Origin of the sequence: Methylobacterium sp. 13MFTsu3.1M2 (genome assembly GCF_900112625.1) — a bacterium.
In the GTDB taxonomy this organism is placed as follows: Bacteria; Pseudomonadota; Alphaproteobacteria; order Rhizobiales; family Beijerinckiaceae; genus Methylobacterium.
Genome location: NZ_FOMM01000016.1, coordinates 1 through 110034 on the forward strand (window position 1 = coordinate 1; position 110034 = coordinate 110034).

Here is a 110034-nt window from a genome sequence, read left to right on the forward strand (position 1 = left end):
CCCCGGTGACGACATCCCGATCACCAAGGGCTCGGCGCTGATGGCGCTCGAGGACAAGGAGCCGAAGATCGGCAAGGAGGCGGTCCTGGCGCTGATGGCGACCGTGGACAGCTACATCCCGCAGCCGGAGCGTCCGATCGACATGCCGTTCCTGATGCCGATCGAGGACGTGTTCTCGATCTCGGGCCGCGGCACGGTGGTGACGGGTCGCGTCGAGCGCGGCATCGTGAAGGTGGGCGAGGAAGTCGAGATCGTCGGCATCCCGGCGACCACCAAGACGACGGTGACGGGCGTGGAGATGTTCCGCAAGCTGCTCGACCAGGGGCAGGCGGGCGACAACGTCGGCGTGCTGCTGCGCGGCACGAAGCGCGAGGACGTGGAGCGCGGCCAGGTCGTGTGCAAGCCGGGTTCGGTGAAGCCGCACTCGAAGTTCAAGGCCGAGGCGTACATCCTGACCAAGGAGGAGGGCGGCCGCCACACGCCGTTCTTCACCAACTACCGGCCGCAGTTCTACTTCCGGACCACGGACGTGACCGGGATCTGCACGCTGCCGGAGGGCACCGAGATGGTGATGCCGGGTGACAACGTGACCATGGACGTGGCGCTGATCGTGCCGGTGGCCATGGAGGAGAAGCTGCGCTTCGCCATCCGCGAGGGCGGCCGAACCGTCGGCGCCGGCGTCGTCGCCGCCATCAACGACTGAGCTCGAGCAAGCATCCTTAGCAGGGCGCGGCGGGGTGAAGGCCTCGCGTACCCCGCCGTCCCTCTCAAGGTTCCAGGATCATGAACGGTCAGAACATCCGCATTCGCCTCAAGGCGTTCGATCACCGCATCCTCGATGCGTCGACCAAGGAGATTGTCTCCACGGCCAAGCGTACGGGCGCGACCATCCGCGGCCCGATCCCGCTCCCGACGCATATCGCCAAGTTCACCGTGAACCGCTCGCCCCACATCGACAAGAAGTCGCGCGAGCAGTTCGAGATGCGCACGCACAAGCGGGTGCTCGATATCGTCGATCCGACGCCTCAGACCGTGGACGCGCTGATGAAGCTCGACCTCGCCGCTGGCGTGGACGTGGAGATCAAGCTCTGAGTCCGCTGAGGACTTAGAGCTTACCGTTTCATCGCGCGAGGGAGAGAACCTATGCGCTCAGGCGTCATCGCACAGAAGGTCGGCATGACCCGCGTCTTCACGGACGCGGGGGAGCATGTCCCCGTCACCGTGCTCAAGATCGATCAGTGCCAGGTGGTTGCCCACCGCACCGTCGAGAAGAACGGCTACGTCGCGCTGCAGGTCGGCGTCGGCAAGGCCAAGGTCAAGAACGTCTCGGCCGCCGAGCGGGGTCGCTTCGCGGTCGCCAAGGTCGAGCCGAAGAAGAAGCTCGCCGAGTTCCGCGTGTCCGAGGACGCGCTGATCCCGGTCGGCGCCGAGATCACCGCGGACCACTTCATCCCCGGCCAGTTCGTGGATGTCACCGGCACCACGACCGGTAAGGGCTTCGCCGGCGGTATCAAGCGCTGGAACTTCGGCGGACTGCGCGCCACCCACGGCGTGTCGATCTCGCACCGCTCGATCGGTTCGACCGGCGGCCGCCAGGACCCGGGCAAGACCTTCAAGAACAAGAAGATGCCGGGTCACCTCGGCGTCGAGCGGGTCACCACCCAGAACCTGCGCGTCGTGCGCACCGATCCCGAGCGCGGCCTGATCCTGGTCGAGGGCGCGGTCCCGGGCGTCGCCGGCGGCTGGATCCAGATCCGCGACGCGGTGAAGCGCAAGCTCCCCGCCGACGTTCCGCTGCCGGGCAAGTTCCGCGAGAACGGCGCCTCCGCCCCGGCGACCGAGGCCCCTGCGGCTGAGGAGACCGCGTGATGAAGCTCGATATCAAAACCCTCGACGGTGCCGGTGCCGGCTCGGTCGAGCTGAACGAAGAGATCTTCGGCCTGGAGCCGCGCGCCGATCTGCTGCAGCGCATGGTCCGCTGGCAGCTCGCCAAGCGTCGCGCTGGGACCCACGCCGTGCAGAACCGCTCGGACGTGAACCGGACCCGCAAGAAGCTCTACAAGCAGAAGGGCACCGGTAACGCCCGCCACGGCGCGGCCTCGGCGCCGCAGTTCCGCGGCGGCGGGCGCGCCTTCGGCCCCGTGCCGCGCGACCACAGCCATGACCTTCCCAAGAAGGTCCGCGCGCTGGCCCTGCGCCACGCCCTGTCGGCCAAGGCCAAGGCCTCGACCCTGATCGTCGTCGACGACATCAAGATCGAGGATCACAAGACCAAGGGTCTCATCGAGCGCTTCGGCAAGATGGGCCTCTCGAACGCGCTGATCATCGGCGGTGCCGAGGTCGACGTGAATTTCGGCCGGGCCGCCCGCGCCATCCCGCAGATCGACGTGCTGCCCGTGCAGGGCATCAACGTCTACGACATCCTGCGCCGCGACACGCTCGTCCTGACGAAGGCTGCCGTCGACGCGCTGGAGGAGCGTTTCAAATGAGTGCCGATCCGCGCCACTACGACATCGTCGTCTCCCCGGTCATCACCGAGAAGGCGACCAACCTGACCGAGCAGAACAAGGTCGTCTTCCGCGTCGCCCCCAAGGCGACGAAGCCTCAGATCAAGGAGGCCGTCGAGAAGCTGTTCGACGTGAAGGTCACGGCCGTGAACACCCTTGTCACCAAGGGTAAGAAGAAGATTTTCCGCGGTCTCCGCGGACAGCGCTCCGACGTGAAGAAGGCGATCGTGACCCTGGCCGAGGGCCACTCGATCGACGTCACGACCGGGCTCTGAGGACGGGATTTAGGGATCCAAGCCGATGGCCTTGAAGACATTCAAACCGGTCACGCCGAGCCTGCGCCAGCTCGTGCTCGTCGACCGCCGTGAGCTCTACAAGGGCAAGCCGGTGAAGGCGCTGACGGAGGGCAAGTCGTCCTCCGGCGGCCGCAACAATCTCGGCCGCATCACCGTCCGCTTCCGCGGCGGCGGCCACAAGCGCGTGCTGCGCAACGTCGACTTCAAGCGTCGCGAGCAGCTCGGCGTCGCCGCCACGGTGGAGCGGATCGAGTACGATCCGAACCGCACGGCGTTCATCGCGCTGATCAACTTCCCCGACGGGAAGCAGAGCTACATCCTGGCCCCGCAGCGCCTGCAGCCGGGCGACAAGGTGGTGGCCGGCGAGAGCGTCGACATCAAGCCGGGCAACGCCGCTCCGGTCGGCTCGATGCCGGTGGGCACGATCGTCCACAATGTCGAGCTGAAGATCGGCAAGGGCGGCGCGATCGCCCGCTCGGCCGGCAACTACGCGCAGATCGTCGGCCGCGACCAGGGCTACGTGACGCTCCGCCTGAACTCGGGCGAGCAGCGCCTGGTCCACGGCCAGTGCTTCGCCAGCGTCGGCGCGGTCTCGAACCCGGACCACATGAACATCTCGCTCGGCAAGGCCGGGCGCAACCGTTGGCTCGGCAAGCGCCCGCACAACCGCGGTGTGGCGATGAACCCGGTCGACCATCCGCACGGCGGCGGCGAGGGTCGCACCTCGGGCGGCCGCAACCCGGTCACGCCCTGGGGCGTGCCCACCAAGGGGAAGAAGACCCGGTCCAACAAGCGGACCGACGTGTTCATCCTGTCCAGCCGCCACAACCGCAAGAAGTAATCGCTATGGCACGCTCTCTCTGGAAGGGGCCGTTCGTCGACGGCTACCTCTTCAAGAAGGCCGAGGCGGCGCGGGGCTCCTCGCGCTCCGAGGTCATCAAGATCTGGAGCCGCCGCTCCACGATCCTCCCGCAGTTCGTCGGGCTCACCTTCGGTGTGCACAACGGGCAGAAGCACATCCCGGTCTACGTCACCGAGGAGATGGTCGGGCACAAGTTCGGCGAGTTCTCGCCGACCCGCACCTTCCCGGGCCACGCGGCCGACAAGAAGGCGAAGAGGCGCTGAGATGGGCAAGCAAGCCACCCCCCGCGCGCTCCCCGAGAACGAGGCGAAGGCCGTCGCGCGCATGCTGCGCGTCAGCCCGCAGAAGCTCAACCTCGTGGCGCAGATGATCCGCGGCAAGAAGGTCGACACGGCGCTCGCCGAGTTGCAGTTCTCGCGCAAGCGGATCTCGACCGAGGTCAAGAAGTGCCTCGAGAGCGCCATCGCCAACGCCGAGAACAACCACGACCTGGACGTCGACGACCTCGTCGTGTCCCAGGCCTTCGTGGGCAAGGCGCTGGTTCTCAAGCGTTTCCACGCCCGCGCCCGCGGCCGCGGCGCGCGCATCCTGAAGCCCTTCTCGAACCTCACCATCGTGGTTCGCGAAGTCCGCCAAGCCGAAGCGGCTTGAGGAGGATCTGATGGGTCAGAAAGTCAACCCGATCGGTCTCCGGCTCGGCATCAACCGGACCTGGGATTCCCGCTGGTTCGCCAACAAGGGCGACTACGCGAAGCTCATGCATGAGGACGTCGCGATCCGCGCCGCCCTCATGAAGCAGCTCAAGCAGGCGGCGGTCTCCAAGATCGTCATCGAGCGCCCGCACCGGAAGTGCCGGGTCACCATTCACTCGGGTCGTCCGGGCGTGGTGATCGGCAAGAAGGGCGCGGACATCGAGAAGCTGCGCAAGCTCGTCGGCACGATGACGAAGGCCGACGTGACCATCAACATCGTCGAGGTGCGCAAGCCCGAGATCGACGCCACCCTGGTGGCCGACTCGATCGCCCAGCAGCTCGAGCGCCGCGTCGCCTTCCGGCGCGCCATGAAGCGGGCCGTGCAGTCGGCCATGCGTCTGGGCGCCGAGGGCATCCGGATCAACTGCTCGGGCCGTCTCGGCGGCGCCGAGATCGCCCGTCAGGAATGGTACCGCGAGGGCCGCGTCCCGCTGCACACGCTGCGCGCCGACGTCGACTACGGCACCGCCACGGCGTTCACGACCTACGGGACCTGCGGCATCAAGGTGTGGGTGTTCAAGGGCGAGATCCTCGAGCACGACCCGATGGCCCAGGACAAGAAGGCCCAGGAAGAGGGCGGCCGCTCCGGCGGACGCCGTGAGCGCGATGGCGAGGGCGGCCGCGAGCGCGGACGCCGCGAGCGCGAGCACGCGTAAGGTAGGAAGCCATGCTGCAACCGAAAAAGACCCGCTTCCGCAAGCAGTTCAAGGGCCGCATCCACGGTGCGGCCAAGGGCGGCTTCGAGCTGAACTTCGGCCAGTTCGGCCTGAAGGCGGTGGAGCCCGAGCGCGTCACCGCCCGCCAGATCGAGGCGGCCCGCCGCGCGATCACCCGCGAGATGAAGCGCCAGGGCCGCGTCTGGATCCGGGTGTTCCCGGACGTCCCGGTGTCGTCGAAGCCGACCGAGGTCCGCATGGGTTCCGGTAAGGGCGCCCCGGATTACTGGGCGGCCCGGGTCCATCCCGGCCGGATCATGTTCGAGGTCGACGGCGTTGCCGAGAACATCGCCAAGGAGGCGCTCCGCCTCGGCGCCGCGAAGCTCCCGATCCGCACGCGGGTCGTCCAGCGCATCGCCGACTGAACGGAGGATATCGTGAAGTCGACCCAGAGACTGTCTGATCTGAAGGCGCTGTCGCCGGATCAGCTGAATGACGAGCTGATCAACCTCAAGAAGGAGCAGTTCAACCTGCGCTTCCAGGGGGCCACCGGCCAGCTCGAGAACGTCGCCCGCGTCCGCGAGGTCCGTCGCGACATCGCCCGTGTCCGGACTCTGCAGCGTTCCAAGACGCTGCAGCAGGCCAAGGGCTGAGGCGGGTTTTAGGAGACAACCATGCCGAAGCGCATCCTGCAGGGCACCGTCGTCAGCGACAAGGGTGAGAAGACCATTGTGGTGAAGGTGGAGCGCCGCTTCACGCACCCGGTGATGAAGAAGACCGTGCGGCGGTCGAAGAACTACCACGCGCACGACGAGGGCAATGTCGCCAAGGTCGGGCAGACGGTGTTCATCGAGGAGTGCCGTCCGTTCTCCAAGACCAAGACCTGGAAGCTGGTCGAGGGCGAGGCCGCCCAGGCCGAGGCCGGCGAGGCCGCCTGATCCCGGGATCCCGGCGGCTGCGGTCTCCGCGTCCGCCAGATCCCGGCCCGCGGCGTCGCGGGATGGTGCCTCCTCTGGGGTGACCATCCCGGGGATGCCCGGCGACCGGTACGACGAACGCCCGGACGCAATTCGACTCGCGAGAGCCGGATTCGTGCCGGGCGTCGTCGTTTTCGGCCTCATGTCTGGCGGTTGGGTCCCGGTCGCCGGCGGGCCGAGCCTGCTGCGGGACCGCGGGAGGCGTCGCCATTGCGGCTGGCGGTCGTCCCGTCCGGCGCGTTGTGTCGGCGTTCGTACGGGCTCTCGCGGGCGATTACCGGATTGGATTGCTGTCGCGGGGCATCCGGGGCTCGAGCCGGGATTTCGTGACTTGCGTCCAGCAAAACGGCGTTCCGGCCTTGCTGGCTGAGAACAAAACGGGTACATAAAGGCGGTGGCGACGCGCGTTGTGAACTGCGTCCAACCCCTTCATAAGGAGCCCGCCAGATGGCCCAGCCCGCATTGAAAGTGGTCGACATGCCCCCGGTGGACAAGGACAAGTCCAAGGCCATTGACGCTGCCCTGGCTCAGATCGAGCGCGCCTTCGGCAAGGGCTCGATCATGCGGCTCGGCAAGAACGACAAGGTCCAGGAGGTCGAGACCGTCTCGACCGGCTCGCTGGGCCTCGACATCGCGCTCGGCGTCGGCGGCCTGCCGCGTGGCCGGGTGATCGAGATCTACGGTCCGGAATCGTCCGGCAAGACGACGCTGGCGCTCCACACGATCGCGGAGGCCCAGAAGAAGGGCGGCGTCTGCGCCTTCGTGGATGCCGAGCACGCCCTCGACCCGGTCTACGCCCGCAAGCTCGGCGTGAACCTCGACGACCTGCTGATCTCCCAGCCCGACACGGGTGAGCAGGCGCTCGAGATCACCGACACGCTCGTGCGCTCGGGCGCCATCGACGTGCTGGTGGTCGATTCGGTGGCCGCGCTGACCCCGCGGGCCGAGATCGAGGGCGAGATGGGCGAGAGCCAGCCGGGCCTCCAGGCCCGCCTGATGAGCCAGGCCCTGCGCAAGCTGACCGGCTCGATCTCGCGCTCGAACTGCATGGTCATCTTCATCAACCAGATCCGGATGAAGATCGGCGTCATGTACGGCAGCCCCGAGACGACCACGGGCGGCAACGCCCTCAAGTTCTACGCCTCGGTGCGCCTCGACATCCGCCGCATCTCGACGCTCAAGGACCGCGACGAGGCGATCGGCAACCAGGTCCGCGTCAAGGTGGTGAAGAACAAGGTCGCCCCTCCCTTCAAGCAGGTCGAGTTCGACATCATGTTCGGCGAGGGCGTGTCGAAGGTCGGCGAGCTGATCGACCTCGGCGTGAAGGCCGGGATCGTCGAGAAGTCGGGCGCCTGGTTCTCGTACAACAGCCAGCGCCTCGGCCAGGGCCGCGAGAACTCGAAGGGCTTCCTGCGCGACAACCCGAAGATCGCGGCCGAGATCGAGGGCTCGATCCGGCAGAATTCCGGTCTGGTCGCCGAGAAGATCCTTGAGAACGCCGCGCCGACGGCGGACGATCTCGACGAGGGCGAGGCCTAGGCCGCGCCGCCGCGGGCCGGCGACGGCGCGCGGCGGACTTGGCGACGTTCGAAGATGCGCGGCCCCGGAGTCTCTCCGGGGCCGCTCTTCGTTGAGCGACGGTGAGCGGACGCGAGGGGCCGGTCAGTCCGCCATCGTCTTCTTCACGGTCTCGACGAGCTGCTTCAGACTGAAGGGCTTGGGCAGGAAGTTGAAGGTCTCGCCGTCGGGCAGGTTCTTGCGGAACGCATCCTCGGCGTAGCCGGACACGAAGATCACCTTCAGGTCGGGCTGATGCTTGCGCACTTCCCGCAGGAGCGTCGGGCCGTCCATCTCGGGCATGACCACGTCGGAGACGACGAGATCGATGGTCTGCGCGCCCTCGCGGACGATCGCCAGGGCCTCGAGGCCCGAGGCCGCCTCCAGCACCGTGTAGCCGCGGGCCGAGAGCGCCCGGCTGTTGACCGCCCGCACCGGGTCCTCGTCCTCGACGAGCAGGATGGTCCCCTGCCCCGTATGATCGGCGGCGGGCTTGCGCGGCGCCGGCTTGTCGACCTTGGCGGGCGGCGTCTTCCCGTTCGGCACAGCGGCGTCGCCGCCCGCGGCCGGCGCGGTGACCGGCTTGGCGTCCGACCCGGAATCGGGATGGGCGGTGGTGGAAGCCGGCGCGAGCGGCTCCGCGCGCGGAAGTGCCGGCTCGGCGGCCGCGACCGGCACCTCCTCGGGCTCCGCCACGGGCACGTGACGCGGCAGGTAGATGCGGAAGGCCGTGCCCTCCCCGACCTTCGACTGCACGTCGATGGTGCCGCCGGACTGCTTGACGATGCCGAACACCGTCGAGAGCCCGAGGCCGGTGCCCTTGCCGATCTCCTTGGTGGTGAAGAACGGCTCGAAGATCTTCTCCATCAGCTCGGGCGGGATGCCCTGGCCGGTGTCGCGCACCTCGATCAGCACGTGGTCGCCCGCCGGCGCCCCACCGCGCCCCTCCGCCCCGGCGGCCGCCCCCGGATCGGAGACGTTCTCGGTGCGGATCATCAGCTTGCCGCCCTCCGGCATGGCGTCGCGGGCGTTGACCGCCAGATTGACGATCACCTGCTCGAACTGGTTGACGTCGGCCTTCACGGGCCAGACCTCGCGGCCGTGCTTCAGCTCCAGCGCGACGCGCTCGCCGAGCAGCCGCTTGAGGAGGAGGGTCAGCTCGGAGAGCGCCTCCCCGACATTCATCACCTCCGGGCGCAGCGTCTGCCGGCGGGAGAACGCCAGGAGCTGGCGGACGAGGCCCGCCGCCCGGTTGGCGTTCTGCTTGATCTGCATGATGTCCTGGAAGGCCGGGTCGGTCGGCCGGTGGCTCGCGAGCAGCAGGTCCGAGTAGCCGATGATCGCCTGCAGGACGTTGTTGAAGTCGTGCGCGATGCCGCCGGCGAGCTGGCCGACCGCGTTCATTTTCTGGGCCTGGGCGACCTGCTGCTCCAGCTGGCGCTGCGCCGTCGTGTCGAGGGCGTAGAGGATCACCCGCTCGGCCTCGTCGGTCTGCTGGCCGGCATCGCCGCCGTCGGCCGGGCTGAGCCAGACCCGGGCCGAGCGGCCGCCGGGCCCGTTGAGCTGGACCTCGATCGGCTCCGGATCCGTCCGCCCGCTCGCGGCGCGGGCGAGCCCGGCCTCCAGGGCGGTCCGGTCGGCCACCGAGTCGGCGACGTTGGGCTCGACCCGCGGGACACCCTCCCCGTCCGGGGCGCCGTCGTCGGCCTGCCGCGGGACCGTGCCGAACAGGCGCGTGAACGAGGCGTTGGCGCGGGCGATCCGGCCGCCGCTGTCGAGGGTCGCGATGGCGATCGGCGAGTTGTTGAGGAAGCGGGCGAGCCGGACCTCGGCGGCGCGCTGCGGCTCGTCGGTCTCGGCCCCGGCGGAGCGGTTGATCACGAAGGTCCGCGACGAGCCGGGCTTGCCGTCCTTGCCGAAGGCGACCCGGTGGTAGAGCCGGACCGGCAGGGTGTGACCGTTGCGGCGGCGCAGGTCGAGGTCGAAGCGGTCGGTGCGGACCTCGCCCGGCAGGCCGGCCGTGCGCACCAGCACGTCCGCCTCCGGGGCGATCTCGGTGAGGTGCGGGCCGCCGGGGCCGACGCTGGCGAGGTCGTAGCCGAGCCAGGCCGCCAGGGTCGCGTTCATGTAGACGATGGCGCCCGCCGGATCGATCGACAGGAAGCCCGCCGGGGCGTGGTCGAGGTAGTCGATGGCGTGCTGGAGTTCCTGGAAGACGTTCTCCTGCCGCTCCCGCTCGGCGGTGATGTCGGCCACCGTCCAGAGGGAGGCCGCCCGGCGCGGGCGCGCGAGGGGCCGCACCGAGACCCGGTACCAGCCGAAGCCGCGCTCGCCGGCCGTTGGGCCGAGGGGCGGCGACATCCGCACCTCTTCGGTGTGGGCCCGGGCGTCGCGCGAGGCCTGCGACAGGCGGTAGACCGCCTCGGAGACCTCCGGCGAGCCGACGAGGATGCGCTCCACCGGCACGAGGTTGGAGAAGGTGTCGCCGCTGGCGATCCGGAGATAGGCCTCGTTGGCGTAGATCAGCCGGCCGCCGTCCTCGACGACCAGCTGGCCGTCCGGCGAAGCGTCGACGATGCCCTTGGTGATGTCGTCCCGGGCGGCGCTGCCGCTGAGCTGGAGCGCCCCGATGGCGAGGGCGAACAGGAAGAACACGCCCGCCATGGCCAGGAGGGCCAGCAGCCAGACGATCAGCGACTGGGCCTGCTCATTGGCCACGAAGGACAGGCCGATGGCCGCGCCGACCAGCAGGCCGGCGAGCACGAGGAGCAGGCCGACCCGGCCCGGCTGTTCCGAGCGGTCGATCGAGCCCGTTCCGAGCAGGGACGAGGCCTGCGCGACCGGGGGACCCGAATTCTGCGGGCCCGCGGCGGGCGCCGGAGGTCCAGTGACGTCGGCCATCGGCTTCATTCCAGAACAGTCACCCGGTTAGTCCGCCGGCCATATCAGGACATGCGGGGCGCGGCATCAGTCTCGTCGCGCCAAGCCTTGACACAGCCTCGCGAAAAAAGGTGGAGGAAGCGTGGCTTTCGCCCCACCGGGCGTTCGGCGAGACGGCGCGGCGCGCGGATCGCGCGGGGCTACGCCGCCCGTCTCCGCAGGCGCAGCACGAACCCGATGACCTCCGCCACCGCGCGGTAGTGCTCGGCCGGGATCTCCCGGTCGATCTCCACGGTGGCGTGGAGCGCCCGGGCGAGCGGCGGGTTCTCGATCACCGCGACGCCGTGCTCGGCCGCCACCGCGCGGATGCGCAGGGCGAGCGCGTCGACGCCCTTGGCGACGCAGACCGGCGCGGCCATGCCGGTCTCGTAGCGCAGCGCCACCGCGTAGTGGGTGGGGTTCGTCACCACGACGGTGGCGGTGGGGACCGCGGCCATCATGCGCTTCTTCACCCGGGCCATCCGGAGCTGCTTCAGGCGCCCCTTCACCTCGGGATTGCCCTCCGACTCCTTCATCTCCTGCTTGAGCTCCTCCTTCGACATCCGGTGGCGCTTGCGCCAGCGGAACCGCGCGTAGAGCGCGTCGCCGAGGGTGATCGCGAGGTGCATGCACAGCATGCCGGCGAGCAGCTTCAGGCTGAGGGACAGGATCGCCGGCATGGAGGCGGCCGGGTCCAGCTGGGCGAACACTTCCAGCCGGTCGCGGTCGTTCCACAGCATCACCGCGCCGACCACGCCCACGGCGGCGATCTTCGCGAGCCCCTTGCCGAACTGGAACAGGGCCTCGACGCCGAGGAGCCGCTTCACGCCCGCCATCGGCGAGAGGCGCGAGAATTTCGGCATCAGCGTCTCGGCGGAGAAGACCAGCGGGTGCTGCAGGAGCCCCGCGGCCAGCCCGGCCACGACCGCCAGCCCGACCGGCACCGCCACCGCCTGGAGCCACAGCCACAGGCCGCGCGTCATGGCCGCCTTCATGGCCGTGGCGTCGTCCGGGAGGGTATGGGCGTTGGCGAGGTAGGCCTTGAGCCCGTGCAGCAGGTTCGTGGCGATGGTCGGGGCCGCGACCAGCAGCGCCAGGGTGAACGCGGCCAGTATCGCGAAGGTGTTGATCTCGGTGCTGGTCGCGACGTCGCCGCGCTCGATCGCCTGATCGAGCCGTCGTTGGGACGGCTCCTCGGTCTTGTCCTCGTCGTCGGTATCGTCGGCCATCGCGCGTCGGGCTCAGAGCGTGGGCATCGTCGGGGTATGGGCGATCCGGCCGCTCAGCGGCCGACGTAATCCCCGAGATACCGGCCCAGGTCGTCCAGGAAGACGCCCATCATGACGCCGAGGCAGCCCATCAGCAGCAGCATGCCGATCAGCACCGAGGCCGGGACCGCCAGGAAGAACACCTGCATCTGGGGCATCAGCCGCGACAGCACGCCGAGACCCAGGTTGAACAGGATCCCGAAGGCGATGAACGGGCCGGCGATCTGCACCGCCAGGGTGAAGCCCCGGGCCAGCGCCTTCGTGGCCAGCATCAGCGCGTCCGAGAAGGACGGCACGCCGTCGGGGGGCAGCACCACGTAGCTGCGGGCCACGCCCTCGATGGCGAGATGGTGCAGGTCCGCGGCGAAGATCAGCGTGATCCCGAGCAACGACAGGAAGTTGCCGATCGCCACCTGCTGGCCGCCCTGGCTCGGATCCACCGTCATCGCGTAGGACAGCCCGACCTGCGCCGAGATGATCACCCCGGCGGTCTGAAGGGCGGCGAGGATCATCCGCACCGTGAGGCCGAGCACCAGCCCGATGACCGTCTCGCCGAACAGGAGCCCGATCAGCCGCGGGCCGGCCACGCCCTCCGTGCCGCCGAGCAGCGGGCGCACGGTCGGGAACAACACCAGGGACGTGAGCAGCGCGAAGGCGAGGCGCAGGCGCGGCGACACCGTCTGCTCGCCGATCCCCGGCATCAGCATGATCAGCGTGCCGATGCGCGCGAAGGTGATCAGGTAGGCCGAGGCGATGCCGGGCAGGAGCAGGTTCATCGCGGCCCCTATGGCACGCGGGGGCCGCGCCTGTCCCGGCCGGCGGGCGCATCAGCCGCCGGCCGCGATGCGGGCGGCGATGCGGGTCATGTAGCCGGCCATGGCGTCGCCCATGAAGGGCAGCATCAGCAGGAGCGCGGCGAACACCGCCACGACCTTGGGCACGTAGATCAGCGTCTGCTCCTGGATCTGCGTCAGGGCCTGGACCAGGGAGACGGCGAGGCCGACCGCGAGCGCGACCAGCATCAGGGGCCCGGCCACCTTGAGGAACACGAAGATGCCGTCGCGGGCGATGTCGAGGATGGCGAGACCGGTCATGGGGGTGCGCTCAGTGCGGGGGGAGCGGGCGGGGAAACGGTCGGCCGGTCAGATCTGCATCCGCATGATCTCCTCGTAGGCGGAGATCATGCGGTCGCGCACCGCCACCATGGTCTGCAGGGCCGTCTCGCTCTCGGCGACCGCGGTGACCACGTCCACGACGTTGGCCTTGCCGGCGGCCGCGGAGACGGCCTGGGAATCGGCCCGACGGCCGGCATCGCCGACGCTGTCCAGGGTCTGCCCGAGCATCTGCATGAAGTCGGTGCCGGTGCCGGTCGTCGGCTGCACCCGGGGGGCGGGCCGGCCGCCGGCGAGGCCCTGGACGGCCGCGTAGGCACCCGCCGCGAAGTTGCTCGAAGCCATCGCCATGCGTCCTTGCTAAGCGGTCCTGCCGCGGGCTTCGGGGGTCACTTCAGGATGCCGAGGGTCTGCGCCAGCATCTTGCGGGTGGCGCTGATCATGTTGAGGTTCGCCTCGTAGGAGCGCTGGGCCTCCCGCAGGTCCATGTTCTCGATCAGCGCGTTGACGTTGGGCATCTGCACCACGCCCTGGGCGTCGGCCGCGGGGTTGCCGGGCTCGTACTTGGTCCGGAAGGCCGACGGGTCGCGCCTGACGCGCCCCGCCTCGACGAGCTTGGCACCGGTCTCGTCGTCGAGGTGGCTGGTGAAGGTCGGGATCTTGCGGCGGTAGGGCTGCGCCCCGGCGGAGGCCGGCGCGGAATCGGCGTTGGCGATGTTCTCGGCGATGATGCGCATCCGGCCCGACTGGGCCTTGAGGCCCGCGGCCGCCACCGCCAGCGACTTCGTGAATTCCATGGCTCAGGACCCTCCCGCTGCCGCGACCCCGCGGCCGTCGGCGCTCCACATTCGGTCGTCGCGCGTCAGCTCTTGCCGATCGCGATCTTCAGGGTGGTCAGGCTGTGCTGGTACAGCGAGGCGGCGAGCTGGTAGTCCGCCTGGTTCTCGCCGGCCTTCATCATCTCGTCCTCGAGGTTGACGCCGTTGCCGCTGGGCCGGACCTCGAAGCCCTTGGCGCGCTTGGAGTCGGCGCCGACCGTCTGGCCAGGCGGCGCCATGTGGCCCGCGCTCGTGAGCGTCAGGCCGGAGCCGCTGGTGGCGAGGGCGCCGGTCGCCCGATCGAAGCGCGGCTCCACGAGGTCGCGGGGCTTGAACCCCGGCATGTCGGCGTTGGCGACGTTCTCGGCGATCACGCCCTGGCGCGCCTGCGCCCATTGCATCCGCGTGCGCAGCATGCTCAGCACGGGCAGATCGGTGAGGGCCATGGTCGCCTCCGGGATGGCGTGGCCGCGCCGGGACGAGCGGGCCCGGCAAAATCTGCCGCCCGCATGGTTAACGGCGCGTTAAGCCCGATCTCCGGGTCGGCCGGTGCCCGCGTCAGCTCGCGCCACGGGGGGAGTGAACCCCCGGTTCGGCCGGGCCGGCGGCGCAGTCCCGACCTATTGTCTTGCGCGCGCTCAATTAAAAGGTCTGTTAACGAACTCTTAACGTCGTTTGCCTTGCCGCCCCTCCGGCGTGGTATGGATCAAGTCCGTGCCGTCGCGCACCCGCGGCGGTCGGAACGTGCGAGTGCGTAATCTTGCGATGGCTGCAATCCGTGTTCGGCTCTGACGGCTCCCCCATCGTCCAGTATATCGTGATCTTCGCCGTCATCTTCACGGCGCTCGCGGCGATCGTGTTCACGGTGCGCCGGCTCACCGGCCGGAGCCTCGCTCTGCCGGGGCGGTCCGGGAGCCGCGGGCGCCAGCCGCGGCTCGGGATCGTCGACGTGTACGAGCTCGACCGGGCCCGGCAGCTCATCCTGCTGCGCCGGGACAATGTCGAGCACCTGCTCCTCGTGGGCGGCCCCAACGACGTGGTGGTCGAGCGCAATATCCAGCGCGGCCAGCGGCCCCTGCCGGAGGCGGCGATCCGGCCGGAGCTGGCGCCGGAGCCGCTGGACGAGCCGCTCCCGGACCCCCTCGTCCAGGGCGGCCGCCTGCCCGAGCCGCCCCGCGGTCTGCCGGAATCCGGCGGCCGGCGCGCGGAACCGCTGTTCGATCCGGGCTTCGCGATGCCGGTGGTGGTGCCGTCGCCGGTGCCGCGCTCGGCCTCCGCTCCGCCCGTGACTCTGCCCCTCGATCCCGGGCTGTTCGGCGGCGACGAGCCCGGCCAGGACGTCACCGCACCTCTGAGTGCCGCGCCGCCCCAGCCGCCCGCGCCTCAACCCCCGGCGCCGCCCGTGCCCGAGCCGGTGGTGCCGCCGCCGATGGTGTCGCCGCCGATCGCGCCGCCGGCGGTGGAGCCGCCCGCGCCCCCGCCGCGCGAGCCGGTCGCGCCGCGGCGGATCCTGAGCCGGACCGCGCCGCCGCTGATCGAGCCGCGGCCCAACCCGGCCTCCGAGCGCAAGTCCGAGCCGGCACCGGCGGAGCCGGAGCCCGCCCGTCTGGCCCCAAGCCTCGCGGTGCCCTCCGAGCGCAAGTCGGTCGATCCGGTGGTCCTGTCCGACATGGCCCGGCAGCTCCAGGCCGCCCTGTCGCGCTCGTCCTCGGCCGTGACGCCGCCGCCGCAGCCCGCGCCCGCCCCGCCGGCGCCCGAGGGCGTCGATCCGCTGGCCGCCGCGATGGCGAGCGTCCCGGTCGAGCCGGTGCCCGCCCCCGCCCCGGTCGACGAGCCGGAGGCCCCGCCGCCCCCACCTCCACCTCCGCCTCCGGCCAAACCCGTGCCGCCGCCGGCGATGCCCAAGGTCGAACCCCCTCCGCCCGTGCCGGCCCCGCCGCCGCCGCCGCCGTCCGCGCCCACGCCCGACGCGAAGGGATCCGGCAACCCGTTCTCGGTGGAGGAGATCGAGGCCGAGTTCGCCCGCCTCCTCGGTCGCCCGCTCGACAAGCGGAGCTGAGGAGCTCCGCTCTCGCCGAGCGGGCGCGTCGGGACCGCGTCCTCGATCGCGAGAATCGCGATTTACCGACGGTTAACCATCTTCCGGGACGTTCCGGCCCGGAGGATGTCGCTATGCTCGCGCTGGATGCTGGAACGGCTCACCGGAGCCGCGCTTACAGGGCCTTCCGGCTCGACCGGGCGGGCCGCGTCCGCGCGGCCGAGATCCTGTCGGCCGAGGACGACACGCAGGCGCGCCGCCGCGCCCGGGCGATGGTCGGGCGCGACGCGATCGAGCTGTGGGAGCGGACGCGCTTCCTCGGGCGCTTCGAGCCCACCGTGGCGGCGGCTCAGGATCGCGCCGGCCGCTGAGGCCGGCGGCGCCCGCCCGTCCCGTCAGCGGCCGGCGGTCTCCGGCATGGCCAGCACGGCGAGGAAGCTGAGGATCGCGGCCCCCGCTAGGTAGAACCCGACGAAGCCGATGCCGCCGTAGGCCGCGAGCTGCTGCGCGATGTAGGGCGCCCCCGAGGCCCCCAGGATCCCCGCGAGGTTGTAGGTCACCGAGGCGCCCGTGTAGCGCACCCGCGTCGGGAACAGCTCGGGCAGGACGGCGCCCATCGGTCCGAACACCCACCCCATCGTCAGGAGGCTGAGGCACAGGAAGCCGAGGACCGGCGGCCAGGTGCCGGTGCCGGCGGCGTGACCCAGCATCGGCCCCATGAGGAAGCCCAGCAGGAACGTCACGGCCATGCCGGAGAGCAGCACAGGCCGGCGGCCGAAGCGGTCGGCCGCGGCCCCCGACACGACGGTGCCGAGCGCCATGAAGCAGACCGCGATGCACTCGAACAGCAGGAAGGTCGGCCGGCTGTAGCCGAGGGTGCCGGTGCCGTAGCCCAGGGCGAAGACGGTCGAGAGGTAGAACACCGCGTAGACCGCCACCATCGCGAAGGTGCCGACCAGGACGGCGTGTCCGTGCTGGGTCAGCATGGTGGCGAAGGGCACGCGCTCCGGCCGGGCCTGGCTGAGCGCCGCCTTGAAGGCCGGCGTCTCGGTGAGTTTCAGGCGCACGTAGAGCCCGACGCCGACGAGCGCCGCCGAGGCCAGGAACGGCAGGCGCCAGCCCCAGGCCTGGAAGCTCTCGGGCGTCAGGCCGAAGCTGAGGGCGAGGAAGCCGAGATTGGCCAGGACGAAGCCGACCGGCGCCCCGAGTTGCGGGAAGATGCCGTACCACGCGCGCCGGCCCGGCGGCGCGTTCTCGACCGCCAGCAGCGCCGCGCCGCCCCACTCGCCGCCGAACCCGATCCCCTGCCCGCAGCGCAGGATGCACAGCGCCGCCGGCGCCCACCAGCCGACCGACGCGTAGGTCGGCAGGCAGCCGATCAGCACCGTGGAGATGCCCATGATCAGCAGCGACGCCACCAGCGTCGCCTTGCGGCCGACCCGGTCGCCGAAATGCCCGAACAGGGCCGCGCCGACGGGCCGCGCGATGAACGCGATGGCGAAGGTCGCGAAGGCGCTGAGCTGCTGCACGCCGGGCGCGCCGGCGGGGAAGAAGACCGGGCCGATCACCAGGGCGGTGGCGGTGGCGTAGATGTAGAAGTCGAAGAACTCGATCGCCGTCCCGACGAAGCTCGCGGCGAGGATCCGCCGAGCACTCGGGGGGGCGCTCGGGGTGGCCTGCGAGGGTTCTGCGGTGTTGCCCGCGGGGTCGATGGTCTGCAGCATGATCGGGATGGGGGGTCCGGGTCGGTCGCGGCGCTTTCGCACGGGCCGCCGGGGGCCGATACCCCGCTCCGGACATGGGCATCCGCCCTGGACGCGGAGGTCGCTGTGCGGTGCACCGACGGCGGCCTTGCGTTCCCCTGTCCCCTTCGCCAAGCTGAACGGCCATATTCCGCGACGGTCGCCGGCCGCGGCGCCGTCCCTATCACTTGAGTATTGCGATGAGAGTCACTGTCGAGCGCGCGGCCCTGCTCAGGTCGCTCGGCCACGTGCACCGGGTCGTCGAGCGCCGCAACACGATCCCGATCCTGTCGAACGTGCTCCTGCGCGCGGAAGGGTCGGGTCTCCAGCTCCGGGCGACGGATCTCGACATCGAGGTGACCGAGAGCGTGCCGGCGGACGTGGCGGATGCGGGCGCCACGACCGTGCCGGCGCACGTGATCTACGACATCGTGCGCAAGCTCCCCGACGGCGCGCAGGTTTCCCTGGAGACCGGCGGCGAGTCCGGCCAGATGACGATCCGGTCCGGACGCTCGCGCTTCGCCCTGGGCGCCCTGCCGGAGGGCGACTTCCCGGACCTCGCCGCCGGCGAGATGCCGCACGGCTTCGAGATCGCCGCCGCAGACCTGAAGCGGCTGATCGAGAAGACCCAGTTCGCGATCTCCACCGAGGAGACCCGCTACTACCTGAACGGCATCTACCTGCACACGCTGGAGACCGAGAACGGCCCGGCGATGCGGGCGGTGGCAACCGACGGCCACCGGCTCGCCCGCGTCGAGATCCCGGCCCCGCAGGGCAGCGTCGGCATGCCGGGCGTGATCGTGCCCCGCAAGGCGGTCGCCGAGATCCAGAAGCTCCTCGACGACGGCGGCGAGACCGTCGCGGTCGACCTGTCGCCCGCGAAGATCCGCCTGCGCTTCGCCGGCGGCCTGACGCTGATCTCCAAGCTGATCGACGGCACCTTCCCGGATTACCAGCGGGTGATCCCGGCCAACAACGACAAGCGGCTGACCGTCGAGCGCGACGCCTTCGCGAAGGCCGTGGACCGGGTCTCGACGATCTCGTCGGAGCGCGGGCGCGCGGTGAAGCTCGGGCTCGCCGAAGGGCGCCTCGCGCTCTCGGTGAACAACCCGGATTCCGGTAGTGCCACCGAGGAACTCGACGTCGACTACGAGGCCGCCGGCCTCGATATCGGCTTCAACGCCCGCTACCTCCTCGACATCACCGCGCAGCTCGAGGGCGACACCGCCCTGTTCAAGCTCGCGGATCCCGGCTCGCCGACCCTGATCCAGGACCGCGAGGGCGCGCCGGCGCTGTACGTGCTGATGCCGATGCGGGTGTGAGGCGGCCGCGCGGATCCCGGTCCCGCCCTCGTCCCGAGGTGCCGGAGCGCAGCGGGGGCCGCGCGGGAGGTCCCCGGACGGCGATGTGGTTTCTGGAGCCCGCCCGCGCGGCCCGCTGACGCGGGCGCCTCGGGGCGAGGTGGTTGGATGGGATGTCAGACAGCAAGGGACGGTTGAGCGCGGCGCGTCTCGGCCCCTCGGTTCACCCCTCGGTTCACCGATGACCGACATCCGCGATCCGCGGGACGAGCCCGACGGGTCGAGCCTGCGCGTCACCCGCCTGATCGCCCGCGATTTCCGCAACCACGCGGACCTCGAACTGACGCCCGAGGCCCGCTTCGTCGCGCTGGTCGGGGAGAACGGCGCGGGCAAGACCAACCTGCTCGAGGCGCTCTCGCTGTTCGTGCCGGGCCGGGGCCTGCGCCGGGCGGAGTTCGCCGCCATGGCGCGCAGCGGCGGCCCGGGCGGATTCGCGGTCTCGCTCACCCTCGACCGCGACGGCGCCGAGCACCGGCTCGGCACCGGGCTCGAGCCGCCGGGTCCCGACGGGCGCGCGAGCCGGCTGTGCCGGATCGACGGCGCCACCGCGGCCTCGCCGGTGGCGTTCAGCGAGTTCCTGCGGGTCGTCTGGCTGACCCCCGACCTCGACGGCCTGTTCCGCGGGGCGGCCGGAGACCGGCGGCGGTTCCTCGACCGTCTCGTGCTGGCGGTCGACGCCGCCCACGGCGCCCGGGTCTCCGCGCTGGAGCGGGCCCTGCGCTCGCGCAACCGCCTGCTGGAGGAGCGGCCCGACGACGACCGCTGGCTCGACGCGGTGGAGCGGGAGGTCGCGGAGCTCGGCGTCGCCGTGGCGCTCGCCCGGCGCGAGACCGCCGAGCGCCTCGACCGGCTGATCGCCGAGACCCGGGACGACGCGCAGCCCTTCCCCTGGGCGGCCATCCGCCTCGAGGGCGACCTCGACGATCTGGTCGCGGTCTGGCCGGCCCTCGAGGCCGAGGACCGCTACCGCATGGCGCTCCGCAACGGCCGCAACCGGGACCGGGCCGCCGGCCGCACGCTGATCGGGCCGCAGAGCAGCGACCTCGTGGTCCGCCACGGCCCGAAGGACGTGCCGGCCGGGACGGCGTCCACGGGCGAGCAGAAGGCGCTGCTCATCGGCCTCGTCCTCGCCCACGCGCGGCTGGTGCGGGCCATGAGCGGCATCGCCCCGCTGATCCTCCTGGACGAGGTGGCGGCCCACCTCGATCCCCGCCGCCGGGCCGGCCTGTTCGAGGCCCTCGAGGCCCTGCCGGGGCAGGTCTGGATGACCGGCGCCGACCCGGACGCCTTCGCGCAGGCCGGCACCCGGACGCAGGTCCTGCGGGTCGGCGGCTGATCGGCCTCAGGCCGCCCGGACCGACCCGAGAAAGCGGGAGACCTCGACGCCCAGATGCTCGGACTGGCGCGACAGCTCGCCGGCGGCTCCCAGCACCTGGGCTGCCGCGGCGCCGGTCTCTTCCGAGGCCCGCGCCACGCCGGCGATGTTGCTCGTCACCTCGTCGGTGCCGGCCGCCGCCTGCGAGACGTTGCGGACGATCTCCTGCGTGGCCGCGCCCTGCTCCTCGACCGCCGCCGCGATGGTGGCGGCGACCGCGTCGATCTCGCGGATCCGGGCGGCGATCGTGTCGATGGCCGAGACCGCCTGGCCGGTCACACCCTGGATCTGGCCGATCTGCTGGCTGATCTCCTCGGTGGCCCGGGCGGTCTGGCCGGCGAGCTCCTTGACCTCGGCGGCGACGACCGCGAATCCGCGGCCGGCCTCGCCGGCCCGGGCCGCCTCGATCGTGGCGTTCAGCGCCAGCAGGTTGGTCTGGCCGGCGATGTTCGCGATGAGCCCGACCATATCGCCGATGCGCGTCGCCGCCTGGCTGAGCGCCTGAACGAGGTGCTGGGTCTCGTCCGCCTCGCCGACCGCCGCCTGCGCGAGGTTGGCCGAGCCGAGGACCTGCCGGCCGATCTCCTGCACGGAGGTGCCCAGCTCCTCGGCGGCGGCCGCCACGGTCTGGACGTTGGCGGAGGCCTGCTCGGCGGCGGCCGCCACCGTGGTGGACTGGCTGGCCGTCTCGGTCGCGCTCGACGTCATAGTCTGGGCCGTGGCCTGCAACTCGGTGGCCGAGGACGAGACCATCCCGACGATGCTCCCCACGGCCCGCTCGAACCCGTCCGCGAGTTCCGCCATGGTCCGCCTGCGCGCGGCCGCTGCCGCCTCGTCGGCGCGGCGCTTCATCTCGGCTTCCTCGGCGGCCTTGCGGGCGACCATGACCTTGATGCCCTCGACGGCCTTGCCGACGGCGCCCACCTCGTCCCTTCGGGCGGCCTCGGTGATCTCGGCCTCGACCTCGCCCTGCGCCATCCGCTGCAGGACCTTGACCAGCCGGTCGAGCGGCCGCGTGATCCCGACCGTGGCGATGAACACCGCCGCCAGCAGCCCCGCCAGCATGCCGAGACCGCTGACGATCATCAGCGTCCGGCGGGTCTCGTTGGTCTGATCGGTCAGGTCGCCCGAGCCCTTCTGCATGTACGTATCGATGTCCTCGGCCATCCGGTTGCCGTCGGTCAGCAAGCCGGAGAACGTCGGATCGATCGCCTTGTGGATCAGCGCGATGGCTTGCTCGTTCTGATTGGCGGTGCCCAGCCGGCGGACCTCGCTCACGTCCCTGAGATATCGCTCGATCCGCGCGGCCTGCTCATCGATGCGCGCGGCGAAGGTCGGCGCGTGCGATCGGAGGCTCGGAAGGAGCGCCCTCACCGCGGGCAGCGCGGCCTCGAAGCCGCTGTTGGCGGCCTGCATCTGGCCCTGATCGGTCTCCGCGATGATCCGGTAGACCCAGTAATTCAACTCGATCACCAGGCGGTTCAGCCTGCGTGCCTCCGCCACCGCCGTCGCCTCGCGGGCGAGGAACTCGCTGTAGCGGTCGTCGATGACCGTCATCCGCGCCTGAGCGTACCAGATACATCCGCCGACAATCACGCATATCAGCGCGATGACGGCAGCAATTTTTGGAAGTATATTTATATTGGATAAGCGTATCACTGTCTTGAAATCCCTTCACTCGATCGATGATCGGCCTCATGATCTCATGGGATTCACTTTGGTCGTCGAGGGCGATAAAGCGTTGGAAGCGCGATTGTGTCAATGAGAAATATCATTTTGCGGTTTGATTTTGTGTCTCCGAGCCTTTTGCGACATCTTATATCAGAATGTCTCCTCATATATTGACTCCAATACATTCCTTGGAACGATTTAAAGAACAGATATTGATCTAGGATATGCAATATGGGATCGGTCTATACGGGCCGGGTTCTTCGACCGCTCGTGGCCGACGTCCCGGGGCGCGACCCCGGCGCCGCGCCACCGGCCTTTTCGCGGCCGCGGATCGCGCCACATAGTGGGCGCTGCACGCCGCCGGCGTGCCCACGGAACTCCGCGCGCATGTCCAAGCCCGTCCACGCCATGATCCGCGTCCTCGAGGAAGAGCGCGCGCGCGACTACTATGCCCGTGCCTTCGGTCTCGCGGTGTCCGGCCGGTTCGACTTCCCGGACTTCACCCTCGTCTACATGCGGGATCCGGATTCGCCGTTCGAGCTGGAGCTCACGGTGAACAAGGGCCGCGACAAGCCCTACGATCTCGGCGACGGCTACGGGCACATCGCCTTCGTGGTCGACGACGTGGAGGCCGAGCACGCCCGGCACCGGCGCGAGGGCTTCACGGCCACCGACGTCAAGACCCTCAAGCACGGGGACGACGTGCTCGCGCGGTTCTTCTTCGCCACCGACCCGGACGGCTACAAGATCGAGGTCATCCAGCGCGGCGGCCGCTTCGCGTGACCGGTCTGGTCCGCCATTCCCTCTCCGGAACGTCTTCGAGATCCATGCAGGACAAGACCCGCATCGTCTGCATCCGCCACGGGCAGTCGACCTTCAACGCCGCCCACCGGCACGGGGGCGGCGATCCTGGCCTGCCCGACGCCCGCCTGACCGAGCTGGGCCAAGCCCAGGCCCGGGCCGCGCGGGAGCGGCTCCGGCCGATCCCCTTCGATCTCGTGGTGGTCTCGCCCCTGACCCGCGCCATCGAGACCGCGGCGATCCTGTTCGGCGAGCATCCGCGCCGGCCGCGGGTGCTGGTCGAGGTGCTGCACCGCGAGTGCCAGGAGAGCAGCTGCGATGTCGGCCGGGCCGCCTCGGAGATCGCCGCGGAATTCCCCCACCTCGATGTCGGGCACCTGCCCGAGGTCTGGTGGCACGCGGAGCCGGGCTGCGAGGTCGGCGGCTACCCAGTGGAGCCCCGCCCCCTGTTCGACGCCCGGGTCGCGGCGTTCCGCGACTGGCTGCGGGCCCGGCCGGAGACCACCATCGCGGTGGTCGGCCACGGGACGTTCTTCTACCACCTCACCGGCACGTTCCTGGAGAATTGCGGCACCATCGATTTCGATCTCGACGCCGCGCCCGCGGCGGCCTGATCAGGCCGGCACCCGGGCGCGCGCCGCGTCCATGCGCTGTCGGGCGCCGGCGACGGCGATCTCCGGCGCCTGCCGGCCGATGGCGAGGGTCTCCGCGAGGATCGCGCAGGCCTCGGCCCAGGTTCCGGTCAGGAACGGCGCCGCCCCCTCGGCCACCTCGGCGGCGCACCGCGCGTCCTCGCCGGCGCGTTCCGCCGCCGTCGCGGTGCGGGACACCGCCGCGATCAGCGCGCCTTCCCGCCAGCGCCGCGCCTGGGCCGCCGCCTGCGCGCGCGCCCCGCCCCGCCACGCGGCCGCGCGGGCCGCCGCCAGGGCCGCGGGCCAGTCTGGCGCGCCGGAGCAGGCTTCCGCGTCCTCGACCATCCCGGCGACCGCGCAGAGCGGCGCCAGAATGCGGCGGACGCTCTCCAGCGCCAGCTGCCGGGTGCGGGCGGCCTCGATCTCCGCCGTGTCGGCGCTGCCCGACAGGCGCAGGACGAAGGCCATCAGCTGCGGCCGCACCTCGTCCGGCATGGCGTCGTTGAGCCCGAGGGCGTAGGCGGCGGCCGGCCGCGAGAAGCAGGGTGGGCAGTCCGCGCTGGAGCGGATCGCCCGGTAGGGCAGGCCCGCGGCCACCATCGCGGCCTCGTTGATGCAGGTCCCGCCGTCTGGCCCGGGGAAGGGATGCGATCCGGCGAGCAGACGCCAGTTCAGGATCGTCGCGAAGTCGGGATGCATCGGCGCGCGCTCCGTCTCGGTCGCGCAGCGTGGCACGCCGCGCCCCGGAAGGCGAGGCCCTTCAGCCGCCGAGGCCCGGGGCGAGGCCCGAGAGCATCGCGGCGCCCAGGACCAGCACGAAGGCGGCGGCGACGAGTTCGAGGCCACCGAGCGCCAGGAGTCCGGCCTGTCCCCGTCCGCCCGCGAGGCGCAGCGCCACCCGCTTGGCGAAGACCGCGAGGCAGGCCAGGGCCGTCGTGGTCAGCGCGGTGCCGAGCGCCATCGCCAGGACCGCCAGCACGCCGGCGCCGGGCACGCCCTGCGACACCGCGAAGACGAGGACCAGCACGGCGCCGGCGCAGGGGCGTGTCCCGGCCGCCAGCACCACCCCGGCCCGCTCGCGCCACGTGTCGAGGGTGTCGAGGGCCTGCGGTTCCGGCAGGTGGCTGCAGCCCGGGCCGCAACCCGCGCCGAGATTGGCGAGGCGACCGGCCTTGCGCCACGTCAGGACCAGCCCGATCAGGGCCACGAGGGCGAAGCTCACGGTCTCGATCAGGGTGCCGGCCCGGGTGATGCTCGCCGCCGTGGCGTTGAGGACCAGCGTGCCCAGGCCGACGATCGCCCCGGCCACGCAGGCCTGGAGCAGCGCGGCGCACACGCTCAGCGCGGCGCCGCGCCGGAGCGCCCGCTCCCCCGCCAGGATGTAGCCGGCGATCACCGCCTTGCCGTGGCCCGGGCCGGCGGCGTGGAACACGCCGTACGCGAAGGCGAGGCCGATCAGCGGGGTCCAGCTGCCGCCGCCCCGCAGCGCGCTCACCGCGGCGTTGAGGCTGTGGGAGAAGCTCGCCTGCAGCGCCAGGATGACGCCGCCGAGACCCGTGGCGGCCGGCGCGGCCTCGCGGAAGCCGATCCCGAAGGGCGAGCGCGGCGGCGGCGCGGCGAGGCCGGGCGCGACCAGCCACGCGATCGCGGCCGCGAGCAGCGCGGCCAGCGCGATGGCCGCGGCCATGAGGCCGAGCCTCAGTCCCAGCCGTCCCGCCCCAGCGGGGGCGACGATCCCGATGCCTACGGACATGCCACGAGAACCCGGCTGGCGAACTGCACCCCGTAGGTCGAGGCGGCGGTGAGCGCCTCGAAGAAGGCCTCGGTCATGCCCGGCGACCCGGCATCGGCCGTCTTCGGCTGCTCGGTCTTCGGCCGGGTGACCGTGGCGGCGCAGCCCTGGGGCGCACCCGCGAGGGTGGCGGCGTCCGCGCCCTCGGCGAACGAGAAGGCGACGAAGTAGGTCGGGTCGTAGACCTCCAGCGCGGCGACCCCCCGCCCCTGCTGGACCGGGGTCTTCAGGGGCAGCAGGAAAGTCATGACCAGCGCCCGGTCGTCCATGTGCGCCGCCGGCTCCTTCGGATCGCCGAAGGCCTGCTCCTTGCCGCCGACCTTCAGCTTCGTGAAGTAGCCGAACTCGGCGAGGTTGGCGGTGTTCTCGGCGGCGAGCCCGGCGAGTTCCTCCGGGCTGAGCTTGCCGTCCTTGTTGGTGTCGAGGCCCTGCGTGACGAAGGCCGTGTACTCGGGATCGAAGCTCCACGTGTCGCGGACGCCGACGAGCTTGCCGTCCGCGTAGACGAGCTGCGCCTTGGCGGTCACCCAGACGTGCGGGTGGGCGGAGGCCGCCGAGGCGGCGCAGCCGAGGGCGGCGGCCAGTGCCAGGGCGAGCGGTTTCGGGCAGGGCGCGGCGATCAGCATGGACGGTGGCACGCTCGCGGCGGGAGGGAAGCGATCAGGCCGCGTCTTCCTCGCGTGCCGGTTGGGCGAAAGCGAGGCGCCGTCCGGTCGTCGCGCCTGTCCCCGCGCCTGTCCCCGCGCCGGTCACTCGCCCCCGTCGAGGCCCATCAGCTGGAAGCTGACCCGCAGGTCGTTCGACATCGGGATGTCGAGGCGCTCGCCGTTGGGCAGGCGCTTGAGGAACCAGCGCTCGTAGGTCCAGCGCAGTGCCCGCGACTCGGCGAGCCGCGTGAAGGTCTGCTGCACGAGGCCGGCGAGTTCCGGATCGTCCTTGCGGAACATGATGCCGTAGGGCTCGTAGGAGAGCTTGTCGGGCAGCACCGTGTAGTTCGCCCCGTCCTTCGCGTCCGTGGCGATCAGCCCGTAGAGCAGCACGTCGTCGGTGGCGAAGGCGTCGGCCTTGCTGGCCTTGACCATCGCGTAGGAGGCAGCGTGGTCGGGCGCCGTCACCACCTGCGCGTCGATCTTCAGGCGGGCGAACTGGTCGCGCACGGCCTTCTCGTTGGTGGTGCCGGCCGTGACCACCACGGTCTTCCCGCCGAGATCGCGGTAGGAGGCGATGCCCGATCCGCGCTTCACCAGCAGCTGCGTCGCGCTGATGTAGTCCACCGGCGAGAAGGCGACCTGCTTGCGGCGCTCGGCATTGGCGGTGGTCGAGCCGCATTCGAGGTCGATCTTGCCGGAGGTCACCGCCTCGATGCGGCTCTCGGCCGTGACCGGTGCGTAGCGGATCTTCACCGGCCGGCCGATCGCCGCCTGGATGTCGTCCGCGATCTCGCCGCAGAGGTCGATGGCGTAGCCGATCGGTCGGGGGCTCCCGTCCGACTGCTTGCCCTCCACGAAGGAGAACGGCACCGAGCTCTCCCGGTAACCGAGGACGATCTCTCCGCGCTCGGCGACGCTCCTGAGCGTCCCGGTGAGCACCTCGACGGCGGAGGCGGGCGTCGCCGCCAGCGCCAGCGCCAGAACCGCGACGAGCCGCATCGTCATCACTCCGCCTCCGAAGGGCACCGAACAAGCCACGCCGCGATTCAGGGCACCCGTGAGAGCGCTCTTGAGAGCGGCCGTCCTGCGCCCGCCATCGCGGCGCGCGCAGATTTCCCCGGACCGGCCCCTACTCCGCGGGCGAGGCCACCGTGCCGACATGGTCGAGGCGCTGGTCGGTGGTGCTGAGCTGGCCCTCCCACTTGGCGACCGCCACAGTGGCGACGCTGTTGCCGAGCACGTTGGTGGCCGACCGGCCCATGTCGAGGAACTGGTCGATCCCGATGATCAGCAGCAGCCCGGCCTCCGGGATGTTGAAGTGCGACAGCGTCGCCGAGATCACCACCAGCGAGGCGCGCGGCACGCCGGCCATGCCCTTCGAGGTCACCATCAGCAGGAGAAGCATCGTGAGCTGCTGGCCCCAGCTCAGCGGGATGTTGTAGGCCTGCGCGATGAACATCACCGCGAAGGTGCAGTACATCATCGAGCCGTCGAGATTGAACGAGTAGCCCATCGGCAGCACGAACGAGGTGATCCGGTTCGGCACCCCGAACTTCTCCAGGTTCGAGAGCATCTTGGGGTAGGCGGCCTCGCTCGACGCCGTCGAGAAGGCCAGCACGAAGGGCTCCTTGATCAGGTTGAACAGGCGCATGATGCCGCCGCCTCCGAGCAGCAGGAAGCCGACGCCCATCAGCAGCGTCCAGAGCACGCCGAGGCTGATGTAGAACTCCACGAGGAACTTGCCGTAGGTCACGAGCACGCCGATGCCCTGCGTGGTGATCGTCGCCGCGATGGCGGCGAACACCGCAACGGGGGCGAACATCATCACGTAGCCCGTCACCTTGAGCATGACGTCGGCGATGCCCTCGATGCCCTGCGCGAGCAGGCGGCCCTTCTCGCCGAGGGCGGCGAGGCCCACGCCGAAGAAGATCGAGAAGACCACGATCTGCAGGATCTCGTTGTTGGCCATCGCCTCGACAGCGCTCTTCGGCACGAGGTGCGTCACGAACTCCTTGAGCGAGAGCGAGGCCGCCTTGAGCCCGGTGCCGGCCCCGGCATCGGGCAGCGGCAGGTTCAGGTTGTGGCCGGGCTGCATCAGGTTGACCATGATGAGGCCGAGCATCAGAGAGCAGAACGAGGCGCCGACGAACCAGAGCAGCGCCTTACCGCCGACCCGGCCGACAGAGGCGGTATCCCCGAGATGGGCGATGCCGACGACCAGCGTGGAGAAGACCAGCGGCGCGATGATCATCTTGATCAGGCGGAGGAACACGTCGGAGACCAGCGCGATGTAGCCGGCGATCTCCTTGGCGGTCTGCGGATCGGGCCAGGTGATGCTGCAGGCGTAGCCCACGGCGATGCCGAGGAGCATGCCGATGAAGATCATCGTCGTGAGTCGCGACCCTGCCATCGGTACTGCTCCTCGCCTGGGCCCGGGATGATCGAGCATTGCAATTCGTTAACGTGTCGCAGGAACTGCGCCACACGCAAGCCCGGCCAGGGGGCGTTACTGGCGTGGTCGACTGTTTTCACGCGACGCTCGGGCGGCGATGAAACCGGTGGCCGGTGTGCTACGGCTGCGGTACGAGACTTGCCCCGCCAAGCTGCCTGCGCTCTCCGTAGGCGGCCCAAGCAACCTGCGCGCGAGAGTTCATGGACGTCTTCGTACAGCAGCTCATCAACGGGCTGACGCTCGGCTCGATCTACGGCCTGATCGCGATCGGCTACACGATGGTGTTCGGCATCATCGGCATGGTGAACTTCGCCCACGGCGACGTCTTCATGGTCTCCTGCTTCATCGCGCTCATCACCTTCCTGCTGCTGACGGTCTGGCTCGGGGTCAGCTCCATCGCGCTGGCCTTCCTGGTGGTGCTGGTGGTCGCCATGGTGCTGACCGCCCTGTGGGGCTGGGCGATCGAGCGGGTGGCCTACCGGCCGCTGCGCGGCTCGTTCCGCCTCGCGCCGCTGATCTCGGCGATCGGAGTCTCGATCTTCCTGTCAAACTTCGTGCAGGTCGTGCAGGGCGCGCGCAACAAGCCGACCCCGCCGATGCTGTCGGGCGGCATCACGCTGTTCGAGCGCGACGGCTACGCGGTGTTCCTGGCCTGGAAGCAGGTGCTGATCATGGCGGTGACCGCCGTGCTGCTCACCGGCTTCTGGTACCTCGTGCAGCGCACGCCCTTCGGCCGGGCGCAGCGCGCCTGCGAGCAGGACCGCAAGATGGCGGCGCTGCTCGGCATCGACGTGGACCGCACGATCTCGCTGACCTTCGTGCTCGGCGCCGCGCTCGCGGCCGTCGCGGGCGTCCTCTACCTCATGTACTACGGCGTCGTGTCCTTCTCGGACGGGTTCGTGCCCGGCGTGAAGGCGTTCACGGCGGCGGTGCTCGGCGGCATCGGCTCGCTGCCCGGCGCCGTGCTCGGCGGCTTGATCATCGGCCTGATCGAGACCTTCTGGTCGGCCTACTTCTCCATCGAGTACAAGGACGTCGCCGCCTTCTCGATCCTGGCGATCGTGCTGATCTTCATGCCGTCGGGCATCCTGGGCCGGCCCGAGGTCGAGAAAGTCTGATGGCCGCCTCGCAGAACGCTCTCCCCGGCTCCGCGATGGCCGGCATCCTGCGCGACGCCGCCCTCTACGCCCTCGTCACCTTCGGCCTCTGTGTCCCGATCATCGCCTACCGGACCGATCCCGGGCCCGGGAGCGAGCTGGTGCTCGTGCCGCGCTGGGGGCTGGTGGCGGCGCTCTGCGCGGCGATCTTCGTGCTGCGCCTCGTCCAGCGCCTCGTGCTGCTGCGCCGCGACGCGCGGCGGGCGCTGACCCCCTCCCCGGCCCAGGCCACCGAGGCCGTGCACGGCGAGCCCGATGCCGGGCAGAAGACCTCGAAGGTCGGTCTCTGGCTGTTCATCTTCGTCGCGCTGACCCTGCCGATGATCTCGGCACTGGCGACCGGCGGCCTGTCCTCGGCCCGCTACTGGATCGACCTCGGCATCCTGATCCTGACCTACGTCATGCTCGGCTGGGGCCTGAACATCGTGGTCGGCCTCGCGGGCCTGCTCGACCTCGGCTACGTCGCCTTCTACGCGGTCGGGGCCTATTCCTACGCGCTGCTGTCGACGACCTTCGGCCTGTCGTTCTGGGTCTGCCTGCCGCTGGCGGGCCTGTTCGCCGGCCTCTGGGGCATGATCCTCGGCTTCCCGGTGCTGCGCCTGCGCGGCGACTACCTCGCCATCGTCACCCTGGCCTTCGGCGAGATCATCCGCCTGGTCCTGATCAACTGGACCGACGTCACCGGCGGCGGGGCCGGCATCTCGTCGATCCCGCGGGCGACTTTCTTCGGCATCCCGTTCACGGCGGGCGAGGGCGGGTTCGCCGCGACCTTCGGCATCCCGTACGATTCGATGCACCGGCTGATCTTCCTGTACTACCTGATCCTCGGGCTGGCCCTGATCACCAACTTCGTCACCCTGCGCCTGCGCCGCCTGCCGATCGGGCGGGCCTGGGAGGCCCTGCGCGAGGACGAGATCGCCTGCCGCTCGCTCGGCATCGACACCACCGCCACGAAGCTCACGGCCTTCGCGCTGGGCGCGGCCTTCGGGGGCTTCGCCGGCTCGTTCTTCGCCGTGCGCCAGGGCTTCATCAGCCCGGAGAGCTTCAACTTCCTGGAGAGCGCCATCATCCTGGCGATCGTCGTCCTCGGCGGCATGGGCAGCCAGGTCGGCGTCGCGATCGCCGCGGTGGCGATGGTCGGCGGGCCGGAGATGCTGCGCAACCTCGGGTTCCTGAAGGCCGTGTTCGGCGAGGGCTTCGACCCCAGCGAGTACCGGCTGCTGCTGTTCGGGCTCGCCATGGTGGCCATGATGGTCTGGCGGCCGCGCGGCCTGATCTCGGAGCGGATGCCGTCCGTGTCGCTCGGCCGGCGGCGCGCGGTCTCGGGCGCCCATGTCAGCGAGGGGCACGGCTGATGGCGACGTCCCCCCTCCCCCCGCCGGTGCTCACGGTCGAGCACCTGACCATGCGGTTCGGCGGCCTCACCGCCGTCTCCGACCTGTCCTTCGAGGCGCGCCGCGGCGACATCACCGCGCTGATCGGCCCGAACGGGGCCGGCAAGACCACGGTGTTCAACTGCATCACCGGCTTCTACAAGCCCACCGAGGGCATGCTGACGCTGGCGCACGCCGACGGCACGGCGCACCTGCTGGAGCGGCTTCCGAACCACAAGGTGAACCGCACCGCGCGAGTCGCCCGCACCTTCCAGAACATCCGCCTGTTCCAGGGCATGACCGTCCTGGAGAACCTGCTCGTCGCCCAGCACGCGCCGCTGATGCGGGCCTCGGGCTACACGATCCTCGGGCTGCTCGGCCTCAAGACCTACCGGGACGCGCAGGCCGCGGCGATCGAGCGGGCCAAGGCCTGGCTCGAGCGCATCGACCTGATGAAGCGGGCGGATGATCCGGCGGGCGCCCTGCCCTACGGCGCGCAGCGGCGCCTGGAGATCGCCCGGGCGATGTGCACCGACCCGGTCCTGCTCTGCCTCGACGAGCCGGCGGCCGGCCTCAACCCGCGGGAATCGGCCGAGCTGAACGGCCTCCTGCGCCACATCCGCGACGCGCACGACACCTCGGTGCTGCTGATCGAGCACGACATGTCGGTGGTGATGGAGATCTCCGACCACGTGGTCGTGCTCGATTACGGCGTGAAGATCGCCGACGGGTCCCCCGCCGAGGTGCGGGCCGACCCGAAGGTGATCGCCGCCTATCTCGGCGTCGAGGACGAGGAGGTCGAGGCCGTGGAGGCCGAGGTCGGGATCACCGTGCCGCACGGGGACGCGGCGCACACGGGAGCGTCGGCATGAGCGTCGCCGGCATCAACGTCCTCGTCGAGGAGACGCGGGCGATCCAGGCGGGACGGAAGCCGCCGCTCCTCGCGGTGCGCGACGTCTCGACCTATTACGGCAGCGTCGCGGCCCTGCGCGGGGTCGACCTCGACGTGGCCGAGGGCGAGATCGTCACGCTGATCGGCGCCAACGGCGCCGGCAAGTCGACCCTGATGATGACGATCTTCGGCAGCCCCCAGGCGCGCTCGGGGACGATCACCTACGACGGCCGCGACATCACCCGGCTGCCGACCCACGCGATCGCCCGGCTCGGCATCGCCCAGTCGCCGGAGGGGCGCCGGGTCTTCCCGCGCATGACCGTCTACGAGAACCTCCAGATGGGCGCCGCGCTCCATGACGGGCGCTTCTTCGCCGAGGATCTGGAGAAGGTCTGCACCCTGTTCCCGCGGGTCAAGGAGCGCCTCAACCAGCGCGCCGGCACCATGTCGGGCGGCGAGCAGCAGATGCTGGCCATCGCCCGGGCGCTGATGAGCCGCCCGCGGCTGCTGCTGCTCGACGAGCCGTCGCTCGGCCTCGCGCCGCTCGTGGTGAAGGGCATCTTCGACGCGATCCGGGAGCTGAACCGGACCGACGGCATGACGATCTTCCTCGTCGAGCAGAACGCCTACCACGCCCTCAAGCTCGCCCATCGCGGCTACGTGCTGGTCAACGGGCGGGTCACGATGAGCGGGACGGGTCGGGCGCTGCTCGACGACCCGAACGTCCAGGCCGCCTACCTGGAGGGGGGCCATTCCGGCCCGGTCGGGGCATGATGCCGTTGTCGGTTGATGCCATTGGCATCCCCGTCTTTGCGAGCGGAGCGAAGCAACCTACGGCGGCGCCACACCTTTCGAGGCTGCGCTCCCCTGGGTCACCTCGCTGCGCTCGCGATGACGGCGAGGGGCGCGTTAACCGAAGCAATCGACCGGACATCACATGAGCATGCTGCAGGGGATCCTGTACGAGGAGCCGTCGGCCTGGCTGTTCCTGCTGGTGACCGTCGTGATGGGCGGGTGGGCCGGATGGATGGCCGCCCGCGGCATCGCCCGGGGCTGGCGGCCGTTCTGGCAATGCGCCCTGGCGCTGCTTCTGGTGGCAGCCGCCGTGCGCTTCATTCACTACGCCCTGTTTTCGGGCACCCTGCTGTCGCTGCACTACTATGCGGTCGACGCGGTCATCGTCATGATCATCGGCGCTGCGGGCTTCCGCTACACGCGGACGCGCCAGATGACGAGCCAGTACCGCTGGCTCTACGAGAAGACCTCACCGCTGACATGGCGCGCACGGGCGCCCGCGGCCGGCGAGGTCCGATGAGTGCGGCCGGATCCGCACGTGCGGTCCTGACACTTAGGGGAAGTACGCGATGAGATCGATTCTGCTGGCCGGGCTCGCCCTCGGCGCCATGGCGGCGGCCGCGCAGGCCGCCGAGGTCAAGCTCGGCGTCGCCGCGCCGATCACGGGCAACAGCGCCGCCATCGGCGCGCAGCTCAAGAACGGCGCGAGCCAGGCGGTCGAGGACCTCAACAAGGCCGGCACGCTGAAGGGCACGACGCTGACCGTGACGGTCGGCGACGACGCCTCCGACCCGAAGCAGGGCGTCTCGGTGGCCAACAAGTTCGCCAGCGACGGCGTGAAGATGGTCGTCGGCGACTACAACTCGGGCGTGTCGATCCCGGCCTCCGACGTCTACCTGGACGCCGGCATCATCCAGGTCACGCCGGCCTCCACGAACGTGAAGTTCACCGAGCGCGGCATGTGGAACACGTTCCGCACCTGCGGCCGCGACGACCAGCAGGGTGCCGTCGCCGGCAACTACCTGGCCGATCACTTCAAGGGCAAGAAGGTCGCCTTCGTCCACGACAAGACCCCCTACGGCAAGGGGCTGGCCGACGAGACGCTGAAGGCCTTCAAGGCCAAGGGCGGCAAGGAGGTCATGTCCGAGGGCATCAATCCGGGCGAGAAGGACTACTCGGCGCTCGTCTCCAAGCTGAAGTCCGCCAACGTCGACGTCGTTTATTTCGGCGGCTACTACACCGAGGCCGGGCTCATCCTGCGCCAGATGCGCGATCAGGGCCTGAAGGCACCGATGATGGGCGGCGACGGCATGGTCGACCGCGAGCTGGTGGCGATCGCCGGTCCCGCGGCCGAGGGCACGCTGACCACCTTCCCGCCGGACGCCCGGAAGAACCCGAACGCCAAGGCGGCGCTCGCCGCCTTCAAGGCCAAGAACATCGATCCCGAGGGCTACACGCTCTACTCCTACGCGGCCGTGCAGGTCCTCGCGAAGGCGATGGCCGAGACCGGCTCCAGCGACGGCAAGAAGCTCGCCGACTGGCTGCACCAGGGCAAGCCGGTGGACACGGTGGTCGGGCCGATCGCCTACGACAAGAAGGGCGACATCACCCGGCCCGACTACGTCATGTACGAGTGGAAGAAGGGACCCGACGGCAAGATCGACTACAGCGGCAATGAGCTGACGAAGTAAGCCGCGGTCACGAACCGGGTTTTCAGTCCGACGCCGCCTCCCGATACCGCGGGGGGCGGCGTCGTCGTTTTCTATACCGTGGATTCGTCAGCTTTCCGGGCGGATCCGTCCTCCGCACCGCGTGCGTACGCCTAAGAAGTGTGCATGATGCCGCCGGCGCGAGCGTGAGGCCGGCTCAGCGCTTGGGAGGAGGCCATGAGGACGGCAGGGACCGCATCTGCGGACGTGCGCAGAGGCTTGGCCGCAACTTGTCCGTACTCAGCCGCAGGCTCGCGCGGCGCTTCGCCCCTTCTCCCGGCACCATCATTGCAAAGGCGTCGCCCGAGCGGGCGGGCCCGCGTACCCCGCCGCCGGCCGATGTCGTTCGGCCCGATCCAGGAGTTCCGTACCGATGCAGTCTGATATCGCTCGCCGCGGCGCCGCCGCGGCGCTGGGCCTGACCCTCGCCCTCGCTCCGATGAGCGTCGGGGCGCAGGAGCTGACCGGCACCCTCAAGAAGGTGAAGGACGCCAACGCCATCGTCATCGGCTACCGCGACGCCTCCGTGCCGTTCTCGTATCTCGGCGCCGATCAGAAGCCGATCGGTTACGCGATGGACATCTGCTACAAGATCGCCGACGCCGTGAAGGCCAAGCTCAACCTCCCGAACCTCGAGGTGAAGCTCAACCCGGTCACCTCCGCCACCCGCATCCCGCTGATGGCGAACGGCACGATCGACCTCGAGTGCGGCTCGACCACCAACAACGCCGAGCGCGAGAAGCAGGTGTGGTTCACCAACTCGCACTTCCTGACCGCGACCCGCTACGTCTCGAAGAAGTCGGCCAACCTGCACACGATCGAGGACCTGAAGGGCAAGACCGTCGTGTCGACCTCGGGCACCACGAACATCAAGCAGATCAACGAGGCCAACACGGAGCGCAAGCTCGGCCTGACGATCCTGCCGGCCAAGGACCACGCCGAGGCGTTCCTGATGGTCGAGACCGGCCGCGCCGCCGCCTTCGTGATGGATGACGTGCTGCTCGCCTCGCTCGCCGCCTCGTCGAAGGACCCCTCCGCCTACGAGATCTCCACCGAGGCCCTGTCGAAGCCCGAGCCCTACGGCATCATGCTCCGCAAGGACGACACGGAGTTCAAGAAGGTCGCGGACGACGCCACCGCCAAGCTCTACACGAGCCCCGAGGGCAAGGCCCTCTACGACAAGTGGTTCACCCAGCCGATCCCGCCGCGCAACATCAACCTCAACCTGCCGATGAGCGCGGAGATGAAGAAGCAGTTCACGACCCCGATCTCGAGCCCCGATCCGGCGGCCTACTGAGACCCGTTCGGTCCGGTTTCATGCCATGATGCGCACCGCGGGCTCCGGCCCGCGGTGCGTCTCTGTAAGTTCACAGTAGAAGCGGCGCGATGAACTACAACTGGAACTGGCGGATCTTCTTCGACGCCTCGCCGGAGGGCAACGGCACGTATCTCGACATGCTGCTCTCGGGGCTCATGTGGACGATCACGACCGCGCTCTGCTCCTGGGTGATCGCCTTCTTCCTGGGCTCCCTGGTCGGCGTGCTGCGCACCCTGCCGTCGAAGCCCGCGAACGCGATCGGCACGGCCTATGTCGAGCTGTTCCGCAACGTGCCGCTGCTGGTCCAGATGTTCCTCTGGTACTTCGTGCTGCCCGAAGTGGTCCCGACCCGGATCGGCGACGCGATCAAGCAATTGCCGGACGCGCCGTTCTACACGGCGGTGGTCTGCCTCGGCTTCTTCACCGCGTCGCGCGTGGCCGAGCAGGTCCGCGCCGGCATCCAGTCGCTGCCGCGGGGCCAGCGCATGGCCGGCACCGCCATGGGCTTCACCACCTATCAGACCTACCGCTACGTGCTGCTGCCCAACGCCTACCGGATCATTCTGCCGCCGATGACCTCGGAATTCCTCAACAATCTCAAGAACACGTCGGTGGCGCTGACCATCGGCCTGCTGGAACTGACCGCCCGGGCCCGCTCGATGCAGGAATTCTCGTTCCAAGTGTTCGAGGCCTTCACGGCCGCGACGATCCTCTACGTGATCATCAACCTCGTGGTCGTCACGGCGGCGACCTTCCTGGAGAAGGCGGTCGCCATCCCCGGCCAGCGCTGAGGGCCGCCCGCTTCCGCTCCGCCACCCCGCCCGACGGCCACCGGTAACAGGCCCCGATGCTCTCGAATTTCGACTTCTCCGTCATCGCCTCGTCCCTGCCCTACCTGTTCGGTCAGGGCATGGTCTTCACCGTGACGCTCACCGCCATGGCCGCCGTGGGCGGCGTCATCATCGGCACGCTGCTGGCGATGGCGCGCCTGTCGGGCATTCCCGGCCTGTGGCACCTCGCCAAGGCCTACGTCGAGCTCTGCCGCTCGCTGCCGCTGGTTCTGGTGATCTTCTGGTTCTACTTCCTGGTGCCGTATATCGGCGCCTACCTGACCGGATCCTCGACGCCGATCCAGGTCGGCGCCTTCCCGTCGGCCCTGATCACCTTCATGGCCTTCGAGGCGGCCTACTTCTCGGAGATCATGCGCGCCGGCATCCAGTCGATCCCGAAGGGTCAGACGGCCGCCGCCCAGGCCCTCGGGATGAACTACTGGCAGACCATGGGCAACGTGATCCTGCCCCAGGCCTTCCGCAACATGCTGCCGCTGCTGCTGACCCAGACCATCATCCTGTTCCAGGACACGTCGCTGGTCTACGTGCTCTCGCTCACCGACTTCATGGGCGCCGCCTCGAAGGTCGCCCAGCGCGACGGCCGTCTCGTCGAGATGTATGTCTTCGCCGCCGTGGTCTATTTTGCGATCTGCTTCTCGGCCTCGTACCTCGTGCGCCGCCTGCAGCGCCGCGTGGCCATCATCCGCTGACCGACACTGGAGACCGTGTCATGACCTCGTCCCCGATGCCGGCCCCCACCGCCGCCGAACCCGTCGCCGATGCCAGCCACGCGCCGAAGGATGCCGGCCTGCAGCCGGGCAGCCTGATCTCCGGCGCCCAGGCGGTGGCCCCCGGCGAGACGATGATCGCCATCGACAACATCAGCAAATGGTACGGCGACTTCCAGGTGCTGACGAACTGCAGCACCCAGGTCGCCAAGGGCGAGGTCGTGGTCGTCTGCGGTCCCTCGGGCTCGGGCAAGTCGACCCTGATCAAGTGCGTCAACGCCCTGGAGCCCTTCCAGAAGGGCCAGATCACGGTGGCCGGCACGAAGGTCGCCGACAAGGCCACCAACCTGCCGAAGCTCCGCTCGCGGGTCGGCATGGTGTTCCAGCACTTCGAGCTGTTCCCGCACCTGTCGATCACCGAGAACCTCACCATCGCCCAGCGCAAGGTGCTGGGCCGCAGCGGCGAGGACGCGAAGAAGCGCGGCCTCGACCTGCTCGCCCGCGTCGGCCTGGGAGCCCACGCGAACAAGTTCCCGGGGCAGCTCTCGGGCGGTCAGCAGCAGCGCGTGGCCATCGCCCGGGCCCTCGCCATGAACCCGGTGGTGATGCTGTTCGACGAGCCGACCTCGGCGCTGGACCCCGAGATGGTCGGCGAGGTGCTCGACGTGATGGTGGAGCTCGCCAAGGAGGGCATGACCATGATGGTCGTGACCCACGAGATGGGCTTCGCCCGCAAGGTCGCCGACCGGGTGATCTTCATGGATCGCGGCGAGATCGTCGAGGACGCTCGGAAGGACGAGTTCTTCGGCAGCCCCCGCTCCGAGCGTGCGCAGACCTTCCTGTCGAAGATCCTGCAGCACTGACGGCGGGCCGTCAGGCCAGCGCCTCCTGCGCGGCCCGGTATTCCCGGCCGTGCCGGCAGTAGCCCTCGACGATGCGGATCATCATCGCCCGCTTCTCGGCGTCGAGGGGCCCCAGGATGCGGGCGGGGCGGCCGCCCCAGAGGTAGCCGGCCTCCAGGATCTGCCCGGGATCGGTGGTGGCCCCGGCCGCCAGCATGACGTCGTCGGCGATGAGGGTGCCGGCCGCGATCGTCGCGCCGATGCCGATCAGCGCCCGCGCCCCGATCCGGCAATCGGCGATCCGGACATTGTGGGCGATGGTCGTGTCCCGCCCGATCACCACCCCGTCCGCCCGGGTGCGGATCACCGTGTTGTCCTGGATGTTGGTGTCCGCGCCGACCACGATCGGTCCGACTTCCGCGTTGAGGTCGCAGCAGAACAGCACGCTCGCGCCGGCGCCGAGGCTCACCCGCCCGCGCAGGCGGGCGGTGCGTGCCACGAAGACGCTGTCCTCGACCTCCAGCGCCTCCCCGGCCGGGAGCGCGGGCCCGTCGCCCATCCGCTCGCGCAACCGCTCGGCCCGCTCGGCGACCTCGTCGGATCCGATCGCGCGGCTGGGGCGGGCCGGGCTGCCCGCGTAGGCGAAGCCGCCGGGCAGCGTCGCCCGGGGGAAGACCGTCGCGCCGGCCTCGAGGACCGCGCCGTCGCCGACCTCGGCGCCGTCGAGGATCACCACGTCGTCCTCGACGACGACGTCGGAGCCGAGCGTGCAGGCGTGGACCACGCTGTTGCGCCCGACCGTGACCCGGTCGCCGCACCGGGTGCCGTGCGTCGCGGTGGCGATGTGCACCGTCGAGCGGTGGCCGAGCCAGAAGCGGTCGCCGAGGGTGACGGTCTGGCCGTCCGCGCGAATCACCGCCTCGTCGCCGATCCAGGCCTGCGCGCCGATCCGGGCGGCGCCGATCACCGTGCTGCCGCGGCCGCACCAGACGGGGCGACTGGCGAAGTCCGGCTGCTCGCCGTCGTAGGGCAGGATCAGGTCGGGGGTCACGCGGGTATCCTTCTCCAGCGCCGTCCGGAGCGCGCGGGGACATCCGGACGATGGCGGGCCGCGCGCCGGGCCGGCAGGGCGCGACGGACCGTGTCATATAGAGGCAGGACCGGGTGTGACAGGGACGGGGCTGGTCCGCGAAGCCGGGGACTCCTATGGATCGGGCCATGAGCGCCCCCGTCCCGAGCGTCGGCATCCAGGCCGAGCCCTTCGACACCGCGGCCGAGATCGCCGGCCTGAGCGCCGCGCTGGGCGGTCGAGCCGGCGCCGTCGTGACCTTCACCGGCCTGTGCCGCGACGAGGGCGGGCGGCTGACCGCCCTCGAGCTGGAGCACTACCCCGGCATGGCCGAGGCCGAGATCCGGCGCGTCGCCGACGAGGCGATGGCGCGCTGGCCGCTCCAGGCCCTGCGGGTGATCCACCGGCACGGCCTGGTCCGTCCGGGCGACGGCATCGTGCTGGTGGTCACCGCCGCCAGCCACCGGGTCGCGGCGTTCGAGGCCGCGGACTTCCTGATGGACTACCTCAAGACCCGCGCCCCGTTCTGGAAGCGGGAGCACCTCGCCGACGGCACGACCGGCGGCTGGGTCGAGGCGGCGGCCCACGACGAGGCCGCGGCCGGCCGCTGGGCCTGATGGCCGTGCCCGGGGTCGCGCTCAGGCTGCCCCAGGGCGCTCGACGATCGGCGCAATGATCAGGGCCGCGCCCGCGGCGCCGACGCGCGAGCCCGGGACGGACCACGCCGCCGGGCCGATGGCCGGTGTCGACGGGCCGGCCCGGGCCGAGGGGCGGACCCTGTCGATCGCCGTCCGTGCCGACGGTGCGGCTCCCGGCGGCCGGAGCCTGCGGTCCGGCGACTTGCGCGGACGACGCGCGGACGCGCATCCCCACCCCGGATTGCACAGAAGCCGGCCGCCGGACTTGACCCCTGAGAGCCCACGGCGTTCGTGAGCCCGCGGTTTAGGAGCGACGATGTCGGACAGCAGCCTTCAGGAACTGGACGGTCCCGTCGGGCCCTGGCGCGGGGCCGCACCGCTCGCGGCCTCCGGGATCGCCGTCGTGTGCTTCGTTGCGGCGCTGGCCCTGGCCTGGATGTCGGCCGGCACGCTCCTGCTCATCTTCGCCGGGGTGCTCCTCGGCGTGTTCCTCGACGGCCTGACCCGCGGGCTCGGCCGCGTCCTGCCGCTCCCGCGCGGCTTGCGGCTGTCCCTCGCCAGCGTGGCGGTCGCGGTCGCGGTGATCGGCTTCGGGAGCTACGGCGGCGCCACCATCGTCCAGCAGGGCCGGGACCTCGGGACGACGATCAAGGATCAGGCCGGAACCGTCACGGGCTGGCTGTCGGAGCGCGGCATCGACGTGCCGAGCCTCGCGCCGCAGGGCGGTGGCAAGGACGGCTCGACGGATGCGGGCCAGAGAGAGGGGGGGCTCGGCGGCCTCGCCAACGGCCTGCTGAAGGGCGGCAGCTCGATGGTCTCGGATGCCGGCAGCGTCCTGGGGCCGGCCGCGGCGGTGATCCTGGGCCTGTTCGACGCCCTCGGCAACGTGCTGGTGATCGCCTTCCTGGGGCTCGCCTTCGCGGCCGACCCGAAGGCCTACCGGGACGGGGTCGTCCGGTTCGTGCCGCCGGCGAAGCGCTGGCGGGCCAGCCAGGTCCTCGACGGGGCCGGCGAGACCCTCCGCCACTGGCTGTTCGGCCAGCTGATCATCATGGCGGTGATCTTCCTGTGCACCTGGGCCGGCCTCGCCTTCCTGGGTATCGGCGGCGCGCTGATCCTCGGCCTGCAGGCGGGCCTGCTCGCCTTCGTGCCCACGGTCGGGCCGCTGGTGGCGGGCCTCGTCATCGTCCTGGCCGCCCTGGCCTCGGGCACGAAGGCGGTGATCGGCGCGATCGGCGTCTATCTCGCGGTCCAGTGCCTGGAGAGCTACGGCCTGACGCCGTTCATCCAGAAGCGGGCGCTCGACATCCCGCCGGCCACGATCTTCGCCGGCCAGCTGATCCTGGGCGTGATCTTCGGGCTCTGGGGCATCGCCCTCGCCCTGCCGCTGATGGCGGTGATCAAGGTCCTGCTGGAGCAGCTCTACGTGGAGGACACGCTCCACGAGCAGCCGAGCAGCTGAGCGCCCCGGGCGCCCGCGCCGTCGACGGGCGCGGGCGGCCGGTCAGCCGCGCAGCGCGGCCTCGATCATCCGGGCGACCGCCAGGGCCCGGCCGTCGTCGCCGAAACGGCCGATCACCTGGACGCCCACCGGCAGGCGGTGGCCGGGCACCGGCACGTTCACGCAGGGCACGCCCATCAGCGTCCACAGCTGGTTGAAGCGCGGGTCGCCCGTCGAGGCCAGGGTCGCGGGCGCCGGACCCGGCGCCGAGAAGGTCAGGATCGCGTCGTAATCGGCGAAGAGGCCCTTCAGCACCCGGCGGGCGTGATGGCCGTGGCGGCGCCCGTCATCGTACTGGGCCGGGCTGATCGTCGCCCCGTCATCGAGATGGGCGCGGGTGCGCGGCGGCAGCGCGTCGGCCTGCGTGTCGTACTCCCAGGCCAGCGCCAGCCGACCCTCGTAGTTCTGGATGAGGCGGTGGCGTTCCCAGGCCTGCGCCAGCTCGGTCGGCAGGGCGAGGTCGCTCACCCGCGCCCCGGACCGCTCGGCCGCCTGCCGGGCGCGGGTGAGCGCCGCCTCGGCCTCCGGCTCGGGGGTGCCGGCGAAATCCTGCCGCACCACGGCGATGCGCGGCGCCGAGCCCCCCTCCGCCCGCTCGATCTCCAGCCGCCCGGTGACGAGCGCGAGGGCGTGGGCGACGTCCGCGACCCCGGCGGCGAACAGCCCGACCGTGTCGAGGGCCCACGAGTAGGTCTTCACGCCGACCGTGGGGATCAGCCGGAACGACGGCTTCACCGCCGCGCAGCCGCAGAAGCTCGCGGGCCGGATCACCGAGCCCGCCGTCTGCGTGCCCAGGGCCAGCGGCAGCATCCCGGCGCCGACGGCGGCGGCCGAGCCCGCCGAGGAGCCCCCCGGCGTGTGGCCGGGATCGTGCGGGTTGACCGTCTCGGTCGGATCGCTGCTGGCGAAGGCCGTGGTGGTGGTCTTGGCGAGGGCGACGGCGCCGAGCTGCTTCAGCCGGCTCACGACCGCGGCGTCGCCCCGGGGCTTCCAGCCCGCGTAGATCGGCGAGCCCATCTGGGTCGGCAGGCCCGCGCTGTCGATGATGTCCTTCACGCCGACCGCGATGCCGGCGAGCGGCCCGGCCTCGGGGATCGCGGGCGCCGCGTCGAGGGTGACCAGCGCGCGGAGGTCCGGCTCCCGCGCGGCGATCGCGGCGCGGCACAGGTCGATCGCGCCCGCGGGCGTCAGGGTGCCGGCTTCGATGCGGGCGCGGAGGTCGAGAAGCGAGAGCATAATGCATTCAGTCCGCGGTCCGCGGCGCTGTCAACCGAGACGCCACAGCCGACCGCATTCCCGAAACGCCGTTGACGAACGCTTTACGCGACCGTGCGCATCGTCCGGGTCATGTGGCGTGGCGTATCCCTGTTCTCGGCCCTGGCGCTGTTCGGTGCGGGCCTCACCGCGTGCTCGATCAATCATTTCGAGCGACGTGAACCGTGGCGCGATCAGGCGGAGCAGGTCTGCCTGGCCAAGAAGCTCGTCGAGCCCTCGGAGTACATCACGCCCATCGCGGCGATGGATGGCCCGGGGCCCTGCGGCATGCAGCAGCCCTTCCGGGTGACGCGGCTCGGCGGCGGCTCCGTCCTGCTGAAGCAGCGGATGACGCTGGGCTGCCCGGCGCTGGCCGAGGCCGAGGCGTGGCTCGCCGACACGATCCAGCCGGCCGCCAACCTCTACTTCGGCGTGCCGGTGGCCGAGATCAACGCCGGCTCCTATTCCTGCCGCGGCCGCAACAACCAGCCCGGCGCCAAGCTCTCCGAGCACGGTTTCGGGAACGCGATCGACGTCATGTCGATCAAGCTCGCCGACGGCCACGTGATCACCGTCAAGGGCGGCTGGCGCGGCACGGAGGCCGAGCAGGGCTTCCTGCGCGAGATCTTCCTGGGCGCCTGCCAGCGCTTCACCACCGTGCTGGCGCCCGGCTCGAACGTGTTCCACTACGATCACATCCACGTCGATCTCGCACGGCACGACCCGCGCGGTCTGCGCCGGATCTGCAAGCCGCTGATCAAGTTCACGCCGCAGCTCGGCACCGGGGCCGAGCGGCCGCTGAGCCGTCCGATCCCGCCGCAGCGCCAGCCCGCCGGCCCTCAGGCGCCGGTGGACGTCGAGGAGGACGATCCCTACGGCGTGTCGCCGATGTCGAAGGCCGGGAGCGCGACCCAGGTCGCCCGTGCGCCCGCCCGGCCCCTCGACCGTCCGGCCGCGGCCTCGGCCTACACCGCGACGGCGCCCGTGCGGCCGGCACCGCGGGTCGCCGCCGCCCACGACGAGCCCGCGCAGGAGTACGACGAGCCGCTGCAGCTCGGCGCGCCGCCGAGCGCGGAGCCGATCTACTGAGAGGCGGGCGCGACCCGCGGGGCTCGCGCCGGGCGCCGGATCCGGCCGGGCGCCGATCCCGCGCCGCGCCCCGACCGGTGACTGTAGCGGCCGCGCCGCACAGGCCGGCAAAGCGCCGGCGCGGGACTGCCGGAGCTTGACTGGCGGCGCGGCGAAGCCATCGTTCGCGGATGCAGGATCGCACATCCGTCGAGGCACGCGCCATGCGCCCGGTTCTTCACGGCTTCGCCCTCGGGCTGGCCCTTCTCGCCCTGGCCCAGCCGGCGCTCGCCCGGTCGGCCCGGGAGGACATCGAGCCCGCCGAGGAGCGGATCTTCCCGTTCGACGCGCAGATCCCGGGCTGCCAGGACCCGTCGGTGCTGGAGCGGGTCTCGACCAACTTCGCCGAGAAGGAGGCGAAGTTCTGGAACTCGTCGATGACGATCCTGTCCTTCGACACGATCGAGCGCACCGCGTGGCGGCCCTGGGGCCTCGACACCTATCCGCGCCGGTTCTGCACCGCGACCGTGACCACCTCCGACGGGGTCCGCCGCAAGGTCGACTACTCGGTGCGCGAGAGCCTCGGCATCATCGGCGCGACCTGGGGCGTCGAGTTCTGCATCCACGGCCTCGACCGGGACCTCTCCTACGCCTACGCCACCGCCTGCCGGATGGCGCGTCCCTGACCATGCGCGGGCGCGCCGCCGGCCTCGCGGGCCTGCTCCTCGCCGGGTCGGCCGCCGCCCCGGCCGCCGCCCAGGATTACGGCGGCTTCGCCCGGCGCGGCGCGCCCGGCGACTTCGACTTCTACGTCCTCGCCCTGTCGTGGTCGCCGACCTACTGCGCGGGGCCGGGCGCCCGCCGGGACGACGTCCAGTGCGCCCCCGGGCGCGGCCTCGGCTTCGTCGTCCACGGCCTGTGGCCGCAATATGCGAGCGGGTACCCGCAGAACTGCTCGGCGGTGAACCGCGCGCCGACCCGGCAGGCGATGGAGGTCGCCGGGCAGGTCTACCCGAGCGAGGGTCTCGCCCGGTACGAGTGGCGCAAGCACGGCACCTGCTCGGGCCTCGATCCCGCCGCCTATTTCGCGGCCGCCCGCGCGGCGCGGCTCGCGGTGACGATCCCCGACGGGCTCAAGGGCGGCGCCCCGCTGCAGACCCTCGCGCCGATCGAGATCGCGCGGCAGTTCGTGGCGGCCAATCGCGGCCTGCGCCCCGACATGATGGCGGTCACCTGCACCCGCGGGCAGCTGCAGGAGGTCCGGATCTGCTTCGGCAAGGACCTGCGCGGCTTCACCCCCTGTCCCGAGGTCGCCCGCGGCAATTGCCGGGCGCCCGAGGTGGGCCTCGACGCCGCGCGCTGAGTTTTTTCCGCCTTTCGCGCACCGGCCCCTGGACCCGGCGCCCGGGATCGGCTTCAGCGCGCTGCCATGAACTATCGGCACGCCTTCCACGCCGGCAACCACGCCGACGTCCTCAAGCACCTCGTCCTGGCGCGGGTGCTCGACCACCTGCGCCTCAAGGACAAGCCGTTCCGGGCGCTGGACGCCTTCGCGGGCCTCGGCGTCTACGATCTCGAGGCCGACGAGGCGGCCCGGACCGGAGAGTGGCGGGACGGCTGGGGCCGGATGGCGGCGCCCTTCGCGCCGGAGGTGGAAGCGCTGCTGGAGCCCTACCGGGCCGCGGTGGCGGCGGTGCGCGCTCGACACGGCACCACCGCCTATCCGGGCTCGCCGGCCGTGATCCGCGAGGCGCTCCGCCCCGGCGACAAGGGCGTGTTCGTCGAGCTGCACCCGGCGGACGCCGCGACCCTGCAGGACCGCTACGCCCGCGATCCCCGCACCAAGGTGATGAACCTCGACGGCTGGACCGCGATCAACGCGCAGATCCCGCCGCCGGAGCGGCGCGGCCTCGTGCTGATCGACCCGCCCTACGAGGTGCCCGGCGAGATCGAGCGCCTCGGCGCCCATCTCGCCCGCGCGGTGGCGAAGTGGCCGACCGGCCTGTTCCTGGCTTGGTACCCGATCAAGGACGCCGCGGCCCTCGACCGGATGGTCCGCGACCTCGGGGCCGCCCTGCCCCGCCCCGCCCTGCGGCTCGACCTGCTGATCGACCGGCCGGACGACCCGACGCGGCTGACCGGCAGCGGCCTGATCGTCGTCAACCCGCCCTGGCGCCTCGCCGATGAGGCGATGCTGTTCCTGCCGGCGCTCGCAGAACGTCTAGCCCGGCAGGACTTCGGAGGGTTTCGCTGCGATCCGATCGGCCCGGCCGCCTGACTCGGTAGAATTGGGGCGCCACGCGGAAGACCTCCGGGTCTGCGCGGAAGGAAAAGGCCGGGGTTCCGATACAAATGTGGCGGCAAAGTCACATTTCCGCATCGAACGTGATCAGCGATACGGAACTGCCCAAAAAATATGCAACTGCTCTATGTTTGATTTTGTGTCAATCGCACCGCGATGTCAGCTTGGCCGTAGACGAACCCGAACGAGCTGCGACACCATGCTGAAGCGATCCACCCTGGCCGGACTGGCCACCGTGCTGCTGTCCTCGACCAGCATCCTCGCGGCCGACCTGTCGGCTCCGGCGCCGGTTCCGGTCGCGCCCCCCGCCGAGCCCTGCAAGGCCACGCTCCTCGGCCCGGCCTACGGCGGCGTGATCAAGGCCAACCCGAATCCGAGCTGCTTCTCGGCCGGACCGCTCGGCGACCTCTACGTGGGCGGCGCCATCACCGGCTACGGCTACACCCAGTCGAACCCGTTCGCGTCGTTCTCGACCCCGGCGGCGCCCAACGACCGCGACCGCGCGGCCCGGTTCGACTTCTCGAACGTGCAGGGTATCATCCAGAAGCCCGAGGGCGCGTTCCAGTTCTACATCCAGGCCGGCGGCTACTCGATCCCGCAGCTCGGCTTCCCCACCCTCAGCACCTTCACCCAGACCGACCTCCTGTTCGGCCCGGTCCCGGTCGCCTACGGCAAGATCCAGATCAACGATGAATGGTCGGTCCAGGGCGGCCGGATGTTCACCATGATCGGCACCGAGCTGCTGTTCACCTACCAGAACCTGAACATCAACCGCGGCCTCCTGTTCGTGCAGGAGAACTTCATCAACCAGGGCGTGCAGGTCAACTACAGCAGCGGGCCGCTCTCGGTGTCGGTCGCCGGCACGGACGGGTTCTTCTCCAACGAGATCTCGTGGTTCACCGGCAACGTCGCCTACAAGCTCGACGACTACAACACGATCGGCGTCAACGGCGGCCTGAACCTCGGCCGGACCAACGCCCTCGACCGCAGCCCGCGCTACCAGTTCGCGACGCCGAACCTCCAGCAGAACAGCGGCATCTTCAACATCAACTACACCTACGCGAACGGCCCGTGGATCATCTCGCCGTACTTCCAGTTCACCAACGTCGAGCGTGACCTGCGCGTCGGCATCGCCAACTCGGCCTCGACCTACGGCGGGGCGTTGCTGGCGGCCTACTCCTTCACCGACAACTTCGCCCTGGCCGGCCGCGTCGAGTACACCGAGCAGACCGGCGTCCGCGGGTCGGGCGGCACTAACCTGCTGGGCTTCGGCGCCGGCAGCAACGCCTTCTCGGTGACCGTCACGCCGACCTTCACCTTCGACCGCTACTTCTTCCGGGTGGAGTACGCCCACGTCGAGCTCGGCGGGATCACCCGCGGCAACCTCGCGGAAGGCACGCTCGGCACCGGCTTCGGCCGCACCGGCAACCGCACCTCGCAGGACCGCTACATGGTCGAGACCGGCATCACCTTCTGATCGGACCGCCCGGTCCGGCTCAGGACGCCTGTCAGCGAGCCCCCGGCCTCAGGCCGGGGGCTTTTTCGTGGCCGCACGACACCGGTCCCGGCCTGGCACGCCTTCCCCGAGTTAGGCTCGCCTGAGCAGGCGCCGGCCCGGCCGGTGGCCCTCCTCGCCGGTGTCGCGGAAGCCGAGCTTCTCCAGCAGGCCCCAGGAGGCGACGTTGGCGCGGCGGCACTCCGCCACGACGACGCGCGCCGGGAAGCGCCCCCCGAGGAAATCGAGGATCGCCGAGACGGCCTCGTAGGCGTAGCCGCGCCCGCGGGCGGCGCCGCCTACCCAGTACCCGATCTCGATCGTGCCGGCGCCGCGCAGATGGGTGCCGAAGACGCCGACGAGCGCGCGCCCGGCCGGATCGGGCGCGCCGTCCCGCGTCCAGGCGCCGAGGAAGCAGTCCCGGCCCCGCGCGCAGCTGCGAATCAGGTCCTCGGCATCCTGCAGGGTGAACGGCGTCGGCAGGAAATCCACCGCCGCGGTGATGGCCGGATCGTCGGTGAGCGCGCGGACGGCCGGCGCGTCGGCAGGCCGGAGGGCGGCGATCGCGAGGCGCGCCGTCTCGAGCGCCGGCAGGTCGGCCAGGGTGTCGCGCGCGCCGCGGATGGTAAACATGGATGCGATGTGGGGTGCCGGCCGGTTACGAAAAGGGACGATCCCGCGAGCGGGAATCATCCTCGGGGCCGCGCGAAAACCTTGCACCTACCTTCGCTCCAGGGTCGCAGACCGCCGGAACGGGAACGGTTGCTTAACCTGAATCCGTCTTCATTGGCGCATCAGGTTGCGTCAGGCAAACGGGTGCGTCGATGCGGGTGCGCGGTACGGGTCAGATGTTGCGGACGCTGTCGCGCGTCGCGCTCATCGGCATCATCGGCGGTGCGGCTGCCGCCTGTTCGTCGGACGCGTCGCGTCTGACGAACCCGTTCTCGAACCCGTTCGATTCGGAACCCTCCGCGACCGGCAGCCTGCCGGACGGGAGCCTCAAGTCCGTCCCGCCGGTTCGGACGGGCCGCATCCAGTCGGAGGCGCTCGGCGCCCCCGCCGCCGCGCGGCCGTCCGCCGCCGCGACGCCGGTCCAGACCAACGCCGCCCCCCCCGCGACCCGCGTCGCATCGACCGGCAAGGTCGGCTGGAGCGCCGAGGGCGGCACCCAGATCACCGTGTCGCGCAACGACAGCCTGAACCAGATGTCGACGCGGTTCGGCGTGCCCGCTTCGGCGATCCTGGCCGCCAACGGCCTGAGCAACGCGAACCAGATCACGCCCGGCCGCCAGATCGTGATCCCGGTCTACAATGCCTCCGGGCTGAACCCCGCCGCGTCCCCGATGACCGCCCGGCCGGCCCGGGCCGCCGAGGAGAAGCGCGAGGACGCCAAGCAGGTCGAGAACAAAGTCGCGACCAAGCGCGAGGAGGCCAAGGAAGCCGCCAAGGAGGCCGCCCAGAAGCTGGCCGAGGCGAAGGCCGCCAAGGAGGCCGCGCAGAAGGCCGCCGCCGCCGAGAAGGAGGCGGAGCGCAAGGAGGCACTCGCCCGCGACGCCGCCGCCCGCAAGGTCGCCGACGCCAAGACCCGCAAGGACGTCGCCCTGAAGGAGGGCGAGAAGCCGAAGCACGTGCGCCCGGGACAGGTCGCCAAGGCGGACGAGAAGAAGGCCGACGAGAAGAAGGCGGATCCGAAGGCCGAGGCCAAGGCGAAGGCCGAGGCGAAGGCTCAGGAGGCCAAGGCCGAGGCGAAGGCCGCCGCGAAGGCGGAGGCCGCCCAGAAGCTCGCCGAGGCGAAGGCCGCCAAGGAAGCCGCCCAGAAGGCCGCCAAGGAGGCTGCCGCCGCCGAGAAGGTCGAGAAGGTCGCCGCCAAGGAGGCGCCGAAGGCGGCCCCGGTCGCTGCCGCGCCGGCCAAGCCCGAGCCCGCCGCCACCGGCTCGGTGGCCGAAGCGACGGAGAACTTCCGCTGGCCCGCCAAGGGCCGGGTGATCTCCGGCTACGGCACCTCCGGCAACGAGGGCATCAACATCGCCGTGCCGGAGGGTACTCCGGTCAAGGCCGCCGAGGAGGGCACGGTCGCCTATGCAGGCTCCGACGTGAAGGGCTACGGCAAGCTGGTCCTCGTACGCCACGCCAACGGCTACGTCTCGGCCTACGCCCATAACGGTGAGATCGACGTGAAGCCCGGCGAGAAGGTCAAGCGCGGCCAGACCATCGCGAAGTCCGGCGCCTCCGGAAACGTGACCTCGCCGCAGCTGCACTTCGAGATCCGCAAGGGCGGCGCGCCCGTGGATCCGATGTCCCAGCTCGCCAGCAACTGAGACGGACCGCGCGGGGCCGAGGCCGGCCCGCGCGGCACCGAACGAGACGGCAAGATGCGGCGGCGGTCCCGGACGGGGCCGCCGTTTCGCGTCGTCCGCCGTCCGGCCGCCCCGGCTCGCGACCCGCGCCGGCTGTCCTAAGCCTTCGGCGCCTGCAGCGTCCCCTCGGGGCTGTGACGGTCGACGGTCTCGGGCAGAGCCTGCGCCAGTGTCGGGAACAGCTGGTCCATCGGAACGCCGAGCTTCTCCGCCATCTGGCGCACCTGCTCGTTGTCGAGCACCTTGCGCAGGTCCTCGGCCGTGATCGGCTCGTTCGGGCCGCGGCCGAGCCAGGAATTGACCTGGCTCTCGTAGCCGGAGCGCCGGAGCTGATCGAGCAGCGCGTTCAGTCCGCCGGGCAGCACCTGCTGGATCACGCCCGGCAATGCCTTCAGCACGATCTGCCCCAGCGAGCCGCCGAGAGTGTTGAGCAGACTCATGTGGACCCCCGTCGAATGGTCAGTGGCGGGAGTCTAGAGCAATCTCCGCGAAGCGGGAGAGGCCGGTGGTCCGCGACGCGCCGGTGTGAACCGCAATTTAGTCGACAGCGATCGGCTTTCGGTCCGGAATGCCGGCCGGGACATCGGTCCGCGGTCGGCTCTCATGAGATCCCTGGCGCTGTCATGCGTGCTCGCGGTCGCGTCCGTCTCCGCGGCCCTGTCGGACGCGGAAGCGACGCGTCCGGTGCAGGAGCGCTTTGCTCAAGAGCGCCCTCTCGCGGATGCCGTCTTCGTTCGGCCGCTCTACGGGACCTACCGCCATTGTGGCGGCTCCTGCCTGAAGAGCGGCGAACTGTCGTGGTTCTGCTTCGCCAGGCAGAGCTGCCACCTGAGCTGCGCGACCGCGCCGCCGCAGATGAAGTGCGCCGCCCCGTGAGGTGGGCGATCAGCGGACCTGGGTGCTGAAATTCGGCTGCGGCTTCAGCGTGCCGTTCTCGCTCTGGTCGGCGACCGCCGCGGGCAGGAACTCCGCCAGCACTGTGGGGACCCGCGCCTCCGGAACGCCGAGATCGTACGCGAGGCGCTCGGTCACGCCCTGCGGCAGGCAGGCCGCGATGGCGCTCTCCGGCACCGTCTGCCGCGCGCCCGAGCCGAGCCAGGATGCCACCGCCTCCCTGTGCCCGGTCTCCCGCAGGCGGTCGAGGAAGGACGGGAGGCCGCCGGGATAGAACTTCGCCAGCGACAGGGCGAGCTTGCCGCTGCCGGTCTCCTCGAGGGCCCGGTCGGCCGCCGCAACCACATCGCCGATCAGGGTCTTCGCACCGTCGAGCAGGCCCATGGTTCTCCACCGTCGCGCTTCTTCGTCGCAGGGTGAAGTCGGGCGCGAACCGGCGACGGCAAGCGCGTGCGGCAATTGCGCGGCGAACCGGCTAGGATCCCGGCGTCACGAACCCGGGAGCCATCGATGAAGCGCGTGCGGGCCGGCGTCCTGGAGGTCGCCTATCTCGAGCTCGGTCCGGCCGGCGGGCCGACGGCGGTGCTGCTCCACGGCTTCCCCTACGACGTCCACGCCTGCGCGGCCGCGGCCGCGCAGCTCGCCGCCGACGGCGTGCGCTGTCTCGTGCCGTACCTGCGCGGCTACGGGCCGACGCGCTTCCTGGATGCCGCCACGCCGCGCTCCGGCGAGCAGGCGGCGCTCGGGGCCGACCTGCTCGCCTTCCTCGACGCCCTCGGCGTCGGGAGCGCCGTGCTCGCCGGCTACGATTGGGGCGGCCGGGCCGCCTGCGTGGTGGCGGCGCTCTGGCCGGGCCGGGCCCGGGGCCTCGTCAGCTGCGGCGTCGGCTACAACATCCAGAACATCCCGGCCGCCGGGCGGCCGGCCGCGCCGGAGACCGAGCACCGCCTCTGGTATCAGTACTATCTCCACGGCGAGCGCGGCCGCGCCGGCCTCGCGGAGAACCGGGACGCCTTCTGCCGCCTGCTCTGGCAGCTCTGGTCGCCGACCTGGGCCTTCGACGTGGAGACTTTCGCGCGGACCGCCCGCGCCTTCGACAATCCCGACTTCGTCGACGTGGTGGTGCATTCCTACCGACACCGCTTCGGCCTCGTTCCGAGCGATCCGGCGCTGGTGGCGATCGAGGCGCGGCTGGCGGCCCAGCCGGCGATCGCCGTGCCGTCGATCGTCCTGCTCGGCGGCGATGACGGCGTCGGGCCGCCGACCGCCACGGATACCGACGCCCGCCGTTTCACCGGCCCGTACCGGCGTGAGATCGTCGCGGGGGTCGGCCACAACTTTCCCCAGGAGGCGCCGGACGCCTTCGCGGCGGCGATACGCGCCCTGCTATGAGCGCGCCGCCGATGCCCGGCGGTTCGGCGTTGCTTTCGGGAAGCCCCTGGCTATAGTCCGCGCGCTTTTCGACAGGTCTGCGGGCGCCACATCCGGCGGCAGGCCTGCGCGCCATTCGCAGGAGACGCTCGTTGATCACCCCCGCCTTCGCGCAAGGGGCCGGTGCGGCCGCTGGCGGAGCGGAGATCGCCTTTCAGGTGGTCCCGTTCGTCCTGATCTTCGTGATCATGTACTTCCTGATCCTGCGACCGCAGCAGAAGCGGGTCAAGGACCACCAAGCGCTGCTCAAGTCCGTGCGCCGGGACGACACGGTCGTCACCAACGGCGGCCTCGTCGGCCGCGTGACCAAGGCTTCGGACGACCAGGCCGAGATCGAGGTCGAGATCGCCCCGAACGTGCGCGTGCGGGTGGTCCGGTCGATGATCTCCGAGGTCCGCGCCAAGGGCACGGTGAAGGCCGCCTGATTCCCGGTTGAACCGGCCGGCGCCGCGCGCCGGCCCAAAAGAGAAAAAGACGGCCGATGCTGCGCTTCTCCCGTGCGAAGATCATCGCGACACTGGGCCTGATCCTGGTGGGGCTGATGCTCGCCGTGCCGAGCTTCTTCTCGCCCGAGCAGCGCAAGAGCTTCGTCGCCAGCCTGCCCCCCTGGTTCCCCAGCTGGGTGGTGCCGACGCGCGCGATCGTCCTCGGCCTCGACCTGCAGGGCGGCTCGCAGCTCCTGCTCGAGGTGGACCAGAACGAACTGATCGCCTCGCAGGCGAAGGCCCTGCGCGACGACGTGCGCCGCGTGCTCCAGCAGGAGAACGTCCGCGCCGACGGCGGCATCGGCCTGCTGCCGCGCGGCGTGCAGGTGAAGATCGACGACTCCGCCGCCCGGGCCAAGGTCCTGCCGAAGCTCCAGGAGCTGTCGCAGCCGATCACCACCTCGATCGGCCAGACGGCGGCCCGCACCCTCGACATCGCCGAGCAGCCGGGCGGGGTGATCCGCCTGACCCTCACCGATGCCGGCATCACCGACCGCACCCGCCGGGCCGTGAGTCAGGGCATCGAGGTCATCCGGCGCCGCCTCGACTCGACCGGAACCACCGAGCCGTCGATCCAGCAGCAGGGCGCGGACCGGATCCTGATCCAGGTGCCCGGCGAGCAGAACCCGGAGCGGCTCGAGAAGCTGCTCGGCTCCACCGCCAAGCTCGAGTTCCGCATGCTCGCCGACAGCCCCTCGGGCGACGTCGACATGCTGCCCTCCAAGGACGAGAAGGGCGCCAAGGTCCCGGTGGAGCGCCGGGTCATGGCCGACGGCGGCGAGCTGACCGACGCGCAGCCGTCCTTCGACCAGCAGTCCCACGAGCCGATGGTGAGCTTCAAGTTCAACCTGCGCGGCGCGCAGCGCTTCGGACAGGCGACCTCGGAGAATATCGGCCGGCGCATGGCGATCGTGCTCGACAACGAGGTCGTGTCGGCCCCGGTGATCCGCTCGGCGATCACCGGCGGCTCGGGTCAGATCACCGGCAACTTCACCGTGCAGCAGGCCAACGATCTGGCGGTCCTGCTGCGCGCCGGCGCGCTGCCCGCGAAGTTCACCGTGGTCGAGCGCCGCGTCGTCGGCCCGGGCCTCGGCCGCGACTCCATCGAGGCCGGCAAGCTCGCGACCCTGGTGGCGGCGGCCCTCGTCGTGACCTTCATGTTCGCGACCTACGGGACCTTCGGCTTCATCGCCAACATCGCCCTCATCGTCCACGTCGGGCTGATCCTCGGCCTGATGTCGGTGCTGGAGGCGACCATGACGCTCCCGGGCATCGCCGGCATCGTGCTCACCATCGGCACCGCGGTGGATTCGAACGTGCTGATCTACGAGCGCATGCGCGAGGAGCAGCGGGCCGGCCGCTCGCTGATCTCGGCGCTGCAGGCGGGCTTCGACCGGGCCTTCGCCACCATCATCGACTCGAACTCGACCATGGCGATCGCCGCCCTGATCCTGTTCTTCCTCGGCTCGGGCCCGGTGAAGGGCTTCGCCGTGGTCTTCATCCTCGGCATCCTCACCACGGTCATCACCGCGGTGACGCTGACCCGGATGATGATCGCGGTGTGGTACAATACGTTCCGGCCGAAGACCCTGCCGTTCTGATTAGTCTGGGAGGCCATCGAAGGAGCGCGGGCGGCGCGACGTGACCCCCCTGTCCCGCATGGGAGAGGGGACCCGCGCCTCGACCGTCCTCCATCGCGATGTCCGCGAATAGAGTACCGACCATGCGCCTGCTCCGCCTCTGGCCCGATGAATCGCATTTCGACTTCATGCGATTCCGGCGCTTCACCTTCCCGCTCTCGGCGGTGCTGTCGCTCGCGACCGTGGCGCTGTTCCTGACGATCGGCCTGAATTTCGGCATCGACTTCAAGGGCGGCACCCTGGTGGAGCTGCAGGCGAAGTCCGGCACCGCGGACGTGGCGTCGATCCGGCACACGGCCGCGGGCTTCGGCTTCGGCGAGCCGGAGGTTCAGGAACTCGGCAACCAGGGCACCGTGCTGGTCCGCCTGCCGCTCCAGCCCGGCGAGCAGGGCCAGACCGCGGTGATGAACAAGGCGCACGCCGCCTTCGACAAGGATTACGATTTCCGCCGCACCGAGACCGTCGGTCCGCGCGTCTCCGGCGAGCTCGTCCAGTCCGGCACGCTCGGCGTCGTGCTCTCCGTCGTGGCGGTGCTGCTCTACCTCTGGTTCCGGTTCGAGCGGGAGCTGGCGCTCGGCGCCATCGTGGGCACCCTCCACGATATCGTGCTGACCGTCGGCGTCTTCATCATCAGCCGCATCGAGTTCAACATGACCTCGATCGCCGCGATCCTGACGATCGTCGGTTACTCGCTGAACGAGACCGTGGTGGTGTTCGACCGGACCCGCGAGCTCATGCGCCGGTACAAGACCATTCCGACCGTCGACCTGCTCAACCTGTCGATCAACTCGACCATGTCGCGCACGGTGATGACGTCGATCTCGTCGGCGCTGTCGCTGCTGGCGCTAGTGCTGTTCGGCGGCGAGGCGATCAAGGGCTTCGCCGTCGTGATGCTCTGCGGCGTCCTGATCTGCACCTACTCGGCGATCTTCGTCTCGACGCCGGTGTTGATCTATCTGGGCCTGATGCTCTCGGGCGCCCGCGCGGCCTCGGAGCGGTCCGGCGTCCCACAACCGGCGGAGTAGTTTCTTTCCCGAGATGGCCGATCAGCCAAGCCCGAAGAACTTCGACTCCGGCTTCGTGCCGGGGCGGCACATCATCGACACCTACGGCAACGGCGGCTTCCGCTTCGCCGGGATGTCGCATCGCGGCTCGATCCTCCTGCTGCCCTCCGGGGTCCGCGCCTGGGACGTGACGGAGCCGCGGGCCATCGACCGCACGGCCCTGCGCCCGGTCCAGGCCGAGGCCGGCGGCATCGAGCTGCTGCTCGTCGGGACCGGCCTCGACATCGCGGCGATCGATCCCGCGCTCCGGGGCTGGCTGAAGGATCTCGGCGTCGGCCTCGACGTGATGCAGACCGGCGCCGCCGCCCGGACCTACAACATCCTGGTGGCCGAGAACCGCAAGGTCGCCGCCGCGCTGATCGCGGTGGCCTGATGCCGGAGGTCGACGGCCAGACCGCCGAGACCGGGCTCGCCTTCGCGCAGTCCCACTGCGAGGGCCTCGTGCGGGCCGGCGACCCGGACCGCTACTACGCGACCCTGTTCGCCCCGGCCGCCGCACGCCCGCACCTCTTCGCCCTCTACGCCTTCTCGTTGACCATCGCGCGGGTGCGCGAGGCCGTCTCGAACCCGATGGCCGGCGAGATCCGCCTGCAATGGTGGCGCGACGCCCTGCAGGGCGAGGCGCGCGGCGACGTGCGCGCCAACCCGGTGGCGGCCGCCCTGGAGGAGGCGATCCGGGCGAACCGCCTCGGGCGCCAGCCCTTCGTCGACCTGATCGACGCCCGCGTCTTCGACCTCTACGAGGATCCGATGCCCCGGGTGAACGACCTGGAGGGCTATTGCGGCGAGACCGCCTCGGCGCTGTTCCGGCTGGCGAGCCTCTTGATCGGCAACGGCACCGAACCAGGCGGCGCGGGCGCGGCCGGCCATGCCGGCGTGGCGTACGGCATCACCGGGCTCCTGCGCGCCCTGCCCTGGCACGCCCGCGCGGGGCAAGTCTACCTGCCGGCCGACATCCTCGGCCGCTACGGCGTCACCCGCGAGGACATCGTCACGGGCCGCGGCGGTCCGGGCTTGCGCCGGGCCTGCGCCGACCTGCGCGCCCTCGCCCGGCAGCACCTGAAGGCCTTCGAGGCGGCGCGCCCGACCATCGCGCCCTCGGCGGGCGCCGCCTTCCTGCCCACGGCCCTGGTGGAGCCCTACCTCGCCGCCATGGAGCGGGCCTCCTACGACCCGCTCAACACGCCCGTCGAGCTGCCGCGCTGGCGCCGGCTGTGGCGCCTGTGGTGGGCGGCGCGGCGCGTCGGATAGCGGCGGCGTCTTTGCGAGCGGGGCGAAGCAATCCAGCGGCGCCACACCTGCGGAGGGCGCGCGGCCACGGGTCGCTTCACTGCGCTCGCGATGACGGAGGGTTGTCAGAGTACCTGCGCCAGTCCCGGCACCAGGGCTGCCAGGCGCACCGGCGCGCCGAGTTCCGGCACGGCCTCCGGCGTCGCCAGCACCGCCACCCGGCAGCCGCCGTCGCCGCGCAGGCCCGCCACCAGCCGTCCGCCGGGTTCGAGGGCCGCGCGCCAGTGCTCCGGGATCGCCGCGACGCTGCCGTGGACCAGGATCCGGTCGAAACCCCCGTCGGGCAGGTCCCGTGCGAGCCCGTCGGCCCGGACGACGTGCACCTCGGACAGGGCCGCGAGCCGCCGCGTCGCCGCCCCGGCCAACGAGGTGTAGCGTTCCAGGCTGAGCACCGCCCCGGCGCCCAATTGGGCGAGCAGCGCGGTCACGTAGCCGGAGCCCGTGCCGATCTCCAGGACGCGCTGGCCGGGCTCGAGCCGCAGCCGCGCCAGCATCAGCGCCACCGTGGACGGCGCCGTCATCGACGCGCCGCAGGACAGCGGCAGGGCGATGTCGCGCCGCGCGTGCTCCCGATGCGGCGGCGGCGCGAAGGTGTCCCGCGGCACCTGCTCCATGGCCCGCAGCACCGCGGTGTCCCGCAGGCCGCGGCCCCGGAGCGCCATCACGAAGGCCGCGTTGCCGGCAGCCGCCTCCAGGCTGCCCAGATCGACCGACGTCCCTTCGATCACCCGGCGAAGGCCTGCGCGAAGCGCGTCAGCGTCGGCTCGTCGGTGAGGTCGAGGCGCAGGGGCGTGACCGAGATCCGCTTCTCGGCGATGGCCTTGAGGTCCGAGCCGTGGCCCGGCTCGAACCGGGCCTTGGCGAAGGCCAGCCAGAAATACGGGTTGCCGCGCCCGTCCACCCGCGCGTCGATCGACAGCAGCGCCTGATTGCGGAAGCCCTGCGCCGCCACCGCAATGCCCTGCACCTCGGCCGGCTCGCAGTCCGGGAAGTTCACGTTGACCAGGATGCCGGGCTCGATCCCGGTCTCCAGGATCTTCCGGACGACCTTCGCGCCGTGCGTCCGGGCGCAGTCCCACTTGAGCGCGCCGCGCCCGCCCACGCCGTAGGCCTGGCTCAACGCGATGGAGCGGATGCCGAGGATCGTCCCCTCCATGGCGGCCGCGATCGTGCCCGAGTAGGTCACGTCCTCGGCGACGTTCTGGCCGCGGTTGACCCCCGACAGGACGAGGTCCGGACCGTGATCGCCCAGGATGTGGCGCACGCCCAGGATCACGCAGTCCGACGGCGTGCCCTTGACGGCGAAGCGCTGCTCCGAGACCTGCCGCAGCCGCAGCGGGTCGTTGAGCGAGAGCGAGTGCGACACGCCGGACTGGTCGCTCTCCGGCGCCACGACCCAGACGTCGTCCGAGAGCTCGCGGGCGATCTCCTCCAGGGTACTGAGCCCCGGCGCGTGGATGCCGTCGTCGTTGGTGACCAGGATGCGCATCAGCGGGTGCCCTCGATCCGGTTGAGCCCGCCCATGTAGGGGTGGAGCACCGACGGGACCGTGATGCTCCCGTCCGGGTTCTGGTAGTTCTCCATCACGGCGATGAGCGCGCGGCCGACCGCGACGCCCGAGCCGTTGAGGGTGTGGACATAGGCCGGCTTGCCGTCCTTGCCCCGGTAGCGGGCGTTCATCCGCCGGGCCTGGAAGTCGCCGCAGACCGAGCAGGACGAGATCTCGCGGTGCGTGCGCTGGCCCGGCACCCAGACCTCGATGTCGTAGGTCTTCTGGCTGGCGAAGCCCATGTCGCCGGTGCAGAGGGTCATCACCCGGTAGGGCAGATCGAGCTTCTTCAGCACCGCCTCGGCGCTGGTCAGCATCCGCTCGTGCTCGTTGGCGGATTCCTCCGGCGTCGTGATCGAGACCAGCTCGACCTTGCTGAACTGGTGCTGGCGCAGCATGCCGCGGGTGTCGCGCCCCGCCGCCCCGGCCTCGGCGCGGAAACAGGGCGTCAGCGCGGTGAAGCGCAGGGGCAGCTCCTCCTCGCGGAGGATCGCCTCGCGGACGAGGTTCGTCAGGGGCACCTCGGCGGTCGGCACGAGCCAGAAATGCTCGTCGCTGACGGGCGCGGAGTCCGCGCCGGCCTGCCCCTGCAGGGACTTGACGTAATCGAGACCCTTGAAGACCGAGAACTGGTCGTCCTCGAACTTCGGCAGCTGCGCGGTGCCGAACATGGCGGCGTCGCGCACCAGCACCGGCGGCGCGACCTCCAGGTAGCCGTGCTCCTGCGTGTGCAGGTCGAGCATGAACTGGCCGAGCGCCCGCTCCAGCCGCGCGAGCTGACCTTTCAGCACCACGAAGCGCGAGCCGGACAGCTTGGCCGCCGCCTCGAAATCCATCAGGCCCGAGGCCTCGCCGAGCTCGAAATGCTCCTTGCCCTCGTTCAGCCGCTCGCGGGTCGCGGCGTGGCTGCGGTAGAGGACGTTGCCGTGCTCGTCGGCGCCTTCCGGCACGTCGGGCTTCGGCCGGTTCGGGATCGCGGCGAGCCGGTCGGCCAGGGTCTTGTCGGCCGCGTCCTGCGCGGCCTTCAGCTCCGGCTCGGCCCCCTTCAGGGCCGCGACCTCGGCCATCAGGGCGGCGGCGCGGTCCTCGTCCTTGGCCTTCTTGGCGCCGCCGATCTCCTTGGCCAGCGCGTTGCGCCGCTCCTGATTGGCCTGCGCGGCCGAGACGGACGATTTCCGCGCCTCGTCGAGGGCGATCAGCTCGGCCGAGAGCGGCGCGAGGCCCCGGCGGGCGAGGTCGCGGTCGAAGGCGTCCGGGTTCTCCCGGATGGCGCGGATGTCGTGCATCGAGTCGGCTCGGGTCTTCTGCGCGGCGTCGAGCGCGCGGGCCCCGCTTTGCCGCATCGCGTCCGGTGGGACAAGCGCGCGGGAGCGCCCGAGCCGGCCGTCAGCCCTTCGGCGGCGCCAGCTTGAGCTGGTCGATCGCCCAGAGCCACGCCCCGTCCGGCTGCTCGCGGGCGACCTCCACCGAGAACGCGCCGTTGGGCAGCCGCGCGAAGGTCATGGCCAGCCCGCCGTTGCGCAGGGGCGGCGGCGTCTCCGGCGCCGGGAAGTCGGATTTGCGCGCCAGCAGGTCGGCGTAGAAGGTCCGGATCTCGGCGTGGCCTGTGGCGACGACGCGGCCCGCCGCCAGCACCGCGTCGGGCTCGTAGAGGGCGACGAGGCCCTCGACGTCGCCGGAATTGGCGCGTCGGTTGAACAGGGCGGCCAGGTCCTCGGGGGCGCGGGCGGGCTCTCGCGTGTGATCCGTCATGGCGTCTCCTCGTCCGGCTTCGGCGGCCGGTTGATGGTGTGGCAATGCGCCGGGCGGCCGATTTGTCCCCGGCGCGCCGGTCATTTCAGGCGCGTGCCGTCGCGGTCGGCCACCGAGACGGCGACCGGGATCCCGGCCTTCACGCTCTCCGAGACGGTGCAGAACCGCTCGAACTGCTCCAGCACCCGGTCGATCCGCGGCATGTCGGCGGCGGCCGCCCCGAGCTGGATGTGGACGCCGATCCCGGTGACGCGCAGCCGCCCCTCGGCGTTGCGCTCCACCCGGCAGGACGCCTCGGCCGCGACGCCGCGCGCGTCCTGGCGGAACTTGCCCAGGGCGAAGACCAAACTGGCGCAGAGGCAGTTCGCGACCCCGGAGATCAGGAGCTGCTCGGGGAACGGCCCGGTCCCGCCGCCGATCGGCGGCGCCTCGTCGGTGCGGAGCGCCGGCAGGGCGGCGCTGAAATCGACGGTGAAGACGTAATCCGCGACCTGGGTGATCCGGATCGTCGGTTCGGCTTCCATCGATGCTCCCCGGCGGACGTGTCGGCGCGACCTGCCGGGTATACCAACGCCCGATCGCGGTTCGCGTTCGGGAGGACCGCGCCATGCGTCCGGATCCAGATGATTTCCCCGAATCTTCCCCGTAGAACCGGCCGCCCGACCGACCCGCACGCGAACCCCCCGATCCGATGACGAGCCCCGCGACCCTCGACACCCTGATGCCGCTCCTGGAGCGCATCGCCACCGCGCTGGAGCGGGCCGCGCCCGCCGCCCCGCCGGCCTTCAACCCGAGCGCCGCCGACGCCTTCCTGTGGGGGCCCGAGCGCCGGCTGACCCCGGTGCCGCAGGTCGCCCGGGTGGAGATGGGCCTGCTCACCGGCATCGACCGGGCGCGCGACACCCTGGTGGAGAACACCGAGCGCTTCGCCCGCGGCCTGCCGGCCAACAACGCCCTGCTGTGGGGCGCCCGCGGCATGGGCAAGTCCTCGCTGGTCAAGGCGGCCCACGCCGAGATCAACGCCCGGCGGCCCGCCGGCAGCCTGCCGATGAAGCTCGTGGAGATCCACCGCGAGGACATCGAGGCGCTGCCGGACCTGATGGCCCTGCTGCGGCCGGACCCGCACCGCTGGCTCGTCTACTGCGACGACCTCTCCTTCGACGCCGACGACACCTCGTACAAGTCGCTCAAGACGGCGCTCGACGGCGGCATCGAGGGGCGTCCGGGGAACGTGCTGTTCTACGCCACCTCGAACCGGCGCCACCTCCTCGCCCGCGACATGGTGGAGAACGAGCGCTCGACCGCGATCAACCCCGGCGAGGCCGTGGAGGAGAAGGTCTCGCTCTCGGACAGGTTCGGCCTGTGGCTCGGCTTCCACAAGTGCAGCCAGGACGAGTACCTAGCGATGATCCGCGCCTACGCCGACCGCTACGGCCTCGCCGTGCCGCCGGACCAGCTGCGCGCCGAATCCCTGGAATGGGCCACCACCCGCGGCTCGCGCTCGGGCCGGACCGCGTTCCAGTTCATCCAGGACCTGGCCGGGCGGCTCGGCAAGACGCTGGACTCAGGGGCGGCGCCGAGCTCCTGTCGTCATCCGCGTTCTGGTTGATGGCGTCGGCCCCGCCGTCTTTGCGAGCGGAGCGAAGCAATCCAGGCAGCGCCACGCCTGGCAATGTCGCGTTGCCCTGGGTCACTTCGCTCCGCTTGTGATGACGGAGGGCGCGCTAGCGCCCGCTCGACCCGAACCCGCCCGCGCCCCGCTCCGAGCCGGGGCCGAGCGCGCCCTCCAGCACAGTCAGCGCCGGCCGCGTGATCCGCGTGAAGACGAGCTGCGCGATCCGCTCGCCCGGCTCGACCCGCACGGGCTCGGATGCGTCGCGATTCCAGGCGGAGACCAGCAGCGGACCCTCGTAATCCGCGTCGATCACACCGGTGCCGTTGCCGAGCACCAGACCGTCCCGGTGTCCGCGGCCCGAGCGGGGGAAGATCAGGCCGCACCAGGCCGGGTCGCGGATCAGCACGCTGAAGCCGGCCGGGATCAAGGTCGGCTTGCCCTGGGGCGGTAGGATCAGCGGTGCGTCGAGGCAGGCGTGCAGGTCGAGTCCGGCCGCGGCCGACGAGCCCCAGCGGGGGAAGCCCCAGCCCGGCAGCCGCGGGTCGAGCAGCCGCAGGCCGACCTCCGGCAGGTCGCTCACGCGGAGAGCCGCGCGATTGCCTCGGCCATGGCGAGCGTGCGCCGGGCGGCCTCGACGTGGAGGCGCTCGACCATCTTGCCGTCCACCGCGATGACCCCGCGCTCGCGGTTCTCCGGCGCGTCGAACACGGCCATCAGCCGGCGCGCCTGCGCGATCTCCTCGGCATCTGGCCCGAAGGCGGCGTTGGCCGGGCCGATCTGGGTCGGGTGGATCAGCATCTTGCCGTCGAAGCCGAGGTCGCGGCCCTGCGCGCATTCCGCCTCGAACCCGGCCGGGTCGTTGAGGTCGGTGAAGACGCCGTCGATCGCCTCGATCTCGTAGGCCCGGGCGGCGGCCAGGACATTCATAAGCCAGGGGATCAGGGCCGCCCGTCCCGGCGGCCGGATCCGGGAAGCTTTCAGAAGGTCGTTGGGGCCGATCACCAGGGCGGCGAGCCGCCCGTCCACGTCCCGGGCCGCGCCGGCGATCTCGGCGGCGTTCACCACCGCCATCGGCATCTCGATCATCGCCCAGACCCGCGTCGCCAGCGGCGCGCCGAGCCGGCGCAGGCGGGACCCGACGGCGATCAGCGTGTCGGAGGTGCGGACCTTGGGCACCAGGATCGCGTCCGGCGCGGCCGGCGCGAGCGCCACGAGGTCCGCCTCGCCGTCCTCGGTCTCGGGCGGGTTGATGCGGACCACGACCTCGCGCGGCCCGAAGCCGCGCGCCGCCACCGCGGCCGCGACCTGAGCGCGGGCCGCCGCTTTCACGCCGGGGGCGGTGCCGTCCTCGAGGTCGATCAGGATCACGTCGGCGGGGAGCGACCGCGCCTTCTCCAGCGCCCGGGCGTTGGAGCCCGGCATCGCCAGGACGCTGCGACGGGGACGGATCTCGCTCATCACGCTTCTCCCGGGCCGGCGGCGGCCTGCGGCGACGCGGATAGCTTTCCGCGCGCATCCCGGCAAGAACGCCGGCAAGAACACCGGCAAGGAGGCCGGCCGCGGAGCGCGAGGGAGGATCGGATGGCGCGCTGGATCGCCGGACTGGACGGCTGCCGCGGCGCCTGGGCGGGCGCGCTACTCGACCTAGACGATCCGGACCGGCATCGCTGCGCCCTGTTCCCGGACCTCGCCGCGCTGCTCGACGCGCCCGAGCGGCCCGGCATCGTCGGGATCGACGTGCCGATCGGGCTGCCCGAGCGGATCACCGGCGGCGGCCGCGCCGCCGACCGGGCGGCCCGCGCCCGGCTCGGGCCGGCGCGGGCCTCGGTGTTCCCGATGCCGCCGCGGCGCGCGGTCTACGCCCCCGACTACGCGGCCGCGAAGGCCGCCTCGCGGGACGCGAGCGACCCGCCCTTCGCGCCCTCGATCCAGGGCTACAACATCTTCCGCTACGTCCGGGCGGTCGACACGCTCCTGCGGGAGCGCCCGGAGGCGCGAGCGCGGGTCCACGAGGTTCATCCCGAGGTGGCCTTCCACGCCCTCAACGGCGGACGGCCGCTCGGCCTGCCCAAGAAGGGCAAGCGCGCGCGGGAGGGGCTGGACCTCCGGCGGGCCCTCCTCGCGGCGGCGGGCCTGCCGGACGCGCTGATCCGGTCCCGGACCCAGGGCGTTCCGGAGGACGACCATGTCGACGCTCTGGCCGCCCTGGTGGTCGCCCGCGACATCCGCCTCGGACGGGCCGTGCCGCTGCCGGATCCGCCGGAGCGGGACGCCTTCGGGCTTCCCGCGGTGATCTGGGCGCCGGCGCCGCGCCCGCCGTCCTGAGCAAACACCGCGCAGGCGATGAGCGGGCCGCGACGCCCGTCCCAACGTGCTGTAATGCACGCCGGGGGACGCGCGAGCGGTGTCCGTTCCCGGGGCGCGCTCTAGCTCTGGCTGCATGAGCGCCGCGACCCCCCTGCCCGTCCGTCACATCGCCCGCGCGATCGTCCTCGATCCGCAGGATCGGATCCTGCTCATCGCCTACACGTCGGTTCATGCCAGAGGGCCGGACGGCGCGCCGCTCCGGTTCTGGTTCATGCCCGGCGGTGGCCTGGAGCCCGGCGAGGACCACGTCACCGCCTGCCGCCGGGAGCTCGAGGAGGAGATCGGCCGCGGCGACGTCGCAATCGGCCCGCAGGTCGCCGCCTGCGACGGCCCGTTCCACCTGTTCCGACAGGCGCGGGACGCCCGCGAGCGCTACTTCCTCGTCCGCCTGCCCGACGACCGGGTCGACACGAGCCGCCTCGCCGAGACCGAGGACAATCCCCTGATCGGGACGCGCTGGTGGCCGATCGACGAGTTGCGCGCCAGCGGCGAGCACGTCGAGCCGGCGGGGCTCGCCGATCTCGCGGCCGATCTCGCCCGCGGGACTATTCCGGCCCAGCCGCGCGTTCTTGCTTGGCGAGAACTTTGAGTTCACTGCCGCAGTCGCGGAATTGTCTAACTGGAGACGACTTTATGTTCCCCGTCTACCTGACCGAAGGCTACCGGTCCTTTCTCCTCGATCGCTTCCCGACCGAGCGGCGGCGCTTCGCGCAGCTCGCCTCCACGCAGAATCCGGAGATCCTGGTCATCAGCTGCTGCGACAGCCGGGTCTCGCCGAGCGCGATCTTCAATGCCGGCCCGGGCGAGCTCTTCACGATCCGCAACGTCGCCAACCTCGTGCCGGTCTACCAGCCGGACGGCCAGTACCACGGCACCTCGGCGGCCCTGGAATTCGCCGTCCAGGCCCTGGAGGTGAAGCACATCGTCGTCCTCGGGCATGCCACCTGCGGCGGCATCAAGGCCTGGGCCAACAAGGCGAAGCCGCTCTCGCCCGGCGACTTCATCGGCAAGTGGGTCTCGCTCGTGGGTCAGGCCGAGGACAAGGCCGGCGATCCCGCCGCGCCGAACTACCTGACCAAGCTGGAACATGCCGTGGTCGTCCAGAGCATGGAGAACCTGCTGACCTTCCCGTTCGTGAAGGAGCGGGTCGACGACGGCCGCCTCGAGATCCACGGCGCGCATTTCGGCGTGGCCAGCGGCTCCCTGCTGGTGCGCGATCCGCAGTCCGGCGAGTTCAAGCCGCCGATCGACACGACCGGCCAGTCGGTCCGTTCCGTCGCCGCCATCGCGTGCGAGTGAGCGCACGGCGCGGGCGCTGAGATTCGGGACCGGTCGGCCGGTCCCGGATCCGATGATGCTGGGACGCGCCGGCGCGGCGCGTCCGCGAAGGTCGTTCGCCGCGGTCGGCCGGCGATCATCCTGGCTCGAACAGCCATCGACATGAGAAAGGCGGCGGGCTCGCGCCCGCCGCCTTCTCGTTCGGCCCGGCCGAGGCCGGGCCGCCGAAGTCCGTGCCGCTTACATGGCGCCCGGGAGACGCTCGGCCTGCTGCAGGTGCATCTGCAGGGCCGGCAGGGCCTGCTGGGCGTAGTTGCGCAGGGCCGGGTTCGGGCCGCCCTGAGCGTAGGCCTGGGTCATCGCGATGGTCATCTGATGGGCCTGGATCTGCTGCGACGCGTACAGGCGGTCGAAGCGGGCGCCGGCCGGGGCGGCCGAGAGCTGGGCCAGCATCGCCTGCTGCTCCGGGTTCGGCGGGACGATCGTCGAGGCGCCGGTCGCCATCACGTCGCCGCGGCCGATCTGGCCACCCGCCGCGGCGCCGCGCGCCGCGCCGGCACCCGCGCCCTCGAGGCCGCCGACCGGGCCGCCCGCCAGGGTGCCGCCGACCACGCCGGTCGCCGCGCCGACGCCGGCGCCCACGGCGCTGCCCGCCACCGCGATCGGGGCGGTGACCAGGCCACCGAGGCCCGGATCGCCGGCGACGCCGTTCATCTGGCCGCCGGCCAGGGCGACGTTGGCGGCGCGGTGGTCACGGAGCACCTCCTGGGCGTAGGAGCGGATGCGCGGGTTGCGCGACTTGGACAGGGCGATCTGCGAGGACTGGATCTCGAAGGCGTTCGCCTGCATCGACTGCATGCGGAAGTCGTTGGCGCTCTGGGCCATGGCCGGGGTCGACAGCGCCAGGACGAGCGCGGACGCGGCAGCGTAGTTCTTCAGCATCGGGACCTCTGTTCGAGATGGGCACGCGAACCGCGGAAGGACGCCGCATGTGCAGCACGGACGCCTCGGCAGACGACGTCGCAGGCAACTCGGAGCCGGCGGGTTCGCGAATTGGTCCGTCAACGACGCTATCGGCTTATGGTTCCTGCCGTTTTCGCATCGGACAATACGGTTCCCGAGCGGATCTAATCCGGCGCGCGTGCCCTCTCGGTGGATCCCGCAGGATGCCGATCGCGCTCGTCCGGGACGGTGGCCTCGGCGGGTGGGTCCTTCCGGCCGCACCGTCGGGCAGGGCTCGAAGCGCGACGCGCGCGGGCAGCCCGTGATCGTCGTCGCCGTCCAGATCCTCCGCGCCGCCGCCGCCCTCATGGTGGCATGGCACCACGCGCGGCACGAGGCGGGCCTCCTCGCTGACCGGGGCGCCGGCCCGGCGCTCGATCCCGCGACGCTGCTGCCCTGGTGGGGCGGGGTCGACCTGTTCTTCGTGATCTCCGGCTTCGTCATCGTCCATGCCGGCGGCCGGCTCGCGGGCCGGTCGGGCGGCCGCGCCCGCTTCCTCGCCCACCGGGTCGCCCGGGTGGTGCCCCTCTACTGGTTGGTGAGCCTGCTCTACCTCGTCCTGGCGCTCGCGCGGCCGGACCTCCTGGGCGAGGCCGCCGCGCTGGTGCGCGACCCGGTCGCCCTCGCGGCGAGCTTCCTGTTCTGGCCGGCGGCCCGCCCCGACGGCACCGTCCAGCCGCTCTACGGCCTCGGCTGGACCCTGAACTACGAGGCGGCCTTCTACGCACTCTTCGCCGCGGGTCTCGGCTTCGGGCGGCGCGGCGCCGTCGCGTGGCTGTGCGGGAGCTTGGCCGTCCTCGTGGCGGTCGGCGCCCTCGTGCCGGGCCTGCCGGTGCCGCTGCGCTTCTGGTCGGATCCGATCGTACTCGAATTCGCCGCCGGCGCCGGTCTCGCCCTCGCCTGGGGCGCGGGGTTCCGGCCGGCCCTCCCCCTGCGGGTCGGGCTCGCGGTGCTGGGCGTGCTGGGGCTGATCCTGGCCGCGCGGGTGCTCGCGGGTCTCGGCGAGGCCGACGGGTTCCTGCGCCCGCTCCTCGTCGGCGGGTCGGCCGTCCTGCTGGTGGCGGCCGCCCTCGGGCCACCCCGCGACGCGGCCGCGGTCGCGCGGCTGCCGTCCCCCGTGCGCGGGCTCGTCGCGCTCGGCGACGCGTCCTACGCCCTCTACCTCGTGCACCCGTTCGCGCTGCGCCTCGTGCGCGAGGCGCTGCTCCGGCTCGGCCTTGCCCCCGCCCTGCATCCCTGGGCCGGCATGGCGCTGATGCTCGCGGGCAGCGCCGCGGCCGCGCTCGTGGTCCACCGCCTCGTCGAGCGGCCCCTGACCCGGGCCCTCCGGAGGTGGCTCGATCCGGGCGCGCCGCAAAACCGTGTGCGCGCCGTGCCGGCCCCGGTTCCACCGCGCGGCCGGGAGGATTAGCCTCGCCTGCCCGAGGAGAAGGCCAGCATGAAGACCCTGCTCGTTCCCGTCGCGATGCACGACGCCCTGCCCTCCGTCTTCGAGACGACCCGGCTGGCGGCCACGCGCTTCGGCAGTCTGATCGAGGGCGTGTCCCTGCGCCCGGCGCTGGCCGAGTACGTGCCGGTCGACATGGTCGGCGGCATGACGTGGCTGCGCGACGAGGAGGCCGACCGGGCCGAGGCCGAGGAGGCGGGCGGCCGCTTCGTGGCCTTCATGGACGGCGCCGGCATCCCGCGGCACGCCCGCGACGGGCTCTGCATACCGGACCGGGTGCCGGATGCCGGACCGCGCTACCGCTGGCGACAGGACGTCCCCACCGGCGACGCGTTCCTCGGGCAGTACGCGCGGCTGTTCTCGGCAACGGTGGTCGGGCGTCCCGGCACCACCGACAACGCCCCGCGCATGACCACGTTCGAGACGGCCCTGTTCGAGAGCGGCCGCCCGATCCTGCTGGCGCCGCCTACGGCACCGGCCAGCCTCGGTGACGCCGTGGTCATCGCCTGGAACGGGTCGACCGAGACCGCCCGGGCGGTGGCTTTCGCGATGCCGTTCCTGCGGCGGGCCGAGCGGGTGCTCGTGCTCAGCGTCGAGGGCGGCATGGTGCCGGGCCCGACCGCGCAGGACCTCGCCCAGGCCCTGGCCTGCGAGGGTGTGGACGCGTCGCACCGGGCCCTGCCGGCCGGCCGGCGCGTGCCCGGCGAGACCTTTCTGGCGGAGGCGAAGGCGTTCGGCTGCGATCTTCTGATCAAGGGCGCCTACACCCAGAGCCGCCTGCGCCAGATGATCTTCGGCGGCGTCACCAGCCACGTTCTCGCCCACGCCGACATGCCGGTGCTGATGGCGCATTGAGCGCTCCGCGAACCCGGCCGACGGATTGCGGCACCGCACGTCCTTCGGCGCCGGGAACCCTGCCCGGTCCCCGGCGTTCGGGTCCCGCAGCCGGACGGCACGCCCATTGTCCACACGCTCGGAAAGGAGCCCCGTGAAGAGCCCCGTGAGACGTCTCTTCCTCGCCGGCCTTCTGGCGATCGCGACCATCCCCGCCGCCCGCGCTGAGCCGGCGACCGTCCGGTTCCGCGGCACCGTGGTCCAGGCCGATTCGGAACGCGTGGAGATCCGCCGCACCAGCGGCAGCACCCTGGCCGTGCGGATGGGCCCCCGGACCCGCATCTACGCGGTGAACGGCGCCAGCCTGCGGGCGATCAAGCCGGAGAGCTACGTCAGCGTCCTCGGTGCGTCCGATTCCGAGCCGCGGCAGGCGACCGCCGTGACCCTGTACTCTCCGTCCGAGCGCGGGTTCGAGGCCGGCAGCCAGCCCTGGGACACCGCGCAGGGCGCGCGCCTCACCGCCGGCTGGGTGGCCGACGTGCAGCGGGGCGCGCCGATGCGTCTGACCCTCGCCTATAACGGCGGCCAATCGTCCTTCGCGATCCCCGACGACACGCCGGTGACGCAGTTCTCGCCTGGTGAGAAGGCGATGCTCCAGCGGGGCGCCGCCGTGACGATCTTCGCGCGCCCGGACGAGGCCGGCGGGCTGATGGCGGGGACGATCGCGGTGGGCCGCCAGGGCGTCGTGCCGGGTCTCTGAGCCGATCGGGCCGCTGCGTCACCGACGGCGCAGCAAACCCGCGCGCCGACGCGGAAGCTGCGCTACACCGGTCGGCGATGACCGAGCCCGCCTTCACCCTCGACCCGCGCCTGTCGGCTGACACCGCCGAAGTGGGCGACCTCGCCCTGTGCCGCGTGCTGCTGATGGACGATGCCCGGTTCCCGTGGCTGATCCTAGTGCCGCGCCGCCCGAACCTCACCGAGATCACCGACCTCTCCGAGACCGATGCCGCGGCGCTCTGGAAGGAGATCCGCCTCACCACGGGGGTGATGCAGGCCCTGTCCAAGCCCGACAAGGTGAATGTCGGCGCCCTGGGCAACGTAGTGTCGCAGCTCCACGTCCACGTGGTCGGCCGCTTCCGGTCGGATCCCGCCTGGCCGGGGCCGGTCTGGGGGTTCGAGACCCGCAAGCCCTACCCGCCCCACGCCCGCGCCCAGCTCCTCGAGCGCGCCGGCGCCCTCTTCTCCGCGGCCTGACCCTCGCATGACCGATCCCCGCGACACCCTCGGCTTCGTCCGAAACCGCCTCGACCGGCACTCGGCCGAGCAGCCCGAGGAGGCGGTGCCCGCCTTCGACACGCCCGAAGCCCGCCTCGTGCTGATCTGCGGCGACCGGATCGTGCTGCGCGGGGAGACCGCACTGATCGCGGTCGCGGAGGCGGCGGACCTCGCCGGCGGGACGCGCATCTTCCTCGGGCACCGGGACGGGCAGCCCGTCTTCGCCGCCGCCGCGCCGGCCGAGGCCGCGGAGCGCTTCTCCGAGGGGCCGACCCGTACCCTCGACCTGAGGTCGATCGCCACCGACTCCGCCGTGGAGGCCGAGGAGCTCGGCCTGCTCGCCGTGGCCAAGTCCATGCTCGACTGGCACGCCCGCCACGGCTTCTGCGCCAATTGCGGCACCGCCACCGTCTCGAAGGCCGGCGGCTTCCGCCGGGAATGCCCGAGTTGCAGCGCCCACCATTTCCCCCGGGTCGATCCGGTGGTGATCATGCTGGTGCGCCGGGGCGACACCTGCCTGCTCGGCCGCGGTCCGCATTTCCGCCCGCACATGTATTCCTGCCTCGCGGGCTTCCTGGAGCCCGGCGAGACGATCGAGGACGCGGTGCGCCGCGAGGTGTTCGAGGAGACGCAGATCCGCGTCGGCGCCGTCACCTACCGGACGTCGCAGCCCTGGCCGTTCCCGTCGTCGCTGATGATGGGTTGCGCCGCCGAGGCGCTCGACGAGGTTATCGTGACCGATCCCAGCGAGCTGGAGGATGCGCGCTGGTTCAGCCGGGCCGACGTCGCGGCCATGCTGGCGGGAACGCATCCCGAGGGGATCCTGGCGCCGCCGCCCATGGCGATCGCCAACTACCTGATGCGCGCCTTCGTGGCCGGCGAGACCTGATCCGGATCAGCCGGACGCGCCGGAGCCGCTGACCTGCAGCTCCCCCGCCGCGCCCGCGTCATCGGCCTCAGACCGCCACGCGGGCCTGCTCCACCTGGGCCGGGAGCGCGCCCCGCATCTCCGAGAAGGCCTCGCCCACCATCAGCAGCGCCGGCCCGTCGAGGCCCGCCGCCTCGACCCGGTCGGCGAGGTCGGCGGCCGTGCCGCGCAGGACCTGCTGGTTCGGGCGGGTGGCGTTGAACACCAGCAGCGCCGGAGTCGTGGGCGCCAGCCCCTCCTCCACGGCGCGCGCCAGCAAGGCCCGCAGGGTCCGCTTCGGCATGTAGACGACCGTGGTGACGCTCGGATCGGCGAGAGCGCCCCAGTTCAGGTCGTCCGGCAGCGCCCCGCGGCGGTCGTGGCCGGTGACGAACTGGAGCCGGCGCGCGGCGTCGCGATGGGTCAGGGACAGGCCGAGGGACGCCGCCGCACCCTGCGCGGCCGAGACGCCCGGCACCACGGTCACCGGGATGCCGGCGGCCCGGCAGGCCTCGATCTCCTCGCCGGCCCGGCCGAAGACCAGCGGGTCGCCGGATTTCAACCGCACCACCTGCTTGCCGGAGCGGGCGAGCTGCACCATCAACGCGTTGATGTCGTCCTGGCGGCAGGACGGGCCGTGGCCGGTCTTGCCCACCAGCATGGTGCGGGCCTCGCGGCGGGCGTAGTCCAGGATCTCGGGCGCGACGAGGTCGTCGTAGAGGATGACGTCGGCGTTGCGCAGCGCCCGCAGCGCCTTGAGCGTGAGCAGCTCCGCGTCGCCGGGGCCGGCCCCGACCAGCGTCACGGCGCCGCCCTTCGGGGCGGCCTCGGTCTCGCCGAGCAGCTCGGCGAGATCCCGGTCCGACGGCGCCCGGTCGGGCTCCGCGAAGGCCCGGTCGGTGAAGCGCTCCCAGAAGAACCGCCGGTCGGCGAAGCCGTGGAAGCGGGCCGTGACGCCGTCGCGCCAGTCGCGGGCGGCCGCGACCCAGCGACTGAACCCGCGGGGCAGCATCGCCTCGATCCGGGCGCGCACGGTCTGCCCGAAGACCGGGGCCGCGCCCTCGGTCGAGATGCCGACCACGAGCGGCGAGCGGTTGACGATGGCGCCGAACTTCACGTCGCAGAGGTGTGGCCGGTCCACCGCGTTGACGATGGCGCCGGCGCCGCGGGCGGCCGCCACGAAGGCGACGCACTCGGCCTCGTCCTCCATCGCGCCGATGCAGAAGGCCGCGCCCCAGAGATCGTCCGGGCTCCAGGGGCGTTCGTGCAGGACCACCTGCCCGTCGACGATCTCGCCCGGCACGGCGCGCAGCTCCTCGCCGGGCTCGGGCGCGTAGACGTCGACATGGGCGCCGGCGGCGGCTAGCACCTTCACCTTCCAGGGGGCGCCGCCGGACGAGCCGGCGAGCACCACCCGCTTGCCGCGCAGGGGGACGAAGACGGGCAGCACCGCCAGCGGCTCCAGGCCGGAAGCCTTAGTCTCGCGGGGGGCGCGGGCTGCGCGCAGGGGGGTCTCGGTCACGGGCCTGTCCTGAATCGTCCTGATCCGGCCGGTCCCGACTGCCCCCTCATCCTCGGGTACCGGAGCGGAAGCCTCGAAGGAGGCTCCAGTCGGCCGCGATCCCTGGAGCTCTTCTTCGAGGACCGCCGACGCGGGCACCTCAGGATGAGGTGATCTGACAGGAGAAGCCGATCCATCCTCGCCGGCGAGTGTATCAGAAAATCACGCGGCGCATGCGGTCTGCCCGGCCAGCATCTTGCGGATCTCCGGTATGCACGAGCCGCAATTCGTCCCGGCCTTGCAGGCGGCGCCCACCGCCTCCACGGAGCCGGCGCCTCCGGCGATGGTCGCGGCGATAATGTCCGCGCCGACGCCGTGACAGGCGCAGACCACCGGACCCGCCGAGGCGCTCGCCGCGCGGCCCGAGAGCAGCGCCAGCCGCTCGGCGGCGTCGGGCGCCTCGGTGGCGAACAGGACCTTGGCGGCCTCCCAGTCCGGCCGCTCGGCGGCGGGGGCGTAGGCGAGGCAGGCGACGAGGCGGTCGCCGTCGTAGACCGCGCAGCGGTAGCGGTCGCGGGCGTGGTCGGCATATTCCGCCAGCTCGCCGCCCGGCAGCGCCTCGCTCTGGATCAGCCCGCGCACCATCAGCGCCACGGCGCGGGAGCTGTCGGCGGTGGCGAACTGCGCGCCCCAGCCGCCGGTGATCGCGGCGCGTGCCCACCACCAGCCCTCGGGCAGCGCCACCTGTCGGCACGTCAGCAGGAAGCCGCGGGCGCGGTAGCCGACGGACTCGATCGCCGCGGGGGTCGCCTTGAGCTCGGGCTGACCCGAGACCGGGTCGGTCATGCCCCGCACCAGCGCGCCGACCCGGGCCCGCGACGCGAAGGCGCCGCCCCAGTGCATCGGCATGAACAGGCTGCCCGGCACCACCGTGTCGGTGACCGTCACCTCCAGCTCGGCCGCGCCGTGCGCGGTCGTGAGCCGGGCGATGTCGCCCTCCGCGAGGCCGTGGACCGCCGCGTCGTCCGGATGGACCTCGACGAACGGCACGGCCCGGTGCGCGGAGAGCCGCTGGCTCTTCCCGGTGCGCGTCATCGTGTGCCAGTGGTCGCGGACCCGGCCGGTGTTGAGCATGAGCGGGAACGCCGCCGAGGCCGCGAGCGCGAGGGCCGGCGGCTGCACCGCGACGAAGCGGGCGCGCCGGTCGAAGGTGTAGAACCGGCCGTCGCCGAACAGCCTCGCCTTCCCCTGCGGGGCGCCCCGGAAGCCGGAGCGCTTCGGGATCGGCCACTGCACCGGCAGGGCCGCCTCGTAGGCGGTGTCGCCGATGTCCGCGAGCGCGCCGAGGTCGAAATCGCGGGTGCCGTTGTTCTCGTAGGCGGAGAGCCCGGCATGCTCGCGGAAGATCGCGGCGGCCGAGTCGAACGCGAAGGCCCGGCCGTGGCCGAGGCGGCGCCCGACATCCGCCAGCGCCGCCCAGTCCGGCCGGGCCTCGCCGGGGCTCGCGAGGAAGCGGCGCTGGCGCGAGATCCGGCGCTCGGAATTGGTGACCGTGCCGTCCTTCTCGCCCCAGGCCTGGGCGGGGAGAAGCACGGTGGTCTTGGCCCGTCCCCGCGCGGTGTCGGAATCCGCCACCGCCTCGGACACCACGTAGAGGTCGAGGCCGGCGAGCGAGTCCCGGATCGCGTCGGCCCGCGGCATCGAGACCAGCGGGTTGGTGCCCATCACCCACAGCGCCTTGATCTTGCCCCGACCGATCGCCTCGAACAGCGCCACCGCCTTCATGCCCTCGCCGGTGATGATCCGCGGGGCGCCCCAGTAGCGGCGCACCCGGTCTACCTCCTCGGGGGTGAAGTGCATGTGGGCGGCCAGCATGTTGGCGAGCCCCCCGACCTCGCGCCCGCCCATGGCGTTCGGCTGGCCGGTCAGCGAGAACGGCCCCATCCCGGTCTCGCCGATCCGGCCGGTGACGAGGTGGCAGTTGATGATGCTGTTGCCCTTGTCGGTCCCCTGCGCCGACTGGTTCACCCCCTGCGAGAAGGCCGTGACCACCCGGCGGGTGCCGGCGAACAGGGCGTAGAAGGCCGCGATGTCGGCCTCGGTCACGCCGGTGACGGCGGCGACAGCCGCGAGGTCCGGCGCGATCTGGCGGGCGCGGTCGAGGGCGCCGTCGAGGCCGGCCGTGTGGGAATCGATGAAGGCGCGGTCGCGGAAACCGTTGTCCGACAGGTAGACCAGCAGGCCCGAGAACAGGGCGGTGTCGGTGCCCGGCCGGATGCCGAGGAACAGGTCGCATTCCTGCGCGGTCTGGGTCCGGCGCGGGTCGATGACCACGAACTTGGTGCCGCGGCGCTCCTTGGCGTCGGCCATGCGGCGGAACAGGACCGGGTGGCACCACGCGGTGTTGGAGCCGACCAGCACGATCAGGTCGGCCTCGTCGAGATCCTCGTAGCAGCCCGGGACCGTGTCGGAGCCGAAGGCCCGGCGGTGGGCCGCGACCGCGCTCGACATGCAGAGGCGCGAGTTGGTGTCCACGTGCGGCGTGCCGATGAAGCCCTTCGCGAGCTTGTTGGCGACGTAGTAATCCTCGGTGAGGAGCTGGCCCGAGAGGTAGAAGGCGATCGCGTCCGGCCCGTGCTCGTCCGCCACCGCGCGGAGCTTGCCCGCGACCGTGTCGAGCGCGGCATCCCACGAGACCTGGGCGCCGTCGACCTGCGGGTGGAGCAGGCGGTTCTCGAGCGACAGGGTCTCGCCCAGCGCCGAGCCCTTCGAGCACAGGCGGCCGAAATTGGCCGGGTGCTCGGAATCGCCCGCGATGGTGGCGCCGCCCTGCCCGTCCGGGGTCGCGAGCACGCCGCACCCGACCCCGCAATAGGGGCAGGTGGTCCGCACCGTCGGCGCCGCCACTGGCTGGGTCATGGCTGAATCCTCGCAGGGTCGTCCTGGGCGGGAGCAAGCTTCGCGCCGCCGTTCCCCTCCCCCCTGTGGGGAGGGGTCAGGGGTGGAGGTGGTGCAGAAGGCACCGCCCGAGCCCCGTCCTGCGCCACCCCCACCTCCGGCTCCTCCCCACAAGGGGGAGGAGAGCAAGTTGCGGTTCAGTACACGTCGGCCTGATACCGCCCGGCCTTCTTGAGCGCGGCGAGATAGGCCACCGCGTCCTCGGGGCTCTTGCCGCCGAACTGCGCCGCCACGTCGATGATCGCCCGCTCGACGTCCTTGGCCATGCGCTTGGCGTCGCCGCAGACGTAGAAATGCGCGCCGCCCTCGAGCCACTTCCACAGCTCGGCGCCGTTCTCGCGCATCCGGTCCTGGACGTAGGTCTTCTCCGTCCCGTCCCGCGACCAAGCCAGGGACAGGCGGGTGAGCACCTTGTCGTCCTTCAGGCTGTTCAGCTCGTCCTTGTAGAAGAAGTCCGAGGCCTGCCGCTGGTGGCCGTAGAACAGCCAGTTGCGGCCCGGCGCCCGCGTGGCGGCGCGCTCGCGCAGGAAGGCCCGGAACGGCGCGATGCCGGTGCCTGGGCCGCACATGATCACGTCCTTCGACAGGTCGGCCGGCAGGCCGAAGCCGTGCGCCTTCTGGAGGTAGACCTTCACCCTGGTCTGCTCCGGAAGGCGCTCACCGAGGTGCGTCGAGGCCACGCCCAGCCGCAGCCTCGAGCGGTGGTTGTAGCGCACCGCGTCCACGGTCAGCGACACGCGGCCGACATCCATCTTGGGCGAGGACGAGATCGAGTAGAGCCGCGGCTGCAACTCGTCCAAGGCCTCCAGGAAGACCTCGGCGTCGGGCCGCGCGCCCGGGAACTTGTGGAGCGCGCCGAGCACGTCGAGATAGGCGGCGTCGCCGTCCGGATCCTCGCCGGAGGCGAGCGCCTGCGCCTTCTTGCGCGCCGCCCCGGAGGTGAGCAGCGACAGGAGCTGGTACAGATTGTCGGGCGCCGCGCCGAGCGCATAGTTGATCAGCAGGTGCTCGCGCAGGGTCCTTTCCCCGATCACCCGCTCGGGCCGGGCGCCGAGTTCCGCGATCACGGCATCCACCAGTGCGGGGGCGTTGGCGGGGAACAGGCCCAGCGAGTCGCCGACCTCGTACTGGATCGGCGTGCCGTCGAGCCCGATCTCGATGTGCCACGTCTCCTTCTCGCCGCCCGGATCGTTGAGGCGTCGACGGGACAGGAACAGCGCCTCGACCGGGTTCTCGCGGCAGTAGCCGAGCGGGCCGAGATCGGCCGCCGCCTTCGGGACGTCGTCCTCCGCCTTAGGCGCCGCCGGGGCGCCGCCGGCGGCGCCGAACTCCTCGTCCAGCTTCTTGAGCATGCGCAGGGTCTCTTTGCCGCCGGGCTGGCAAAGGTTCAGGCGCGCCTCGTTCTTGAGGAAGATGGCGTTGGCGTAGTCGGCGCAGTTGTAGCCGCACTGGCCGCAATCCTGCTGGGCCATGGCGGCCATCAGCTTCTGCGGTTCGGGCCGGTCCTTCGCCATCGCCATCCGGTCGGCGATCGGCACGGACGGGTCGTGCCAGGGGGCGTCGTCGTTGTCGGCGAGTTTGGGGCCCGTGGCGGGGCCCTCGCCGGGCGCGAGCGCCGTCGCGCCCGCGACGGCGGGGCCGAGCAGGGCCGCGAAGTAGCCCGAGAGCCAGGCGCGCTGGTCCTCGTTGAAGGGCGCGGTCTCGGGGATCAGGACGAGGGGGGGCGAGACGTGCTGGGTCATGCGGCGGCCTTCAGGGCGGGCTGGTCCTCGGCGGCGTCGCGGAGCGCCTCCGCGCCGGTGCGGCTGGTGAAGGCCTGGAAGCTCTCCTCGGGGCCCTGGCGGAGGGCGAGGTAGGCGCGCAGCAGCGCCTCGACGCGGGCGGGCGCATCCTCGGCCTTCACGGCCTTCCAGATCTCCGTGCCGATCTTCGGGTTCTCGGCGAAGCCGCCGCCGACCACCACGTCGTAGCCCTCGACGGTGTCGCCCTCCTCCGAGACGACGACCTTGGCGCCGATCAGCCCGATATCGCCGATATAGTGCTGGGCGCAGCTGTGGTGGCAGCCGGTGAGGTGGACGTTCACCGGCACGTCGAGGTTCGGCAGGGCCGTCTCGACGTGGTCGGCGATGATCAGCGCGTGGCCCTTGGTGTCGGAGGCCGCGAACTTGCAGCCCTTCGCCCCCGTGCAGGCCACGAGACCGGAGCGGATGCCCGCCGCCTTGGTGGTGAGGCCGAGATCGAGCACCCGCTGCTCAACCTCGGCGACCTTCGCGTCCGGAACCCCGGAGAAGATGAAGTTCTGCCAGACGGTCAGGCGGATCTGGCCGTCGCCGCACTCGGCGGCGATCTTGGCGAGCGCCCGGACCTGATCGCTGGTCATCTTGCCGACCGGCAGGACCACGCCGATCCAGTTGAGGCCGGGCTGCTTCTGGGCGTGGACGCCGACATGGGCGAACCGGTCGGTGGCCTTCCGCGGCGCGACCTGCTCCGGCGCGACCCGGTCGAGCTTGCGGCCGAGCTTGTCCTCGACGGCCGCGAGGTACTTGTCGAAGCCCCAGGCGTCGAGGACGTACTTCATCCGGCTCTTGTTGCGGTTCGTCCGGTCGCCGTTCTCGATGAACACCCGGATGATCGCGTCGGCGACGGCGTTGCAGTCCTCGGGCTTCAGCACGATGCCGGTGTCGCGGGCGAGGTCCCGGTGGCCCGAGATGCCGCCGAGCACGAGGCGCATGTAGATGCCGGGCGGCACGGCGGCGCCGTCCAGCACTTCCACGGCCTGGAAGCCGATGTCGTTGGTCTCCTCGAGCGTCGGCATCACGCCGCTGCCGTCGAAGGCGACGTTGAACTTGCGCGGCAGGCCGTAGAGCGAGCGGTCGTTCAGGATCCAGTTGTGCCAGGACTTGGCGAGCGGGCGCGTGTCCAGAAGCTCCTGGGCGTCGATGCCGGCGGTCGAGGAGCCGGTGACGTTGCGGATGTTGTCGGCGCCCGCCCCCCGGGCCGTGAGACCGATATCGGTGAGCCCGTCGAGGAAGGGCTGGGCGTGTTCGGGATCGATCTCCCGCACCTGTAGGTTCGCCCGGGTGGTCACGTGGACGTAGCCGCCGCCGTGCTGGTCGGCGAGGTCGGCGATGCCGGCGAACTGCCAGTGGTGCAGGATCCCGTTCGGGATCCGCAGCCGGCACATGTACGAGACCTGGTTCGGCGCCACCCAGAACATCCCGTGGTAGCGCCAGCGGAAATTGTCCTCGGGCTTCGGCTGCTTGCCGGCGGCGGCCTCCTGGATGAGGCGGTTGTGGCCGTCGAACGGGTTCTCGGCGCGCTTCCATTTCTCTTGGTCGCAGAGCTTACCGCCGTCCTTGACGGTCCGGTCCTGCGCCTTGATGTGGATCGCGTCCGGGCCCGTCGGCTCGGCCGGCGGCGCGGCCGCCCCCGCCCCGCCCGCGGCGAGGCCGCCGGTCAGGCGGACGGCGGCGATGCCGGAGGCGAAGCCCTCGAGGTAGCGCTTCTGCTCGGCCTCGAACGCGCCCGCGGCGGTCTGGGTGGTGGTCTCGGACATCCGCGCCTCCTCAAGCAGCCAGGGGCTCGGGCGCGGGGCGCCCGAACATCAAGTCGTCCACGTTCTCGATCGGGTCGCCGGAGCGGATCAGCCCCTTGCAGGCGCCCTGCTCGGCGATGTCGCCGACGAACACCGCGCCGATCAGCCGGCCGCCGCGCACCAGCAGCTTGCGGTAGAGGCCGGCGCCGGGGTCGGAGAGCACGATCGCCTCCGCGTCGTCGGGCGTGTCCACGATCCCGGCCGAGAAGACCGGCAGGCCCGAAACCTTCAGGCTCGTGGACAGGGCCGTGCCCCGGTACTCGGCCGGCTCGCCCGAGAGGTGGCGGGCGAGCGTGTCGGCGTGCTCGTAGGCGGGCTCGACCAGACCGTAGATCTGGCCGCGGTGCTCGGCGCACTCGCCCAGCGCGAAGATCCGCGGGTCCGAGGTGGTCATCCGGTCGTCGACCGTGATGCCCCGGCCGATCGCCAGCCCCGCTTCCTGCGCCAGCGCCACCGAGGGGCGCACGCCCACCGACATCACCACGAGGTCGGCCGGGAGCGCGGTGCCGTCCGCCAGCACGAGGCGCTCGACCCGGGACGCGCCCTCGATCCGGGCGGTGTCGGCCTTGAGGATGACGCGCACGCCCCGCGCCTCCATGGCGCGCTTCACCAGCCCGGCGGCGTGGTGATCGAGCTGGCGCTCCATCAGCCGGTCCATGACGTGGAGCAGCGTGGTCTCGACGCCGAGGCGCGCGAGCCCGACCGCCGCCTCGAGGCCCAGGAGGCCGCCGCCGATGACGATCGCCTTCGCGTGCTGCACGGCGGCACGGCGGATCGCCGCCACGTCGGCGAGGTCGCGGAAGGTGATGACGCCCGGGAGGTCCATGCCGGGCTTGGGCAGGCGGATCGGCAGGGAGCCGACCGCGAGGACCAGCCTGTCGAAGGGCAGGACGTGGGTCTCGCCCACGATGACGAGCCCGTTCTCCCGGTCGATCCGCGTCGCCGGCGCGCCGGTGATCAGGCGGATGCCGTGATCCGCGTACCAGTCGAGGCCCCGGAAGGCGCAGGCCGCCTCGTCGACCTCGCCGCCGAGCAGCGAGGAGAGCAGGACCCGGTTGTAGGCGGCCGTGGGCTCGGCCCCGATGCAGGTGATGTCATAGCGGCCGGGCGCGGCCTCGGTCAGCCGCTCCAGGAAGCGCAGCGAGGCCATGCCGTTGCCGACGACGACCAGCCTCTCGCGCGGCGGGCCGTTCCCGGCGCCCGCGTCGTGTCCGCGTGTGTCCATGGGGGATGTCGCCATCGCTCGATCGCGTCTGGAACCTCGAGTGCAGGGTCGTTGGCGGACCGCCCACGAAAAAGCCGCTGCCGGTCGTCTCCCGGCAGGCTTCAGCCCCAGGGAGAACCGGATCAGCGGCCTCGCTGACGGCGCTGTCCGTCGCCGTTGACGGACGGGGGGAGGTTTGCAGGTTCCGTGCCAGACACCGCGCGGTCCGCGAGCGCCGCGCGGACCCGCAGGATCGGTGGGGCGGCCGGGACGTTTCGGCCGTCTGAGCGGCGGCTTCGGCACTGCACAAAAACTGTGCGACCCGTCGCAAAAGCGATCACGGGCGGACCGGGCTTTCCGGCAGCGGCAGGAGGGTCGGGACGTTTCCGGAGGCGCGTCGACGGGGGCCTACCGCGCACGCGATCGCCGCGTCGGCCCCGATGGGCTGACCGGCAACGCGCAGCTTCGGATTATGATGAACGTATTACGTCAGTTCTCGCGACGATATCGCCGCGAGTCGGACCGATTCTCGAGTTGTAGAATCGCAGACGCGCAATGCCGGCGCCTGGAACGCGCCCGCATCGACGTCGCGGTCCGTTACAGGAGTGTCGACAGCATCGCCAGGAGCCCCAGCGTCGGCATCGCGCCGGCGGCCAGGACCCAGTACCAGGCGTGGTGCGATCCCGCCCGACGGTTGTCGTTGCAGGCGCGGGGCACGCGGCCGCCCCGCGTGACGTAGCGTCGAAGCTCGACCCGCCCGCGCGGATGCGAGATCAACGATCCAGTTTCGAGTTTGCGGCATCCGGGCATGGCTCAAGCACAACGGGCGAGCGTGCCCCGCGTTCCGCCGCTGTTCGCCGCGATTCCGCGGGCCGATGACGAACCGCGCGAAGTGTCGCCGTCGTCAGAGATCCGCCATCGCCGCCCGGTACAGATCCGCCCTGTAGACGGTCGCGATCGCCGCCGCGATGTCGAACTGCGCGGGCACCTGCTGCGACGCCCGCATCTGCTCCAGCAGCCACCGGGCCTGCGCGGCGCGCGGCTCCTCGACCGCCGCGCCGAAGCGGATGCGCGTGCCGGGCTCGGCGGACGGGTCCGGATCGCCGAAGGCCCGGCCGACCAGGGCGGGATCGAGGTCGAGATAGGTCCGGCGGGCGAGGCGATGGATCAGTTCGGTCCGGTTCTCCGGATCCGCGCACCAGCGTCCGGCCCGGGCGACCGCCCGCACCAGCGGCAGGATCGCGCCGTCGAGCCGCGCGGAGACGGCCAGCACCTTCTCGGTCGCGTTCGGCGCGAGGGCGCTGCCGTGGACGGCCACACGCCCGTGGCCGGCCGCGACCGCCACGTCGTTCCAGGGCGCGCCCGCGCAGAACCCGTCGACCAGGCCGCGCGCCAGCGCCTCCACGCAGTGCTGCGGCGGGACCACGACGGTGCGGAACGCCGCCGCGTCGAGGCCGCCGGCCTCGGCGAACAGCCGCACTTGGTAGCTGTGGCACGAGAAGGGATGCACCGTGCCGAGAGTCAGCGGGGTGCCGGCGCGGTGCCGGGCCTCCGCCACGCCCGCGAAGGCGCGGGCGACATCCGCCAGGGCCTCGCTGGCCGGGTCCATCGCGGCCCAGAGGGTGTTGGACAGCGTGACGGCGTTGCCGTCGGTGCTGAGCTGGAGCGGCACGATCAGGTCGGAGGGCGGCCCCGACAGGGCGAGCCGGCTCGCCAGCGCCAGCGGCGCCAGCATGTGCGCGCCGTCGAGATGGCCCAGCGCCAGCCGGTCGCGCAGCGTCGCCCACGAGGGCTCGGCGGTGAGGTCGAGGTCGAGCCCCTCGGCCCGGGCGAAGCCGAGTTCGTGGGCCGCGATCAGGGGCGCCGCGTCGCAGAGCGGAACGTAGCCGAGCTGGAGCCTCATCCGAGCAGGTCCGCGGTGGTGACGATCGCCCGGGCGATGTCGGCGATCTTGCGCTTCTCATTCATGGCCTTGCGGCGCAGCTGCTTGTACGCCTCGTCCTCGGAGAGACCTTTCATGGTCATCAGGATGCCCTTCGCCCGCTCGATCAGCTTGCGGTCGGCGAGTTCGCCCCGCGCCTCCGTCAGCTCGCGCTGGAGGCGCGCGAAGGCGTTGAAGCGCAGGATCGCGATGTCGAGGATCGACTTGATCCGTTCCGCCCGCAGCCCGTCCACCACGTAGGCGGAGATCCCGGCATCGACGGCGGCCTGCATCATGGTCGAGTCCGAGCGGTCGACGAACATCGCCACGGGCCGCTCGACCTGCCGGGAGACACCCGACATCTGCTCCAGGATGTCCCGGCTCGGGCTCTCCAGATGGATCACCACCACGTCGGGCTTGAGCGCGGCAACGCGCTCCATGAGGTCGGCGGTGTCGGGAATCACGACCACGCGCCCGATCCCGGCGGCGCGCAGGCCCTCTTCCAGGATGGCCGCGCGGGCGCGGCTCGGGTCGATCACGGCGACGGTGAGATTGGTTTCAGTCATCGTGGCCCGGTACGGGGCGGGTCTTCTTCTCGAGGCCGGCCCGACGCGGGCCGCCGCGAGCTAAGCAAGGCCCGTGCCCGTGCTGGGCCCGCGGCGCCCGTTTCCGCGGAATCCCACCTTGCGGCACCAGTAACCGCCGCGCAAAGAAACGGTCCAGCTTCCGCCGCAATGCTGGCCGCACTGTACAGGCCTCGCGGCGGTCAAGGAGATCGGTGATTCGGATGCGCAGGCCAGATCAGCCCGCCCTGACGGCCGCCGCCCACGGCCGCGTGTCCATGCCCTTCCTGCCGACGCTGGCCGTCGTGGCAATCCTGGGCGTGGCCTCCCTGTACTGCCCGACCTCGAAGCCGGGGCAGCCCGGCGCCCGGGTCGAAGCGGGCGTGTCCGCCGCGCCCGGACCCACGGATTTCGCGCCGATCGCCGCCGTCGCGGCGCCGGGCCGCCCGCCCGCCGTGATCGCGTTCGCCGAGCAGTATCCGCTCGACGCCGTGATCGCGCGGACGGGGTCCCTGCCTGCCCGTCCGGCCGTGGCCGCACGGGCGAACGCCCACGTCGCGGCTGCGGGCCGGCGCGCCTGCCCCGGCCGGCGCTGCCCCGAGACGCCCCGCAGCAACACCGATCCCATGGCGCCCGCCCGCGGGGCGGCCGATGAGGCCGAGGACGCCCTGCTCCCGTCGCAGGCCATGCCCTTCGCGGCCTCGGTGGTGGAGACCCTGGTTCCGGCCGCGCGGGCCGTCGGCGACGCGGCGAATCTCGTGCGCAGCAGCGCGAGGGTGGTCCAGGGCACGGTGGCCCTGGCGGTGGCCGACTGCCTGCGCTGACCGCGTCGGGCAGCGGGTACCCCGACCTCTGGATCTCGTGACCGGACGTCCTAGGTGCGTCGCAGCGGACGGCCCGGACTGCCGGCCGCGGACCGGGGCCGGGGCCGGATGGCTGCACGCATCGAGGATTACGCGCTCGTCGGGGATTGCCGGAGCGCGGCGTTGATCAGCCGTCAGGGCAGCGTCGACTGGTTGTGCTGGCCGCGCTTCGACGCGGCCGCCCTGTTCACCAGCCTCCTGGGAACCGAGGCGCACGGCTTCTGGAAGATCTTCCCCGAGGCCGAGCACGTCGAGACGCGCTGGTCCTATCGGCCGGGCAGCCTCGTGCTGGAGACCCGCCACACCACGCGGCAGGGCGAGGTCCTGGTCACGGATTTCATGCCGGTCGGCGACGGGTCCCATCTGGCGCGGCTCGTCGAGGGCGTGCACGGGCGCGTCGCCATGCGGATGGAGATGGCGGTCCGGTTCGATTACGGCTCGGCCGTGCCCTGGGTCTCCCGCTCGGAGCTGGGCGACCTGCGCGCCGTCTCGGGCCCGCACAAGGTCGTGCTGCGCACCGACGTCCATCTCAAGGGATCGGACGCGCAGACAACGGTGTCCGAGTTCACCGTCCATGCCGGTGACAAGCACCGGTTCGTCCTGAGCTACGGTCCCTCCCACGAGGAGGACCCGCCCCCGATCGAGCCGCGCAAGGTCCTCGAGGCCACCGACCAGCACTGGCGCGAATGGTCGTCGCGCTGCGCCGGCGGCACGGGCTGGGACCGGATGCTCCAGCGCTCCCTGCTGACCCTCAAGGCGCTGATCTACGAGCCCACCGGCGGCATCGTGGCGGCGCCCACGGCCTCCCTGCCGGAGGGGCTCGGCGGGATCCGGAACTGGGATTACCGGTTCTGCTGGCTGCGCGACTCGACCCTGACGCTGATCGCCCTGATGGACGGGGGCTACATCGACGAGGCGCGCGACTGGCTGGGCTGGCTGCTGCGGGCCGTGGCGGGCAATCCCGAGCAGGCGCACATCCTCTACGGCATCGCGGGCGAGCGGCTGCTGCCCGAGATCGAGCTGGACTGGCTGCCGGGCTACGAGAACTCGCGGCCCGTCCGCATCGGCAACGCCGCCGCCAGCCAGTTCCAGCTCGACGTCTACGGCGAGCTGTTCGACGCGCTCTACCAGGCCCATGCCCGCGGCCTGCCGGTGAGCAAGGACGGCCTGCGGGTCGGCCTCGCGATCCTGAACCACCTGGAGACCGCGTGGCGCGAGCCCGACGAGGGGATCTGGGAGGTGCGCGGCGGGCGTCGCCACTTCACGCACTCGAAGGTCATGGCCTGGGTGGCGTTCGACCGGGCGCTGCGCATGCACGAGATGCACGAGAACGGCGCCACGCAGGAGCAGGCCGAGCGCTGGCGCGCCGTCAAGGACGAGATCCACGCCGAGGTCTGCGAGAAGGGCTTCGACCCCGCCCTCAACAGCTTCGTCCAGTCCTACGGCGCGAAGGCCCTGGACGCGAGCCTGCTGCTCATCGCCCATACCGGCTTCCTGCCGCAGGACGATCCCCGGGTGGTCGGCACCGTGGAGGCGATCGGCAAGGGGCTGATGCGGGACGGCTTCATCCTCCGCTACGAGACCGAGGGCCAGACCACCGACGGGCTGACCGGCTCCGAGGGGGCTTTCCTGCCCTGCACCTTCTGGTACGTGGACAACCTCATCGGCCTGGGGCGGCGCGACGAGGCCGGGGCACTGATCGAGCGCCTGATCGGCATCTGCACCGATCTCGGCCTCGTCAGCGAGGAATACGACGTGCAAGCCAAGCGTCTTGTGGGTAACTTCCCTCAGGCGTTCACCCACGTCGCCCTCGTCAACACGCTCCTCAGCTATACGCGCGGCGAAGGGCCGGCGGATCGGCAGGGTGGTAAGGCCAACGGAGCTCCTCCCGCCGTCCTACGGCAGCGCGAAGCCGCGAAGCGGACCGCGCGAGGCGAACTGGAAGACGCGACATCATGAGCGGTGCTGACACTCCCGCCAAGGCGGCCCTCGCTGAGATCGATACGCTCAGCATCAACACGATCCGGACGCTCGCGATCGACGCGGTGCAGAAGGCCAATTCCGGCCATGCCGGCGCGCCCATGGCGCTGGCGCCGGTCGCCTACACGCTGTGGAACCGCTACCTGCGCTACGACCCGGCGCACCCGCACTGGCCGAACCGCGACCGGTTCGTGCTGTCCTGCGGCCACGCCTCGATGCTGCTCTACGGGCTGCTGCACCTCGCGGGCGTCGCCGAGAGCGACGGCGGCAATGCCCCGGCGGTGTCGCTGGAGGACATCAAGAAGTTCCGGCAGCTCGACAGCCGGACCCCGGGCCACCCGGAATACCACTTCACCACCGGCGTCGAGACCACGACGGGCCCGCTCGGCCAGGGCGTCGCCAACTCGGTCGGCATGGCCATGGGCAGCCGCTTCCTCGGCCAGCACCTGAACCGGCCGAACCTGCCGCTGTTCGACTACAACGTCTACGCCGTCTGCTCGGACGGCGACCTGATGGAGGGCGTCGCCTCGGAGGCCGCCTCGCTCGCCGGCCACCTGCGCCTCGCCAACCTCTGCTGGATCTACGACGACAACACCGTCACCATCGAGGGCCACACGGAGCTGGCCTTCGGCGAGGAGGTCGCGACCCGCTTCCTGGCCTACGGCTGGCAGGTGCTGCGCGTCGCCGACGCCAACGACGTGCACGCGCTGGCGGGCTCGATCGAGACCTTCCTGGCCACCAACGACCGCCCGACGCTCATCATCGTCAAGTCGGTGATCGGCTACGGCGCCCCGAAGAAGCAGGGCACCTCCAAGGCGCACTCCGACGCGCTCGGCGAGGACGAGGTGAAGGGCGCCAAGCGCGCCTACGGCTGGCCGGAGGACGCCCAGTTCCTCGTGCCGGACGGCGTGCAGGAGAACTTCCGGAACGGCATCGGCAAGCGCGGCGCCGGCCTCTACGATTCGTGGCAGGGCCTGCTCGCCAAGGCGAAGGAGGCGGACGCCGCCCACGCCGAGGACCTGAACGCCTTCCTGGAAGGCCGCCTGCCGGAGGGCTGGGACAAGGACATCCCGGTCTTCGAGCCGGATGCCAAGGGCCTCGCCACCCGCGAATCCTCCGGCAAGGTGCTGAACGCCATCGCCCAGCACGTGCCGTTCCTGCTCGGCGGCTCGGCCGATCTGGCGCCGTCCAACAAGTCCAACCTGACCTTCGAGGACGCGGGCTCGTTCGGCCCGTTCTCGCCGGGCGGCCGCAACCTGCATTTCGGCGTCCGCGAGCACGCCATGGGCTCGATCGTGAACGGGCTCGGCCTCTCCGGGCTGCGGGCCTACGGCGCGACCTTCCTGGTCTTCGCCGACTACATGCGCCCGCCGATCCGGCTCGCCTCGCTCATGGAGCTGCCGGTCTTCCACATCTTCACCCACGACTCGATCGGCGTGGGCGAGGACGGGCCGACCCACCAGCCGGTGGAGCAGCTCCTGTCGCTGCGCTGCATCCCGGGCCTCGTGACCCTGCGCCCGGCCGACGCCAACGAGGTCGCCGAGGCCTACCGGGTCATCTTCACGCTGAAGAACCAGCCGGCGGTTCTCGCCCTCTCGCGCCAGCCGCTGCCGACCCTCGACCGCGCGAAGTACGGGGCCGCCTCCGGCACCGCCAAGGGCGGCTACGTGCTGGCCGACAGCGAGGGCACGCCCGACGTGATCCTGCTCGCCTCGGGCTCCGAGGTGCAGCTCTGCGTCGGTGCCTACGAGGCCCTGAAGGCCGAGGGGGTGAAGGCCCGGGTCGTGTCGATGCCGTCCTGGGACCTGTTCGAGCGCCAGGACGAGGCCTACCGCGACTCGGTGCTGCCCCCCGCCGTCAAGGCCCGGGTGGCCGTCGAGCAGGGCAGCGTCATCGGCTGGGACCGCTACGCCGGTTCCGAGGGCGCGATCATCGGCATGCACACCTTCGGCGCCTCGGCGCCGATCAAGGATCTCCAGACCAAGTTCGGTTTTACCCCCGAGAAGGTCCTGGACGCCGCGAAGGCGCAGGTGGCCAAGCACAGGAAGTAGCCCGGGGGCCTGCTCTCCCGCCCGGTCCGGGCGGGAGGGTGCGTTCGGGCGAGAGTACGCGGTACGCGAGGCGAGGAACCGACATGAACGCGCTCAAGGCCCTGCACGACGAACAGGATCAAGCGGTCTGGCTCGACTTCGTGGCCCGCGGATTCATCGAGAAGGGCGAGCTGAAGCAGCTCGTGGAGCGCGACGGCCTGCGGGGCGTCACCTCCAACCCGTCGATCTTCGAGAAGGCGATCGGCCACTCGGACGAGTACGACGACAGCCTGAAGGCCGTGCAGGCGACCGGCGACAGCCGCGTCATCGACCTCTACGAGGGGCTCGCCATCGCCGACATCCAGGCGGCCGCCGACGTGCTCCGCCCGGTCTACGAGGCGAGCGACGGTGCCGACGGCTACGTCAGCCTGGAGGTCTCGCCCTACCTCGCCCTCGACACCGAGGCGACGCTGGCCGAGGCGCGCCGCCTGCACAAGGCGGTCTCCCGCGACAACCTGATGGTCAAGGTGCCGGCCACCCCGGAGGGGATCCCGGCGATCCGGCAGCTGACGAGCGAGGGCATCTCGATCAACGTCACCCTGCTGTTCTCGCAGGAGGCCTACGAGGCCGTGGCGCGCGCCTTCATCGACGGTCTCGACGCGCGCGCGAAGGCCGGCCACGACGTCTCGCGGATCGCCAGCGTGGCGAGCTTCTTCATCAGCCGCATCGACGTCCTGGTCGACAAGCTCCTCGACGAGAAGATCGCGCAGGCCAACGACCCGGACGAGAAGTTCGCCCTGGAGCAGCTGAAGGGCAAGGTGGCGATCGCCAACGCCAAGCTCGCCTACCAGCGCTACAAGACGATCTTCGCCGAATCCAAGTGGACCGCGCTGGCCGAGAAGGGCGCCAAGGCGCAGCGGCTGCTCTGGGCCTCCACGGGCGTGAAGAACAAGGCCTATTCCGACGTCCTCTACGTCGAGGAGCTGATCGGGCCGAACACCGTCAACACGATGCCGCCGGCCACCATGGACGCGTTCCGCGACCACGGCGTGGTGCGGGCCACCATCGAGGAGGACGTGCCCGGCGCCGAGGCGGTGATGAACCGCCTCGCCCGGGCCGGGATCGACATCGAGGCGGTCGCCGAGCAGCTGGTGAAGGAGGGCGTGCAGCTCTTCATCGACGCCGCCGACAACCTGCTGGGCGCCGTTGCCGGCAAGCGCGTCGCGCTGCTGGGGCACCGTCTGGACGGGCAGAGCCTCGCCATGGACGACACCCTGGCGGCCGAGGCCAAGAAGGCCGTCGAATCCTGGCGCGCCAGCGGGTCGATCCGCCGGCTCTGGGCGGGCGACGCCTCGGTCTGGTCCGGCCACGACGAGGCGCACTGGCTCGGCTGGCTGCACATCGTCGAGGAGGAGCTGGAGAAGGCCGCCGACTACGCCGCCTTCTCCGACTGGGTGAAGGCGCAGGGCTTCACCGACGCCGTGGTGCTGGGCATGGGCGGGTCGAGCCTCGGACCGGAGGTCCTGAGCCTGACCTACGGTCAGCGCGAGGGTTTCCCGAAGCTCCAGATCCTCGACTCGACCCACCCGGATCAGGTGCGCGCCCTGGAGGCGAGCATCGACCTGGCCAAGACGCTGTTCATCGTCGCGTCCAAGTCCGGCTCGACCCTAGAGCCGAACGTCTTCCGCGACTACTTCCTGGCCCGCGCCAAGGACGTGCTCGGCGAGAAGGCCGGCGACCACTTCGTGGCCGTGACCGATCCGGGCTCCGACATGGAGCGCGCCGCCAAGGCGGATGGGTTCAAAAAGATCTTCTACGGCGTGAAGCAGATCGGCGGGCGCTACTCGGTGCTCTCGGCCTTCGGCCTCGTGCCGGCCGCCGCCATGGGCCTCGACGTGAAGGCGCTCCTCGAGACCGCCCGCATCATGGTCCGCTCCTGCGGCCCGGCCGTGCCGCCGGCCGTGAACCCGGGCGTCCTGCTCGGCACGGCCATCGGCGCCGCGGCGCTCGCCGGCCGCGACAAGGTGACGATCGTCGCCTCGCCGGCGATCGCGAGCTTCGGCGCCTGGGCCGAGCAGCTGATCGCGGAATCGACCGGCAAGCAGGGCAAGGGCCTCGTGCCGGTGGACGGCGAGCCGGTCGGCGTTCCGGCCGTCTACGGCCACGACCGGTTCTTCATCTACCTGCGCCTCGACGGCAACGCCGAGGCCGCGCAGGACGAGGCCCTGCGCGCCCTGGAGCGGGACGGCCACCCGATCGCCCGCATCACCCTCGACTCGATCGAGCAGCTGCCGCAGGAATTCTACCGCCTGGAGATGGCGACCGCGGTGGCCGGCGCGGTGATCGGGATCAACCCGTTCGACCAGCCCGACGTCGAGGCCAGCAAGGTCGAGACGAAGAAGCTGTTCGCCGAGGCCGAGGCGAAGGGCGCCCTCCCCGCCGAGACGCCGCTCTACGAGGACGACTGGGTCGCGCTCTACGCCGATCCGCGGAACGCCGACGCCCTCAAGCCGGCGGCCGAGGGGCTCGAGGCCGCGATCAAGGCGCAGATCGGCCGCCTGAAGGACGGCGATTACCTGGGGCTCCTGGCCTACGTCCCGCGCGACGCCGAGGCCGCCGCGATCCTGCAGGAGCCGCGGATCGCCGTGCGCGACGCCCGCAAGGTCGCGACCTGCCTGGAGTTCGGGCCGCGGTTCCTCCACTCGACCGGCCAGGCCTACAAGGGCGGCCCGGACACCGGCGTGTTCCTGCAGATCACCGCGGACGCTGCCGAGGACCTGCCGATCCCGGGCCGGAAGCTCGGGTTCAGCACCGTCGTCGCGGCGCAGGCGCGGGGCGACTTCGCCGTCCTCGCCGAGCGCGGCCGGCGGGCGCTGCGCGTCCACCTCAAGGGCGGCGACACGAAGGCCGGCCTCGTCCGGGTCGCGGCGGCCCTGAAGATGGCGGTCGTCTAGCCGTCCCGGACCGCCGGCGGGGGGCTTCCCGGCCCGCCGCCGGTCCGCCGCGGCGGATCGCCTGTGACGACGGTGAAGCCGTAGGGGCCTGACCCTCGCCGCGCGGGGGCAATCGGTAAGGAAGGGCAGCAATGCAACTCGGCATGATCGGCCTCGGCCGGATGGGCGGCAACATCGTCCGGCGTCTCCTGCGCGACGGGCACACAGCCGTGGTGTTCGACCAGAACCCGGCGGCCGTCGCCGCCCTGGTCGAGGCCGGCGCGGTCGGCGCGTCGAGCCTGGAGGACCTGGTCTCGAAGCTCGAGGTGCCGCGCGCGGCCTGGGTGATGCTGCCGGCCGGGGCGATCACCGAGCAGACCGTCCAGGCGCTCTCGGGGCTGATGCAGGCGGACGACTGCATCATCGATGGCGGCAACTCCTTCTACGGCGACGATGTCCGCCGCGGGGCAGTCCTGAAGGAGAAGGGCCTGCACTACGTGGATGTCGGCACTTCGGGCGGCGTCTGGGGCCTGGAGCGCGGCTACTGCATGATGATCGGCGGGGACAAGGAGGCCGTCGACCGCCTCGACCCGATCTTCAAGACCCTGGCGCCCGGCATCGGCGACATCCCGAAGACGCCGAACCGCGAGGGGCGCGACCCCCGCGCCGAGCAGGGCTACATCCACGCGGGGCCGACCGGCGCCGGCCACTTCGTCAAGATGGTCCATAACGGCATCGAGTACGGCCTGATGCAGGCCTACGCGGAGGGCTTCGACATCCTCCGCCACGCCAACGCGTCCGACCTGCCGGCCGAGCGCCGCTTCGATCTCAACATGGGCGACATCGCCGAGGTCTGGCGCCGCGGCAGCGTCGTCTCGTCCTGGCTGCTCGACCTGACCGCCCAGGCACTCGCGGGCGACGAGCAGCTCACCGACTTCTCCGGCTACGTCGAGGATTCGGGCGAGGGCCGCTGGACCATCAACGCCGCCGTCGAGGAGGGCGTCCCGGCGACGGTGCTCTCCGCCGCCCTCTACCGCCGCTTCCGCTCCCGCGAGCACGCGAGCTACGCCGACAAGCTGCTCTCGGCGATGCGCAAGGGCTTCGGCGGCCACCAGGAGCCGAAGGGCTGAGCGGGACGCCCGCCGGCCGACCTGTCCGACCCCCGAAGCCGCAGGGCCCGAACCCATGAGTCTTCCCGTCGGAACCCACGTCCTGAAGGATCCGGAGGCGGTCGCCCGCGAGGCGGCCGAGCGGATCATCGTGGCCTGCGGCGAGAGCCGGTCCGACCGGATCGCGCTCTGCCTCTCGGGCGGCTCGACGCCCAAGGTGCTGTACGGCCTGCTCGCCGGGGCGGACTACGCGGCCCGGGTGCCGTGGGAGCGGATCCACTGGTTCTTCGGCGATGACCGCGCCGTGCCGTGGGACGATCCGCGCAGCAATGTCCGGATGGTTCGGGAGGCCTTCGGGCACGGGTCCCGGATCCCGCCGACGCATCTCCACTTCATCCCGTCGGACGAGGGTCCGGAGGCGGGCGCCCGCGCCTACGAGCGGACGCTCCTCGACTTCTACGGGGCCGAGCGCCTCGATCCGGCCCGCCCGCTGTTCGACCTCGTGCTCCTCGGCCTCGGCGAGGACGGGCACACCGCCTCGCTGTTTCCCGGCAAGCCCGCCGTCGACGAGACCCGGCGGCTCGTCGTCGCCGTGCCCGAGGCCGGCCTGGAGCCGTTCGTTCCGCGGATCAGCCTGACGCTGCCGGCGCTCGCGTCCTCCCGGCACGTGCTGTTCCTCGTCACCGGGGCCGGCAAGCGGGCCCCGCTGGCCCGGCTGGCCGCCGGCGAGACCCTGCCGGCCGGCCGCGTGACCAGCGCGGGCGCCGTGGCGTGGCTGCTCGACGAGGCCGCGGCCGGCTGAACCCGCCACGCCGGCGTCAGCCGCGCGGGAATGATCGGGCGCGCGCAACATCATTTCCTACTCGGGCGTCTCCGAGCAATGGCATTGCCAGGTCGCACGTGATGACGTTCGAGAACGCAACCCGTCATCGCCAGCCTCTGGGTATCCTTCGTGCAGCCTCGTGAAAGGGCACCGAAGGAGACCTGCCGATGCCGCAGACCACCACCCCGACCGACGTCGAGGCGATGCTGGCGAACCTCGCGCGCTCCGCGAGCCGCTCGCCGGACGCCTATCTGGCCTCGGCCCGGGCGACCCTCGTGCGCCTGCTGGCCCAGCCGGATCTGCTCGACCCGTCGCGGCTGGTCGGCCGGGGGCCGGGCCTGAGCCGGAACCTCCTGTTCGGCACCGAGGCGATCAGCGTCTGGGCGATGGTCTGGGCGCCCGGCACGGTCACGCCGGTCCACGACCACCACTGCTCGTGCTGCTTCGGCCTGCTGCGCGGCAACCTCCGGGAGACGTGGTACCGTCCGATCAGCGAGACCCACGCGGTGGCGACCATGGACGCCGTCCGCGAGCCCGGCTTCGTCGCCTGCATGATGCCCACGGGGCCGAACCTGCACCGGATCGCCAATGACGGGCCGGAGGCGGCCGTCTCGATCCACGTCTACGGCTACGATCACCGGGCGCAGGATTCGTCGATCCATCGGACCTACGCGGTGGCCGCGGGCTGAGCCCCGCCGCGGCGCGGTCGGGTCACGCCACGTAGATCGTCGGGACGGCGGTCGTGTACTTCATCTCCTCCATGGCGATGGACGAGGACAGGTTCGAGAAGTCGAGCTTGGCGATGAGGCGCTGGTAGACCGCGTCGTAGGCCTCGATATCGGGCACCACGATCCGCAGCAGGTAGTCGATCTCGCCGGTCAGGCGCCACGCCTCGACGATCTCCGGGAAGCCGGCGACCACCCGCCGGAACGCGTCCGACCAGTCGGCGGCGTGGCGCGGCGCCTTCACGGCCACGAACACCGTGGTGGGGACGTTGACCTTGCGGCGGTCGACCAGGGCGACCCGGCGGCGGATCACCCCGGACGCCTCCAGCTTCTTCACCCGCCGCCAGCACGGCGCCGCGCTGATGCCGACCTGCTCGGCGAGTTCGGCCACCGGGAGCGTCGCGTCCTGCTGGAGGAGATCGAGGATCTTCCGGTCCACGGCGTCCATGCGATCGATGCTCCCGTCGGCGCGTCCGGGCCGGACTACAGGGCGAAGTGCTTCGAGAGTTTGAGCCCCTGGGCCTGGTAGTTCGAGCCGGCCCCCGCCCCGTAGAGCGTCTCCGGCAGGTCGAGCATCCGCTCGTAGACGAGGCGGCCGACGATCTGCCCGTCCTCCAGAAGGAAGGGCACGTCGCGGGAGCGGACCTCCAGCACGGCCCGCGCGCCCGCCCCGCCGGCCCCGGCATAGCCGAAGCCCGGGTCGAAGAAGCCCGCGTAGTGGACGCGGAACTCGCCCACGAGGGGATCGAACGGCACCATCTCGGCGGCGTGGTCCGGCGGGACCTGCACGGCCTCCTTGGAGGCCAGGATGTAGAACTGGCCGGGATCGAGGATCAGGCTGCCCGATCCGTCGGCGGCGAGGGGTTCCCAGAAATCCGCCGCCCGGTGGCGGCCGGGGGCGTCGACGTCGACGAGGCCGGTGTGGCGCTTCGCCCGGTAGCCGACGAGGCCGTCGAAGCCGGCGAGGTCCACCGAGACCGCCACGCCGCCCTGGAAGGACGGGCTGCCGGCGTCGACCAGGGCCGAGCGGGCGTGCAGCAGGCCGAGCTCGGCCTCGGTCAGCCGCGGCGCCCCGCGGCGGAAGCGGATCTGCGACAGCCGCGAGCCGCTGCGCACGAGGACCGGGAAGGTGCGCGGCGAGATCTCCGCGTAGAGCGGCCCGTCGTAGCCGGGCTCGACCTGGTCGAAGGCCTCGCCCCGGTCGGTGATCACGCGGGTGAAGACGTCGATGCGCCCGGTCGAGCTCTTCGGGTTCGCGGCCGCCGCGAGATCGGCCGGCAGGGCGAGGCTCTCCTGGAGCTCCGCGATGTAGACGCAGCCCGTCTCCAGGACGGCGCCCGGGCGCAGGTCCACAGCGTGGAGCGACAGCCGGTCGACGCAGGCCTGGACCGTCCGCCCCGAGCCCGGCAGGAAGCTCGTCCGCACCCGGTAGGCCCTGGCGCCCAGGCGCAGGTCGAGGCTCGCGGGCTGGATCTGATCGGCCGCGAAGGGGCTCGCATTCCGGATGCCGCCCGCCCGCGCGAGGGCGGCGATCGCCTGGGCCGGCAGGATGCCGGATCGGCCGTCCGCGCTCGTCTCGGCGGCTCCCGTGGCTGCGCCCGCGTTCATCGCGCCCCTGACTCCCTCGCGCGCCCCGGCCGGTCCGCGTCACGCCGAGCAGCGTTGTCCGCCGGGACCCGCTAACGCGGGCTTAACCGCGTCCGGAGGCCTCGTGAGGCCGGCGCCGCGACCGGCGGCCCGCCGCGCCGCGCGAGGTAGTCCGCCGCAATTGACGGCGATTCCGCCGCCCACTACCACCGGCCGGGAAGCGCGTTCCATTCGGCTTCAGCGAGTCGTACCGTCCGAAGAAGGGCCAATTAGGGCGATGTACAAGGCCGAGACGCGGGGAATAAGTGTGACGGTCCAGTCTCGTTTCGTCGAGGAGGAGTCCTCGCCGACCGAGAGCCGGTACTTCTTCGCCTACACGGTCGAGATCGTGAACAACGGCAGCGAGCAGGTCCAGCTGCGCTCGCGCCACTGGCGGATCATCGACGGGCACGGGGCCTGCCAGGAAGTGCGCGGCACCGGCGTGGTCGGCAAGCAACCGGTGCTGGAGCCGGGCGAGTCCTTCTGCTACACCAGCGGCTGTCCGCTCAACACGCCCGACGGGTTGATGGCCGGCAGCTACACCATGGCGACGGTGGCCGGCGAGAGCTTCGAGGCCGAGATCCCCGCCTTCTCCCTCGACAGCCCGCACGTCCGCCGCAGCCTGCACTGAGGTCCCGGCCGGGGCCTCGCCCCGGAGGAATCCATGTCCGCGACCGGCGAGCGGCTGAGCCCGCTCGACATGCTCGCCCGCCTCGTGTCCTTCGACACGGAGAGCGACAAGTCCAACCTCGCCCTGATCGACGCCGTCTGCGCCTATCTCGACGGCTGGGACGTCCCGTACCTGCGCCTCCCGAACGCGGCGGGCGACAAGGCCGCGATCCTCGCCACGGTCGGCCCGATGGTTGACGGCGGCACCGTCCTGTCCGGACACACCGACGTGGTGCCGGTGGCGGGCCAGGCCTGGACCGGCGACCCGTTCACCCTGCGCGTCGCCGACGGCCGTGCCTACGGACGGGGCGCGGTCGACATGAAGGGCTTCGACGCGCTGGCCCTGGCGCTCGTGCCCGACATGCTCGCCGCCGGCCTGAAGCGGCCCATCCACATCCTGCTCTCCTACGACGAGGAGACGACCTGCCTCGGCTCGATGGACGGGATCGCGCGGTTCGGCGACGGCCTGCCGCGGCCGGCCGCGGTGATCGTCGGCGAGCCCACCGGGATGGAGGTGGCGGACGCCCACAAGAGCATCGTCACCTGCCTCACCACGGTCCACGGCCACGAGGCCCATTCCGCCCGCCCCGCCCTCGGCGCGAACGCCGTGGCGGCCGCCTGCGACCTCGTCGCCGGCCTCAACCGGATCGCCGACCTGATGATCGAGCGCGGCGACCCGTCCGGGCGGTTCGACCCGGCCTCGACCACGGTCCATGTCGGGACGATCCAGGGGGGCACCGCCCGCAATATCCTCGCCAAGGAGTGCCGCTTCCTCTGGGAGTATCGCGGCCTGCCGGATCTCGACCCGGCCGAGATCCCGCGGCTCTTCGCGGCCGAGGTCGAGCGGGTCACCCGCGAGCGCCTCAACCGCTACGGCGCGTTCGGGCGGATCGAGACGCTGGAGGAGGTCGACATCCCCGGCCTCGCCCCGGAGCCGGGCTCGGCGGCCGAGCGCCTCTGCCTGCGCCTCGCCGGACGCAACCACACCGTCGCGGTCCCCTACGCCACCGAGGCCGGGCGCTTCCAGGCGGCCGGTCTCCCGACGGTGGTCTGCGGCCCCGGCGACATCGCCCAGGCGCACCAGCCCGACGAGTTCATCACCCTGGATGCCCTGGGCCAGGGTGAGCACTTCCTGCGCGAGCTGATCGAGGCCAGTGCGTCATGAATGCGGTGACCGGTATCACCATCAAGCTGCGTCCGCTGGAGCGGGAGGACCTGCGCTTCGTCCACCAGCTCAACAACAACGACAGCATCATGCGCTACTGGTTCGAGGAGGCCTACGAGTCCTTCGCCGAACTGCAGCAGCTCTACGAGCGCAACATCCACAACCAGACCGAGCGGCGCTTCATCGTGGCCGATCCGAGCGGGGAGCCGGCCGGGCTCATCGAGCTCGTCGAGATCAACCACCTGCACCGGCGCTGCGAGTTCCAGATCGCGATCCACCCGAGCTTCCAGGGCCGCGGCTACGCGTGGCAGGCCACCCGGATCGCCATGGATTACGCGTTCAGCGTGCTCAACATCCACAAGCTCTACCTGCACGTCGACCGGGACAACGCCCGGGCCGTGCGGATCTACGAGCGCTGCGGCTTCCACCCCGAGGGCGTGCTGAAGGACGAGTTCTTCGTGAACGGGCGCTACCGCGACGCCGTGCGGATGTGCCTGTTCCAGCCGGACTACCTGAGGGCCCGCGGCGGAGGCGGCGACATCGCCGAGCCCGTCCTGAAGGTCTGAACCGGGTCTCGTCCGCCGCCGACGGGCGACGGACGAGCTCGAAACGACGCGGGGGAGGAGCCCGTCGGCCTCTCCCCCGCGCTCACGCCGCTCAGTTGCGGCCGGCACCGCCCGTCTGGCCGCCGCTCCGGCCGGCACCCTGGGCGCCGCCCATGGCGCCGTTGCCGCCCCCGCTGCCGCCGCTCATGCCGCCGCGCTCCGCGCCGCCCGTCCGGCCGCCCTCGGCGCCGGCCTTCATGCCGCCCTGCTGGCCGCCGCGATCCGACGCGTTCCGGATGCCGTCCTGCTGGCCGCCGCGCATGTCGCTGTTGCGCATGCCGTCGTTCTTGCCTTCCTGCTGACGGGAGGCCTTGTCCATCCCGCGATCCTGGCCGCGGTCGTTCCGGTCCATCCGGCCTTCGTTGCGGCCCTCGTTCCGCGACGCGTTGCGGATGCCGTCGCGCTCGCCGCGGTTGTCGAAGCGCGCGCCGGCGCGCTGCTCGGAGCGGAAGCTCGCGCTGACCGCACCGCCGCCGCTCAGGCGCCGGTACTCGGCGGAGCCGTAGCGCACCCGCTGGCCGCGGATCGTCACGAAGCGGTCCTCCTGGACGGAGACGAGGCGGCGGTACTCGGGGGAGCCGTACACCACGCGCTGGCCGCGAATGACGACGTAGCGCTCGCGCGGGCCGGTCTCTCGGACGCTGACGAGGCGGCGGTACTCGGGCGAACCGTAGAGCACGCGCTGGCCGCGGATCACGACGTAGCGCGCGCGCGGGCCGCGGTTCTCGGTGACGATCAGGCGGCGATACTCCGGCGAGCCGTAGACCACCCGGCGACCGCCGATGAACACGTAGCGGCCCTCGCGGCGGAAGCCGCCCTCGACCCGCTCGGACCGGACATCCGTCCGGCTCACGTCGGTCCGGCCCCGGAAATCGGCGCGGTCGGCGCGGCGGTCACCGCGACGGTCACCGCGATCGGCGCGCGCGCCGTCGCGATCCCCGCGCTCGTCGCGGTCGGCGCGATCACCGCGACGGTCGCCCCGCTCGGCGCCGGCCCGGTCCTTGTCCTGAGCCATGCGATCCTGGCCCGTGCGGCCCTCGCCGCCGGCCTCGCGGCCCTGCGCGGACCGGCCTGCCTCGGCACCGGAGCGCTCGGACGTCGCCTGGCGGCCGCCCTTCATGTCACCCTGCATGCCACCCTGGGCGCCGCCCTGCATGCCGCCGCGCTCGCCGCCACCGGCCTTCATGCCGGACTCGGCGCCACCCTGACCGCCGCGACCGCCCATCCCGGCGCCGCGATCGGCGCCACCCTGCTGGGCGTAGGCCGAGGTGCTGATCAGCAGCGCGGCCAATCCGATCGATAATTTCCGCATGGCGTACCCTCCAATGTTGAATCTGCGACGCAACGTCAAAGGTCGCGAAACGGTTCAGCCTGGAGGGATCAAAAATTTACGCAACGAATACCGATCTTCGTGCGTTTCGCGCGGAAAAGCTTGGCCGTAGACGCGGGCATGCTGGTCCGCAGGCCCGCTGTCCTGCGCTCTACTGGCCGGGCTGTCCGGCGATCTCGGCCTCGACCTCCTGGGGATCGAGGTCGTAGCGCCGGGAGCAGAACTCGCAGGTGATGACGATGCGCCCGTCATCCGCCACCATGTCGTGCCGTTCCTGCGGCGTGAACGAGCGGATCATGCCCATCACGCGCTCGCGCGAGCAGCGGCAGGTCTCCTGGACGGGCTGGCGGTCGAACACCCGCACCCCGCGCTCGTGGAACAGCCGGTAGAGCAATCGCTCGCTGGAGACGTTCGGATCGACCAGCTCGTGATCCTCGATGGTCGCCACCAGCGAGCGGGCCTCGACCCAGGCGTCGTCCTCCGGCGCTTCCCCCGAGAGATGCGCGTGGCCCTCCGGGATGTCGCCCGGGGGCAGGTCGGCGAGGCGTGCCCGGTCGACCGATTGCGGCAGGAACTGCACGAGCAGGCCGCCGGCCCGCCAGCGCCCGGCCCCCTCCTCCACGGCCTCGGCCACGGCGAGCCGCACCTGCGTGGGGATCTGTTCCGACTGGCGGAAATACTGGTGCGCGGCCTCCTCCAGGCTCTGGCCCTCGAGGGCGACGACGCCCTGGTAGCGGCTCGCGGTGGTGCCCTGGTCGATGGTCATGGCGAGGTGACCGGTGCCGATCAGCTCGCCATCCTTGAGCGGGCCGGTGCCGAGGGCGGCGACCCGCTCCGGCTCGAACCGCGCGGTCGCGCGCAGCCGGTCCGGGGCCTCGAAATCGACCACGATCATCGCGACCGGACCGTCGGTCTTGGTCTGGAGCTGGAACCGGCCCTCGAACTTGAGCGAGGAGCCGAGCAGCACCGTCAGCGCCGCGGCCTCGCCGAGGAGGCGCGCCACCGGGTCCGGATAGCCGTGGCGGCGCAGGATCGTGTCCACGGCGGGGCCGAGCCGGACGACGCGGCCGCGCACGTCCAGCGCCTCGACGGCGAAGGGCAGCACGGCGTCGTCCGCACCGGCGTGGCCGTTGCCGGCATTCTGGGCCTGCGGCTGGGATGGCGACTGGGGGTGCGACTGCGTTCCTGAGGTCATGCCCTCTCCGATCGATGCGTCCGGCGTCTCGTGCCGACGAAGCGTGGATCCGTCCTCCCGGAGGCCGGGCGGCGTGAGGCGATGACCTTGGCGGAGCGATCGGATCCCTCACCCCGTCCAGCCCGAGCGGGAGCGGCGGCGCAGCGCGCTCCGTTCGTCGCCGGGATGCCGCCTTCCGGCGGCCGTGATGGGGAGACGGGCGGCACGGGCCGCCCGCTCAAGCCCATATGGTGCGCCGACCCCGCCAGCGCGAGGCCGGACGTGACCGCGACGTCAGAGCCCGTTGGCGCCCAGGCACCAGGCCAGGATGCCCTTCTGCGCGTGCAGACGGTTCTCGGCCTCGTCGAACACCACGGAGCGCGGGCCGTCCATTACCTCGGCCGTCACTTCCTCGCCGCGGTGGGCGGGGAGGCAGTGCATGAAGATCGCGCCCGGATCCGCCGCCGCCATCAGCTTGTCATTGACCTGATAGGGGCTGAGCAGGTTGTGCCGGTGCGCCTCGTCGTCGTCGCCCATCGACACCCAGCAGTCGGTGACCACGGCATCGACACCGTCCACCGCCGCGAAGGCGTCGGTGGTGACGTGGATGTCGGCACCTTCCTGCTGCGCCCAGGCGAGGAGTGCCGGCGGCGGCGCGAGTTCCGGCGGGCTCGCGATGTTCAGCGTGAAGTCGAGGCGCGCGGCCGCGTGGACCCAGCTCGCCAGCACGTTGTTCGAGTCGCCCGACCACGCGACCTTGCGGCCCCGGATCGGCCCGCGATGCTCTTCGAAGGTCAGCACGTCGGCCATGATCTGGCACGGGTGCGAGACCTTGGTCAGGGCGTTGATCACCGGGACGGTGGCGTACTCGGCCAGCTCCAGCATCTGACCGTGGTCGAGGATGCGGATCATGATCGCGTCGACGAAGCGCGAGAGCACCTGCGCGGTGTCGCCGATGGTCTCGCCGCGGCCAAGCTGCATCTCGGAGCCGGTGAGCATCAGGGTCTCGCCGCCGAGCTCGCGCATCGCCACGTCGAAGGACACGCGGGTGCGGGTCGAGGGCCGGTCGAACACCATGGCGAGGGTCTTTCCGGTGAGCGGGCGCTCGGCGGCCAGCTCGCCCTTGCGGCGGCGCGCCTTGATGGCGGCGCTGGCATCGAGGACCCGGCGCAGCTCCGCCCCGGAGAAATCCTTGAGATCGAGGAAATGGCGAGGGCCGGCACCGTTCAGGTGCTTGGCCGGGGCCTGTGCCCGGCCGTCAATCTGGGCTTTCATCGCGTCACAATAACTAGAGTCTGCTCAACGATCACCTGATCATGAACCGCACTCTACCTCCTGGCAGGGGCATCTCCGTCACGCGCGGCGGGATCGACCGCGCCCGGAAATGCTTCGGGCCGCCCTCCGGGGTCCGGAGGGCGGTGTTCTCAAACTCGTGGATCGATCCTACTCGGCCGCGCCGCGCACGGCCTCGAAGCCGGACGCCGCCGCGTCCAGGCGGCGGACCGCCTCGTCGATCTCGGCCTCGCCGATGGTCAGCGGCGGCAGCAGGCGGACGATGTTGTCGCCCGCCGGGATCACCAGCAGGTGCGCGTCCCGCGCGGCGGCGGCGAAGTCGGTATTCGGCACGCCGAGCTTGAGGCCCAGCATCAGCCCCTCGCCGCGGATCTCCTGGATGACGTGCGGGTGGCGGTCGCGCAGGGCCGCGAGCTTCTGCTTGAGCAGCAGGCCGGAGCGGGCGACGCGCGCGAGGAAGCCCTCCTCGAGCACGACGTCCAGCACGGCGTTGCCCACCGCCATTGCGAGCGGGTTGCCGCCGAAGGTGGTGCCGTGCGTGCCGGCCGTCATGCCGCGCGCGGCCTCGCGGGTCGCGAGGCAGGCGCCCAGGGGGAAGCCGCCGCCGATGCCCTTGGCGACGCTCATGATGTCCGGGGTGATGCCGGACCATTCGTGCGCGAACAGCCGCCCGGTGCGGCCGACGCCGGTCTGGACCTCGTCCATGATCAGCAGGAGGCCGTTGGCGTCGCAGATCTCGCGCAGCCGGCGCAGGTCCGCGTGGGGGATCTCCCGCACGCCGCCCTCGCCCTGGATCGGCTCGATCATCAGCGCCGCCGTCTCCGGCCCGATCACCGCCTCCAGCGCCGCCCAGTCGCCGGCCGGGACCTGGTCGAAGCCCTCGACCTTCGGACCGAAACCCTCGATGTACTTCTGCTGGCCGCCGGCCGCGAGCGTCGCCAGCGTCCGCCCGTGGAAGGCGCCCGCGAAGGTGACGATCCGGTAGCGCTCCGGCTGCCCGCCGGCCGCGTGGTACTTGCGGGCGATCTTGATCGCCGCCTCGTTCGCCTCGGCGCCCGAGTTGCAGAAGAACACCACGTCCGCGAAGGTCGCGTCGACGAGGCGCTGCCCGAGGCGCTCGCCGCCCGGGATCTGGAACAGGTTCGAGGTGTGCCAGATCTTGCCCGCCTGCTCGGTCAGCGCGCCGACGAGGTGCGGGTGCGCGTGGCCGAGGCCGTTCACCGCGATGCCGGCGCCGAAGTCGAGATATCGCTCCCCGCCCTCCGTCACGAGCCAGGCGCCCTCGCCGCGCTCGAAGGCGAGCGGCGCACGGACGTAGGTCGGCAGAAGGGCTGACGTCACGGGTCCCATCTCCGTTTCACGCAGGATCCCGGAGCGAGCGTTGAGCCGGCTCCAAATGAAAGTGCCGCCTCAGTCCTGGGCGGCACGCGCGCGATTACTATGAAAGAGCCGCCGCCTGTCAACGTTTCAGTGCCCGGCGGGCCCGCCGGGCAGCCCTGCGCGCGGCACCGGGAAGGCCGATCGCGACGGTGAATCTGCGGCGGTCCCGACCCGGGCCGCAGGCGATCGCGGGGCCGCGATCCCGGCCTTCGCGGCGGCGGCCCTTGCGCCGCGGGGGGCGGCCGTGCTCCTGCTCCCGCGGATTCGCAGGAACCTGGGAGACCCCGATGAGCTCGATCAAGGAACGCCTGACGGCGCTGGGCCTGACCCTGCCGAAGGCGGCGGCGCCGGTCGCCAACTACGTGCCGTTCGTGCGCACCGGCAACCTCGTGGTGATCTCCGGCCAAGTCTGCTTCGGCGCGGACGGCGCCATCGCGGCCGAGCACAAGGGCAAGGTCGGCGGCACCGTCTCGGCCGAGGCCGGGAAGGCGGCCGCGCGCCTCTGCGCGCTCAACGTCCTCGCCCAGCTCGAGGCCGCGGTGGGCGACCTCGACCGCGCGGTGGTGCAGTGCGTGCGGCTCGGCGGCTTCATCAACGCGGCGCCGGGCTTCTCGGCCGTGGCCGGGGTGATGAACGGCGCCTCCGACCTGATGGTCGAGCTCCTCGCCGACCGCGGGCGCCACGCGCGCTCCACCGTCGGCGTGGCCGAGCTGCCCCTCGACGCCGCCGTCGAGGTCGAGGCGATGTTCGAGGTCCGCTGACGGTGGCCGCCCCCGACTGGCTCACCGCGCGGCCGATCGCCCATCGCGGCCTGCACGACCGCGCGGCGGGCCGGCCGGAGAACACGCTGGCGGCGGCCCGGGCGGCCGTCGCGGGCGGCTTCGCCATCGAGTGCGACGTCCAGCTCAGCGCCGACGGCGAGGCGATGGTCTTCCACGACGCCGCGCTCGGGCGCCTGACCGGGGCGAATGCGGCTCTGGCCGACCGGTCGGCCGCCGAACTCGGGACGCTCGCCGTCGCCGGGTCCGCGGAGACGATCCCGACGCTGCCGGCCTTCCTGGCGGCGGTGGCCGGGGCGGTGCCGGTGGTGATCGAGGTGAAGTCCCGCTACGACGGCGACCTGCGGCTCGCGACCCGCGCCGCCGAAGTGGCCGCCGCCTATGACGGGCCGGTGGCGCTGAAATCCTTCGACCCGCAGGTGGTCGCGGCCCTGCGCGACCTCTGCCCCGCCGCGATCCCGCGGGGCATCGTGGCGGAGACGACGCAGGACGACCCGGTCTACGCGGCCCTGACCCCCTCGCTCCGCCGGTCCCTCTCCGACCTGCTGCACCTCGCCGAGACGCGGCCCGACTTCCTGTCCTGGCGGGTGGACGACCTGCCCTGCGCGCCGACCTACCTCTGCAGGCTGCTCGGTCAGATCCCCGTCATGACCTGGACGGTCCGGAATGCGGAGCAGCGCGCCCGCGCGGCCGCGCACGCGGACCAGATGGTGTTCGAGGGCTTCGCCCCGTAAATTTTCCTACGCCCTGTCCGATTCTGTCCGACCAAGATCGCCATGACCGCTTCGAGTGACGCCCGCGCCCGCTTCGCGCGGCTCTGCGGGGGCCTCGCCCTCGCCGCCACCCTGCTCTGCCCGGCGCCCGCTTCGGCGGCCGACCCGTGCGCGGGCACGACCCAGGCGGATCTCAACGCCTGCGCGGCTGCCGATTACCGGGCCGCCGACACGGCGCTGAACGCCGTCTACGGGCAGCTGATGAAGAAGATCGGCCCGAAGACGAAGGACGCCCTGCGGGGCGCCCAGAAGGCCTGGCTGTCGTACCGGGACGCGACCTGCTTCCTCGAGACCATGGGTCTCGACGGGGGCTCGGCCTACGCGATGGAGTACAACGGCTGCCTGAAGGGGCTGACCGACGCGCGGATCAAGGTCCTGAAGGGATACCTCGACTGCAAAGCGGACGACGTGTCGTGCGTCGGCCGCCTCGGCGAGTGAGCGCGGGCCGCGACGGCGCCGCCCGGTTCGGAGCGCGCGCGCGTCGCCGCGCGCCGTCCTGGAGGCCGCGCGAAAGCGCGGGGCGGGTGACGTCGGCGGCCGTCTGACAACGCTGCCATGGTCGCCGCGCGCATCCGCCCGCTTGCCCCCGGCCGGTCAGGGGCTAGAGTCCGGCCCATGAAGCAAGCACCCGGGCCGACGCCGGAGACCGCCGCACTGACCGTGCGGGCGCTTCCCGGATTGAAGGAGATCGGCGCGGCGGAATGGGATGCCTGCGCCTTCTCGCCCGAGACCCTGGCGGCGGGCGACGAGACCCACAACCCCTTCTTGTCGCACGCTTTCCTGTCGGCGCTGGAGGATTCGGGCTGCGTCTCGCGCAGGACCGGCTGGCTGCCGCTCCACGTCTCGGTCGAGCGCGACGGCGTCCGCCTCGGCGTCGCGCCCTGCTACCTGAAATCGCACAGCCAGGGCGAGTACGTCTTCGACCACGGCTGGGCCGACGCCTACGAGCGGGCTGGCGGCGCCTACTACCCCAAGCTCCAGGTCAGCGTGCCGTTCACGCCGGTGACCGGGCCGCGCTTCCTGATCGCCCCGGGGGCCGATCCCGACGAGGCCACGGCCGGCCTCGTCGCGGGCCTGCGGGCCCTGCGGGGCGAGACCAAGGCCTCCTCGATCCACGTCACCTTCATGCGCGAGCCGGAGTGGGAGCGGGCCGGCGCGGCCGGCTTCCTGCAGCGCACCGACCAGCAGTTCCACTGGCAGAACGACGGCTACGCGACCTTCGACGACTTCCTGTCCGCCCTCGCCTCGCGCAAGCGCAAGACCATCCGCAAGGAGCGCCGCGACGCCCTGGCGCCGGGCATCACCGTGGAGCACCTGACCGGCGCGGCCATCACCGAGGCCCACTGGGACGCGTTCTACGCCTTCTACATGGACACGGGCTCGCGGAAGTGGGGGCGGCCCTACCTCAACCGCCGGTTCTTCTCGCTCCTGTCCGAGCGCATGGCCGACCGGGTGCTCCTCGTGATGGCGAAGCGCGGGGACGCCTACATCGCGGGGGCGATCAACCTCATCGGCGATACCGCGCTCTACGGGCGCAACTGGGGCTGCATCGAGGACCACCCCTTCCTCCATTTCGAGGTCTGCTACTACCAGGCGATCGACTTCGCGATCGCCCGGGGCCTGAAGCGGGTCGAGGCGGGTGCCCAGGGCGAGCACAAGCTCGCCCGCGGCTACCGGCCGGTCCTGATGCACTCGGCCCACGACATCGCCGACCCGGCGCTGCGCCGCGCGGTGGCCGATTACTTGCAGCGGGAGCGCGCCCACGTCGCCGAGGCGGTCGACGTCCTCGACACGCTGACGCCGTTCCGGCGCGCGGACGCGGGCGACGCCCGCGACGGCGCGCCGCCGTCCGAACCCTCTCCCAACACGTCCCCCCCCGAGAGTGCCGAGTCATGAGCCCGATCGACCGCATCAAGACCTACGCCGACGAGCTGACGGCCCTGCGCCGCGACCTGCACGCCCATCCGGAGCTCGGCTTCGAGGAGGTCCGGACGGCCGGCATCGTGGCCGACCTCCTCGAGACGTTCGGCTGCGAGGTGCATCGCGGCGTCGGCGGCACCGGGGTGGTGGGCCTGCTCAAGGGCCGCACCGACAACGGCAAGCGCATCGGCCTGCGCGCCGACATGGACGCCCTGCCCATCGAGGAGGAGACCAACCTCCCCTATCGCTCGACCTACGCGGGCAAGATGCACGCCTGCGGCCATGACGGGCACACGACCATGCTGGTCGGCGCGGCGCGCTACCTCGCCGAGACCCGCGATTTCGACGGCACCGCGGTGTTCGTGTTCCAGCCGGCCGAGGAGGGCCGCGGCGGCGCCCGGGCCATGCTGAAGGACGGCCTGTTCGAGCGCTTCCCCTGCGACGAGATCTACGGCCTGCACAACCAGCCCGGCGGCGGCCACGGCATGATCAAGCTCCGGCCGGGGCCGATCATGGCGGCGGCGGACTTCTTCGACATCCACATCCGCGGCAAGGGCATCCACGCCGCCCAGCCGCACCGGGGCGTCGACCCGATCATCATCGCCTCCGGCCTCGCCCAGGCGCTCCAGTCGATCGTGTCGCGCAACGCCGACCCGCTGAAGTCCATCGTCCTGTCGATCACCCGGATCGAGGCGGGCTCCGCCTACAACGTGATCCCCGAGACGGCCCATCTCGCCGGCACGATCCGCACCTTCGACAAGGAGATCCGGGCGCTCGCCGGAACCCGCATGCGCGAGCTGGCGGCCGGCTTCGGCGCCGCCTACGGCGCCGAGGTCACGGTCGACCTGCAGGACGTGTTCTCCGTCCTGGAGAACGCCCCCGCGCAGGCGGCCGCAGCCACGGAGGTCGCCACCGAGCTCCTGGGCGCCGACAAGGTCGAGTCGAACGTCGTGCCCAAGATGGGCAGCGAGGACTTCGCCGACATGACCATGGCGGTCCCCGGCGCCTATGTCTGGCTCGGCGCCAATCCGGGGCCCGGCCTGCACAATGCCGGCTACAACTTCGACGACTCGATCATCCCGATCGGCAGCGCCTTCCTGGCGCGGATGGTCGAGCGCCGCACCGCGGCCTGACGCCGGGCGCCGTCCCCGCCCTCCGGGACTTTCCGGATGGCGGGCGATGTCGCCGCGCGAGCCCGTTCGGCCGTCGACAGCGCGGCCGGCCGGTGCGAATCCTGACGGAACTCGCCCGCGAGCCAACGCGGGCCGCGAAGGGAGGGCGCCATGTCACCGGAGATGCGGGAATCGCGCGCGGCGCTCATCCTGCTCGCCGCCTCGGTGGGGGCGGTCCTGATTTTCGGCGCCTTCACGCTGCTCACGCAGCTCGGCTGAGACGCGACCGCGATTGCAACCTGAGCGGGTCGATCCCGGCCCCGATCGGCGCGGCCCGGCGGCCCGACGATCGGGATTCCGCCGTCCGCGCAGGGGAATGCCGTTGATGCTTCACGGGCTATCGAGTTGAGTTAACTGCTCATTAATTCCATCAGCGGTTGTATGTCTCCGACGAAGGCGGGCACGGTGCGCGCTGGAACCGGAGTTCGCCCATGATGGCCGACGCAATCCAGGGCCCCCGCCCTCGGCCGGTCGACCTCTCGGCCGCCCTCGACGCCTCCGGGATCATCGGCGCGTGGTCGTGGTCGCCGCGCGCCGAGCGGTGCGTCCTCGATGCCGGCGCCGCCGAGGTGCTGGCCGGGGATGCCGGGCTCGCCGGGCGCCCCCTCCCGCTCTCGGTCGCCAAGGCCTGCGTCCATCCCGAGGATCGGCCGGCCGTGGTGCGGCAGTTCAAGGCTCTGCGCGAGCGCGGCGGCCTGTTCGTGGCCGAGTACCGGACGCTGTCGCCCTCGGGGCAGGTCCGCCGGATCCTCGATCGTGGCCGGATCCCGCCGGGCGCGTCGAGCCGGCGCCTCGGGCACGGTGTCATCATCGACGTGACCGACGAGCCGTCGGCGACGCGCGCGATGCCCGAGCCCGCGGACGCGCTCACCCAGGCGGTCGACCGCGCTCTCGAATGCCGCGACGCCCTGGAGGGGGTGGCGGATTCCGAGCTTCAACTCCTGATCGACATGCTGCTGCTGCACCTCGGACGGCGCATCGCCAAGGCCTCCACGACCGGTGCGCGCCGCGGCGGCCACTGAGCGGGGCTGCCGCGTCCTGTCGGGGCTCTGCCGGGCCGTCCGGCCCGGCTCACTGCACCAGCACGGCCTGGTTGCAGAGGGTGCCGTCGACCTCGAGGTCGGCGTAGCCCAGACGCAGGCCGAGGCTGCGCAGGACGGTGTCGAGCACGAGGTCGACACCCGGCGTCACGGTGCCCAGGGCGGTCGTCAGGGTCGACTGGATCAGCGGCGGCACGCCGACGTCGCCGACGCTCAGCACGAGATTGCGCAGCAGGCTGCCGGTGAGCGACTGGGTCAGGTTGCCCGAGGCGACCGTGCGAACCGTGTGGTTGGCGATGTCCGCGTCCGAGAACACGAGGGTCTGCGATCCGGTGCCGAGCGTCGCCAGGGCGCGCCCGGAGACGGTGATCCCGAGCACCGTGACCAGGGGCGCGGGCTGCGACAGGTCGGGGCTCGCGCTGCCCCCGTTGATCGCGGTGCGCGGCACCTGCGCGATCGCCAGCGTCGCCAGTCCCGTCTGCGCGTCGAGGGTGACCTTGCGTCCGCCGGACCCGGCGCAGCTGAGCGACCGCAGGGTCGCCTGCGCCGGTGCCACCTCCGCGTAGACCGGCAGGGTGATGGTTCCGAGCCCGAGCGCCGTGACGGTGGTCTCGATCAGCAGCCGGGTCTGCGCCGTCTGCACGGTGGCGTTCCGGCTGCCCGGCCGGACCCAGCCGGAGCTGCGCTTGCGCTCTCCGATCGCCAGGGTCAGGCGGGTCGAGAGCAGGCCGGGCACCGTGGCTCCGAGATCGATCGCCACCTGATTCTGGCCGTTCGCCAGGGAGGCGGCCGCGCCCAGCAGGTTCAGCACGTTGAGCGAGGGGCCGGCGAAGCCCCGCGGCGGCGCCAGCGCGGCGGCGTCGCCGAGCCCGTCCACCTGGCCGATCGCGACGAGGTTTCCGGCATTCGGCAGGGCGTTGAGGATCCCCGACAGGGCCGACACCGCGCTGCCGTTGTCCGCCGCGGCGACCCGGAGCGCCATCAGCATCTGACCGACGCTGGCATTCGCCTGAACGATGTCGGTGTAGTTCGCGGCCTGCATGTTGAGGCTCGCCCCGAGGGCGTCGAGGACGCGCAGCCCGTCGACGCGGGCGCTGGCCAGGGCATCGTAGTCGCTGACGCTGAGCGACAGCTTGGCGCCGAGCAGCGCGCCGAGCAGGGCGTTGGCGATGCCGCCGTCGAGCTTCAGCGTGCCGGACCCGATCGTGAAGGCGGCGAATTGCGCGCTCGCGGCGGTGCCGGTCACCCGCAGCGGCACCGCGGCGGGCAGGCCGATCGCCCGGCCGAAGGTCACCGGGACCGAGGTCGCGAGGCCGACCCGCACCGCGTTCGCCGGGCTGCCGCCGGCGCTGAACCGGCCGCCCGGGGCGACGCCCTTGGTGCTCGCGTCGTAGCTGCCGGGCGCGACCGTGGCGGTCGCCGCGCCGTAGCCGTTGTCGCCGAGGGAGCGGCGGGCGACCGTGTCGGCCTGGCTCGGATCGACGGCCGCCAGCATGGCGGCGATGTCCACCGCCCCCTGCGCCTTGCGCCGCGCCTGGAAGACCAGGCCGAGATCGATCCCGACCGCGCCCGCCCCCATCAGCATCGCGCTGCCGAGCGCCACCAGGATCGCGACGTTGCCGCCGCGCGCGGCCCCGAAGCGGCGCAGGCGCCCGCCCCGGCCGATCACAGGCCGCCCTTCCGGACGCTGACGGTGCTGCGCAGCACGGTCGGGAGCATCGGCAGCAGGCGCGCGAAGGCGTTGATGCCGAGCGTGTTGGCGTCGAGGGTGACGGTGACCGTGTACACCGTCGCGTCGCTGGGATCCGGCCCGACCTGCACGACGATGCTGCCCGGCCGGAACATCGCGCCGGCGCTCAGGCTCCGGTTCACCATGGACTGGGCGAGATTCGCGCGCTCGGCATCCGTGACGCCGGCCACGGAGGCGCGGGCCGCCTCGGCGGCGATCTGGCGGAGGTTGTGGGCCGCGCCGAGGCAGATCCCGAACACCGCGATCCCGGCGAAGAGCAGGAACAGCACGGGCGCCACGAGGGCGAACTCCACCGCGGAACTACCGCGCCGGCAGGTCCACCCGTTCGGCGCACTCCGCCGGCGCAAGCGCCGCATGCCCATCGCATCGCCCTCCGCGACTCGCGCAGCACGACCACTGCACGATCCATCGTGGCGGCGATGTTCTAACTAATGGTTGTTTTAATGCTCAATTCTACAACCAAAGCGAGTGGTCTGCGCCCCGGGTGCGCCTCCCGGGCTCGTCGCGCCGAGCCGCGTCGCGGTCTCAGATCGCCCGCGGAGGCCGCAGCAGGCCGATCCCCGCCGGATCGAAGGACGCGCTCTTGACGATGGCGTGGACCTCGCGCCCCGGGGCGAGGCCGAGTTCGCGGACGGCCGCGCCGGTCACGCGCGCCACGAGACGGGCGCCGTTGCAGTCGATCTCCACCGCCGTCTCGGCGCCCGCGGCCGTCAAGCCGCAGATCCGGCCGGCCAGCACGTTGCGGGCGCTGAGG

Annotated in this window: 113 protein-coding genes (1 of these 113 only partly in view); 69 read left to right on the forward strand and 44 right to left on the reverse strand. The window is 71.6% G+C overall.

All coding sequences use genetic code 11. The features are described from left to right. The 13 genes from BM314_RS16585 to recA all read left to right on the forward strand — a co-directional run. On the forward strand, window positions 1–703 hold a 703-nt coding region (locus BM314_RS16585), incomplete at its 5' end, for an EF-Tu C-terminal domain-related protein (protein ID WP_244539960.1). 80 nt (window positions 704–783) lie between these two features. Further along, window positions 784–1092 carry a 30S ribosomal protein S10 gene (rpsJ, locus tag BM314_RS16590; RefSeq protein ID WP_007569268.1) on the forward strand — a complete coding sequence of 103 codons (309 nt, stop codon included), beginning with the start codon at window positions 784–786 and terminating at the stop codon, window positions 1090–1092. A 51-nt stretch (window positions 1093–1143) separates the two neighbouring features. Then, entirely contained in the window at window positions 1144–1869 is a 726-nt protein-coding gene (gene rplC / locus BM314_RS16595; protein WP_020094259.1) for a 50S ribosomal protein L3, read from the forward strand. Beyond that, entirely contained in the window at window positions 1869–2489 is a 621-nt protein-coding gene (gene rplD / locus BM314_RS16600; protein ID WP_020094258.1) for a 50S ribosomal protein L4, read from the forward strand. The genes rplC and rplD overlap by 1 nt, the downstream gene beginning before the upstream one ends. Beyond that, window positions 2486–2782: a 50S ribosomal protein L23 gene (locus BM314_RS16605; RefSeq protein WP_020094257.1), complete on the forward strand. Its 297-nt coding sequence runs from the start codon at window positions 2486–2488 to the stop codon at window positions 2780–2782. The genes rplD and BM314_RS16605 overlap by 4 nt, the downstream gene beginning before the upstream one ends. Before the next feature lie 25 nt (window positions 2783–2807). After that, window positions 2808–3644, forward strand: coding sequence for a 50S ribosomal protein L2 (rplB, locus tag BM314_RS16610; RefSeq protein ID WP_020094256.1), 837 nt, complete (start codon window positions 2808–2810; stop codon window positions 3642–3644). Window positions 3645–3649: 5 nt separating this feature from the next. Then, a complete protein-coding gene (gene rpsS / locus BM314_RS16615) occupies window positions 3650–3928 on the forward strand; it encodes a 30S ribosomal protein S19 (protein WP_012319190.1) in 279 nt (92 codons plus the stop codon). Between the two features lies 1 nt (window position 3929). Next, window positions 3930–4316, forward strand: coding sequence for a 50S ribosomal protein L22 (rplV, locus tag BM314_RS16620; protein ID WP_012319191.1), 387 nt, complete (start codon window positions 3930–3932; stop codon window positions 4314–4316). 10 nt (window positions 4317–4326) lie between these two features. After that, the gene (gene rpsC / locus BM314_RS16625; protein WP_012319192.1) at window positions 4327–5073 is read left to right on the forward strand and encodes a 30S ribosomal protein S3; all 747 of its coding nucleotides are present in this window, start codon (window positions 4327–4329) and stop codon (window positions 5071–5073) included. Window positions 5074–5084: 11 nt separating this feature from the next. Next, window positions 5085–5498, forward strand: coding sequence for a 50S ribosomal protein L16 (gene rplP, locus BM314_RS16630; RefSeq protein WP_012319193.1), 414 nt, complete (start codon window positions 5085–5087; stop codon window positions 5496–5498). 12 nt (window positions 5499–5510) lie between these two features. Beyond that, entirely contained in the window at window positions 5511–5726 is a 216-nt protein-coding gene (rpmC, locus tag BM314_RS16635) for a 50S ribosomal protein L29 (protein WP_020094255.1), read from the forward strand. Window positions 5727–5747: 21 nt separating this feature from the next. Further along, complete coding sequence (rpsQ, locus tag BM314_RS16640) at window positions 5748–6011, forward strand: 30S ribosomal protein S17 (protein ID WP_020094254.1); 264 nt, start codon at window positions 5748–5750, stop codon at window positions 6009–6011. Between the two features lie 486 nt (window positions 6012–6497). Next, entirely contained in the window at window positions 6498–7589 is a 1092-nt protein-coding gene (recA, locus tag BM314_RS16645) for a recombinase RecA (protein ID WP_026605101.1), read from the forward strand. A gap of 123 nt (window positions 7590–7712) precedes the next feature. On the opposite strand, the gene BM314_RS16650 is transcribed toward recA, so the two are convergent. From BM314_RS16650 to flgB, 7 genes are all read right to left on the reverse strand, one after another. Then, window positions 7713–10508: a hybrid sensor histidine kinase/response regulator gene (locus BM314_RS16650; RefSeq protein WP_091979212.1), complete on the reverse strand. Its 2796-nt coding sequence runs from the start codon at window positions 10506–10508 to the stop codon at window positions 7713–7715. A gap of 179 nt (window positions 10509–10687) precedes the next feature. Continuing rightward, window positions 10688–11755 carry a flagellar biosynthesis protein FlhB gene (gene flhB / locus BM314_RS16655; protein ID WP_020094251.1) on the reverse strand — a complete coding sequence of 356 codons (1068 nt, stop codon included), beginning with the start codon at window positions 11753–11755 and terminating at the stop codon, window positions 10688–10690. A gap of 53 nt (window positions 11756–11808) precedes the next feature. Next, on the reverse strand, window positions 11809–12570 hold the full coding sequence (fliR, locus tag BM314_RS16660; RefSeq protein ID WP_091979082.1) for a flagellar biosynthetic protein FliR: 762 nt from the start codon (window positions 12568–12570) through the stop codon (window positions 11809–11811). 51 nt (window positions 12571–12621) lie between these two features. Next, a complete protein-coding gene (gene fliQ / locus BM314_RS16665; protein WP_012319200.1) occupies window positions 12622–12888 on the reverse strand; it encodes a flagellar biosynthesis protein FliQ in 267 nt (88 codons plus the stop codon). A 48-nt stretch (window positions 12889–12936) separates the two neighbouring features. Next, window positions 12937–13251: a flagellar hook-basal body complex protein FliE gene (gene fliE / locus BM314_RS16670; RefSeq protein ID WP_012319201.1), complete on the reverse strand. Its 315-nt coding sequence runs from the start codon at window positions 13249–13251 to the stop codon at window positions 12937–12939. A gap of 44 nt (window positions 13252–13295) precedes the next feature. Continuing rightward, window positions 13296–13703: a flagellar basal body rod protein FlgC gene (gene flgC, locus BM314_RS16675; protein WP_020094248.1), complete on the reverse strand. Its 408-nt coding sequence runs from the start codon at window positions 13701–13703 to the stop codon at window positions 13296–13298. A gap of 65 nt (window positions 13704–13768) precedes the next feature. Further along, complete coding sequence (gene flgB, locus BM314_RS16680; RefSeq protein WP_056533882.1) at window positions 13769–14170, reverse strand: flagellar basal body rod protein FlgB; 402 nt, start codon at window positions 14168–14170, stop codon at window positions 13769–13771. A 332-nt stretch (window positions 14171–14502) separates the two neighbouring features. Between flgB and BM314_RS16685 the strand changes: the two genes are divergently transcribed. Together BM314_RS16685 and BM314_RS16690 are read left to right on the forward strand one after the other, a co-directional pair. Continuing rightward, window positions 14503–15783, forward strand: coding sequence for a hypothetical protein (locus BM314_RS16685; protein WP_244539961.1), 1281 nt, complete (start codon window positions 14503–14505; stop codon window positions 15781–15783). A gap of 113 nt (window positions 15784–15896) precedes the next feature. Further along, window positions 15897–16133, forward strand: coding sequence for a hypothetical protein (locus BM314_RS16690; protein ID WP_020094245.1), 237 nt, complete (start codon window positions 15897–15899; stop codon window positions 16131–16133). 24 nt (window positions 16134–16157) lie between these two features. Here BM314_RS16690 and BM314_RS16695 read toward each other — a convergent pair whose 3' ends face one another. Further along, the gene (locus BM314_RS16695) at window positions 16158–17486 is read right to left on the reverse strand and encodes an MFS transporter (RefSeq protein WP_091979086.1); all 1329 of its coding nucleotides are present in this window, start codon (window positions 17484–17486) and stop codon (window positions 16158–16160) included. Window positions 17487–17704: 218 nt separating this feature from the next. Between BM314_RS16695 and dnaN the strand changes: the two genes are divergently transcribed. Beyond that, window positions 17705–18826 carry a DNA polymerase III subunit beta gene (dnaN, locus tag BM314_RS16700; RefSeq protein ID WP_012319207.1) on the forward strand — a complete coding sequence of 374 codons (1122 nt, stop codon included), beginning with the start codon at window positions 17705–17707 and terminating at the stop codon, window positions 18824–18826. A gap of 220 nt (window positions 18827–19046) precedes the next feature. Next, window positions 19047–20201: a DNA replication/repair protein RecF gene (gene recF, locus BM314_RS16705; protein WP_091979088.1), complete on the forward strand. Its 1155-nt coding sequence runs from the start codon at window positions 19047–19049 to the stop codon at window positions 20199–20201. 6 nt (window positions 20202–20207) lie between these two features. Here the strand turns inward: recF and BM314_RS16710 are convergent, their stop codons facing one another. Then, window positions 20208–21899: a methyl-accepting chemotaxis protein gene (locus tag BM314_RS16710; RefSeq protein WP_091979090.1), complete on the reverse strand. Its 1692-nt coding sequence runs from the start codon at window positions 21897–21899 to the stop codon at window positions 20208–20210. A gap of 399 nt (window positions 21900–22298) precedes the next feature. On the opposite strand from BM314_RS16710, the gene BM314_RS16715 reads away from it, so the two are divergent. Further along, window positions 22299–22694 carry a VOC family protein gene (locus BM314_RS16715; protein WP_020094241.1) on the forward strand — a complete coding sequence of 132 codons (396 nt, stop codon included), beginning with the start codon at window positions 22299–22301 and terminating at the stop codon, window positions 22692–22694. Window positions 22695–22738: 44 nt separating this feature from the next. Then, entirely contained in the window at window positions 22739–23326 is a 588-nt protein-coding gene (locus tag BM314_RS16720) for a histidine phosphatase family protein (protein ID WP_091979092.1), read from the forward strand. Here BM314_RS16720 and BM314_RS16725 read toward each other — a convergent pair whose 3' ends face one another. The 5 genes from BM314_RS16725 to BM314_RS16745 form a co-directional block, all read right to left on the reverse strand. Next, window positions 23327–24043, reverse strand: coding sequence for a hypothetical protein (locus tag BM314_RS16725; protein WP_091979094.1), 717 nt, complete (start codon window positions 24041–24043; stop codon window positions 23327–23329). A 61-nt stretch (window positions 24044–24104) separates the two neighbouring features. After that, window positions 24105–25097 (reverse strand): nickel/cobalt transporter, encoded by a 993-nt coding sequence (locus BM314_RS16730; RefSeq protein WP_091979095.1) that lies wholly within the window; start codon window positions 25095–25097, stop codon window positions 24105–24107. Continuing rightward, a complete protein-coding gene (locus BM314_RS16735; protein ID WP_091927041.1) occupies window positions 25088–25762 on the reverse strand; it encodes a DUF1007 family protein in 675 nt (224 codons plus the stop codon). Before BM314_RS16735 ends, BM314_RS16730 begins: the two co-directional genes overlap by 10 nt. A 123-nt stretch (window positions 25763–25885) precedes the next feature. After that, the gene (locus tag BM314_RS16740) at window positions 25886–26791 is read right to left on the reverse strand and encodes an amino acid ABC transporter substrate-binding protein (protein WP_091979097.1); all 906 of its coding nucleotides are present in this window, start codon (window positions 26789–26791) and stop codon (window positions 25886–25888) included. Window positions 26792–26915: 124 nt separating this feature from the next. Then, window positions 26916–28196, reverse strand: a complete 1281-nt coding sequence (locus BM314_RS16745) for a dicarboxylate/amino acid:cation symporter (protein WP_026605096.1) — start codon at window positions 28194–28196, stop codon at window positions 26916–26918. A gap of 242 nt (window positions 28197–28438) precedes the next feature. On the opposite strand from BM314_RS16745, the gene BM314_RS16750 reads away from it, so the two are divergent. The 10 genes from BM314_RS16750 (at window position 28439) to BM314_RS16795 (ending at window position 37903) form a co-directional block, all read left to right on the forward strand. Beyond that, a complete protein-coding gene (locus BM314_RS16750; RefSeq protein ID WP_020094234.1) occupies window positions 28439–29356 on the forward strand; it encodes a branched-chain amino acid ABC transporter permease in 918 nt (305 codons plus the stop codon). Further along, complete coding sequence (gene livM, locus BM314_RS16755; RefSeq protein WP_091979099.1) at window positions 29356–30750, forward strand: high-affinity branched-chain amino acid ABC transporter permease LivM; 1395 nt, start codon at window positions 29356–29358, stop codon at window positions 30748–30750. The genes BM314_RS16750 and livM overlap by 1 nt, the downstream gene beginning before the upstream one ends. Beyond that, on the forward strand, window positions 30750–31640 hold the full coding sequence (locus tag BM314_RS16760) for an ABC transporter ATP-binding protein (protein ID WP_091979101.1): 891 nt from the start codon (window positions 30750–30752) through the stop codon (window positions 31638–31640). Before livM ends, BM314_RS16760 begins: the two co-directional genes overlap by 1 nt. Further along, entirely contained in the window at window positions 31637–32434 is a 798-nt protein-coding gene (locus BM314_RS16765) for an ABC transporter ATP-binding protein (protein ID WP_020094231.1), read from the forward strand. Before BM314_RS16760 ends, BM314_RS16765 begins: the two co-directional genes overlap by 4 nt. Window positions 32435–32606: 172 nt before the next feature. Then, window positions 32607–32975, forward strand: coding sequence for a DUF6867 family protein (locus BM314_RS16770; RefSeq protein ID WP_026605095.1), 369 nt, complete (start codon window positions 32607–32609; stop codon window positions 32973–32975). A 49-nt stretch (window positions 32976–33024) separates the two neighbouring features. Then, window positions 33025–34146 carry a branched-chain amino acid ABC transporter substrate-binding protein gene (locus BM314_RS16775; protein ID WP_091927044.1) on the forward strand — a complete coding sequence of 374 codons (1122 nt, stop codon included), beginning with the start codon at window positions 33025–33027 and terminating at the stop codon, window positions 34144–34146. 391 nt (window positions 34147–34537) lie between these two features. Next, window positions 34538–35461, forward strand: coding sequence for an amino acid ABC transporter substrate-binding protein (locus BM314_RS16780; protein ID WP_020094228.1), 924 nt, complete (start codon window positions 34538–34540; stop codon window positions 35459–35461). 89 nt (window positions 35462–35550) lie between these two features. Then, complete coding sequence (locus tag BM314_RS16785) at window positions 35551–36273, forward strand: amino acid ABC transporter permease (protein WP_059409257.1); 723 nt, start codon at window positions 35551–35553, stop codon at window positions 36271–36273. Window positions 36274–36329: 56 nt separating this feature from the next. Next, window positions 36330–37022, forward strand: a complete 693-nt coding sequence (locus tag BM314_RS16790; protein ID WP_056533906.1) for an amino acid ABC transporter permease — start codon at window positions 36330–36332, stop codon at window positions 37020–37022. A 152-nt stretch (window positions 37023–37174) separates the two neighbouring features. Beyond that, window positions 37175–37903 (forward strand): amino acid ABC transporter ATP-binding protein, encoded by a 729-nt coding sequence (locus tag BM314_RS16795; protein WP_056534124.1) that lies wholly within the window; start codon window positions 37175–37177, stop codon window positions 37901–37903. A gap of 10 nt (window positions 37904–37913) precedes the next feature. Here the strand turns inward: BM314_RS16795 and BM314_RS16800 are convergent, their stop codons facing one another. After that, window positions 37914–38933, reverse strand: coding sequence for a gamma carbonic anhydrase family protein (locus BM314_RS16800; RefSeq protein WP_020094224.1), 1020 nt, complete (start codon window positions 38931–38933; stop codon window positions 37914–37916). Between the two features lie 167 nt (window positions 38934–39100). Between BM314_RS16800 and BM314_RS16805 the strand changes: the two genes are divergently transcribed. After that, the gene (locus BM314_RS16805; RefSeq protein WP_020094223.1) at window positions 39101–39568 is read left to right on the forward strand and encodes a molybdenum cofactor biosynthesis protein MoaE; all 468 of its coding nucleotides are present in this window, start codon (window positions 39101–39103) and stop codon (window positions 39566–39568) included. Window positions 39569–39905: 337 nt separating this feature from the next. Then, a complete protein-coding gene (locus tag BM314_RS16810) occupies window positions 39906–41051 on the forward strand; it encodes an AI-2E family transporter (RefSeq protein ID WP_170868131.1) in 1146 nt (381 codons plus the stop codon). Window positions 41052–41093: 42 nt separating this feature from the next. Here BM314_RS16810 and BM314_RS16815 read toward each other — a convergent pair whose 3' ends face one another. Continuing rightward, window positions 41094–42326: an amidase gene (locus BM314_RS16815; RefSeq protein ID WP_091979102.1), complete on the reverse strand. Its 1233-nt coding sequence runs from the start codon at window positions 42324–42326 to the stop codon at window positions 41094–41096. Window positions 42327–42437: 111 nt separating this feature from the next. Here BM314_RS16815 and BM314_RS16820 point away from each other — a divergent pair, with 111 nt between their 5' ends. From BM314_RS16820 to BM314_RS16840, 5 genes are all read left to right on the forward strand, one after another. Next, window positions 42438–43433 (forward strand): extensin-like domain-containing protein, encoded by a 996-nt coding sequence (locus tag BM314_RS16820; RefSeq protein WP_091681218.1) that lies wholly within the window; start codon window positions 42438–42440, stop codon window positions 43431–43433. Between the two features lie 203 nt (window positions 43434–43636). Continuing rightward, the gene (locus BM314_RS16825) at window positions 43637–44098 is read left to right on the forward strand and encodes a hypothetical protein (protein ID WP_020094218.1); all 462 of its coding nucleotides are present in this window, start codon (window positions 43637–43639) and stop codon (window positions 44096–44098) included. A 2-nt stretch (window positions 44099–44100) separates the two neighbouring features. Continuing rightward, window positions 44101–44775 carry a ribonuclease T2 family protein gene (locus BM314_RS16830; protein ID WP_091979104.1) on the forward strand — a complete coding sequence of 225 codons (675 nt, stop codon included), beginning with the start codon at window positions 44101–44103 and terminating at the stop codon, window positions 44773–44775. Between the two features lie 66 nt (window positions 44776–44841). Then, a complete protein-coding gene (gene rlmJ, locus BM314_RS16835; RefSeq protein ID WP_091927048.1) occupies window positions 44842–45690 on the forward strand; it encodes a 23S rRNA (adenine(2030)-N(6))-methyltransferase RlmJ in 849 nt (282 codons plus the stop codon). Window positions 45691–45913: 223 nt separating this feature from the next. Then, entirely contained in the window at window positions 45914–47191 is a 1278-nt protein-coding gene (locus BM314_RS16840; protein WP_020094215.1) for a porin, read from the forward strand. Window positions 47192–47302: 111 nt separating this feature from the next. Here BM314_RS16840 and BM314_RS16845 read toward each other — a convergent pair whose 3' ends face one another. Continuing rightward, entirely contained in the window at window positions 47303–47842 is a 540-nt protein-coding gene (locus BM314_RS16845) for a GNAT family N-acetyltransferase (protein WP_091979106.1), read from the reverse strand. Between the two features lie 191 nt (window positions 47843–48033). Between BM314_RS16845 and BM314_RS16850 the strand changes: the two genes are divergently transcribed. Beyond that, window positions 48034–49527: a peptidoglycan DD-metalloendopeptidase family protein gene (locus BM314_RS16850; RefSeq protein WP_091979108.1), complete on the forward strand. Its 1494-nt coding sequence runs from the start codon at window positions 48034–48036 to the stop codon at window positions 49525–49527. A gap of 137 nt (window positions 49528–49664) precedes the next feature. Here the strand turns inward: BM314_RS16850 and BM314_RS16855 are convergent, their stop codons facing one another. Next, complete coding sequence (locus BM314_RS16855) at window positions 49665–50006, reverse strand: YidB family protein (protein WP_091681175.1); 342 nt, start codon at window positions 50004–50006, stop codon at window positions 49665–49667. A gap of 163 nt (window positions 50007–50169) precedes the next feature. Here BM314_RS16855 and BM314_RS16860 point away from each other — a divergent pair, with 163 nt between their 5' ends. Next, a complete protein-coding gene (locus BM314_RS16860) occupies window positions 50170–50442 on the forward strand; it encodes a hypothetical protein (RefSeq protein WP_091979110.1) in 273 nt (90 codons plus the stop codon). Between the two features lie 9 nt (window positions 50443–50451). On the opposite strand, the gene BM314_RS16865 is transcribed toward BM314_RS16860, so the two are convergent. Beyond that, entirely contained in the window at window positions 50452–50844 is a 393-nt protein-coding gene (locus BM314_RS16865) for a YidB family protein (protein WP_091979112.1), read from the reverse strand. 126 nt (window positions 50845–50970) lie between these two features. Between BM314_RS16865 and BM314_RS16870 the strand changes: the two genes are divergently transcribed. From BM314_RS16870 to BM314_RS16895, 6 genes are all read left to right on the forward strand, one after another. Next, window positions 50971–51852 carry an alpha/beta fold hydrolase gene (locus BM314_RS16870; protein WP_091979114.1) on the forward strand — a complete coding sequence of 294 codons (882 nt, stop codon included), beginning with the start codon at window positions 50971–50973 and terminating at the stop codon, window positions 51850–51852. Between the two features lie 131 nt (window positions 51853–51983). Next, complete coding sequence (gene yajC / locus BM314_RS16875; protein ID WP_020094208.1) at window positions 51984–52316, forward strand: preprotein translocase subunit YajC; 333 nt, start codon at window positions 51984–51986, stop codon at window positions 52314–52316. A 56-nt stretch (window positions 52317–52372) separates the two neighbouring features. Beyond that, window positions 52373–53977, forward strand: a complete 1605-nt coding sequence (gene secD / locus BM314_RS16880; protein ID WP_091927054.1) for a protein translocase subunit SecD — start codon at window positions 52373–52375, stop codon at window positions 53975–53977. 122 nt (window positions 53978–54099) lie between these two features. Next, the gene (secF, locus tag BM314_RS16885) at window positions 54100–55041 is read left to right on the forward strand and encodes a protein translocase subunit SecF (RefSeq protein ID WP_012319245.1); all 942 of its coding nucleotides are present in this window, start codon (window positions 54100–54102) and stop codon (window positions 55039–55041) included. A 13-nt stretch (window positions 55042–55054) separates the two neighbouring features. Further along, the gene (locus BM314_RS16890; RefSeq protein WP_056533929.1) at window positions 55055–55453 is read left to right on the forward strand and encodes an Mth938-like domain-containing protein; all 399 of its coding nucleotides are present in this window, start codon (window positions 55055–55057) and stop codon (window positions 55451–55453) included. Then, window positions 55453–56331, forward strand: a complete 879-nt coding sequence (locus BM314_RS16895) for a phytoene/squalene synthase family protein (protein WP_091979116.1) — start codon at window positions 55453–55455, stop codon at window positions 56329–56331. Before BM314_RS16890 ends, BM314_RS16895 begins: the two co-directional genes overlap by 1 nt. Window positions 56332–56435: 104 nt before the next feature. Here BM314_RS16895 and BM314_RS16900 read toward each other — a convergent pair whose 3' ends face one another. The 5 genes from BM314_RS16900 to BM314_RS16920 form a co-directional block, all read right to left on the reverse strand. Further along, complete coding sequence (locus BM314_RS16900) at window positions 56436–57032, reverse strand: protein-L-isoaspartate O-methyltransferase family protein (protein WP_091979215.1); 597 nt, start codon at window positions 57030–57032, stop codon at window positions 56436–56438. Window positions 57033–57094: 62 nt separating this feature from the next. Beyond that, complete coding sequence (gene surE / locus BM314_RS16905) at window positions 57095–57859, reverse strand: 5'/3'-nucleotidase SurE (protein ID WP_091979117.1); 765 nt, start codon at window positions 57857–57859, stop codon at window positions 57095–57097. Then, the gene (gene serS / locus BM314_RS16910) at window positions 57859–59205 is read right to left on the reverse strand and encodes a serine--tRNA ligase (protein ID WP_091979216.1); all 1347 of its coding nucleotides are present in this window, start codon (window positions 59203–59205) and stop codon (window positions 57859–57861) included. The genes surE and serS overlap by 1 nt, the downstream gene beginning before the upstream one ends. Before the next feature lie 100 nt (window positions 59206–59305). Next, on the reverse strand, window positions 59306–59671 hold the full coding sequence (locus BM314_RS16915; RefSeq protein WP_091979119.1) for a YybH family protein: 366 nt from the start codon (window positions 59669–59671) through the stop codon (window positions 59306–59308). Between the two features lie 80 nt (window positions 59672–59751). After that, a complete protein-coding gene (locus BM314_RS16920; RefSeq protein WP_091979120.1) occupies window positions 59752–60195 on the reverse strand; it encodes an OsmC family protein in 444 nt (147 codons plus the stop codon). 167 nt (window positions 60196–60362) lie between these two features. Here BM314_RS16920 and BM314_RS16925 point away from each other — a divergent pair, with 167 nt between their 5' ends. Then, window positions 60363–61280 carry an ATP-binding protein gene (locus BM314_RS16925; protein WP_091979122.1) on the forward strand — a complete coding sequence of 306 codons (918 nt, stop codon included), beginning with the start codon at window positions 60363–60365 and terminating at the stop codon, window positions 61278–61280. Between the two features lie 115 nt (window positions 61281–61395). Here BM314_RS16925 and dut read toward each other — a convergent pair whose 3' ends face one another. Next, window positions 61396–61866 carry a dUTP diphosphatase gene (dut, locus tag BM314_RS16930; protein ID WP_091979124.1) on the reverse strand — a complete coding sequence of 157 codons (471 nt, stop codon included), beginning with the start codon at window positions 61864–61866 and terminating at the stop codon, window positions 61396–61398. Further along, complete coding sequence (locus BM314_RS16935) at window positions 61863–62744, reverse strand: HpcH/HpaI aldolase/citrate lyase family protein (RefSeq protein WP_091979125.1); 882 nt, start codon at window positions 62742–62744, stop codon at window positions 61863–61865. Before BM314_RS16935 ends, dut begins: the two co-directional genes overlap by 4 nt. 123 nt (window positions 62745–62867) lie before the next feature. Here BM314_RS16935 and BM314_RS16940 point away from each other — a divergent pair, with 123 nt between their 5' ends. The 3 genes from BM314_RS16940 to BM314_RS16950 all read left to right on the forward strand — a co-directional run bounded on the left by BM314_RS16940 (window position 62868) and on the right by BM314_RS16950 (window position 64952). After that, the gene (locus BM314_RS16940) at window positions 62868–63611 is read left to right on the forward strand and encodes a DUF429 domain-containing protein (RefSeq protein WP_091979127.1); all 744 of its coding nucleotides are present in this window, start codon (window positions 62868–62870) and stop codon (window positions 63609–63611) included. Between the two features lie 115 nt (window positions 63612–63726). Next, a complete protein-coding gene (locus BM314_RS16945) occupies window positions 63727–64242 on the forward strand; it encodes an NUDIX hydrolase (protein WP_091979129.1) in 516 nt (171 codons plus the stop codon). Between the two features lie 44 nt (window positions 64243–64286). Next, entirely contained in the window at window positions 64287–64952 is a 666-nt protein-coding gene (locus tag BM314_RS16950) for a carbonic anhydrase (RefSeq protein WP_020094193.1), read from the forward strand. Window positions 64953–65171: 219 nt separating this feature from the next. Here BM314_RS16950 and BM314_RS16955 read toward each other — a convergent pair whose 3' ends face one another. Continuing rightward, window positions 65172–65873: a DUF4142 domain-containing protein gene (locus BM314_RS16955; RefSeq protein WP_020094192.1), complete on the reverse strand. Its 702-nt coding sequence runs from the start codon at window positions 65871–65873 to the stop codon at window positions 65172–65174. Window positions 65874–66195: 322 nt separating this feature from the next. Between BM314_RS16955 and BM314_RS16960 the strand changes: the two genes are divergently transcribed. The 5 genes from BM314_RS16960 (at window position 66196) to nudC (ending at window position 70381) form a co-directional block, all read left to right on the forward strand. Beyond that, window positions 66196–67344 (forward strand): acyltransferase family protein, encoded by a 1149-nt coding sequence (locus BM314_RS16960; protein WP_091979218.1) that lies wholly within the window; start codon window positions 66196–66198, stop codon window positions 67342–67344. Between the two features lie 27 nt (window positions 67345–67371). After that, window positions 67372–68235, forward strand: coding sequence for a universal stress protein (locus BM314_RS16965; protein ID WP_020094190.1), 864 nt, complete (start codon window positions 67372–67374; stop codon window positions 68233–68235). A 145-nt stretch (window positions 68236–68380) separates the two neighbouring features. After that, a complete protein-coding gene (locus BM314_RS16970; protein WP_244539963.1) occupies window positions 68381–68974 on the forward strand; it encodes a hypothetical protein in 594 nt (197 codons plus the stop codon). A gap of 77 nt (window positions 68975–69051) precedes the next feature. Next, window positions 69052–69471 (forward strand): HIT domain-containing protein, encoded by a 420-nt coding sequence (locus BM314_RS16975; protein ID WP_020094188.1) that lies wholly within the window; start codon window positions 69052–69054, stop codon window positions 69469–69471. A 7-nt stretch (window positions 69472–69478) separates the two neighbouring features. Then, window positions 69479–70381 (forward strand): NAD(+) diphosphatase, encoded by a 903-nt coding sequence (gene nudC / locus BM314_RS16980; RefSeq protein ID WP_020094187.1) that lies wholly within the window; start codon window positions 69479–69481, stop codon window positions 70379–70381. Between the two features lie 67 nt (window positions 70382–70448). Here the strand turns inward: nudC and cysG are convergent, their stop codons facing one another. From cysG to BM314_RS17020, 8 genes are all read right to left on the reverse strand, one after another. Continuing rightward, window positions 70449–71921: a siroheme synthase CysG gene (cysG, locus tag BM314_RS16985; RefSeq protein WP_091979133.1), complete on the reverse strand. Its 1473-nt coding sequence runs from the start codon at window positions 71919–71921 to the stop codon at window positions 70449–70451. A gap of 201 nt (window positions 71922–72122) precedes the next feature. Beyond that, entirely contained in the window at window positions 72123–74819 is a 2697-nt protein-coding gene (locus tag BM314_RS16990) for a nitrate reductase (protein ID WP_091979135.1), read from the reverse strand. Between the two features lie 176 nt (window positions 74820–74995). Next, window positions 74996–76600, reverse strand: coding sequence for a sulfite reductase subunit alpha (locus BM314_RS16995; RefSeq protein ID WP_091979137.1), 1605 nt, complete (start codon window positions 76598–76600; stop codon window positions 74996–74998). Beyond that, on the reverse strand, window positions 76597–78414 hold the full coding sequence (locus BM314_RS17000; protein ID WP_091979139.1) for a NirA family protein: 1818 nt from the start codon (window positions 78412–78414) through the stop codon (window positions 76597–76599). The genes BM314_RS16995 and BM314_RS17000 overlap by 4 nt, the downstream gene beginning before the upstream one ends. A gap of 10 nt (window positions 78415–78424) precedes the next feature. Further along, window positions 78425–79693, reverse strand: a complete 1269-nt coding sequence (locus BM314_RS17005; protein WP_085986811.1) for an NAD(P)/FAD-dependent oxidoreductase — start codon at window positions 79691–79693, stop codon at window positions 78425–78427. Between the two features lie 561 nt (window positions 79694–80254). After that, on the reverse strand, window positions 80255–80434 hold the full coding sequence (locus tag BM314_RS17010; protein WP_020094181.1) for a hypothetical protein: 180 nt from the start codon (window positions 80432–80434) through the stop codon (window positions 80255–80257). A gap of 127 nt (window positions 80435–80561) precedes the next feature. Then, complete coding sequence (locus BM314_RS17015) at window positions 80562–81560, reverse strand: CmpA/NrtA family ABC transporter substrate-binding protein (RefSeq protein ID WP_091979141.1); 999 nt, start codon at window positions 81558–81560, stop codon at window positions 80562–80564. After that, window positions 81557–82144 carry an ANTAR domain-containing response regulator gene (locus tag BM314_RS17020; protein ID WP_026605088.1) on the reverse strand — a complete coding sequence of 196 codons (588 nt, stop codon included), beginning with the start codon at window positions 82142–82144 and terminating at the stop codon, window positions 81557–81559. Before BM314_RS17020 ends, BM314_RS17015 begins: the two co-directional genes overlap by 4 nt. Window positions 82145–82365: 221 nt before the next feature. Here BM314_RS17020 and BM314_RS17025 point away from each other — a divergent pair, with 221 nt between their 5' ends. The 7 genes from BM314_RS17025 to BM314_RS17055 all read left to right on the forward strand — a co-directional run bounded on the left by BM314_RS17025 (window position 82366) and on the right by BM314_RS17055 (window position 92568). Continuing rightward, the gene (locus BM314_RS17025) at window positions 82366–82965 is read left to right on the forward strand and encodes a hypothetical protein (protein WP_091681144.1); all 600 of its coding nucleotides are present in this window, start codon (window positions 82366–82368) and stop codon (window positions 82963–82965) included. Between the two features lie 108 nt (window positions 82966–83073). Further along, on the forward strand, window positions 83074–84963 hold the full coding sequence (locus BM314_RS17030; protein ID WP_091979143.1) for a glycoside hydrolase family 15 protein: 1890 nt from the start codon (window positions 83074–83076) through the stop codon (window positions 84961–84963). Further along, complete coding sequence (tkt, locus tag BM314_RS17035) at window positions 84960–87035, forward strand: transketolase (protein WP_091979145.1); 2076 nt, start codon at window positions 84960–84962, stop codon at window positions 87033–87035. The genes BM314_RS17030 and tkt overlap by 4 nt, the downstream gene beginning before the upstream one ends. An 83-nt stretch (window positions 87036–87118) precedes the next feature. Then, entirely contained in the window at window positions 87119–89968 is a 2850-nt protein-coding gene (locus tag BM314_RS17040; RefSeq protein ID WP_091979147.1) for a bifunctional transaldolase/phosoglucose isomerase, read from the forward strand. Between the two features lie 131 nt (window positions 89969–90099). Then, a complete protein-coding gene (gene gnd / locus BM314_RS17045; RefSeq protein ID WP_091979149.1) occupies window positions 90100–91077 on the forward strand; it encodes a phosphogluconate dehydrogenase (NAD(+)-dependent, decarboxylating) in 978 nt (325 codons plus the stop codon). Between the two features lie 55 nt (window positions 91078–91132). Next, a complete protein-coding gene (pgl, locus tag BM314_RS17050; RefSeq protein ID WP_091979150.1) occupies window positions 91133–91858 on the forward strand; it encodes a 6-phosphogluconolactonase in 726 nt (241 codons plus the stop codon). 188 nt (window positions 91859–92046) lie between these two features. After that, entirely contained in the window at window positions 92047–92568 is a 522-nt protein-coding gene (locus tag BM314_RS17055; RefSeq protein WP_091979151.1) for a cysteine dioxygenase family protein, read from the forward strand. Between the two features lie 22 nt (window positions 92569–92590). On the opposite strand, the gene BM314_RS17060 is transcribed toward BM314_RS17055, so the two are convergent. Both BM314_RS17060 and BM314_RS17065 read right to left on the reverse strand, forming a co-directional pair. After that, entirely contained in the window at window positions 92591–93052 is a 462-nt protein-coding gene (locus tag BM314_RS17060; RefSeq protein ID WP_012319278.1) for an Lrp/AsnC family transcriptional regulator, read from the reverse strand. Between the two features lie 35 nt (window positions 93053–93087). Beyond that, complete coding sequence (locus BM314_RS17065) at window positions 93088–94212, reverse strand: 2'-deoxycytidine 5'-triphosphate deaminase (RefSeq protein ID WP_020094170.1); 1125 nt, start codon at window positions 94210–94212, stop codon at window positions 93088–93090. 256 nt (window positions 94213–94468) lie between these two features. Here BM314_RS17065 and apaG point away from each other — a divergent pair, with 256 nt between their 5' ends. The 3 genes from apaG to speG are packed head-to-tail and all read left to right on the forward strand — an operon-like array spanning window position 94469 to window position 96630. Then, entirely contained in the window at window positions 94469–94861 is a 393-nt protein-coding gene (gene apaG, locus BM314_RS17070; RefSeq protein ID WP_012319280.1) for a Co2+/Mg2+ efflux protein ApaG, read from the forward strand. A 33-nt stretch (window positions 94862–94894) separates the two neighbouring features. Continuing rightward, entirely contained in the window at window positions 94895–96064 is a 1170-nt protein-coding gene (gene argE / locus BM314_RS17075; RefSeq protein WP_056533989.1) for an acetylornithine deacetylase, read from the forward strand. Window positions 96065–96078: 14 nt separating this feature from the next. After that, window positions 96079–96630, forward strand: a complete 552-nt coding sequence (gene speG / locus BM314_RS17080; protein ID WP_026605087.1) for a spermidine N1-acetyltransferase — start codon at window positions 96079–96081, stop codon at window positions 96628–96630. A gap of 91 nt (window positions 96631–96721) precedes the next feature. On the opposite strand, the gene BM314_RS17085 is transcribed toward speG, so the two are convergent. From BM314_RS17085 to BM314_RS17100, 4 genes are all read right to left on the reverse strand, one after another. Beyond that, window positions 96722–97981: a hypothetical protein gene (locus BM314_RS17085; RefSeq protein WP_091979153.1), complete on the reverse strand. Its 1260-nt coding sequence runs from the start codon at window positions 97979–97981 to the stop codon at window positions 96722–96724. A 169-nt stretch (window positions 97982–98150) separates the two neighbouring features. Then, entirely contained in the window at window positions 98151–99194 is a 1044-nt protein-coding gene (locus BM314_RS17090; protein ID WP_091979154.1) for an Hsp33 family molecular chaperone, read from the reverse strand. Between the two features lie 273 nt (window positions 99195–99467). Continuing rightward, window positions 99468–100448, reverse strand: coding sequence for an ornithine carbamoyltransferase (gene argF, locus BM314_RS17095; protein WP_091979156.1), 981 nt, complete (start codon window positions 100446–100448; stop codon window positions 99468–99470). Window positions 100449–100616: 168 nt separating this feature from the next. After that, complete coding sequence (locus BM314_RS17100; RefSeq protein ID WP_026605084.1) at window positions 100617–101807, reverse strand: aspartate aminotransferase family protein; 1191 nt, start codon at window positions 101805–101807, stop codon at window positions 100617–100619. 326 nt (window positions 101808–102133) lie between these two features. Between BM314_RS17100 and BM314_RS17105 the strand changes: the two genes are divergently transcribed. The 6 genes from BM314_RS17105 (at window position 102134) to BM314_RS17130 (ending at window position 107512) form a co-directional block, all read left to right on the forward strand. Then, window positions 102134–102607 carry a RidA family protein gene (locus BM314_RS17105; RefSeq protein WP_091979158.1) on the forward strand — a complete coding sequence of 158 codons (474 nt, stop codon included), beginning with the start codon at window positions 102134–102136 and terminating at the stop codon, window positions 102605–102607. Between the two features lie 2 nt (window positions 102608–102609). Next, complete coding sequence (locus BM314_RS17110; protein ID WP_091979160.1) at window positions 102610–103359, forward strand: glycerophosphodiester phosphodiesterase family protein; 750 nt, start codon at window positions 102610–102612, stop codon at window positions 103357–103359. Window positions 103360–103401: 42 nt separating this feature from the next. Beyond that, entirely contained in the window at window positions 103402–103836 is a 435-nt protein-coding gene (locus BM314_RS17115; protein WP_091927081.1) for a lysozyme inhibitor LprI family protein, read from the forward strand. Window positions 103837–104013: 177 nt separating this feature from the next. Beyond that, window positions 104014–105294, forward strand: coding sequence for a GNAT family N-acetyltransferase (locus BM314_RS17120; protein ID WP_091979162.1), 1281 nt, complete (start codon window positions 104014–104016; stop codon window positions 105292–105294). Beyond that, window positions 105291–106451, forward strand: a complete 1161-nt coding sequence (locus BM314_RS17125) for a M20 aminoacylase family protein (RefSeq protein WP_091979164.1) — start codon at window positions 105291–105293, stop codon at window positions 106449–106451. The genes BM314_RS17120 and BM314_RS17125 overlap by 4 nt, the downstream gene beginning before the upstream one ends. A 470-nt stretch (window positions 106452–106921) precedes the next feature. After that, window positions 106922–107512, forward strand: coding sequence for a PAS domain-containing protein (locus tag BM314_RS17130; RefSeq protein WP_020094157.1), 591 nt, complete (start codon window positions 106922–106924; stop codon window positions 107510–107512). A gap of 49 nt (window positions 107513–107561) precedes the next feature. On the opposite strand, the gene BM314_RS17135 is transcribed toward BM314_RS17130, so the two are convergent. The 3 genes from BM314_RS17135 to modC all read right to left on the reverse strand — a co-directional run. After that, window positions 107562–109199 carry a TadG family pilus assembly protein gene (locus BM314_RS17135; protein WP_091927085.1) on the reverse strand — a complete coding sequence of 546 codons (1638 nt, stop codon included), beginning with the start codon at window positions 109197–109199 and terminating at the stop codon, window positions 107562–107564. Beyond that, on the reverse strand, window positions 109196–109573 hold the full coding sequence (locus tag BM314_RS17140; protein WP_244539964.1) for a TadE/TadG family type IV pilus assembly protein: 378 nt from the start codon (window positions 109571–109573) through the stop codon (window positions 109196–109198). Before BM314_RS17140 ends, BM314_RS17135 begins: the two co-directional genes overlap by 4 nt. Before the next feature lie 232 nt (window positions 109574–109805). Beyond that, window positions 109806–110034 carry the final stretch of a molybdenum ABC transporter ATP-binding protein gene (gene modC / locus BM314_RS17145; protein ID WP_020094154.1) on the reverse strand. Its footprint extends 875 nt past the window's final position, so the window shows 229 of its 1104 coding nt (coding positions 876–1104); its start codon lies off the right edge, out of view — the gene reads right to left on this strand; it ends in the stop codon at window positions 109806–109808.

Coding starts and splice junctions, on each gene's coding strand:
- rpsJ (WP_007569268.1), top strand. CDS start 784: ATGAACGGTCAGAACATCCGCATTCGCCTCAAGGCGTTCGATCACCGC.
- rplC (WP_020094259.1), top strand. CDS start 1,144: ATGCGCTCAGGCGTCATCGCACAGAAGGTCGGCATGACCCGCGTCTTC.
- rplD (WP_020094258.1), top strand. CDS start 1,869: ATGAAGCTCGATATCAAAACCCTCGACGGTGCCGGTGCCGGCTCGGTC.
- BM314_RS16605 (WP_020094257.1), top strand. CDS start 2,486: ATGAGTGCCGATCCGCGCCACTACGACATCGTCGTCTCCCCGGTCATC.
- rplB (WP_020094256.1), top strand. CDS start 2,808: ATGGCCTTGAAGACATTCAAACCGGTCACGCCGAGCCTGCGCCAGCTC.
- rpsS (WP_012319190.1), top strand. CDS start 3,650: ATGGCACGCTCTCTCTGGAAGGGGCCGTTCGTCGACGGCTACCTCTTC.
- rplV (WP_012319191.1), top strand. CDS start 3,930: ATGGGCAAGCAAGCCACCCCCCGCGCGCTCCCCGAGAACGAGGCGAAG.
- rpsC (WP_012319192.1), top strand. CDS start 4,327: ATGGGTCAGAAAGTCAACCCGATCGGTCTCCGGCTCGGCATCAACCGG.
- rplP (WP_012319193.1), top strand. CDS start 5,085: ATGCTGCAACCGAAAAAGACCCGCTTCCGCAAGCAGTTCAAGGGCCGC.
- rpsQ (WP_020094254.1), top strand. CDS start 5,748: ATGCCGAAGCGCATCCTGCAGGGCACCGTCGTCAGCGACAAGGGTGAG.
- recA (WP_026605101.1), top strand. CDS start 6,498: ATGGCCCAGCCCGCATTGAAAGTGGTCGACATGCCCCCGGTGGACAAG.
- BM314_RS16650 (WP_091979212.1), bottom strand. CDS start 10,508: ATGGCCGACGTCACTGGACCTCCGGCGCCCGCCGCGGGCCCGCAGAAT.
- flhB (WP_020094251.1), bottom strand. CDS start 11,755: ATGGCCGACGATACCGACGACGAGGACAAGACCGAGGAGCCGTCCCAA.
- fliR (WP_091979082.1), bottom strand. CDS start 12,570: ATGAACCTGCTCCTGCCCGGCATCGCCTCGGCCTACCTGATCACCTTC.
- fliQ (WP_012319200.1), bottom strand. CDS start 12,888: ATGACCGGTCTCGCCATCCTCGACATCGCCCGCGACGGCATCTTCGTG.
- fliE (WP_012319201.1), bottom strand. CDS start 13,251: ATGGCTTCGAGCAACTTCGCGGCGGGTGCCTACGCGGCCGTCCAGGGC.
- flgC (WP_020094248.1), bottom strand. CDS start 13,703: ATGGAATTCACGAAGTCGCTGGCGGTGGCGGCCGCGGGCCTCAAGGCC.
- flgB (WP_056533882.1), bottom strand. CDS start 14,170: ATGGCCCTCACCGATCTGCCCGTGCTGAGCATGCTGCGCACGCGGATG.
- BM314_RS16690 (WP_020094245.1), top strand. CDS start 15,897: ATGCTCGCGCTGGATGCTGGAACGGCTCACCGGAGCCGCGCTTACAGG.
- BM314_RS16695 (WP_091979086.1), bottom strand. CDS start 17,486: ATGCTGCAGACCATCGACCCCGCGGGCAACACCGCAGAACCCTCGCAG.
- dnaN (WP_012319207.1), top strand. CDS start 17,705: ATGAGAGTCACTGTCGAGCGCGCGGCCCTGCTCAGGTCGCTCGGCCAC.
- recF (WP_091979088.1), top strand. CDS start 19,047: ATGACCGACATCCGCGATCCGCGGGACGAGCCCGACGGGTCGAGCCTG.
- BM314_RS16715 (WP_020094241.1), top strand. CDS start 22,299: ATGTCCAAGCCCGTCCACGCCATGATCCGCGTCCTCGAGGAAGAGCGC.
- BM314_RS16720 (WP_091979092.1), top strand. CDS start 22,739: ATGCAGGACAAGACCCGCATCGTCTGCATCCGCCACGGGCAGTCGACC.
- BM314_RS16725 (WP_091979094.1), bottom strand. CDS start 24,043: ATGCATCCCGACTTCGCGACGATCCTGAACTGGCGTCTGCTCGCCGGA.
- BM314_RS16730 (WP_091979095.1), bottom strand. CDS start 25,097: ATGTCCGTAGGCATCGGGATCGTCGCCCCCGCTGGGGCGGGACGGCTG.
- BM314_RS16735 (WP_091927041.1), bottom strand. CDS start 25,762: ATGCTGATCGCCGCGCCCTGCCCGAAACCGCTCGCCCTGGCACTGGCC.
- BM314_RS16740 (WP_091979097.1), bottom strand. CDS start 26,791: ATGACGATGCGGCTCGTCGCGGTTCTGGCGCTGGCGCTGGCGGCGACG.
- BM314_RS16745 (WP_026605096.1), bottom strand. CDS start 28,196: ATGGCAGGGTCGCGACTCACGACGATGATCTTCATCGGCATGCTCCTC.
- BM314_RS16750 (WP_020094234.1), top strand. CDS start 28,439: ATGGACGTCTTCGTACAGCAGCTCATCAACGGGCTGACGCTCGGCTCG.
- livM (WP_091979099.1), top strand. CDS start 29,356: ATGGCCGCCTCGCAGAACGCTCTCCCCGGCTCCGCGATGGCCGGCATC.
- BM314_RS16760 (WP_091979101.1), top strand. CDS start 30,750: ATGGCGACGTCCCCCCTCCCCCCGCCGGTGCTCACGGTCGAGCACCTG.
- BM314_RS16765 (WP_020094231.1), top strand. CDS start 31,637: ATGAGCGTCGCCGGCATCAACGTCCTCGTCGAGGAGACGCGGGCGATC.
- BM314_RS16775 (WP_091927044.1), top strand. CDS start 33,025: ATGAGATCGATTCTGCTGGCCGGGCTCGCCCTCGGCGCCATGGCGGCG.
- BM314_RS16780 (WP_020094228.1), top strand. CDS start 34,538: ATGCAGTCTGATATCGCTCGCCGCGGCGCCGCCGCGGCGCTGGGCCTG.
- BM314_RS16785 (WP_059409257.1), top strand. CDS start 35,551: ATGAACTACAACTGGAACTGGCGGATCTTCTTCGACGCCTCGCCGGAG.
- BM314_RS16790 (WP_056533906.1), top strand. CDS start 36,330: ATGCTCTCGAATTTCGACTTCTCCGTCATCGCCTCGTCCCTGCCCTAC.
- BM314_RS16795 (WP_056534124.1), top strand. CDS start 37,175: ATGATCGCCATCGACAACATCAGCAAATGGTACGGCGACTTCCAGGTG.
- BM314_RS16805 (WP_020094223.1), top strand. CDS start 39,101: ATGAGCGCCCCCGTCCCGAGCGTCGGCATCCAGGCCGAGCCCTTCGAC.
- BM314_RS16810 (WP_170868131.1), top strand. CDS start 39,906: ATGTCGGACAGCAGCCTTCAGGAACTGGACGGTCCCGTCGGGCCCTGG.
- BM314_RS16815 (WP_091979102.1), bottom strand. CDS start 42,326: ATGCTCTCGCTTCTCGACCTCCGCGCCCGCATCGAAGCCGGCACCCTG.
- BM314_RS16820 (WP_091681218.1), top strand. CDS start 42,438: ATGTGGCGTGGCGTATCCCTGTTCTCGGCCCTGGCGCTGTTCGGTGCG.
- BM314_RS16825 (WP_020094218.1), top strand. CDS start 43,637: ATGCGCCCGGTTCTTCACGGCTTCGCCCTCGGGCTGGCCCTTCTCGCC.
- BM314_RS16830 (WP_091979104.1), top strand. CDS start 44,101: ATGCGCGGGCGCGCCGCCGGCCTCGCGGGCCTGCTCCTCGCCGGGTCG.
- rlmJ (WP_091927048.1), top strand. CDS start 44,842: ATGAACTATCGGCACGCCTTCCACGCCGGCAACCACGCCGACGTCCTC.
- BM314_RS16840 (WP_020094215.1), top strand. CDS start 45,914: ATGCTGAAGCGATCCACCCTGGCCGGACTGGCCACCGTGCTGCTGTCC.
- BM314_RS16845 (WP_091979106.1), bottom strand. CDS start 47,842: ATGTTTACCATCCGCGGCGCGCGCGACACCCTGGCCGACCTGCCGGCG.
- BM314_RS16850 (WP_091979108.1), top strand. CDS start 48,034: ATGCGGGTGCGCGGTACGGGTCAGATGTTGCGGACGCTGTCGCGCGTC.
- BM314_RS16855 (WP_091681175.1), bottom strand. CDS start 50,006: ATGAGTCTGCTCAACACTCTCGGCGGCTCGCTGGGGCAGATCGTGCTG.
- BM314_RS16860 (WP_091979110.1), top strand. CDS start 50,170: ATGAGATCCCTGGCGCTGTCATGCGTGCTCGCGGTCGCGTCCGTCTCC.
- BM314_RS16865 (WP_091979112.1), bottom strand. CDS start 50,844: ATGGGCCTGCTCGACGGTGCGAAGACCCTGATCGGCGATGTGGTTGCG.
- BM314_RS16870 (WP_091979114.1), top strand. CDS start 50,971: ATGAAGCGCGTGCGGGCCGGCGTCCTGGAGGTCGCCTATCTCGAGCTC.
- secD (WP_091927054.1), top strand. CDS start 52,373: ATGCTGCGCTTCTCCCGTGCGAAGATCATCGCGACACTGGGCCTGATC.
- secF (WP_012319245.1), top strand. CDS start 54,100: ATGCGCCTGCTCCGCCTCTGGCCCGATGAATCGCATTTCGACTTCATG.
- BM314_RS16890 (WP_056533929.1), top strand. CDS start 55,055: ATGGCCGATCAGCCAAGCCCGAAGAACTTCGACTCCGGCTTCGTGCCG.
- BM314_RS16895 (WP_091979116.1), top strand. CDS start 55,453: ATGCCGGAGGTCGACGGCCAGACCGCCGAGACCGGGCTCGCCTTCGCG.
- BM314_RS16900 (WP_091979215.1), bottom strand. CDS start 57,032: ATGGCGCTCCGGGGCCGCGGCCTGCGGGACACCGCGGTGCTGCGGGCC.
- surE (WP_091979117.1), bottom strand. CDS start 57,859: ATGCGCATCCTGGTCACCAACGACGACGGCATCCACGCGCCGGGGCTC.
- serS (WP_091979216.1), bottom strand. CDS start 59,205: ATGCACGACATCCGCGCCATCCGGGAGAACCCGGACGCCTTCGACCGC.
- BM314_RS16915 (WP_091979119.1), bottom strand. CDS start 59,671: ATGACGGATCACACGCGAGAGCCCGCCCGCGCCCCCGAGGACCTGGCC.
- BM314_RS16920 (WP_091979120.1), bottom strand. CDS start 60,195: ATGGAAGCCGAACCGACGATCCGGATCACCCAGGTCGCGGATTACGTC.
- BM314_RS16925 (WP_091979122.1), top strand. CDS start 60,363: ATGACGAGCCCCGCGACCCTCGACACCCTGATGCCGCTCCTGGAGCGC.
- BM314_RS16935 (WP_091979125.1), bottom strand. CDS start 62,744: ATGAGCGAGATCCGTCCCCGTCGCAGCGTCCTGGCGATGCCGGGCTCC.
- BM314_RS16940 (WP_091979127.1), top strand. CDS start 62,868: ATGGCGCGCTGGATCGCCGGACTGGACGGCTGCCGCGGCGCCTGGGCG.
- BM314_RS16945 (WP_091979129.1), top strand. CDS start 63,727: ATGAGCGCCGCGACCCCCCTGCCCGTCCGTCACATCGCCCGCGCGATC.
- BM314_RS16950 (WP_020094193.1), top strand. CDS start 64,287: ATGTTCCCCGTCTACCTGACCGAAGGCTACCGGTCCTTTCTCCTCGAT.
- BM314_RS16955 (WP_020094192.1), bottom strand. CDS start 65,873: ATGCTGAAGAACTACGCTGCCGCGTCCGCGCTCGTCCTGGCGCTGTCG.
- BM314_RS16965 (WP_020094190.1), top strand. CDS start 67,372: ATGAAGACCCTGCTCGTTCCCGTCGCGATGCACGACGCCCTGCCCTCC.
- BM314_RS16975 (WP_020094188.1), top strand. CDS start 69,052: ATGACCGAGCCCGCCTTCACCCTCGACCCGCGCCTGTCGGCTGACACC.
- nudC (WP_020094187.1), top strand. CDS start 69,479: ATGACCGATCCCCGCGACACCCTCGGCTTCGTCCGAAACCGCCTCGAC.
- BM314_RS16990 (WP_091979135.1), bottom strand. CDS start 74,819: ATGACCCAGCCAGTGGCGGCGCCGACGGTGCGGACCACCTGCCCCTAT.
- BM314_RS16995 (WP_091979137.1), bottom strand. CDS start 76,600: ATGACCCAGCACGTCTCGCCCCCCCTCGTCCTGATCCCCGAGACCGCG.
- BM314_RS17000 (WP_091979139.1), bottom strand. CDS start 78,414: ATGTCCGAGACCACCACCCAGACCGCCGCGGGCGCGTTCGAGGCCGAG.
- BM314_RS17005 (WP_085986811.1), bottom strand. CDS start 79,693: ATGGCGACATCCCCCATGGACACACGCGGACACGACGCGGGCGCCGGG.
- BM314_RS17015 (WP_091979141.1), bottom strand. CDS start 81,560: ATGAGGCTCCAGCTCGGCTACGTTCCGCTCTGCGACGCGGCGCCCCTG.
- BM314_RS17020 (WP_026605088.1), bottom strand. CDS start 82,144: ATGACTGAAACCAATCTCACCGTCGCCGTGATCGACCCGAGCCGCGCC.
- BM314_RS17025 (WP_091681144.1), top strand. CDS start 82,366: ATGCGCAGGCCAGATCAGCCCGCCCTGACGGCCGCCGCCCACGGCCGC.
- BM314_RS17030 (WP_091979143.1), top strand. CDS start 83,074: ATGGCTGCACGCATCGAGGATTACGCGCTCGTCGGGGATTGCCGGAGC.
- tkt (WP_091979145.1), top strand. CDS start 84,960: ATGAGCGGTGCTGACACTCCCGCCAAGGCGGCCCTCGCTGAGATCGAT.
- BM314_RS17040 (WP_091979147.1), top strand. CDS start 87,119: ATGAACGCGCTCAAGGCCCTGCACGACGAACAGGATCAAGCGGTCTGG.
- gnd (WP_091979149.1), top strand. CDS start 90,100: ATGCAACTCGGCATGATCGGCCTCGGCCGGATGGGCGGCAACATCGTC.
- pgl (WP_091979150.1), top strand. CDS start 91,133: ATGAGTCTTCCCGTCGGAACCCACGTCCTGAAGGATCCGGAGGCGGTC.
- BM314_RS17055 (WP_091979151.1), top strand. CDS start 92,047: ATGCCGCAGACCACCACCCCGACCGACGTCGAGGCGATGCTGGCGAAC.
- BM314_RS17060 (WP_012319278.1), bottom strand. CDS start 93,052: ATGGACGCCGTGGACCGGAAGATCCTCGATCTCCTCCAGCAGGACGCG.
- BM314_RS17065 (WP_020094170.1), bottom strand. CDS start 94,212: ATGAACGCGGGCGCAGCCACGGGAGCCGCCGAGACGAGCGCGGACGGC.
- apaG (WP_012319280.1), top strand. CDS start 94,469: ATGTACAAGGCCGAGACGCGGGGAATAAGTGTGACGGTCCAGTCTCGT.
- argE (WP_056533989.1), top strand. CDS start 94,895: ATGTCCGCGACCGGCGAGCGGCTGAGCCCGCTCGACATGCTCGCCCGC.
- BM314_RS17085 (WP_091979153.1), bottom strand. CDS start 97,981: ATGCGGAAATTATCGATCGGATTGGCCGCGCTGCTGATCAGCACCTCG.
- BM314_RS17090 (WP_091979154.1), bottom strand. CDS start 99,194: ATGACCTCAGGAACGCAGTCGCACCCCCAGTCGCCATCCCAGCCGCAG.
- argF (WP_091979156.1), bottom strand. CDS start 100,448: ATGAAAGCCCAGATTGACGGCCGGGCACAGGCCCCGGCCAAGCACCTG.
- BM314_RS17105 (WP_091979158.1), top strand. CDS start 102,134: ATGAGCTCGATCAAGGAACGCCTGACGGCGCTGGGCCTGACCCTGCCG.
- BM314_RS17115 (WP_091927081.1), top strand. CDS start 103,402: ATGACCGCTTCGAGTGACGCCCGCGCCCGCTTCGCGCGGCTCTGCGGG.
- BM314_RS17120 (WP_091979162.1), top strand. CDS start 104,014: ATGAAGCAAGCACCCGGGCCGACGCCGGAGACCGCCGCACTGACCGTG.
- BM314_RS17125 (WP_091979164.1), top strand. CDS start 105,291: ATGAGCCCGATCGACCGCATCAAGACCTACGCCGACGAGCTGACGGCC.
- BM314_RS17130 (WP_020094157.1), top strand. CDS start 106,922: ATGATGGCCGACGCAATCCAGGGCCCCCGCCCTCGGCCGGTCGACCTC.